The organism is Niallia sp. MER 6 (assembly GCF_023714395.1).
GTDB lineage: Bacteria > Bacillota > Bacilli > Bacillales > Cytobacillaceae > Niallia.
On the sequence record NZ_JAMAUK010000006.1, the window covers coordinates 115,343 to 225,387 of the forward strand.

Genomic DNA, 110,045 nt, shown 5'->3' on the forward strand with positions numbered 1-110,045 from the left:
CGGTGTAGCTTCATCACCTTTCGGGAAAATTCTGCTCCAGCCGATAGAAGTTCTTAGGCATTTTAAGCCCATTTCAGCAAACAATGCGATATCTTCTTTGTAATGATGATAAAAATCGATTGCTTCATGGTTAGGATAAAACTCATTTTCCTCAATCGTATCCGTGATTTTTCTGGCAACACCATGTTCACCAGCTGTCAAAACATCGACGACACTTGGACCTTTTCCGCCTGCATTCCAGCCACCTTCAAATTGGTGAGCAGCAAGTGCGCCGCCCCATAGGAAATCTTTTGGTAATTTACTCATGTTTGTATTCCTCCTCATTTAATTACTGTAAATAATGTTTGATTAAAAGTACAATTTTCCACTTTCTCGATGATAACTTCTTCGTAAGCGAATGTGTTAGTAACAATGACAGGTGTGATTGTCTTTAATCCTTTACTCTCAATATAGTCTTTATCAAATTCAATTAATAAATCACCTTTATTGAATTTTTCGCCATCTTTAACCTTGACGGTGAATGGGCTGCCATCGAGTGTAACAGTATCCAAACCAATGTGAATAAGCAATTCAACACCAGTTTCTGATCTTAGGCCTATTGCGTGTTTTGTTGGGGCAATCATCACAACAGTGCCTTCAAATGGTGCAATCACTTTATTTTCTGTTGGTTCAATGGCAATTCCTTGCCCCATGGCACCTGAACTAAATACTTCATCAGGCACTTGAGAGAGAGGAACAACCTTGCCGCTAATTGGAGAGTTAACAGTAAGCTCTGTGATCGTTGTTGCTGCAATTTCCGGAGCGCTTGATGTGTTAGTATTTTCTAGACTTGCTGTTTTGCTGCTGTCATTTGTTTCTCCATAACCAAAAATTTGCACAAGCACAACCGGAAGGATGATGGCAATTGCTGCCCCGATCAATATTCCCCAAACGGACATTGGATAGTCTTCATTGATGCCGTTTACGATTGTTAACGGACCAGGCAAGCCTGCATATGCAAAGTAGTATGGGTTAAAAAAGCTTGCTGTAATCGCCCCAATACCGCCGCCGATACATCCGAAGATGAATGGCTTTTTGAATCGTAAGTTAACCCCATAAATCGCAGGCTCGGTAATTCCGAAAATACCAGTTACGCCTGCAGACACACTGACTTTTCTTGTTTCTTGGCTTTTGGCCTTTAAGATTACCCCTAAAACTGCTCCAACCTGTGCGATAACAGCAATCGTTTGATAGGCTTGGAAGGAATCACGGCCGTATAAATCAAAGTTGGCCAATACCATCGGGGTAACTCCCCAGTGAACACCAAAGATGACGATAACTTGCCATAAAGAGCCGATGATAGCACCAGCAACAATTGGTGCATTTTCTGCCAAGAAATTATAGCCGTTAGCAATGCCGTTTGCGCCCATTGTTGTTAGCGGGCCAATAAGAGTGATGGTTAACGGTACCATAATAACTAAACTGAAAAAGGGAACAAATAATGGCTTGATTACTTCATTGATGTACTTATTTAAGAAACGTTCCAAATAAGACAAGATCCACACTAAGAAGAGCGGAGGTAATACGGATGAAGTATAAGTCGTTTCTGTTAAAGCGATTCCAATAAAGTTAATATTTGAACCTTCAGAAATTTGTGCAGCCATTTCTGCCCAAGTCGGGCTCACTAATGCAGCACAACAGGCCACTGCAATATAAGTATTTGTTTTAAAATGCTTGGACGCAGTAATTGCGATAAAAATCGGCAAAAAAGTGAATGGAGCCCAAGAAATAAAGCTCAATACTTGATAGGTGCCAGTTTCTGCGAAACTATCAAACAATAAGTTTATGATAATCAATAAACCTTGCAAAATACCAGCTGCTGCCAAGATATAAACAAATGGCGCAAACACTGCAGACATCGTGGCGATGATACGGTTGAGGATGGTTCCTTTATTTTCATTTTCCGTATGTACTGCATCTAAATTAATCAGATTAGAAAAATGCTCATAAACCTCTCCGACATGCTGACCAATTACAACTTGAAATTGTCCGCCGTTTTCTACAACCGTTACAACTCCCGGCATTGCAGAAATTTCTTCTTTCGCTTGCGGGTTAGAGCGCTTTAATACTAAACGCAATCTTGTTGCACATCTTGTTGCACTGACTATGTTGTCCTCACCACCGACAGCGCTCAAAATATCTTTAGCTAACTTCGGATAATCTCTAACATTTCCTGCCAATTTGTACCCCTCCTTCAATCCTTTATACGCTTACATTATAATTGTATCGGTATAATTTATCAAGTACCAACAAATTATTTTGTACCATCATAATGATAAATGAGATTTTTGCTGATTTATGCTATAATCCTTCTATAAATAATTAAAGAGGAATGTATATGTTAAAGTACCAGCAAATCGCAGCAGAAATTGAAAGATATATTGAGGACCATTCCCTCCAGCAAGGGGACAAACTTCCTGTCATCGAAGCATTAATGAATCAGTTTGAGGTCAGCAAAAGCACAATAACCAAGTCTCTTGATATGCTCGAGAAAAAGGGCATTATCTTTCAAGTAAGAGGCAGCGGTATTTTTGTAAGAAGACACCACCGCAAAGGCTATATAAGCTTACTTTCGAATCAAGGGTTTAAGAAGGATTTAGAGGGTTTTCAAATAACGTCACAAGTAATTGAATTCGATGTAAGAAAACCGACAGCTGAAGCTGCACAAAGCTTAAACTTAAAGGAGACGGAAGATGTTTACTATGTAAAAAGGGTAAGGTATATTAATGGGCAAACTTTATGTTTGGAAGAATCCTACTATCATAAAGGCATCATTACCTACTTGAATAAAGAAATTGTTACTGAATCGATTTTTCATTATATTACAGAGGGATTAGGACTTAAGGTTGGTTTCTCAGATATGTATCTTCAAGTTGGGAAACTGGATGAGGCGGAAGCAGGTTATCTAGGACTAGTGAGTGGAGATCCGAAGCTTTCTGCTGAGACCATTTTTCATTTAACAAACGGCCAGCCCTTTGATTTTTCAAAGGTAACGTATAATTACGAGCAATCACAGTTCTTCCTCCAAGGAAACAGTCATATACTGTGAGTTCATAAACATACATGACCATATGATAAAACCTGTATAATCTTGAACATCTCCCATATAAATGGATTAAAAGGGGGTGTTATGATGACTGTTCATGTCGTAAAGAGCGGGGAAAATCTATGGTCTATTTCTGCTCGTTATAATGTGGCGGAAAATACGATTATTACTACTAACGGTTTAACTTCCTCAAGTATTGTGCCAGGACTTGCCCTGTACATCACAGATAATGCTTTACCTGTTCGTGCCTATAAAACAATTAACGGTGATAACTTATGGGAAATCGCACAACAATTTAATACAACCATTCCTGCTATCACGGCTGCGAATGAAGGCGTTTCTTTAAATCCTTTGCAAATTGGGCAAATAATTAATATACCCTCTCCGACCAAACTGACAATAAGCACACTTGGTTTTATTGTTCCATCCAATACAATAGCAAATCTTGCCACTATAAATTCCCTTGCTGCACAGCTAACGTATATTGCTATTGTCAACTATTCCTTCACAACGGAAGGCTATTGCTTTGCACAAACAGATGATAGTGCACTTATCAATCGATGCCGGCAGCTTAACAGCATTCCCTTATTAATGATCCGCAATTTTACAAGCAGCGGTTTTAGCCCAGAACTTGCGGGTGCTGTTTTGGAGAACGCCGTATACCGGCAAAACTTAGTATCGAGCATTGTTAATCTCACAAATACTCGCGGCTTTGGAGGCGTAAGTATTGATTTTGAGTTTATTCCGCCAGCTCGTCGCAATGATTTTAATTTATTTTTACAAGCATTAAAACAACAGTTAGGAAGTTTGTTATTGAATGTGAATGTCCACGCCAAATCGGCAGATCTTCCAGCAAACCGGATTGTTGGAGCATATGATTATGAAGCTATAGCCAGGAGTGCGGATTTAATGGCATTGATGACCATTGATTACGGCTACCCTGGCGGTCCGCCTGAACCTGTTTCGCCTATTGCCTTTGTCGAACAGGTTGTTGCCTATGCTTTAACATTGGTTAGTTCCGAGAAGCTGATGATTGCAATGGCGCTATATGGATATGACAAAGTAGTCGCTACAAATGCGACACAAGGGGTATCTGTCCTTGCCGCCCAAAATACAGCAATATCCTTACTTACAGACATTCAATACGATAATGCGGCAAAATCTCCGTGGTTTGAATACTGGTCAGGAAATAATCAGCATATCGTCTGGTTTGAAGATATCAGGAGTTATCTAGAAAAATACAAAATAATCGACGTAAACAAGCTTGCTGGAACAACCTTTTGGCAAATCAGCTTGCCTGCACCGCAAAACTGGGCCTATCTACAAAGAGAAGTAACCATCATCAAAGGAGCTAACAGCCTTTAAACAATTAGAAAAACCCCGGCAAGCAAACCGAGGTTTTTTTAATTGATTTATCTTTCATAAGATGATAACGCATGGCTAACAGTATTATATGCTTCTCCAAACGCAGCAGATGAAGAAATGTCGCCTGAAATATTTAATTCATTTTTTGCATGATTTGCTTGTGCCAATGCACGAATCATATCTTGCAGCAGTGTTCCTTTATCACCGTAAAGATCTTTTGCTGTTTCTAATAGTTCAATACTTGCTGTTAAGTCATTTGCTCCAGGTTGGTCAAAGGTTCTTTCCAGATTTTCTTTTACTTGCTCAAGTATTTCCCTCATAAACGGCACACTCCTTAAAATTAATCAAAGGTATTTTGTGCGAAAAGAAAGAAGCTTATCCTATAGAAACAGAAGGAGAAAAAGCACTCCTGGTAGTCAGAAGTGCCTGGTTATTCGTCCTTATTTTGGCGCCGTTTATCCATTAATTCTGCAGCCATTTTTGCTTTTTCCCTCGATGTGTTGATATAAAGCAGGGAAATATCTGATTGGGTATGGCCTAATTGGTTCATGATTAAGGGGATATCACCGCCGGTATGCTCTGCTAAATTGGTTGCATATGTATGTCGCAATTTATGGGGTGACATCCGCTTATCAAAGGACTTCGTATATTTATATACAATGTCCTCAACTGCTCTGTTTGTTAATGGTTCGGGATTCCCTTTATACAGTTTAATGAACAAATACTCGTTTTCGCCGCTGCCTGCCTTATACTTAGTCGCTCTCACTTCCAAGTATTTAATAACATCCTGGAGAGAGGAGGGAGTAACAGACACCGTGTCCTTTTTGCCTCCTTTGCGAATGACACTGATTTCGCTTGCTGCTAAATCAACATCCTTTAAGCGAAGGGAGGTTAATTCATTTACACGAATACCGCTGCCAAGGAATAGGGACAGTATCGCAAAATTCCTCTCTTTATCCCGCTTATAATATCGCAGCTCTGCAGGTGTTAATGTTTCCTCATAATGATGCTCGATATAATGTAGGAACTCGACATCATTATCGTTAATAAAGATTTTTTCCGTTATTTTTCGCGCTCTTTCATTAAATGTTTCTGAGACTTTTTTTATCGGAATTTTTTTCATCACATTACGGTGAAAATAAGGTTCACCACCATCAACCTCTGCTTCTAATGACAGGTAGTTGAAAAGAGAGCGGAGGGCTGACTTTTGCCGATTAACAGTTTTCGGACTGATTTTTTTGGTCACATCATCTTTTTCCGTTAGTTTGTACTTTTTCCTTGCTGCATATTTGAAGTAGTTCTGCACATCAGAAAGAGGCAGAGCGCCTAATGCTTCCACTGGAATTTCCTTCATGCACTCGCAGGAAACAATACCTTCTGCAAGCAGCCAGGAGAAAAATTCTTTATAATCCCTCACATAATTAAACAGAGTAAGAGGCGAGCGAATATCCAATTTATCGTCTACATATTCAACGACATAATAAGGCATTTCCTTCAGCAATTCCTCAAGCCGTTTTTCATACATTTCATGTTGTTTTGTTATTGCCATGATCACACCTCATATCAGGAATAAGATCTATTGCCTGAATTTTTATTTCTGTACATCCACCAATTTTATAGGCATCAGCTCTTACCGAATTTATCGGTTTACTTTATTAAAACGGAATGATAAAAGACTCCTAATTTGGTATATATGTTTATTTTATCAAACAGAACATTAGTTCGTCTATCGGAAGTGTCTATAAATAATACTTTTTTTTGGAGAAGCCCGGGGAATATTTTTGAAAAGTGATTTAAGAACCATATGTATTTACTATATAATAAGTATAGCAAAGAATAATAAATATTTCTGTTTATATTACGTATAGAGGAAAGAATGGCATAATTAAACAATAGAGTAGGTGTGTTTATGCAAAAAATTATTTTTTTGGATATTGACGGAACACTTGTAGATGACAATGGCATTATACCAGATTCAGCTAAGCTTGCTGTTAGAAAGGCGAGAAGCAACGGGCATTTCGTTTTTCTTTGTACGGGACGTTCTAAATCGATATTGTTTCCGGAAGTATTAGAGATTGGCTTTGACGACATTGTTGGTGCGGCAGGCGGTTATATTGAGCTAAACGGAGAAGTGCTGTTTCATGAAGTTATAAAAAAGAATAATCTGCAATTGGTGGTGGACTATTTTAATCAGCATGAAATTGAGTTCTTCTTAGAAACAAATGAAGGCCTATTTGCGAGTAAAAGCTGTAAAGACAGCATCCGTGCACTGATTGATACTGTTTTTGAAACACAAACAGCACAAGCAGAATTACGGAAGTCGATGCAGTCATTTTATAACAGTATCAGTGAAGCCGAAGACTTAGTGAGAGATGATATTAATAAAATTGGGTTTTTAGGTTCTGCTGTTCCGATTGAGCGTATTATGGAACAATTTCCGTCTGTTTTTACTGTCATTCCTAGCACCGTGCCTTTCTTCGGAACTAACAGTGGAGAGGTGTCAATCTTTGGAATCCATAAGGCGTCGGCCATTGAAAAGGTAATCGAGCATCTCGGCCTAGAAAAAGAGCATACATACGCATATGGTGATGGTTCAAACGACATCGAGATGCTTGAATTTGTTCAATACGGTGTAGCAATGGGCAATGCTAAAGAAGAAGTGAAACGGGCAGCTAACGATATTACCGACAGACATGACGAGGATGGTATATATAACAGCTTTAAGAAATATGGGTTAATATAAGTAAAAAAGAAACCTTCACTGACTGTGAAGGTTTCTTTAAGTTAAACATCTTACTTACATTGCTTAATTCCTTGTTCAAGTATTTCCATCGCCAAAAGTGTTTGCTCATCTTTAATTTGTTTGTCTGCTCCATTGATGATAGCGTTATAAATATCATCATAGACGCGACCATAATCTCCAACTTCGGAAACAACCTTTTCTTCGTGATAAACTCCCTGTTCATCCATATATGTCAAGGTGCCGTAATGCTGAGGTAAATCGATTCCGAAATCAGCATGGTGTGGCATATAAAACAGCTTTAAATGTTCCTCTTGTCGATCCTCTGTTTGTTTGACAAAAACACCTTTTTTACCATAAAGCACAAAACTAGGACGCTGTACCAAACGAAAGAAGCTAGATTTGACGGAAACCTTCAGCTTGTCATAATAAAAATCTAAATCAAAATAATCGTTCATTCGGCCAGTACCAAGAAGCTGTCTGACATCATAATGGATATGATCAGGCTTACCAAAATAAGAAATTACCTGATCAATCGTATGGGTGCCATGGCCGTATAAATAACTATGATAGTAAGTAAACGTATGAGTAGATTCTGGAGTTTCCGGTCTAAAATAATCATAATGCATTTCTACTTCAAGCAAATCGCCTAATTTACCGCTTTCCAAAACTTTTTTTGCTGTTAAGAAGTCGGAATCATAGCGGCGGTTTTGATAACACTGGGCAATCAAACCTTTCTCCTTAGCAAGAGCAAATATTTCTTCTGCTTCTTCCTTTGTCAGCATAAACGGTTTTTCCACTAGCACATGCTTATTATGCTCGAGTGCCATTTTTGCATATTCGAAATGCGATTCTACTGCTGTATTAACGACTATCAACTGAATTTCTGCATCGTTCATGATTTCAGTAAGATTAGTAGTATAATGAATAGAAGGATGTGCTTCCCAACTATCACGGTCAGGATTCCTGCGGTAAATAGTTTTTACCTTAATGTTTTCACGCTGTAGTACAAAAGGCAGATGATAACGATTTGTACTTTTACCATTTCCAATATAACCGATTGTTAACATGATTCTCACTCCTAATTAGCTCTTGATAGCTTTAATTATATGGGTGCGAGGGGAAGAATGCTATAATCATCTTTGAAAACGCTTATTTAGGTAAAATAGTTCCGATTTTTTTGTTCATACTTTAAATATATTGGAAAAATAGTTCAGAATTAAAGGAGAATGGAGCGGCTTGTTAATAAAACAGATTGCAGCATATACAAAATTCACAACAACAGAGCAAACTATTGCAGAATATATACTCGCAAATACAAGCTCGATGGAAAATATCTCGATTCAGGAATTAGCGAAACGAACCTTCACTTCTAATGCTTCTATTATTCGTTTTGCTCAAAAAATGGGATTTAGGGGCTTCAAGGAGTTTAAGATTCAGCTGTTGAAATCAATCGAACAACTTGATGGACCGCAAAAAGACATTAATCCAAATATCCCTTTTGAGGACCATTCCCCGCTGATGAAAATAAGTGAAGATATGATGCATTTAACACAGCAAGCAATTAAAGAAACGTATCAGCTCTTAAATGAAGCACAGCTTATGGAAATGACTAAACATTTATATAATGCCAAACGTATTTTCCTGTTTGCGGCTGGTGATTCTCAAATTCGTGCCGAAAGCTTTCAAAATAAACTTTGGAAGATTAATAAATATGCTATTCTTGCTAAAGAGCGAGAAGAATGGGCATTAAACGCTGCGAATTTATTAAGAGATGACTGCGCCTTTTTCATCAGCTATGATGCAAAAGCTATGAATGACTTAGTTGCAGCAAGATTGATAAAAGAGAGAGGCATTCCTATTTTGTTGCTGACATCATATCCTGACAGTGAGCTCGGAAAACTGGCAGATGTAATTATTACCGTATCAAGATTAGAAACGAAGGAAACAGAGAAAATTTCCACCTATTCTTCTCAAGCAGCATTTGAATACATATTAAATGTGTTATTTTCCACTCTTTATCAAATGGAATACCAGGAAAATCGCCAAAGACAATTATGGAGAGCAGAAGTGTTACAGCAATTCGAAGAGAAACCTTTTTAGAGGATGTGCCAATGTTCGGCAGTAAGAGAAGGGGAAGTATGAAATGCTAATTAAAAAGATGAAATACAGCTATAATTTAACGTCACAGGAGCAGTATATCGTAAACTATATACTGGAAAATCCGACAGTTGTATTTAACGCAACAGCTAATGAACTGGCTAAATTAACTTTCTCCAGTTCCTCGACAATTGTTCGTTTATGTAAAAAACTAGGTTTAAAAGGATATCCTGACTTTCAGCTGAAATTGGCACTTGAATATAAGCAAGACGGGAAAGCAGAAAAAAAACACACTGATTTCTCTGAAACCAAAAGCAGCATATACGGGATAGATTTAGTTCCAGGGTTTTATGAACGAGCATTTACCGAAACGAGAAGAATGTTTAACCATGCCAGTTTAGAACATATAATCGAGTGGTTAAGAACCGCTGAACGGATCGATGTTTATGGTGTTGATATCAATTATTATATCGCCCAGCAAGCTTGCGCCAAATGGAATGAAGTCGGCATGATGGCAGTTGCCTATAACAGTGCCAATCAGCATTATTTAACTAATCTCAAAAATACGTCATCTACTATTTCTTTTGTCATTTCCCATACAGGAAGAAACAAAGCAATGATTGATATTGCAAAAAGGCTTCAGAACAATCATATGAAGGTAATCGGTATTACCGGGAGCCGCGATTCTGCATTAGCAAAATTATGTGACGAGGTAATCATGACATATTCTTCTGATAAGCAACTTGAGTTATCTAAAATCTACAACATGATGTCATCTGTTTATATTTTTGATGTATTGTACATGAATTCCTTATTACTTCAACAAGAAAAAGAGAGCTGAAAAAAATTTCAGCTCTCTTTTCTGTTAAATATTATCTGCCGCGAAAATAATATTAGCGTCCATGCGCGCTTCTACCACTTTTTCCATAACAGAACGACTATAATCAAGCAAGCTATAGCAGCGGTTATAATCCTTCGTTTTATAGATGTCATTAAACTTGAGCAGTTCATAGTATAAATTGTTCATAGATGTTTGCTCATTAAATTCTGTCTTAGCTTCGTCATTGTGAAGAATTACCCGTCTGCAGCCATTTGCTCCGTTTTCAACATGAATATAGCCTTTTTCTCCTTGAATCATCACAAAGTTCTCGCTGCGAGTATCCTTTGCACCGGCACACACGGCAATAAAGTCTGGATAAGTTAATAACAGGACGCCAGATGTATCGATACCATTTGAATGTTTATTGGCGGTATAGCTCAGTTTCTCTGGGGTACCAAAGAGACCCATCACAAAATGCAAGTTATAGATATTAATATCAACGAGAGAGCCGCCAGAGAACTGCGGATTAAAGACGTTTGGTGTCTCGCCAGCAAGCAATGCATTATATTTGCTGGAATATTGACTATAGTTGCATTGGACAAGCTTTATTTGCCCAATTTTATTGATATTTTCTTTTATAATTTGATAGTTTGGCAAATGGATGGTTGTAATTGCTTCAAATAACATTAAGTTATTTTGTTTTGCTAACGAGATCAATGTATCTGTTTCTTGAAGGGTAGAGGTAAACGGTTTTTCACAAATCACATGTTTCCCATGCTCCAGCGCACGATAAGCCTGGTCAAAATGGAGACTGTTTGGTGATGCAATATAAACGATTTCAACAGAGTCATCGGCAAATAAAGCATCTAAGTCGGTATAGATTTTATTTACTTCATATTTTGCTGCAAGCGGCTGTGCAGTTTCCTCTTTACGGGAGTAAATTGCCACACACTCTGCACTTGCTATTTTCTCTAAGCCTTGTAAAAAGGCCTCAACAATAAACCCTGTACCTATTGTAGCTATTTTCATTGAGAACACCCCGATTTCTTCGCTGCTTCCACACCATCATTTAATATTTTTAAAACGGCTAAAACTCCTTCATCTTTCACTGGCTTTTCTGCACCAGTTTTTATACTTGCATATAATTTTTCGTAAAGAATACCATAATCGGTTATTTCAGACTTAACCGATTCATTATGCTCTATCCCATTTTCATCAATATAGGAAAGCTCTCCCCAATTACTTGCTGGTTCCACTTCAAACGATGCTTTTGTCACACCGTCTGGATTTTTTTGCTGATGACCGCTGCTGTATTTTATAAAGCTGCCTTTGTCGCCATGGACAATAAACTTCGGATGATTAATCTTTACAGCTAAGCTGCATTTTACCGTAGTCTTTAACAGGCCGTAATGGAAGTCGATATCGACATAATCATCTGATTCTCCTGGATGATTTATACTTCTAACATCATAATGAATTGCTTCTGGCTTACCGAATAAGGAATACAACTGGTCAATCGTATGAACCGCTAATCCGTGCAATAAGCCAAAACCCTTTTGGATATGCTGCGGATTAAAGTAGTCATAATGGGACTGTATTTCAATAAGTCGACCAAGCACACCACTGTCGATTACTTTTTTCAATGTAAGAAAATCACCATCAAATCGTCTGTTTTGATTGGCCATCGCAATCAGTCCTTTAGACTTAGCCAAGTCGAAAATTTCCTCTGCCTCTTCCACAGTTGGCGCAAATGGCTTTTCCACAAGGACATGCTTATTGTGCTCTAACGCTTGCTTTGCATAGGCAACATGACTGTCAACATGAGTACAAATAACGATTAATTCTATTTCATCATCATTTAATACCTCTTCGAAGCTTGTTGTGAAGCGGATATCAGGATACCAGGCTTCTCGTTCTGTATCTCCAATACGATCTTCTTCTCTTCTAAAGATACTTTTCACGTTAATCTGATCTTTTCTTTCTAAATATGGTAAGTGATAATTTACGACGGCATTACCAAAACCTACAAACGCTATGTTTAACATATGAACTCTCCTTTGCAATTTCTTAAAATAATCATAGCATCGAAATGACTATTAAAAACCTATCGTTGTCATTATGGTGATATCTTTCTAAATGCAGTTGAGACCATACGAAACTTGAAATCTGATTTCATTTCCCAAAATATATATGAGGCAAAAAGTAAAAAGATTAAAAGCCAAAGAACCGCTAATTCATGCTATTTATGTAATGAAGATGCTTGCTGAGAATTGGGAAATAATAAACCCTTTTTTTACGCTTAGAAGAGGATAACCATTTATCAGCAGCAGAAATAACAAAAACCTCTCTAGACAAATAATTGAGCAGTATCCTATAATCCGATTAAGAAAGATAGCGCTTACAAGGTTGTTGTCGACAAATAACCAACATGCAGGTAGTGTAACTGAATAAAAGGGGAGAGGTTAAAATGATTAAACCTAAGACATCATTTTTAGAAAGAATCTCTAATATTGTTGTAAATCGATTAGCCGGACCAATGGCAAAGTTTGGCGGTATCCCCGTTGTTGCCGCTGTAAAGGATGGTTTAGTCGCAATTGTTCCTATTGTGATTATTGGAAGCTTGTTTTTATTACTAGCTATGCTCGGTTTACCAGGTACTTTCAGTGAAGGGGCCCTTATCCCAGCATTATCTAGTCTAGCTCCAAAGCTGCTAGTGTTTTTCCATATAACCATGAATTTTCTCTCGTTATATGCTGCTGTTGCGATTGGCATGAATTATGCCAAACACTTTAATATTGATTCCACTAATGCTGCCTTATTAAGTGTAGCGGCATTCTTTTTGATTAATATAAATGATTTAACAAATGGGATGGATGTGACGAATTTTGCTGCAGGAGGATTATTTGCAGCAATTATCAGCAGTTTAATCAGTATTAGAATTTACCGATTTTTTTTGGAAAAGAAAATTACCATCCGAATGCCAGATGGGGTACCGCCAAATGTGACGAATGCGTTCGTTGCGCTCATACCGTTTTTGGTCATCTTAACGGTTTTATGGATAGTCCGTTCTATACTGAACTTTGATATCACAGTGTTTCTGAACTCCGTGTTAGGGCCAGTATTCAGCGGCACAGATAGTATTTTCGTGTATGTACCAAGAGTGTTTATCGGACTTTTGCTTTGGTCTGTTGGCATGCATGGAGATAATATGATAGGACCAATTTTTGAACCATTAAAACTGCAATGGGTAGCGGAAAATGCAGAGGCTTTAGCGAATGGAGTTAACTTAAAGGATTTGCCTCATGTGTGGACGACAGTGGTCGAACGAATCACAATCTGGCCTGCTGCTGCGTGGGGAATTTTGTTCTGGATGTGGCGCTCTAAATTAAAACAAGCTAGAACGTTGGCAGGCATTGTAACACCTGCAGCTGTATTTACAATTATTGAACCAATTGTTTTCGGCTTGCCAATTGTGTTAAATCCTTTTTTCCTTATCCCTTTTATCCTATCAGGGACCATCGTAGCTATAGTAACTTACGGGGCATTTTCCCTACATCTTATAAATAGAGTCTTTGTTGAACTGCCATGGGCTACTCCGCCGTTTATATCAGGCTATGTTGCCACAGGCGGTGACTGGAAGGGAGTGCTTTTAGTTATTATCAACTTTGCTATCGGCATAATCGTATATTATCCTTTCTGGAAAGCCTATGAAAAAGCTGAGAAACAAAAGGAAAGCGTAGAAAACGAAAAAACAGCAAATAATGATTCGACTTTATCTCTTTAATTCGAACATTGGGAAGGACCTATTTCTAGGTCCTTTCTCATGTTTTTTACGATTGGATTAGGAGGTCTTACTACATAGGACCCTCTTCCTCAGGAACGGATTCCTATATATCTTTACCTAGATAATAGGTATGATAAATCTATTATACAGAAGAGTAAAAACAACTTAGTCTGGATTCATCAAGGAGGGTTAACATTTATGATTGAAATGACAGTAGACAAAAAACCAGTTTTAATAACTTTATATGATATGGATAAAAATTATCTGAAAAATAACTTACGAAAAGAAAAAGCTTTTAAAGTACCTACTGCAACTGGAATGACTATTATGGAAAGCGACTATTTATGTGATTTGATCATAGATGTTCAATCTAAGGATGAAATCAGGCAATTAGTTGATATGCTCAGAACAATCAAAAAACGAAATATGCCGGTTAGATCGTTATTTCAAACGTTAGCAATCGGATTAGTTTCTAAAGGGATTCATTAACCACCATTTATTTGTAGTTATCCCTTAATACTATTAGATAAAAATTGTATATCTATGGCATGGAATCGGCAGTATCGGTCTCATGCCTTTTCCTATTTTTTAGCCGAAAAATTGATTTTAAAAGTATGAATCAAGAAGAGGTTAATTATTCTTTATATGCATATCCTAACAAATAATGAGCAGGTGGATTATCGTTTGAGGTGTAAACATGACATTAGCCTATACAATATCCCGATATGAGGAGCTTGAGGAAAAGCTTCCTGCTATCGAGGAATATCTCCAGAAAATAGCATATGGAAACCATGTGAAGATTTTGTATGCTTTATTGGAAGCAGTCAATAATGCCTTCGAACATGGAATCCAAACAGTTAAAGACGGAAGCATTACTTTTTCCATAAAGATAAGCGACAAAAAACTTTATGTTGATGTGTTGCATAATGGAAACGGTTTTAATTATGAACAGAAGATTGGGATGATTGGCAATCCAGATGTGTTTTTTAAAGAGCATCAAACATGTATGCGCGGCCGGGGAATAGCCATCATGCAGAAGCTTGCTGATAAGCTTATTTACACAGAAGAAGGCAAAAAACTGACTCTTATCTTTAGGATAGAGTAGTTTACTAAAATTTAAAGAAAGTGTGGCAGAAATGAAAGTCATAAAAAAAGCTCATATTCACATCCTTGAAATGAACGAAGATATTACGATTAAGAACAGCGAACACTTCCGACTAATGATGGGGAAGTTTCTGCATGAATCGACTGCCTCTTTAATACTTGATTTAAATCATGTTTCCTATTTGAACAGCTCAGGACTCGGTGTAATCGCTGATGGAGCTATGAAAGCAAGAAAAAATGGAAAGGAGCTTGTTGTTTCAGGAATTACGCCACCATTGGATGAGATATTCGAAATCGTTAAATTCAACACTTTTATGGAGCTATTTCCTACATTGGAACAGGCTGAACAATATTTTGAACAAAAGAAGACGCTTTAATGCTTAGAAGGAAAGGGAAGTGTAATGAAGCAGATAAATAGATTATCGGGAAGTAAATGGACAGGTGTCCTACTGGCTGCATACGTAGTAATGGAGCTGTTTATCTTCCTTAAACTTTCTTACAAGCTGAAAACAGGCATGGATATTCATCTTTTTGAAGAATATCAAACATTAAGTTTCTTCTTGCATCTTCCATTAGGTTTATTTATCGTTTGTCTGTTTTGGAAAGAAAGGAAAGAAACAATACGAAAAAAAGAGCTTATATTCGACTTAGAAAAAGTAACACTTAGGCATTTTACCTTATTTAATAATAATCTCTATCTGGCAATTATCGTCAATAACGAAGGCACAATAACAGAAGTTAACGAACGAGTAACTGACGTGCTAGGAGATAAGTTGATTGGGTCTCATTTCAAAGATCTGCTTTTTCATAAAGAAACCTCCAAATCACTTGAAAATTTCGAGGATGTACTAGAAGGGAAAATGGTGGACAGTACAGACATCATACGAGATAAGCATGAAAACCCAGTTTATATAGAATATAAAAGCATTCCGTTAATTATGCAAGGAAGAATAGATGGTGTCTGTGTTATCGCAAAGGATATAACAGAAAAGAAAAAACTAGAAGAGGAAATGAACAAAGATCTTGAACTCGCGACCATTCTGCAGCAAAGTGTACTCTGCAAGCCGCTAATTACGGAGGAGGTTCAGATAGAAGGGCAGTATATTCCAGCACATAATATCGGAGGAGATATGTATGTCTGGTATAGGATTAATGAGCATCAATACGGAGTGTTAATTATGGATGTAATGGGACATGGTGTTTCAGCTGCCCTTGTTTCCATGAGTATACGGGCACTGTTAGAAGGATTGATTGTCAGGGTAAAAGAACCTGTTCTTGTCATAGAGACACTAAACGCTCATATGCATAAATTGTTTAATGATCATACCAGCTCCTTACAGTTTTTCACTGCACTATATGCAGTTGCAGATACGAAAGAAATGAACTTAACATATATTAATGCCGGCCATCCTCCAGGGCTATTGGTACAGTCTGATCATGCAGAGCTTCTTAAATCCAATTGTGTTCCTTTAGGAATACTTGAAGAAATCAAGCCAACCGCTGAAACAGTACCTTTAAAAGATCCTTCGCAGTTACTTCTATTTACAGATGGACTATTAGAAAATATTGACGGTACAGCGATGTACCATGCTGTTAATAAATTGAAGGAATCTGTACTCGCTAATTCACAACTAGATACAAAAGGGCTATTGGAGATATTGCTTCATGATGGGGAAATAAGTAAACAAGATGATATTTCGTTTGTTAAGATGGCAATCAGCAAGTTCCGACATATATAAAACATTATAATATAGGATGATTAAAATTGAATGTAAATACTTTAAACAATGACATAGTAACAGCACTGATAGAAACATATGAAAGCACCATTCGATTGCCAATCCACCTTGTTAACAGCAAGGGAGGGTATGTAATTCGAAATACAGACATCATGCTGCTCTTTAAAGAATATTCTACAGAGCTACTCGACGTACTAAATATAGCTTACCAAATAAAAAAACCAGTAGTAATAACACCAACAGATGAGAATATTGGATGTTATAAATACATCCTGTCACCCTTTTTCCAATATAGAGAAGACTCGTATTTAATTATTACCGGTCCTTTTGTGGAAGATGTATGCGGAAGCAATATAGTGTCTACCGCGTTAAACAAAGACATTCCTATTCTTACCGTAAAGGAGAAAGAAAGCGCCTTAGTAAAGATAAACGATCTACATTATAGCTTAATGTTTGTAAAAAGCTTACGACAAGAGATGACGTGGAAAAATCAGCTGTTGACACTTTATAAAAAGCAGCTCGCTTATATGGAGGATTTCTCTATAAGTAATATTTTAGATTACGCAGTAAAAGAGGGCTTTGTGGACTTTATCGGTATTGCCAAAAGAGAAGAAAATGCTATTTATACCATCCAACATGTAAACGGGGATGCAAAACAATTGGAGGGAAAAAGCTTCTTTATCGGAGAAGGTTTATTAGGACATGCTGCTGCTACAAAAAAGATCTTTCATTTTGAGTCTATAAAAGAATCACCAAAAGCAGGATTCTTTCATCAGTTTGACATATACCCTCAGCATATTTTTGGTTTCCCTATCCAACAGGCTAAAGAAACAGTAGGAATTATGTTTGGAGGCTCCTTGACTAATAAGCCTGTGAGCAAAGAGCTAACAGAGCATTTACAAGCACTTGCACAAGCAGCCGCTCAAACAGAATTTTTAATCCAGCAATTGAAGCTTGTTGACAAACAAAGAGATGTACATGCAGCCTTTTTGAATTTAGCTGACATACTATTGCATACAAATGATCCAATCAGTGTTTTGTACAGCGTTATGGACGTTTGTCATAAATGGAGCAAAAATTGTTTAACTATCTTTACAGCGAGAAGTGGAAAATTGTACAAAAGAGGCAAGGCTTCACAAGCTGCTGAACAAGAGCATCATAAAGTTGCTGAACAACTCTTTTCTAACGGTCACCGAGTTGAAGTAAACGCTTCTAAAAAAGGCTTAATTCATAAGGCAATCACTTTAAATGAGCAAGTTTTAGGTCTGTTTACCATTCACTTCGAGGAAGAGGGGCATTTAGGAGATAAGAGGCTAGAGGCAGAGCTTAAGTTATTAACCGAGGTTTTAGCTGTAAGCTTTGGTTCAAAAAGAATTATTGACTTAGAGGTAAAACAAGAGCCTACTGAAATACTTTTCGAAAGCTTAAAGGAACTAAAACCAGAGGAATTTCATCTTACTTGTAAAGCGACGGAACTACTGAAAGGGTTTATGAGCAAACAAAGCTGGCAGGATTCTGCTGTTGAGGAACTGTTAGAGACATGTAAGGTAATCCCATTCAGTCTAGACTTTCTTCACGATAAAATAAGTGCAGAACGGCTGAAGATACTTAGAGAATATCATCATATACTAAACGGAGAAGAGCAAAGAATCATTCTGACTGAAGAGGCGCAGCTATTAGTATTAGCTTTTTCTTATCTTAAAGGAATCACAATTCCCTTTAAAGACATAAATAGTCCATTAGCCGTTCAATTCCGTGAATATATCATCGTCCAGAAGGAAAGTAGCAGCAAGGAATTAGAAGCGGATCATGCTACAATCGGAATCACGGAAATTGAGGATTTGAAAGATGTGAAAAGCGTAATAGATAATCTTTCATTAACAAGCAGAGAAAAGGAAGTTCTTCATTTAATTCTTGAAGGTTTAAATAATCAAGAAGTTGCCGATTTACTGTTCATTAGCGCCCATACTGTCAAAAACCACCTAACAAATATCTTTCGAAAACTCGATGTGGCAGATAGAGTACAAGCAATGGCGAAAATTTATCGGATAAAGTATGAACAATAAGTGAATTTGAGGTATATAGCTACACACTGCCAGGCAATATCTCTTTAGTTGTGATGAATTATTGAACGTTTTGGCATTTGATAGAAAACTTCTAATGTACTCCTGTATAAAAGGGTAACTAAGGAGAGTAACAAAATGTCGAAAGGAATCTCATTTAATAACAAGGACGTTTTCTTTAAATTTACAAGCGAGCTATACACAGATGTAACGCTTGATTTTTTTGGTCTTCATCAGATACCGAAAATAAAGACGCTATTGCCAAATGAATTCCGATTTACTGCAGATGAAAAAAGATCAGATACTGTTTTCCAGCTGGAAGACGGCTCAATTTTAATGTAAGAATACGAGAGCAATAACAGATTCAAGGAAAATCATTTGAAGTACATGAGGTATGGACATCGTATTTTACAACGATACTTTCAAAGGAAAAATAACATAAAAAAGATTCACTTAGTAGTTGTGTACACAAGTGATGTAACAAAGGTTTTAGATAGTTTAGACGCAGGATTCTTTCGAATTTCCTCCAATCCTGTATTGTTATCAGAGTATAACGGTGATGCTATCATGGAGAATATAAAGGGAAAAATACGTGATAATGTTGAATTAAACCTTGTGGAGCTGTATAAATTAAGTTTTGTGCCATTAATGAACAGCGCAAAGGGTCGTAACGAATTAACACAAGAAACAGTAGAGCTAGCGAAATGTATAAAGGATGAACATATACAACTACAGGTAATTGCAGGAATTCTTACCTCAACAGATAAATTCATTGATAATAACTACGCCATCAAAGTAAGGGAGTGGTTAAAAATGACAAAAGTCGGACGGCTTTTTGAAGAAGGCAAGCAAGAGGCTGTTGCGGCGGCCGTTAAAGAGTCTGTTACAAAGGTAAAAAAAGACAAATTATTGAATTAGCTAAGTCTTTATTAGATGTGCTTGCACCAGAAGTAATAGCAGAGAAGACAGGATTAGATATTAAGGACGTCGAAAAATTACAACAGGAAAAGAATGTACTTAATAACTAAAGAAATAGAATGATTTAAAGCATGGGCCTGATACAGTATAGGAACCATGCTTATTTTATTGCAGATAAATAAAGGTATGAAGACTAAAAAAATGTAACTCAATGGACTTTTCTATCTTAATCAAACAAATAAGAACAATTGTTCGTATAATACAATTTTTACGAATACTAGTTTACATAATTAATTTATGGTAAATAATAAATAACCAATAGTATAAAAAATTTAATGGTGCTTATACTTATCAATAACGGAATCTGCATCCTTGCAATATATAAATCTATTAGTGTATGTCTGCTAAACGTAAAGTAAATGAAGAAAAGGGAAGGGGAGTTGTTTGCCAAGAGCTGAAATAGTACCTTGTTTATTAATAAATACAGTTTTCTTGCCATTAGATTCTATTATTATGTACCTGCAAGATCTACTGGTAGCAATTCGAACTACACTTTATCTATACAGGGTTTGATGATATCTCCAAAAATCTTAGCATTTTGCCGTTTTTACAGACTTTTAGCTTAAATTTTTCTTTTACAGTCGTTAAATTTAACTATTTAACTAAACTTATTTATATATTGTTTAACTTTGAATATTTTACAAATATCGACAAATATTAAAATGTTATCATAGTTTAAGCACTGCAATTTAACGGCTGCTATGCAGTATGTGATAGCAACGCAACCGCCAATTAAATACACTAATTAACCTTAACATCATGGTACATTTGAATTCATAAACAATTCCTAATAATACTATTCGTAAAATTAGTATTATACGAATAGTTGTATATTTCTTTTCCTGTGCCCCCTTAGCATTATAATTAATAAAAATAGTAAATTTTATTAAGGTTATTTGATGCAGTAAATTCTGCACGAACATTTAATTGCGCACAGAATTCATCTGCACACATAGTTTCAACAGATTTTTCATTCATTTAACTTTAGTTTGTATTTATTCGATGTAATTAATTAAAATTAATTCTCCGCTTATTAATTAATTGTTTGTTAACAAATTCAAATCACGTTAACTATTATGTAACTATTTAACCTGTAAATATAATTGCAATTCAAACTAAAACACAAAATTTATCCGATATATCGCATTTTCACTCATATAACATACAATAGCATACCATTCACCTATACTTGCCTTTTTGCACAGTTTCTTAAAAAATACATTTCGTAAAACAGGTCTTATACGAATAGTTCTTTTATATCTCTACATCCAAGAAAAAAGACAATCACTTTAAGTGATCGTCTGCATTACCCGCCAATTGAAGACATTTCGATTTTCTTTTTTTGTTTTATAGATAGATTACTTCGCTCTTCTGAGTAACGATCATGTCGACCGTTCCAAATTTGCGATATTTTATTGATAATAATGTCGTCATTTTGTTCACTGCGTATTAAGCTGCGTAAGTCATGGCCTGCTGATGCAAATAAACAGGTATATAATTTTCCATCTGCTGATAACCTTATTCGTGAACATGTTGCGCAAAATGTGTCTGTTACGGAAGAAATAATTCCTATTTCTTGGCTACTGTTCAAATATTGATAACGTGTTGCTACTTCACCAGTATAATTTTCTTTGATTTGTTTAACTGGCATCTGCTCATTTAGTTTGTTTAGTATCTGCTGTTTAGTAACAACCTCTTCCAATTGCCATCCATTTGAATTACCTACATCCATATATTCAATAAATCTTAGAATAAGCTTATGTTGTTTGCAAAATTTGGCCATTGGAATGATGTCTTCCTCATTTTGTCCCTTTTTAACAACCATATTGATTTTAACAATCATTCCTACGTTTAAGGCAGCATGTATGCCGTCCATTACGGTTGTTAATTTACATCTGTGCCCATTTATCATCGAAAACCGCTCTGCATCCAATGAATCTAGACTTACTGTGATTCTCCTTAATCCTGCTATATATAAATCCTTTGCAAATTTCTTTAGCAAAGAACCGTTTGTAGTTAATCCAATATCTTCTAGTCCCTCGATATTATGAAGCTCCTTAATTAAGGCTGGTAAGTCCTTTCTAAGCAATGGCTCTCCTCCGGTTAGGCGAATCTTTTTTACACCTAGCCTGACAAATAGCTTAGCTGTTCTTACAATCTCATCAAATGACAGCATCTGTTCTGACGGCATAAATGTATACCCAGACTTAAATAATTCTTCTGGCATGCAATATACACAGCGGAAATTGCAGCGGTCTGTAACCGATATACGTAAATCTCTTAATGGACGCTGTAATTTATCTAACAGGTTACTCTTCATGCTGTCATCTCTTTTCTATTATTTTTCATTAAATGTGATGTATATCACAAGTTTAAAGCGGGATACTTGTTATTCTTAATTAGAACAACAACTAATCAAAGTACTGGAGGCTATATGATGAATCAACCATTTAACAAGCATTCTATTATTAGTGAGATTGTTACCGAGTTTCCAAAGGCCAGTGATCTCTTTAAAACATACCGTATTGATTTTTGCTGTGGCGGTAATCGCCCGCTGATTGAAGCAGTTACTGAAAGAAATTTATCAATAGATGAAGTGTTAACAAACTTATCTACACTTTACGAACAAACAAATTTATTAAATGAAGCAGCGATAGACTGGAAAAAAGCTTCTTCTAGTGAATTAATAGACCATATTGTCAGTAAGCATCACCGTTTTTTACGAGAAGAATTACCACTGTTAAGTCCATATGTAACAAAAGTTAGGCGTGTTCACGGTGAAAATAATCCTCATTTAGTAAGAATACACAAGCTGTTTTTTGAACTGAAAGCAGAATTAGAGAACCATATTCACAAAGAAGAAAATGAAGACTTTAAGCTAATCTTGGAATATGAACAACAGCCAACTGACGAAAATTATCAAAAATTAACTGCTATTGTTGCAGAGCTTGAGAGCGAGCATCAAAACGCTGGAGACATTTTGAAGGAACTGCGTGACATTACAAATGACTTCACACCTCCAAGCAATGCATGCGGCACCTATCGTCTTGTTTATCATCGTCTTTGTGCCCTTGAAGCAGATATGTTTCAACATATCCATTTAGAAAATAACGTATTGTTTAAACGAGCAATTAAACTAGCTTAATTGTTAGAAAGAGCATGACAGATTTTGTTCATGTTCTTTTTTTCATGTAATAAACTTGATATAGTCCCTTTGTTCGTTAATATTAATAAAACTATCTTCGTTAAACTCCTCCACAAATTTCACATGAAGCTGTGTCAACAAGCTATTCATCGATAAATCTTGGCTTTTTAATGCAGAAAAGAGCTTTTTTTTGATTTTAAAGTTGTAAATAGAAATTAGAGGCTGAGGTTTTTCGTTTACAATTGGAACGATTGCTTCATATCCGTCTTCTAGATGAGCTAATAATACCTCCATACTCTGATGCGTAATAAACGGGCTGTCAATTGGCAAAACGAAATACCATTCAGCTTGCTCTCTTTCCATGACGCTATATATTCCAGCAAGGGGTCCATACCCTTGAAAACTGGGCGTGTCTTGAATGATGGTTACTTCCTTAGCAATAAATCTATCTGTAATGGCAGGATGTGAAACTAAATAGATTTTTGGGGTAATAGCTTGGAGTGCTTCTATAGAATATTGATAGAAAAATTTATTCTTTCTCCTCGCAAAGGCTTTGTGTTCACCAAATCTGCTAGACTGTCCGCCGGCTAATATAGTACCTATATATTGATGCATATGCCCTCTCCATTTCGTTACTTAAGAAAAAATAAGCTTACTAAAAAAAACACAATTCCATTAATGATCTCTATAATGCCAATTCTTAGCGGTTTTATTGGCCTCTTTCTTGTAGTAAAAAAATCTTTGCACACACTTGGCAAGTACGCTATCGTCATCCACGGTACGGCTATTAACAAAGGAAATAGTAGTAATAATAGGTGGAAAATATGAGACTTTCTTTTAAAAGCGGGATTTTTTCGCTCCCTGATTAATGATTTCACGTAAAAGGCACTGCTCATAAAATAGAGCGTGGTAATACATAACAGGAGGATTGCCTCTTTCGTTAAGCTTCCTTGCCCAACTATATAAGCAGCTGTTCCCCCGAGAGAAAAAATAAGAATGCCGCTTAAATTATTCCATAAGCTCCTCTCTTGCTTTTTTTTAATGAAATATCTACTAACAAAGAGCAGTGGTAATAATAAGAATATGCCCCATAAGAGAATTGGCTGCATCCATATAATTGGAACGGTAAATAGGATAGCAGCTGTACTATACTTTAGTACCCATGGAAGCATATCTTTCTTTAATTTTGGCTTACGGATGATATTCAATAGTGGTGTAGATGTCAAAAAAATAAAAAACCATCCGATTAAAAGAAAAAGATGAAGCCAATTAGGTCCAGACAATATCATTCCGAGCAGATATGGAAGAAAAAACATCATCCAAGTTCCGTGTTCTCTTGGCAAAACCATATGAAATCCTCCCATTTCACTTGCTTGATTAGTTAAGTTCAGCTGTTAATTTTTCTAAATGTATTAATAAATTACCTTCCGTAGTAGTACTGACTAACTGCTTTTTTCGTAATTGATTAAGTGTGCGGTTTATTGTTTCTCTTGATGATCCAATCATGTTAGCAAGCTCTCGATTAGTAAAGTGTGTAGTAATGAGATATAAATCTTTAGTAAAAGGTACACCATTTGACTTACATAAACGTATTAACAACATCACTATTTGATCATAGGAACTGTGCAGGATTTGTTCGACCAATCGGTCTTGCAAGTCAATGATTTTTTCAGCGAGAAACGTAAACATTTTCATACATAATTCAGGATGTTTTATTAGGATTTGTTCAAATTCAGTGATTGGTGTGACAACTACTTGAGCATTTTTAAGTACTTCTGCATGTGCTGGAAAGCTCCCTTTCCGAAATAATCCAACATGAGGAAACATTTCGCCGACTTGTGGCACTGCTACGATTTGTTCCTTTCCCGTTACATCTGTGCGATGGATTTTAAGTTTACCTGCGTATAGAAAAAATACTCTATCAAGCGGGTCACCTTGCATATAAATAAATGATTTCGTTTTATATAGCTTCATATAGGAAATGTCTGCAATAGGAAGAAGCTCGTCATCTGAAAGCTCTTTAAAAAGCGTTACACTTCTTAAATAGTTAAATATTACGTCTGACATCTATATTACTCCTCTACAGTGAATAACTTGTTAAACTAGCTTCCTCTTCGGTAATTCCTGTTCAATCCAAGCAACCAATTTGTTTATGTATGCCTTCTTATCTGCTAATTGATCACAGAATGGGATTATGGAATGAATATTTGAGAGAAACTGCAACTGATCGAGATCACGTTCTGACCGTGTGAAAACGACTTTAGGAAATTGCTCCTGTTTATATCCTTCTATTAATAAAAGATCATAATTTAAACAAGACAGCAGCATATGGATTTTTTCGATATCCCACTTTTGATTAGTTATCTCTAAATGGAGAACTCCCTCACCCTCTACTATACTTGCAACAGCACCTGCATCGCTATACTTTGTGGAATCTTTCACAATATTGTCAGGAATGCCGCCGTGTCCATGATGCTTGACTGCGATGACATTATAGCCTTTCTCTGTTAATTGCTGAATCGTCCACTCCATTGCCGTTGTTTTGCCGCTGTTTTGAAAGCCTACGTATTGAAGTATCAAAATACGTCACTTCCTTCGTGATCTTCTAATAAGAGCACTTCAACTTCCATGCCTTTTTTATAACCTCTCGTTCCTCCAGGAAGGACCATAAGGCAGTTTGCATAGGCAAGTGAAAAGATAATATTGGACTTATCCATACCAATTGGCGCTACGAATAACTGTGTTCCGCCAGTAAAAAGCTTGCTGCGCACAAAGCGTGTAAACGGATTAGCCTTAGGAAAATCAACGTCTAAAATCGCTTTTACTTTTTTCAAAAAAGGTTTATTGCTGCCCAAGCTATGCCGAATGATGGGGCGTGCAAACAGTTCAAAACCGACATAACAAGCTGAAGGATTCCCAGATAACCCATACAATAGCTTTCCATCTAAGCTTGCAATTGTTGTAACACTTCCTGGCCTCATCGCTATTTTATTGCAAAGAATGTCTGCTCCAAGCGCTTCATATACTTTTGGCATATAGTCATAGTCTCCAACTGAAACTCCACCTATTGTAATCATCATATCTACTTCAGCAATTGCCTTGTGTAAGGCGTCATATGTCGCTGTAAAGGTGTCTGGTATCTTTCCATAATGGATTGCTTTTGCACCGCTTCGTTTAATTTGTTCTACAATCATATAGCTGTTGCTGTTACGTATCTTCCCGGGAACTAATGGTTCCTCTACATTCAATAGTTCATCACCTGTAGCAAGAACCCCGATTTTCGGTTTACGCATAACGGCTAATTTCTTGTAACCAAATGTTGCTAACAAGGATTGAATTCCAGGATTTATTTTTGTTCCTTTCCTTACTAGCAGTGTTCCAGACTTAATATCTTCTCCACGAAAGGATATATTGTCTCCCTTTTTTAGCTTTCGAGTAATTTGGATAAAATTCTTTCCGTCTCTTTCTATCTCCTTCACTAGCTCCAACATGATGACCGCATCACAGCCGGATGGAATTGATGCTCCTGTCATGATTCGAACTGCTTGGAGGCCACCAATTCTTTTATGTGATACTGAGCCTGCCCCGATTTTATCAATGACCTCGAATTCTATCCTATTCTCTGATGATGCCCAAGCAGTATCCTCTGCACGCAGCGCAAACCCATCATATGGTGATTTATCGAATGCCGGTACATCCGTTTTTGCGATAATATCCTCTCCTAAAAAACGGTCTGTATTGTCTTCAATAGCAACGATTTCTGTCATGCCTGGATTATGATGCTCCCAAATTCTCTCGATCACTTCGTTTATTTGGACTGGTTTTCGAGATAAGTTCATTTAACTTCTCTCCTTAGTGTTAGTAATGTAACTACTAGGCAAACCTTATAAATCTATTAAATTCTTTTTTATTGCATATTGGACAAGCTCAGGCCTTGTCGTAAGGCCTAACTTACTCATCATATTTGCTTTATGTGCTTCCACTGTTTTCACGGAAATAAATAATTTGTCTGCAATTTCTTTATTTCCATATCCTAGTGCAACTAACGGAAGCACTTCCTGCTCACGGTTTGATAATAAATAATAGGAATCCACGATTTCAGGATCTTGCTCTGGACTCTCAATATGTTCACGAACCATTTTAGTCGAGACTTTTGAGTGAATATATCTTTCCCCTTTCATTACTGCACGAATAGCATGAAGCAGCTCATCATCTTTAGCATTTTTTAAAATATAGCCTGTTGCACCTGATTTAAAAGCGTGATATAAATATTCTTCATCATCATGCATCGTTAGTATTAAGACTTGAATAGGAGGAAAAGCCTTTTTGATTTTCTTTGTTGCCGAAAGTCCGTTTTCTCCAGGAGGCATACTTAAATCCATTAGAACAACATCTGGCTGAAGTCTTTCTACTAAATAAGTAACTTCAAAGCCATCAGCTGCAGTCCCAACTACTTTCATATCCTCTTGTGCGTCAATTAAGAAGGAAAGACCGCTTCTGACGATGGCATGATCATCAGCAATTAATACATTAATCATCTTCATGCTCCTCCTGTTCTAGTGGGATGACAGCTAAAACCTTGGTCCCGATTCCAATGGATGTTTCAATGGAAAATTTTCCTCCAAGCAGAGAGATTCTTTCCTCCATATTTCGCAGACCAAGACCTGTTCCCTTTACATGGATATTATGCAAATCGAAGCCTAAGCCTTCATCCATTACTTCAACACGCAGCTGTTTTTTGCCAGCCAGTAAGTAGACGACAACCTCATCTGTGTCAGCATATTTAGCGGCATTAATAAGCGCTTCCGTACATACCCTGTATACCATTGTTTCAATCTTGCCTGTATAACGTTCTGTTTGAATATTGCTGTAAAGCTCAACCTCCATGCCGAATGTTTCTTCAAATCGTTTACAATAGGACTTTAACGCTGCATAAAGTCCCATATCATCTAAAGCTGCCGGACGTAAATCGATGGCCATCGATTTTATCGAGTTTAGAGATTTTACGATAATTGTTTCGATACTGCTAGCTGTTTCTTTCACTTTTTCGTAATCATTTGTATATCTCATAGATTGTAATTGTATGAGGGCACTGTAGATTTCCTGTGCCAAGCCATCATGCAACTCTCGTGAAAGCCGCTTTCTTTCTTCTTCTGATGCATGGATAACATATTCTGTTAAAGATTTTTGGAATTGAAGCTTTTCTGTTTCTTGTTGGTTTGTTAAATTTCGTAAGATAAGCACATTTACGTCATCCACTTCCTCAAGAGGAAAGTAGCTGCCGCTAAACGGTGTATCATCTGCATGCTGATCGTTCTTTTTTGATAAAAATAACTGAAAAGACTCTAGATTTTTTTCTCCTTCAATAAAACAATTTGAGCAGGTTTGATAACCTGTTTCATTTGTCATGCCGTTGCAAAGATGGCATATCGATGACATATTGGCTACATTCACTTCAAATTTATTAATAAGCTCAATGGCTTTTGGATTCATAAACAGAACTTCATTTTCATGCAAAAAAAAGACTGCATCATTCATTTTATTAAACATTGCTTCAATCAATTTCTGTTTAGAAATGGCAGTTCCCATTTATTCATCCCCTTAACTCATCTAATAATGGGTTTATTTCTGTACAAATAGAAATCAATTCATTGATAAAGGTTTGATTCAATTTTTTCTTTTTTCTAAAGCCGCCTAATAAAACAGCTTGAACTTCCTGTCCGTGTAATAGAGGAATTGCTGCCATACTGACTAGCTGCTCTGTAATAGTTAATGGGAAGTCTTTCGTTTCCTGTATATCTTTTTTTGCATCTTCTATCACATAAGGGCGAGCAGTTTTCCAAACGATGCCAGCAATTCCTTTCCCTACTTGCAGGACAATTTTTTGATAGCGGTTATTGCGATTGTTTGAAACATATTTCCACTTGATCACTACATCGCCATCTTCATTCTCAGCTGCCATGGCCAAACCGACAAAATCTACTTCCAGCTGAAGTCTTATTTCAATTAATAAGTCGATTATTTTCTGTTCTACACTAAGCGTCAATTGATTTCATTCCCTTTTCTAGCATCATATTTAAATTACTTACGCACCACATTTTTTTGATAGATTATATATCGTCTTTTAATATATCCTATTGGCAAGCTAAATGCATGTACTAATCTGCTGAAAGGAAACAGAGCAAGCAGGGCAAAAGCAGAAATGATATGTAATTTAAACAGCAGCGGAACTCCGCTCATCAGGCTGCCATCCGGCTGAAGAATAAATAACTGTCTAAACCAAATCGAGATTGATTCACGATAGTTAAAATCCGGCTGACTGCTTGTGCCAAAAAATGTGCTGAAAATACCTAAAGACATAACGATGATTAAAATGATATTAATAGATATATCTGAGAAAGTACTAATGGAGCGGACACGTACATCTGATAATCTTCGCCATGTTAACAGAATGATTCCCACATATGCCATGAAGCCGAAAATGCCGCCGATCCATACGGCAATCGTATGATACAGATGGTTACTGATACCAAAAGCTTCTGTTACTTCAATCGGAACAAGCAAGCCTCCCACATGGCCAAAAAACACGAAGATAATTCCGATATGAAATAGACTGGTGCCAATCATTAATTTCTTCTTTTCTAATAATTCACTGGACTTAGCTGTCCATGAAAATTGATCATAGCGATAGCGAAAGATCATCCCTAACACAAAGATCATCAAGAATATATAGGGAATAACTGTCCAGAAGAGCTGGTTTACACCACTCATTGTATATTCGCCTCCATCTCTGACTCCATACATGCTTTTAAAGAAAGTCGAACAGCTTGAATCACATACTGATACGGATTGTCTTTTTGTTTCAATTCTTCCTGGAGAAAATACGTACCATCCTCCACTATCGCGAATATTAGCTGCCATTTCTGAAGACGATTATTGTGTATCCATTCTCCATTTGCTAAAAACTCTAGCATTAAAGGTAAGTAATCGGATAGCTCTTTTGAGTCCAATTCTAACCCGCACATGGCGTACATCAATTTTAATTGGACAAGTATTTGCCCTCTTTCTTTGGCATCTTCATATTTTACATAAGTCATGTGAAGTGGTGTTTTTTTACTGAAGTCGAATGTTTGCACATAATACTCCTGCTGCTGGAGCAGAGTTAATTCGCTTATATAGTCAAAAAAACGATTCATATTTTCCGATATTTGTTTATTGCTTTCACTATATAACTCTATTAAAGGAAAATCCTGCTGCTTTAGCCGTCTTTCTTGGGGATAAAGCAGCATCAAACTAAATTCTTGGAGTATGGGTCTGTATTTTTCAAATTCACGTTGATTAATCACGCCATATCCCTCCATAAAAATTCTTTTCATATAAGCTTTGATTTGTTGTGTCGACTGGTGGGTTGTTGTTTGCTCCCATACCGCCCCCAGACAACGAGCAGCCATTGCATGCACTAAAACCTGAGGTGCCTTGTTCTGTATAGGGATCTAAGTATGCTTCTTTATGTGAAGTTGGAATAACAAAACGATCTTCATATTTTGCTATGGCAAGTAAACGATACATTTCCTTCGTCGTTTTTTCCGTTAACCCGACACGTTCTAATCGGGAGGTATCAAATTCTTTATTAGCAGAAACAGCCCGCATATATTGACGCATCATAGCCATCTTCTGCAAAGCAAGTGTTATTACATCCGTGTCACCTGCAGTCAGCATGCTGGCAATATAACTGACAGGAATGCGCATTTCTTCAATCGCCGGGAAAATCATATCCGGATTTTGAATGGAATCCTTGCCTTCGAAATAGCTCATTATCGGGGAAAGGGGCGGCACATACCAAACCATTGGCAATGTCCGATACTCTGGATGCAATGGGAAGGCAATTTTATATTCAATCGCCATTTTATAGATTGGTGAATGTTGTGCTGCTTCAATAAAGGACTCTGCTACCCCATCTTTTCTGGCCTGACTGATTATCTCTGGATCATTTGGGTCTAAAAACAGCTCCAGCTGTGCTTTATATAAATCTGTTTCATTGCTGACAGATGCCGCTTCTTCCACACGATCTGCATCATATAAAAGAACGCCTAGATAGCGAATACGTCCTGTGCATGTTTCAGAGCATACGGTCGGAAGTCCATTTTCAATTCTTGGAAAACAAAACGTACATTTTTCTGCTTTGCTTGTTTTCCAGTTAAAATACACTTTTTTATAGGGACAGCCTGACATACAGAAGCGCCAGCTGCGGCATTCTTCTTGATTGACTAGCACAATCCCATCTTCGTCCCGTTTATACATAGCTCCGCTTGGACAGGAAGCAACGCAAGCTGGGTTTAAGCAATGCTCACATAATCTTGGCAGATACGTCATAAAAGCATGGTCAAAGTTCAATTTGATTTCTTCTTCGATTTTTTGGATGTTCGGGTCAAGCGGTGCTGTTTCAGGAGCCCCTGCTAAATCATCTTCCCAGTTCGGTCCCCACTCAATTTCCATTTCCTTGCCGCTTATTAATGATTGGGGACGTGCAACAGGCTGCTGTGCACGTTCCTTCGGCGAGAAAAGGTTATCATATGAATAAGTCCACGGTTCATAATAATCATCAAGCTTCGGCATATCTGGATTGTAAAATATTTTCCCTGTTGCTACTTTATTGATTTTCGAGCCGGACTTAAGCTGCAGCTTTCCTTTTTTATTCAACTCCCAGCCACCCTTATAATGCTCCTGGTCTTCCCAGCGCTTTGGGTAGCCTATCCCTGGTTTTGTTTCAACATTGTTGAACCACATATATTCCGCACCTGGCCGATTTGTCCATGTATTTTTACACGTAACACTGCATGTATGACAGCCGATGCATTTATCTAAATTTAATACCATTGCGATTTGTGCTTTAATCTTCAAGCCAGTCGACCTCCTTCAGCTTCCGAACAACAACATACAAGTCACGTTGATTGCCAATCGGACCATAATAGTTAAACCCGTAGCTAAGCTGTGCATATCCGCCTACCATTTGTGTTGGTTTTACATGTATTCTTGTTGGTCCATTGTGACTTCCCGGGCGATTTCCTGTAAGCTTTGAACCAGGCATATTAATGTGGCGGTCCTGAGCATGATACATAAACATAGACCCCCGCGGCATGCGGTGACTAACGACCGCTCTGGCAACTGTTACACCATTGCGATTAAATACTTCAAGCCAATCATTATCTTTAATTTCAGCGTTCTTTGCATCTATATCACTTATCCAGACAGTAGGACCACCGCGGAAGAGAGTAAGCATATGCTGATTATCCTGATACATACTGTGGATATTCCATTTACCATGTGGTGTCATGTATCGAAGAATTAAGTTATCTTCAGCTGCCGGCATATTATCCTGTTCATCAAAAATAATTTGCGGCAATGTCGGTTTATAGACTGGTAAGTTCTCGCCATATTCAAAGAACAATTCATGATCGAGATAAAAATGCTGACGTCCTGTCAATGTTCGAAAAGGCACAAGCCTTTCGATATTTGTTGTAAAAGGTGAGTATCGTTTGCCATCATTATTAGAACCGGTGAAAATTGGTGTTGGAATAACCTCTCTTGGCTGGACGGTCACACTTTCGAACGTCATTTTTTCACCTTGCCGTTTTATTGCAATATCCTTTAACGGCATGCCTGTTTTCTCTTCCATCGTTTCCCACGCTCTAACAGCTAACTCTCCGTTAGTTGCACTTGATAGTGCTAATATACTGTTGGCGACTTTTTTTTCATCGGCAATGATTGGCAAACCGTTTTTGATTGTATCATCATCATAAGTGCCTAACGATTGTTTTAATTCCTCATATTGTTCAGTTGTTTTGTAATTAACACCATGGGCCCCTGTTGGGTACGTACCAACTTTTGGTCCTAATGTGATAAACTTGTCATAAATTTGCCGATAATCACGTTCTACCAGTGTAAAGTTTGGCATGGTCTTGCCAGGGATTGCATCGATTTCGCCTTTTTTCCAATCCTTCACTAATCCATATGGCTGCGCTATTTCCGAAGGTGCATCATGGTTGAGCGGAACGGACACTACATCAATCTCAGGAGCATCAAACTGGGACTGAGCCATTTCTGTAAAAGATTTCGCAAGTCCCTTAAATATGTTCCAGTCTGATTTAGACTCCCAGACAGGATCAACTGCTTTATTAAAGGGATGAACGAATGGATGCATATCTGTACTGCTTAAGTCTTCCTTTTCATACCAGGTTGCTGCTGGCAGAATAATATCGGAGTACATCGGAGTTGCAGTCATACGGAAATCCAATGTAACTAATAAATCAACTTTGCCTGTTTGTTCCTCCTCATGCCATTTCACTTCCTCTGGTTTAAAGCTATGACTTGGAGAAGCTAACACATTTTCAGTCGTGCCAAGCAGATGCTTCATAAAATATTCCTGCCCCTTACTGGAGCTGGACATTAAATTGGAGCGCCAAACAAATAGACCACGCGGAAAGTTCACTGGATTATCAGGGTCTTCAATAGCAAAGGATGTTTCTCCTGACTTTAATTCCTTTACCAAATTAGGAATGATGTCTTCCGGATTTTTATTGTTTTTCGCAAAGTTTAATGAGTTTTTATTAAACTGCGGGTAAGAAGGCAACCAGCCTAATCTGGCAGCAAGCACATTATAATCAGCTGGATGTTTATATGTTATATCCTTCACAAGCGGAGAAGCATATAGTTTGTTGCCTAGCTCTTCTTCCTCATATCGCCACTGATCAGATGTAAAATAGAAGAAGGATGTTCCATTTTGCTGACGAGGCGGTGCCTGCCAGTCCTTAGCAAAGGCTATCGTTCCCCAGCCTTCATACGGACGGCATTTCTCCTGACCAACATAATGAGCCCAGCCACCTCCGTTAACTCCCTCAGATGCTGTTAAAATAACTAAGTTCAAAATGGCTCGGTAAATCGTATCACTGTTGTACCAATGATTGATTCCAGCCCCCATGATGATCATCGAGCGACCTTGTGTGTCAATCGAGTTTTGGGCAAATTCTTTTGCTATTTGCTCGACGATGCTTGCTTTAACTCCAGTAATCGGCTCCTGCCAGGCTGGCGTGTAAATATCATCTTCAATTAGGACCGCTGGATCTTCTGAAACACCATATTGGGCAAGCATGACATCATAAACAGTTGCAGCAAACCCGGTGGAACCATCTGCTAATAAAATCGGAATAGCGGAAATTGGCCGGTCAAAAACTTTATTTCCACTTGATTCAAATAACGGAAATTGTATCTTTACTTTTTCTGCATTCTCTTGTGAAAAAGTAGATAATAAGGGCGAAATTGCTTCTCCTCTTTCTGTTTCCAGCTTTAAATTCCATTTTTCGTTATCATTCCAACGCTGGCCAATCGTTCCATTTGGCACTACAATGCGATTGGAATCTTCATCTAAAAGAACTGGTTTCCATGCGCCATTAACCATGTTGTCATCGTTTTTCAGCTCTTCTGCTCGAAGAAATCGGCCTGCTTTAAACTTGCCGTCACTAGTTGGCTCAAGCTTTAACAAAAATGGTAAATCTGTATATTTTTTTGCATAGTTAATGAATGCCTCTTCTTTCCGGTTTATATAAAATTCCTTCAGAATTACATGTGTCATCGCTTGTGCCAAGGCTGCATCTGTTCCTGGGTGAGGTGCTAGCCAGTTGTCTGCGAATTTAACACTTTCTGCATAATCAGGCGCCACAGAAACAACTTTTGCGCCCTTATAGCGTACCTCTGCCATGAAATGCGCATCTGGTGTTCGTGTTAATGGAACATTCGAGCCCCACATCATGATATAACCGGCGTTATACCAATCACTAGATTCAGGTACATCTGTTTGTTCCCCCCATATTTGCGGAGAAGCAGGAGGTAAGTCTGCATACCAATCATAGAAGCTTAGTAGCTCTCCTCCGATCAAGCTTAAAAAACGGCTGCCTGCAGCATAGCTGATCATGGACATCGCAGGAATAGGGGAAAACCCGGCAATTCGGTCAGGTCCATATTTTTTTATCGTATAAATAAGCATAGCGGAGATCATTTGATACGCTTCTTCAAATGTAACGCGAATCATGCCGCCCTTTCCTCTAAGCTTCTTATAAGAGTCTGCTTTTTCTTTATCCTCGACTATACTTCCCCATGCTTTGACTGGGTCTTGATAATGTTGTAATGCTTCTTGCCACATTTTCCAAAGCCGTCCTCGCATATATGGAAATTTAATGCGCAGCGGGCTGTACTCATACCAAGAAAAGCTTGCTCCCCGCGGACAGCCCCTTGGTTCAAACTCCGGCATATCAGGTCCGCAGCTTGGATAATCTGTTGCTTGATTTTCCCATGTAATAATGCCGCTCTTAACGAAGACCTTCCAGCTGCATGAACCTGTGCAGTTAACACCGTGAGTTGTCCGCACTTCTTTGTCATGCGCCCATCTCCCCCGGTAAATATTTTCCCATTCGCGGTCTGTTTCTTGTAAAACAGACCAGTTACCATTAAATTTTTCTGTTTTCTTAAAAAAGTTTAATTTCTTTGTCCGTTTAGCCATTATGAGCCCTCCTGTTTAAAACCGACTCGATCTACTATTCCATTGTATCGACCTTTCTTTCGAACTAACTATTAGGGAAATTCCCTATATTGGCTTTTCAAGAGGTGAAAACAGTCAATTGTCGCAGAATGTTCAAATTTACGCTTTTTGGCAGCCGGAAATTGATTAAGGGAATCCCCTGATTTTTCCGCTCACTATGCTGATAAAATGTTGTTTTTTCACAATATCCCTGGATAGAAAACAAAAAACATCAAGCTATAAAGCTTGATGCTACAATGTTTATTCAGAAAAAAAGCCCAGTAAGTTATTTATTATTTCACAAACTTTATATGCCATTTTCGCTATTGCAGGCTCATTGGCAATCATGTACCCTATGGATTGTAGCGAGTACCAGCGCTGATTTAATACCTCCTATTAAGAATTTTTGTTCATCAATTCACACTTGCATGATTAAGAACAATTTTAGAAAGGATGTTTACAATGGGTACACTTAGAAGCGTACAATTATTTCTCCAAACATCAAGTTTAATTGCAGGATTTATGGTATGGGTTCTTATATCCTCACTCATTCCACTCATAAAAGAGGATATTCCGCTGACAGACGGCCAGACGGCATTAGTGACAGCTGTCCCTGTTATTTTAGGATCATTATTGCGGATACCAATCGGATATTTCACCAACCGGTTTGGTGCAAGGATCATTCATATCATTAGTTTTATTCTGCTGATGCTTCCTGTCTTCTTAATAAGTAAAGCGGATTCAATGGCTGATTTAATTATAGGAGGATTATTTATTGGTATAGGCGGAGCTGTATTTTCAGTTGGGGTTACCTCGATCCCTAAATACTATCCAAAAGAAAATCATGGATTTGTAAATGGTATTTACGGCTTAGGAAATGCAGGTACGGCAATCAGTACATTTGCGGCACCAGTGGTGGCAAAATCAATTGGCTGGACGCAAACGGTTCAGTTATATTTAATACTTTTGCTTGTATTTGCCGCATTAAATATCTTCTTCGGTGACCGCAAAGAACGAAAAGTAACAGTTTCATTAATAGAACAAGTGAAAGGCGTATATAAAAACTCTACGCTATGGTTTATTAGTTTATTTTATTTCATTACTTTCGGTGCTTTTGTTGCCTTTACTGTTTATTTACCAAACTTTTTGACAACCCATTTTGGATTAGACAGTGTTGACGCAGGGTTACGGACAGCAGGCTTCATTGTTTTAGCAACTTTGATGCGTCCAACTGGCGGGTGGTTAGCAGATAGATTTAATCCATACAAAATATTAATGATTGTATTTCTTGGGCTGGCATTTTCAGGCGTGCTCCTTTCATTCTCCCCGTCCATTGGTCTCTATTCTGTTGGTGTATTGACAATCGCGTTATCTGCTGGGATAGGAAATGGAACGATATTCAAGCTAGTGCCGCTTTATTTTTCGAAACAAGCTGGCATCGTAAACGGAATTGTGTCGGCAATGGGTGGTTTAGGCGGCTTCTTCCCGCCGCTTGTTCTGTCGTTTGTTCTTAATGCAACTGGTCACTATTCAATTGGATTTATGGCTATTTCAGAATTTGCCTTAGTCAGCTTTGTTATTGTAGTATGGCTATTTTATAAGGATAATCTTTTCATTGAAAAACAAATCATCAATGAAACGAAGGAAGCTATTTTAATTACTAATCCTCATGGAATTATCGAAGATATTAATCTATCATTCTCCACATTAACTGGTTACTCAAAAGACGAGGTAATCGGCAAAAATCCAAATATCCTGCAGTCAGGAAAACATGATGACGTTTTTTATCAGCATATGTGGAATATGATTAAACAAAAAGGCTACTGGGAAGGGGAAATTTGCAATAAGCGTAAAAACGGTGAACTGTACCAGCAATGGATGACGATAAGCGCCATTAAAAGCAAATCTGGCGAAGTTAAAAAATATGTTGGTATGTTAAATGATTTAGCAGTTAAAAGCTAGCAAACTAGTAAAAGGGTGTCCTGATTAGGAGGATATCCTTTTTTTTGTGTATGTCGATTAAATTATATAAATATAACGAAATCCTCTTTTTATTTAGTGTATTTAAAGGGGATATCATTCCCCTTTTTACAGTTTCATTCCCATTCTGCTTTTGTATCTTTTAATCAGAATTTGGCAATCGACACTAACTACTCCTTTTAGCGGATAAAGTTTTTCGGTCAAAAACTTTTCCATTTCTTGATTATCACCAAAGATACCATGCATATGTAATTTACTAGGTCCTGTCATATGATACAAGCTAGTAACAGAATGTTCTTCAGCAAGCTTTGCTGCTACTTCTTCTAAATGCTGGGGCTCTACCTCTACATTAAAAAACGCAGATACATGAATACCGATTTTAGTTGGATTAATCACCGTTGTAAATTTTTCGATTACGCCTTTCTCTGTTAGGTTGTTAATACGCATTTGCACAGCAACCCTTGATAAATCAACTTCTTTTGCGATATCTGTGTAAGAAATGCGGCTGTTCTCATGGAGCATAGATAAGATGGTTTTATCTATTTCATCGAGCACTAAATTTGGAACGCTATAATTGGAAGACAAATTTATCATACCTCTCTTTCCTTTTGTTTCTATTATTTTCGAAAAACGTTATAGAGTGTATTTAACCATATAGAAATTTAATAGTAAATAAAAAAGAACAGAGTTTTCATATAGTAATAAAACAAAACATATTTCATTAAATAATAAATATTTTGCAAAAGAACTATTACATTTCGTAACGATATATGATATAAATAAAAATATTAATTTGTATACAAACTATTCACTATCATATGAAAAGTCAGAATTTAATATTTGAAGATCGGCTTTTACGGAAAGGAGATGGATTTTTTTAACTTTTTATTTCTGAAAATTTTTAATTTTGTATTATTACTCACCATGACATGAACTTTAGGAGGATTTATATGACTATTAACGAACCAGTATATGCAGCCATGTTAGTGCTTGCATTAATAGCGATTGGCGAAATTGTTTCCATCTTAACACGAGCACGCGTGCCAATGCTGCTTATTGCCATAATGGGCTTTCTTATTTTAATTTGGACAGGGATATTCCCTGAAGACATCGTAGATACATCTTCTTTTAGCACAATGGGTACGTTACTGACAGGTCCTCTCGTTGTTCACTTAGGAACACTAATCCCGCTTACCTTAATGGGTAAACAGTATCGGACTGTATTGATCGCCTTAGGTGGAGCGTTAGTTGCGTTAGTATTTGTACTTCCTGTAATTACAATGCTCTTTGGTTATGAGACTGCTGTAGCTGGTACAGGACCGTTAGTAGGTGGAATTGTTGCTTTTATTGTTACCTCTGATGCAATAAATGCAGCTGGATATGAATATTTAGTCGCAATACCGGCGCTAGTACTCGCCATACATAAGTTATTTGGATTACCAGTGGCATCAATGTTTCTTCGTAAATACGCATTAATTCTGCGTGCTAAATGGGATCAAACGGATTCAAGTTCTTATATTGCTGCAGCCGCAGAGGTTCCTTTGCATCATGGTGCAGAAGCAGTCAGCAAACCTAAGGTAAGAAAGAAATATGAATTTAACACGGCCAATATTTTATTGTTTAAGTTGTTCGTAGGAGCATCGCTTGGAACAGTACTTGGAGAACTTACAGGGATAAGCGGAACAATCTGGTGTTTATTCATCGGTGTTATAGGCACGAAAGTAAACTTCTACAATGAAAACATCATGGATAAAGCAAAAGCATCTAGTATCGCTGTATTAGGTACAATATTTATTGTTATTGCTTCCATGAGTAAAGTAAGTCTTACAGAGTTCCTGCATTTTATTCCACAGGTTCTAACCATAATCATTATCGGTGAAATAGGCATTCTTGCAGGTGGGTTTATTGTATCAAAACTAGTAAAATGGCACCCTTATAAAGGGATGTCGCTTGCATTGACGGCGATGTTTGGCTTCCCTGCTGATTATATTTTATGCCAGGAAGTAAGCCGCAGTGTTGGACGAAATGAAGAAGAGGAAAAACGACTGTTAAATGAATTATCACCGCCGATGCTGATCGGAGGATTTACAACAGTAACGGTCGCATCTGTTATCATTGCTAGTATTTTAGTTAAAACATTGTAAAGAATATTAGAATAATAGAATGAAAAACACTTATCATAATCTCTTTTAGTAAAGGAGGATTTTTGATAAGTGTTTTTTTCATCGATACTGTTCTTATTTTAGTTTTTACTCCTGTAAAAATTAAGAATTGTCGTATTTCTTCTTTGCAATCCAATCTTTCGATATCAGTATTGCTGCAAAACATAAAATCAAGGTAATGAGTAAGTTTGCTGTTAATTTAGAATGGATGATTCCTGTCATAAGGATTTCAACAGCATGTGCACTGATCATTGCTGGGTTAATTAGATCTACAAAAGAATTAATGCCAACGAGAGATCTGCATAATAATAAAAGAACAATAGACAGTAATGAAATAATACCTTGATTGTTAAATAACGTGCTAAACATGGTCGTAAAGGAAATAATGAATAATACCCATACTAAATAAAACAGCAGTGCTAATAACATATCAGCAAAGCTGACATTGGTAAATAAAAGGTTCACATATGCATATGAGGCGAGGTATCCTATTGCGACACACGCTGCAACAAACCAATAATTAGAGAGGACCTTTGCGCCAATGTATTGAGACACACTGACTGGTCTTGTCAAAATAAAGGCTAACATGCCATTTGCTTTGTCAGATTGCACGGCACCCATTAAGGAAATGACGATAATTAATAGCCCTAATTGATCAAACTGTGACTCAAGTGTAGTCGCTAGCACCTCTCCCCCTTTTAGCTGTTCAAAAAAGCTAGGGTCAATCGTTATTCCTTGATCTCCTCCCATTGCTTTTAATAGAGCAGGCAAGTAGTAGCTGAGGACCGGTTGCATCATTCCTAAAAGGATAAACACAAGCGGGAACCAAACTATTTTGAAATCACGAATCATTTGAACAAATTCTTTTTTTGATAATATCGCAACATTATTCATCATTACACCACCAGCTTAAGGAATATTTCTTCTAGTGTATCGTTATCTATTTCAAATTTTAAAATATCTACATTATTTTCTAATGCACTTGCTAATAGCATATTTTTATTGACGAGAATATTATCCACTTCGATTTTCACAGTAGTACCGACTGCCTCTGCAGCTTTAACATAATCCAAACCTTTCACAATCTCCAGCCAGCTGAGACTTGCAGAAGTTATTTCCATTAAGATGCTATTGCGGCTGTGCTTATTCAATAAGGCTTCTTTTTTAGTATCTTCAATCTTTTGGCCATCCTTAATAATCACAAATCTTTCACAGATATCTTCTGCATCGTTTAAGATATGTGTCGACAAAAGAATGGTGGTGTCTTTTTTGATAGCTTGAATGATATTGATTACCTCTCTTCTGCCAATGGGATCTAATGAGGATACAGGTTCATCCATCACAATAAGAGAAGGTTTATGCAGCAAAGCTTGGGCAATTCCCAATCTTTGTTTCATGCCGCCGGAAAATGTTCTAACCCGAGCGTTGCTGTCTTCCTTTAAGCCAACTTTAGTTAAAAGGAGCGGTATCTCCTTTTTTAACGCCTCTTTTTTCATTCCTGTCAGCTCTCCCATAAACATCAGTGTTTCAAATGCTGTCATCCATGGAAAGAAATTTGGATATTGAGGCAAATAACCGATTTCCTTTTTCATATCCGTAATTTTCTTTCCATTAAGAAATACTGCTCCCGAACTTGGATGAATAATATCTGAAATGATTTTAATTAAGGTTGATTTACCAGCTCCGTTTGGCCCGATTAAACCCACACATTCCCCAGCTTGCACTTCCATAGAAAAGTTATGGACAGCTGTTTTGTTATTAAAATTCTTTGTTATATTTTTAATTTCTAATTTCATACTCTGTTAGTCTCCTTTCTACTTAATACAAAATAAAGGATTGGACCGAATAGGTTAATAAATATAATGAGTAGTGTCCAAATTAATAAATGTTGCCGGTTTTCTCGGTTACGATATAAATCGATTAAGGCAATAGCAATTAGGATAAAGTTTATAAAAACGAACGGCAATACAATAGGCAAAATCGAGAAAAAATCAAAATCCTTTATATCATTTAATCCATAATGAAGATTCAAAATCTTACTCCTCCTTATATATTTTTATTATCATTATTGATAACGATAACATAAGTTTTTAAATATTGCACTATTTTTCCATTTTTATTGTCGTTTTTATTATTATTCTTTATAATGATAACATTATCAAAATGGTGAATATATCACGTACAGATTGGAGCAGGTTATGGTAAATAAAGCGGATGCATTAATACACCCAGTAAGAATCAAAATTTCACAGGCTTTAATGAGAAGTGGTGAAAATGGATTAACACCGTTAGAGATGGTGAAAATGATTAAAGACGTGCCTCAGGCAACGCTGTACCGGCATATTCAAGTATTGCTGGATGCAGGAATTATTCGAATTGTGAAGGAAAAAAAAGTCCGATCTGTCGTAGAAAAATATTATGCATTAAACGGAGAGGAAGCAAAATTAAGTCCAAGTGAATGGAAAGAAACTTCTAAGGATGACAAGATAACTTATTTTTCTTACTATCAGCTCTTCCTCCTAAATCAATATCAGAGCTATTTAACAAAATCAGAGGAAAATGGCAATGCGGAGGATCCGACCTTTTCTTTTGTCGAAATGAAGCTTGATACACAGACCTTTCATGGATTTCAACAAGAACTCAATGAATTAATGGTTAAATACTATAACACCTCATTAAAAAACGATAATAGTGAACCTACTCGCACTGTAGCTGTTACAATCATACCAGAATCTTAATACTGGCAATCAAAAAGGATAGAGGCACTAACGCCTCTATCCAAATTAACTATCTAAATAATCACACAGCTCAATTAATGTTCCATTCGTCGAAGCTGGGTTCAGATAGATTAGCCGTCTTCCTCGTAAGTTTACTCTCCGTGTATCCTCCAGAAAACGGATGCCTTTTTGGCGTGCTTCTTGGATGGCATCATCTAGGTTATCGACACGATATGCAAGGTGATGCACCCCTTTGCCTCGCTGCTTTATAAAACGTGCCATTGGCGATTCCTTTGTTGTCGGTTCTAGTAATTCAATGACTTTGTCTGCGGTTTTGACTACTGCGACATGCACCTCCACTCCTTTGGCGTCACTTGTGTAACGGTCCTCCAGGCTTCCGTTTAATACATCCAGGTAAAAAGGCAATGCATCGTCTATGCTTCGTACAGCAATTCCGACATGATCTAAAATATAATTCAAAAGAAGTCCCCCTGTTACTTAATAGGTATGCTTTGATTCATTATACACGAATCTATTATGTTCTTTGCATCCAAGCTATTAAAAAAGACAATCGGAATTAATCGATTGTCTTTAGGAATAACGTCTCATTAATTCATCTATGTATGCATTGCCGCGGGGCGTCACTACTGCTTCCTTTAAGAATACAACGAGCACTTCGCCATGTGCGCCTCTTGCGTATTTTACGTTTGCTATAATACCTTCGTTTTCCATTCTTTCTACTTCTGCATTAAACTCTTCAGGAGAAACGATACCAACATCTTTTGGCATTGGTTCGCGCCCCTCTAATAATCCTAGAAGTACAGCAAATCTTATTGGTATAGCATTGTCTGTCATGTGTAGCACCTCCGCTTTATATTATACGCAAATACTGTGTGGATGTCTTATGATTCGATTTGGTGCTCTCTTAAATAATAAAACGGCTGCAGATAACAGCCGTTTTGTGCTTTCTTTATACTTTAAATTTACTTACCGTTTCTTGCAGCTCTTCTGCTAAACGAGATAGAGTGATGCTTGAAGCCTCAATTTCTTCCATGGAAGCTAATTGTTCCTCGGTAATGGATGAAATATTTTGTGTGCCTTCAGAAGATACTTGGGCAATTTCGGAGATTACCTCAATAGAGCCAACTACTTGTTCTGCTCCTACTAGCATTTGCTGTGCTGCTGCAGATACTTGGCCAATTTGTTCGGCTACCTCACTAACTGACCCTTTAATTTCAGCAAAAGAGTTGCCTGCAGTAGAAATAGCGGTGATTCCGTCTGTTACTTCTGCTGTTGCTGCATTCATCGTTTGGACTGCTTTTTCTGTTTCTTTCTGGATAGAAGTAATCAGCTGGCCAATTTGCTGTGCGGAAGAGGCAGACTGCTCTGCAAGCTTGCGCACTTCATCAGCTACAACAGCAAATCCTTGGCCATGCTGTCCTGCCCTCGCTGCCTCTATTGCTGCATTAAGGGCAAGCAGGTTAGTCTGGCCAGCAATATTGGTAATAACATCAACGATTTCGCCAATCTGCAAGCTTCTAGCGCCTAACTCTTTAACTACTAATGCTGCGTCATTAACAGAATGATTAATAGAATTCATTTGGTTTACAGCTACTTGTATCGCCTGTTCTCCGTCTGCTGCATTAGTCGAGGCGTTTGCTGCTGTTACTGTTACACTTTGTGCGTTTGCTGCTACTTGTTGTATTCCTGCAGATACTTCGTTCACTACTGTTGAACTGTCATTAACACTTTCTACCTGCTTTTCCGTTCCAGCAGCAACATCTTGTACAGTAAGCGTTATTTGTTCAGATGCTCTGCTTGTTTGTTCTGCACTTGCACTCAGCTCGGCACTAGAAGAAGCGAGATGCTCGGCACTGCTTTTAATATGATGAATAAGGGAGCGCAGATTTTGGATCATGTCATTAAAGGCAGTCTCAACATCCTTCATTTCATCTTTCGTCTGTAAATCGAGCTCTGTTTCTAGGTCCCCATCTGCAACATGTATAGTTACTGCTTTTAATTTTTGGACTGTGCTGCTGATAGACAGATAGAATCCTACAAAAATATAAATGGTCAAAATAAATATCAGCACAACTACTGCAATAATGGCCGCTTTAGTAAGCTTCAAGTCTTTAGCCTGCTGGGTCATTATGCTGTTCAATGCTTTTGTTTCTAGCTCATACAGTTTAAAGCTAGTGTCGATTGTTGCTGTTGCCATATTATAAAACTCATCCGTATTAACAGTAATAGAAGTATTAGTACTAAATTCTTTTTGCACAAACTCTAAGAATTTATTTGTTTCTTCTAATGTACTTTGACTTGCCTCGCCTAGACTGTTTTCTAGAGATGGCTTATTAGTAAAAATGATAGCTTTCCCGTGCTCAAGCAGTTCAAGTGAATTCTGAACAGAGGCATATAAGGAAACTAATTGAATTTTTTGGTCATCGGTGATTTTTTGTTCTGCGGCAATACTCATCCCAACAGCGCGGATTTGCCCAAGATGTTCTGTCAAATTAGGCAATGTAGTTGTTACATCGTTAATAATGTAGTAATTTTCTGGTGCTTTCGCTAAGAATAATTCTGATTGGTCCCCAACCTCGACCATAAAATCTAAAATATTGCCTAAATAATCAATATGCCTGCTTGTTGCTTCCTGTAAGTTCAGGCTCTCAACATCTGATTGAAGTGTATTCCACTGTTGTTTCATTTCTGCCCATTGATCTGACACTTGGATAGAACTGCCTGTTCCTTTTACAAATGCATCCATGTTTGCAATGTCTTCTTGAATTTCCGCTTGCTTTTCTTCTAGCTTGGGCTTGTCTGAAGAATCGCCGCTAATGACACTTACGGAAATAGCGCGGTGCTGCTGAACATCCTGCAGGAAATCCTTCAACAGAGTATTATACTCCGTACCTACTTGTCTTTTTTGAATAGTGTCGATTTCCTTATTCGTTGTGCTTAACAGCATAAAGCTCATAATTAAAATTGGTATCCCTAAAATCCCGCCGATTACAGCAAATTTTTGTATATATTTAAGTCGGTTCATCAGCGCGATGATTGGTAAAAAAATCTTCAAAAGTATCCCCCCTATAATATAGATAATCTTTAATAAGGGAGTAATTTTCTCCAGTAAGCTTATTAAAGATGAACAATGTATATATCGGTTTCACAGAAGGATACTCGATGAAAACAGCGAAAAATAAGAACAGATTCCTATATAGGAATAAAAAATAGGACTGAATTTAATCAGCCCCATCATTTTTCTTTTCAAGAAAAGACAATCTGTGAAATTTATTAATATATGTAAATAATTCTTCTCCAGTTATCTGTTGCATGCCAGCAAGTGGTATATACAGTGCCTTGTATTTTTCCGGTACCCAAATGTACGTGTGAATATAATCAGTAGTAAGAAAGCCGCATGATTGCCAAAATTTTATTCTTTTTCGATTATCTGCTGTTTCTGCTGACTCCGCCTCAATAATGAAGGTCTTAATTCCATCTGCCCCAGCCTTTTGCTTTAAATACTCAACAAATTGTCTGCCAATCCCTTGATTACGTTCTTTTTCTGATACGGCCAAATAATCAATAATCATGATCTGCTCTTGATTAAGCTTACCAACGAGCGCCATGGCAATTGCCTTCGATTCGTTATAACCGATATAAAGCTCGGCAATCCCTTTGGTGAGCATATTTTGAATGATTTTAATTGGCTTTGCTCCCTTTTCACCAAATGCCTCTGCATAAAGTGGCCCGGCATCCTCCCAAAGCTCCTGATCCCATGTGGACGTTGTTTTTATTTTCATAAAGTAATCTCCTTACTAGCCTTTTTTATTATTTTACACGAAAACAAATATAGCATCCTTGATTTACTCTTTATGATAATATATATGTAAATAAATTCCTGGAAATTAGGGCAACTTTCAGGTGAAAGGTGTTAGAAATATGTTAACTAATGAAGAGTTAAAGGCTATTAAGGCTCTCCAAGAAATTTGCGAAAGTATTGATACATGTCAGCTCAAGCTAAATTTTGATATGCTTGAGAACAGATCTGGTAACACAAAGGAAGACTATTTTCATTACGAAAAAGACAAGCTGGTCGGATTTCTTGGCAGTTATGGTTTTGGTAATAAAGTTGAAATTTGCGGCATGGTTCATCCGAGTTATCGACGGAAGGGGATATTTTCTAGACTATTAACAGAGTGTATGAAAGACTTAAAGCGCCGCAATGTTCATACCATCTTATTAAATGCTCCTTCAGAATCTCAATCAGCCAAAGATTTCTTAAGAAACCAATCCTGTTCCTTTTTTATGTCAGAATACCAAATGATGTGGCAAAATACGGAGTTATCATTAGATGCTGGAGTAGTTCTGAGGCCATCTGATTCTCCAGCAGATTTGGAAGCAGAGGTACAGCTTGATATTCTGGCATTCGGATTGGAAGAAAAAGAAGCCCGTGAATATAATAACCATTTGAAGGAAAGTAACACAGAGCAGCACTATATCATTGAAGTAAATGGAACAACAGCAGGAAAAATGAGGGTAGCGGAATCAAACGGAGAAGCTTGGATTTATGGGTTAGCGATATTTCCTGAGCTTCAAGGCAAAGGTATCGGCAGAAAGGCTTTATCAAGGATAATAAAGATGGAAAGTCAAAAAGGTTTACCCATCTTTCTCGAAGTAGAAGCGAAAAACGCCCATGCGCTTAAACTCTATCAATCATGTGGTTTTAGAAGCTACCACTCTCAGGATTATTATAAATATCAAAACTAGTTAAAAGGCTCAACGTGATAGTTGAGCCTTTTCTTAAAGGACCTCTCTTTATAAAAATTCCTTCTTATATAACCTATCTTTGCAAAAAACATAAAGCAGTTTACCACGCATTAAAACATGTCCGCTGATACGTTTACACTTGTCATCAACAAAAGTTACGTTACCAGCCGGAATAATCGTTTGATTGCTAATGTTATAGAGCATCAACGTATCACAATCAATTTCTACAAGCAAGTCTTGTTGGTCAAATAGGAATTGCTGAAATGTATCATCCCCCTCTACTACATAGCATGCCGTTTCCATAAAGTCTTTGAGCTGAACGAGCTTATATTGATCATAGTAGTAAAAGTTAACTTCTTTAGAGCTGACGATATTCATGGCATAGCAATCTGCCATTTCATATTCTTTTGCTCCCCATAATTTCTGTCCGCTTTTTGAATAGGCGGCAAGTCCGTCTGCGCCCATTGGCTCGAGATCGTCAATTGCTCCAAAGATACCTTCATCAAAATAACTTACCCAAATGGTGTCAGTTTCGTCTATCTGCACTTGACTAATACCGTCACCGAGAAGGAATGTATCCATTAATTGTCCTTCCAGATTATATATTTGGGCGTTTGGTTCCATTTTTGCTCCGTCTGTGCTGCATCTGCCTTAGACAAGTAAAAGGGAGCCGTCCGAAAAAATATCTGCATCTGTCGGAGAAATCGGTATATTTTTAATTCTATTTTTCTTACGTTTCCGTCTTTTATTAATGTTATCGTACAATCTTGATTAGAAAGGGAAAAATCTATTTCCTCCTGAGGTGTTTCTATTAGCAGCAAAGCACTATCTCTTGTTATTTGCCCATTAAACCATTTCGTGCTAATAGGGTATGTGCTACACATATCTAATCGAATTTCCTCTATTTTCATCACCTTATTTCCCTGTTTTAAAAAAGCTATTGTATCTCTGTTATTTTCCCATGAACAACAAATCTGCCTTCATTCGGGTCTGACAGATTGCTGCATGTTGATAATGTGATAATCTGGTCTTGTTCATTTAATTCTACGTTTGTTGGAAACGCAGATTTTACTGAAATAGTTTGCAGGAAATCCTTGTATTGTTCATCTGTAGAAAACTCTGTTTTTAAATAATCGAATTCGGTGGTTGTTGCATAAACAGAGAAAATTTCGACTTCGTAGTTTCCGGCCTTCGTTTTATACTGGAAGGTATGGTGCTTGGAAAAAAAGTCTTCATCTAATAATTTCTCTAACTCGCCAAACATTGACCCATTTTTCATTTCATGACCATAGATGATGGTATGAAGATTGTCTGCGCCTTGCTTGTTTCGATAATCCATAAAAATACTTCCTGCTTTTGACTCTTCTTTTTTATAATTCCGATTCAAATAGTATTCATTATCCGTGCTTTGTAAAATCGGATAATCTATTTTTGTATCATCTATCGTCAGCCACCCGATAATATCTTCATTGATTTCTGTCATGCTTTCAAGTGGATCTGCTGCCTTACTTGTCGTGCTTGTGTCTTTGTGATACACTTCTTGAATTTCTGCCATTATCTTATCATTTTTCACATAGCCGTACACAATATGACCAATCTTAAATAGGCTAAAAAGAAAGACACCGATTGAAAGAATAAGCACGATTTGCTGCAGCCAATTGGATTTTTTTTGCTCAATGATCGTCAAATTCACTCCACCTTTACTGCTTTAAATGAAAGATGCTCCCATAAAGCTAATTCTTTAGGGGAGCAGTGTTGTAATTAATTATTGGTTTGCTCGTTTCATTTTTCGCTTCCAGAATACAATGGAAGCTGCTACTGCTGATGCTAATAATGTGCCTACATATAGGAAAATATTCGTATTATCCCCTGTTTGCGGGTTTTTCACAGAATTTGTGTCTGCTGTTTTGCCCGAATTGTTCACATTTTCGTTGCTGCTGCCAGTAACAGGTGCTGCTTCTTCCTTGTCCTCCTTATTTATATTATCATTGTTATCCTCTGTATTTTCTTCGTTATTATTGTCTGAATCTACTGGTGCTGGGTTATTACTGTTATTTTCTTCGTCGTTATCAACTGTTTCATCTGGATTAGAAGGAACTTCAGGAGTGTTGTCTTCTTCTGGTTCTTCTTTTTCAGCTGAAACTTGAAGTGCATTTTCCCCATAAACGATTTGATAGTTTTCAGGAAGTCCTGTTATTTCTACAGAAGCAAATTTGCTGTCACTCGCTAAAGTGCTGTAGCTGATAATATCTGCATCTGCTGCAGGTACATAGCCATCAGTAAAGTTTAGCTTCAATGTACCGCCAAACGCTGCTTCTCCGTCAATTTTCAAAACTTCTTCCTTGCTGCCGATGTTTAATTCAAGTGTACCACCATCTGTTTGGGTAAAGCCTTCTCCGATTGTGATACTGCCAGTTATATTTTCATTCATTGTACCGCCGTTATTAACAACTTCACCAGCACCAAAAGCTGTGCTTGAGTTTGCGATAAGGGAACCTTCTTCCAATACTGTTCCACCGGTATATGTATTGTTGCCTGTTAATGTTAAGGCTCCTGTTCCATCCTTCGTTAGACTGCCTGTTCCAGAGATATCATTTTTCCAGCTGTCAGCAGCATTGAAGCCGCCAAGAGAGCTGTCCATCGTTACATTAACATCTGTTTCAAATGCATCAAATCCTCCTGCTGCTGCAAAAAGATTCAAACGGCCCCAGCCTTCACTGTCGTCTAAAACAGGGTAACCAGATGGCAAGCCTGTTGTATACAGCACCCAGCGGCGTTGCATGTCATCTAAATATGGGAAGCGAGTTTCCAGCAATACTTCAGCACCCTTTGGCACTACCATTGGTTTTGTTGTGTCGCCAATTTGTTGGAATCCGTAAGTAAGACGCTTTGTATAGTTTTGTTTATTTGTTTCGTAATCACTGTAAGCATCATATGAAGTGCCTTCTTGTGTTAGTAGCACTTCATGTGCTTGTTTGTATGCTGCGTCTTTTACACTTTTGTTCGCAGGATCATTCAGTGCTGCAGCTGCGACAGCTGTTGACATCACTCGGCCGCCGATTACATCCAATGGTGAATGCATTCCAGCTACGATTCGGCTGTTGCCAAGCTCTGATGCTCTTGTCATCATTTCTTCAAAGCGTTCTGGCACTGCATAAGCAAGTCCGTATGATGCTAAATATGCTGCATTTGTATGTCCGCTTGGAAAACCGCCATCACTAGATGGGTCGTCCTTTTTAGCGGGAACAAGTGTCGGCAGTATGCTTACATCTTCACTCCAACGGAACGGGCGTTTATAGCTATAGTAAGCTTTTGCTGAAGAGGTAGAAGCTCCTGTCCAGCGGATTGTATTAATCAGGTTTACCATACTTCCAAGACTGGAATCAGTATCTGCCCAATTGCCGTTGCTGTTTCCGCCGTCTTCATATTTCACACTTGTCGCATCTTGAGGAATTTCATCTGGAATCGTTGTTCCAGCGTTAGACCCTGCTTTAAAATTATCTGCATAAGGCCCAAGACCTGTGATTACACTATAGTTTTGATTGCGGCGATCACTTAAGTAAGCATCTTTTGCTTCCGCTTCTGTGCGGTTTTTTGTAATGGAGATAGAAGTATCGATATTATGTTTATGTACACTCTCATTTAACACTGTTCCGTTATGCCATGAATCTCCCGGCTGCCAAATGTCTAAAAACTTCGAGAGGACACCAATAGAGGAGTTTGTCTCAGGGGTCATGTTTGAACTTTCATTACTGCCATATACGTCTACATAGTATCCGTAAGCTCCCGGTTTTGGTTCAATTGCAGAATGATCAGTTGCTGCAGAAGCGGAATAGGCACCTTGTGTAGTTAATAGTGTTGTTAATAATAGAATCGGTATTTTCGACTTTTGATTTTTCTTATTATCCTTTTTTACGCCTTTATTTGACAAATTCATTCACTTCTCTCTCTGTATTTTTACTTTCAACGTTAGTTTAATGATAGATTGTAAATACAGTGTGAATTTATCGCTAATAAACGTATAGTTTTTGAAAATGTTGTATATTTTTGTATTTTTTCGGCGAAAGATGAAACCTGTCTGTATACGTTCATTTGTGAAAATAAAAATAGAAGCCTGCAGCTGCAAGCTTCTATCATTAAATCAGAATTTGAACTACTGACCCTAAAATTATGGTAGCAAGCACATACACGAATACTGCGGCAACGCTTGTCCCTCCTAGTTGGGATAATTCCTTTTTGTGTTTCTCTGTGCTTACGTTTTTTTGGGCTGCTACTGCTTTTTTTGCTTTTTCTAAGTAAAAATAGTTAACAAAAACCGTTAATCCTAACCAAATAATCATATCAACGAGTCCAATTGCCGATAGCTCGTCACCAATTATATTAACAATAAGCTCTAAAATAAAATAAGCTGCCAAATACCCGTATGAAAGCCTATACATTTTGCGATAGGACATCCAAAATGGACCAAAAAAGAAGCATGCCCAATTCCACGATAATTTGGAACGGCGGTCAGACATGCCATACCATCTTTTTTTATAACTGCTTTCATATTTCGCTCCAACGAATGATTGCAAATCTTCTTTCGTAGTTGCGTCTAATTCTGCCAGAAATGCCAAAGATTTCCCCTCTTTCCTCTCTTATGTATAATCAAAATATTTACTAGTCTTTCTACCCTATTATAATATAAATTTCCTATTGAAGCGCTTTTCAAGTATAACAAAATAAAATAAAAAAGAAGCCTGTACGGCTTCCATTATTTATACTATATCGTCAGGGCCCCATATCGCCAGTTCATCACCAGGGCATGCAACAATTTCCCAATACTCACCATCACTGTCTCCAAAAAAACCTGCTTGCCAAGACTCATACATATTATCATGACCACATATGAACAAAACCTCTCCAGTCTCAAATGTCAGCAGCAAATGAGGAATTTCATCATGTAAGGAAACATCTGCTATTTTCATCAAGCTAAGTTCACAAAGGATTTTACATGCATCTTTGGCGTTTCGTTTTGGCAAGTCATCAAGGACAGGAAGTGTGTCAGCCTTAGATTGGAGGATGGCAAACTCGCTTTCAATTGTAATATAAATCTGGCCATCACCCAATCGTTTCGAATTCGTTTCACTTTCTGTGAGAAGGAGCTTTGGACCGTAAAAGCTAATCCCTTCTACTGTTGCGCCAATACATAAATATTTCAGCAGTTTCTCAGCACTTAACTTATCTTCTTTGTTCATATGTGTACACCCTCTCTCCTTACATCATTTTATCATTAGTGTTCGATCCATTCCTCAAAGGATAAGTTTACAGGCTCATCTAACAGTTCTTCTGTAAAATCCATGTTTGTAGTAGGAGTATGTTCATCTACCTCTTCAAATCTAATTCCATCTACCCAAACACTGCCATTCCCTGAAAGTAAAACACCAAAGGCAATTACTGCACTGTTTTTTGGAATATCTAGTACGATGGAGTAGTGATTCCATTCCGTGTCGCCAGTAATCGGTCGATTGCTCATATTATCAAACTGTAAAACATCGCCAAGCCTATCATCGATTCGCATCCATAGACCACAGGATATATCAACATCCTTCGTTTTAATAAAACCAGTCAGCTTTAATCTTTTGTTAAGATATTTATCTGCTTTAAACTGCTGCATCATGGTTGCAAAATCTTGTGAGGCAGAAGGCTGAATTGCTTTCAAACAGCCTGACGCTTTGCCTTTGTGAACATTTTTCCTGTCGATCGCCATTTCATAATGAAAAGGGTTTGATCCGCTTAAATTCCAGCCTTTTAATAATTGACTATCTTTCATGGTTATTTCCTCCCTTTGTAGTGTAAGCTTGCTCATGAGTTTCCGATATTGTCCTGGCGGTATTTGATAATATTTTTTAAAGGAGCGTGTAAAGGATTCTTGTGACTCAAAGTGATAGTAAAAGGCAATATCAATTATTTTTTCATCTGTGTAAAGAAGCATATGGGCAGCGTTGGCAAGCCTCCGGTATCGAATATATTCAGAAACGGAGACGCCAATTTCCTTTTGAAAAATGCGATGAAAGTGATATTTTGAAAATCCTGCTTCTTTAGCAAGAATACTTAAAGATAGTGGTTCATGGATGTTCGTTTCAATAAACTCGACTGATTGCCGTATCATTTGACTGTACATCTCTTACCTCCCTATAGATAGAATAGCAAAATCACCAGCCGTTTTTTTGACATTTATTGCTTTTTTCTGAATAAGAAAAAGAAAACAGCTAAAATTAAGAAGACATTATGTTAAGGATTGATACTATGAAGAAAAACAGATGGATTGTTGTTTTAATGGCCGTTTTACCATGGATGTCCCTCCCGCTAATGGGAAAAAACATTTTTAAGAAATATGCATTAGCAGCGCTTACGATGAGTACATACCTTGTACTTGAAGGGAGATTTGCTGAAAAAAGAAAATGGTGGTGGTTTCCTTATAATGTAAGACCAAATGTATTAGCAGAGTTACCTTTAATATTTGGACCATTTTTCATTGGCTCCATCTGGATTTTAAAATACACATTTGGAAAGTTTAAGCTTTATTTTTTAGTGAATCTTATAATAGATTCCCTGTTTACATATATAGGGATGGATTTGTTCAAAAAAGTTGGTTATGTAAGCTTAGTCAGATTAACTAAATTTCAATTATCTGTTGTTTTCTTAATAAAAACCTTTTTGTTGTATGGATCTCAGCTACTTTACGGAAGCCTGTCTAATCATTTTAAAAAGAACTAAGGAGCAAAGCAATGCTTTGCTCCATGTTCTCTTTATAGCAATCCGTATTTCTTAAAACTGTTATAAATACCATGTTCATCATGAGTATCTGTTATATCATCGGCTGCAAGTTTCACTGGTTCTTTAGCATTACCCATTGCGATACCGTATTGAACGTATTCAAGCATTTCTAAATCATTTAGGCCATCGCCATATGCAAATGTGTTTTGTTTGTCAATCTTCAAATGATTTATGAGTATCTCAATTGCCGTAGCTTTATGAATGCCAGGAACCGATAATTCCCCGCTGTTTTCACCAAAGATTGGGACTGTACTTGAAATGACCGTAAACTTAGATTCAAATTCTCTGCTGATCTCTGATATAGGCACATCCGAACCTAAAAATGATATTTTATTTATATCATCTCTAATTGGATTTTCTCCTTCTATCAGGCAGTCATGAAATGGCTGCAATCCTTTCTCCACTTCTTCTCTTGCATGTGGATTTTCCATTAAGAAGTTATCAATAATCTTCCGTATATGAGCTTTGCAGTTTTTACTTGCAAATAAGCCGCCATTTGACTCTAAATAATAATCAATTCCATGCTCATCGAAATAGGCTACAAGATGCTCTACATCCTCTGTACTAACTCTTTCATGCAGCAATACTTCTTCGTCTATTTCAATATATCCGCCGGCTGCCCCAATAATGCCGTCGAAGCCGACTTCTAGTATTTCCGGAAACAGTTCTGCTTTAGACCGGCCCGTACAAATAAACACTAAATGGCCGTTTTCCCTTGCTTGCCTGACTGCCTGTTTTGCTGAATCTGGAATGATGCCATGATCATTAACCAATGTTCCGTCAATATCCATAAATATGATTTTTTGCATGTGTGCACCTGCCTATTATTCTATTGAAATCGCTTTTAATTTTCAAAATCATTAGCTATGAAATAATAGTAGCAAAAATGGCTAATCAGCACAATGTAATATTTATTCCAGTTTGTCCTTATAATTCTGTACAGCTTCCAAAATGGTAGCTATCACAATCTTGTGGTCTGTCAATTGCGGAAAATGACCGCTGTTTTTGGCTATTATTTGTTTGCTGGTTTTCGCTAATGTCAACAATTCCAGTTGATTTTCTTGTCTTCTTTTTAGTGCTTCCTTTGGGATAAGTCTGTTTGCCTTTCCCCCTGTTATGACATATAACGGGATTTCAGGAAATGAGGGATGCTCGTTAATCTGCTGTATTGTCTTTTTTACAAAATGAACTTCATCGAATTTTTTATGTGCTGACAAAGTATCAAACCTTGACAGCATTTTATTAACTGATTTAACAATCTTTCCATAATGTTCATCCAGCAGCATATCATTCGGATGGCTGGCCTCTAGAAAGACAACTCCGTAAACTTCATCAGGATAGAGCCGTGCATATAAATTGGCATATAAACCGCCGAGGGAATGTCCTACAAGCAAGTATGGCGGCTTTATGTTGAGGACCGCTAAAGCTTCCCTGAGTGTTTCAATTATTGTAATTCCATCTTGATTTTCTTTGGGTTTTTCACTGTCGCCCACACCTAGACGGTTATAAGCAAAGACAGCAGACATTTTAGAGATTTCCTTGATGATCTTCATCCAGCCTTCAATCGGGCCGGAGCCGCCGTTCATTAAAATAATATTCGGCTCTCCTTTTCCAGAAATAGAATATTCTATTATTCCTTTTGAAGTCGGTACCTTTTCTTTTTTTGTCTGCAAGCCAAAAACACCTCACCCTTATCGTTTTGTAAAAGGATTAGAATTGTAAGTTGTATAGTAACTATACGAAACAGAATAAACAAAGTTCCGTAAAATGAATTTTTAATAATTCCTAATTGCTTTGTTTAATAATTTATTAATATATATGAGTGCGTAAAATTATTTGCTTAATAAAACTAAGAAGCAGCGCGCTGCTTCTTAGATCTTTAATTTCATTGTTCCTATCTCTTTTAAGCCTGCACGTATTAACAAAAATACTGCGACCCATGATGCTGCCATCAGGGAGAGCTGTCCATAAGGAAACATCCAAGGAGCGTCAAAATCCCAAAAAGCATGCAATAGCACAACTAAGATAAATAATCGTAAAAACCGGAAGCGCATGAGCATGCTCAGTTTAAATGGCTCGTCTCCCTGCACCCTGCAAAAGGCAGCTCCTGCCAGTGCAGACCAAGCAACATGTCCGCCTGGAGCAAGAATCCCTCTCCATAAAATCGTATAGTACAAATGCGATCCTCCGCCGGAAAGCAAAGCTCTTAACGCATATCCTGCTGTTTCAAATGCTGCAAATCCAACACCGACAGCAGCACCAATAAGCAGTCCATTAAGAATAAACCGGTATTTTCGGTAACGGACAAATGAAATAACTGTGATCGTTTTGGCAAGTTCTTCGACAATTCCAGTTGTTATTGCATTAGACGTATTCCGCAATATATCAAAAAATAATAATGCAACAAGCATCGAAAGAATTCCGCCTAACAAAACAATGTACATAATTCTATAAAAGGCAATATTTTGGGGAGCATTCATCTCCCAAAAGAAAATCAATGTCGTGAATGGAACAGCAAAAGACCCTGTTAAAATCAATCCGGGGATAAAGTTAGCATTTTTAAAATAGCTGACACCTATGTAAAAACCTGCGAATGTAAGAAGAGCGATTATAAATACCCTTGCAAACAGCCACGGTTTAGGCCATGTATCTGTCACTTCCGTAATCTTTGGTGTTGTCAGTGCCGTTCCTACAATAAACAGCCGTTCTGCTTCCAATTCACTATGATCATGAAAAACGCGGGAAAAGATATTATGGAATTTAGGATTAACAGAGCGTTCTCTTTTCGGTACCATGTCTACATAATGGGCAAATTCGTAAAAAAAGCTATTGTCATCACCCATCGTATTGTCCTTGATGAATTTTTCACCACAGTTAATGCAGAACTTCACACCATCTGGATTCGTATACACACATTGTGGACACTTCAAATACCTTCCCCCCTCATACTTATTGGATTCACTACCAAAAAGTATTTACCAAAGCAGGCAGAATTATTTGAAAAGGAGTATTTAGTAAGATATTTAATGTTTATTTTATTTGTACATGGGTAATATAAAACTAATCATGATTTACCGAAAATATATTTCATTACCTTTTGAAGCCTTCCCATTCATTTGGGAAGGCTCTTTTTCTATTTATACGCCTTCTATATCTGTTACCTTGTACAAATATATTTTCCATACTGTATTGTTCGATGTAAATTGACCGTCAAGCTGCAGGTGATTTTCAGCAGCATTCTCAATGGGCACTGCAGAGAAAATATAGCGTCCGCCCATTTCTGCAAAATGTTCCATATTTAATTCTAAGTTCTTAATTTTTTTAGTAGATGTTTTTTCAAACATATAATGTTTGCCCAGCTCAGCTGTGAATATATAGCAGCGCCCGCCCCATTCATCAAAATAAGTCCGAATTGTTTTGTTTTTTGCCAGCTCAGGCTCCATGATTTTCCGAAAACTATGCTTATAGGCTAGCGAATAAAAATTATTATATGTATCAATAGTGTAAAATCCGTTATATTGGGAGACAGCCGGATGCAGCCCAATGCTTGCGACATGATAATCCTCTTTAGGTAAACCAATATGTGCTTCAATATCTGCGAATACATCTTCCGCATAAAACTCTTTAACAGTCGGCTTATCATGATAAATAATTTCATCATTAAAAGCAAACAACAGCAAAATCTGACCGATTAGCAGAAATTTAACTGTCCCTTTCCATTTCGGCGAGCTCTCTATTAGGATTTTCAAACCGAGAGCAAAGCTTACGTAAATGACTAAAGGCCGTAAAAAATGAAACCGGGCAAAATTAAAGGTATCTAAAAACTGAAATCTCTCTGTTAATGGCAACCAGCCTCGATAAAACCAGAAAGCATACCATGCTGAAAGAATAAAGTTGAGAGCAAACAGCCATATAAACAGCCGTTGACTGCGCCACTCTTTGTTTTTAACAATAAGGAGGAGAGAAAGAATGATGGCTGCCAAAACAAACAGCCCATGAACGGTCATGACATGGTTATGTCCGAAGACAAAGTTTTTAACGGTCAGTTTCAGCGAATGAGCAAACGTAAGTCTTGCATGGAAGTACTCGTCCCTGCTTGTCGGTTCCTGCTCGAATAAAAAGGAGTATACAAGCCGGTATTCAACGATTAAAAACACAAAGCTTATATAAGCAATCCCAAGCAGGAAGGGAATATTCAAAGTTTTTTTCCTAATGGCCTCATACAGCCAAAATAAACCGATTGCTGCTAAAAAGAAGAAAAAGCCAAGAACAATACTCGCATAAAATGGCACTAATGTTAATGTGAGATAGTTTTTCCATGACCGCTCCCCATTGCGGATATTTAACAATGCCCATAGTACGAGCGGCATTCCTAATGTACTCAGCATGCCCGACGGCCAAAACGGTGTTAACGCAAAGGCCACAGCTGCCCTAACTGTAATAAAACTAAACTCAGGATTTTTTATAATATGCTTTTTTAAAAGCAAGTACATGCCGATAAAGGCAACAACCCTTGTTATTGCTTGGCTAAGTGTATAAGCAACCATTGTTGGAAAGAATTTATAAAGCCAAACAATCAGCGTAAATTCCGAACCGAAAGCATTGCGTGGAAGCCCATTGATGATTTGCGGTGTAACAGCATCTAAAGTGCCGATGAGCTCACCGCTATTTGCGAGCACTTTATACCATGCCAGATTTGAATCGAGATTATCATGGACCCGAATATGGGCGTTTTCCCCAAGCACAATTAAGGGAGATAAATACAGAGCTAGTAAAATAAAAGCTCCTGCAACTAATTTTTGCTCATGCTTGAGATTTGAAAAGAACAAGTGTATCACCTCAAAATAATCGCTAATGTTATTTTTATCCATAAAAGGATAATTATAACCTACTTATAGATAACGACTTTGTTCTCCTGTTTGTTTCATAAAAATTTACAAAAATACAAAAAGACCTTACAAATTGTAAGGTCACAAATACTTTAAGAAACAATATTATATCTCTTCAAAAACTTCCTGCCTGCCCAAGCAAATATCCGGTCCATTGAAAAGCCCATCAATCCTAAGACCACTAGACCAACAAAAATCCAATCTGTTTGAAAATATAATCGTGCATTCCAGATCATAAAGCCTATCCCTTCATTGGCTGCAACCATTTCGGCGCCAATGATTGCCATGAAGGACGAACCCATCGCAAGCTTTGCCCCTGTAAAGATAAAGGGAATGGCTGCTGGAATGACAACATATCGCAATACTTGCAGATCACTTGCTCCCATGCTTTTAGCAGAACGTATTTTATCCTCAGAGATGGAAAGCACTCCAGTCAGTGTATTAATCGTGACAACAAAAAATGTAGCATACATAATTAAGAATATTTTGGATTGCTCGCCAATCCCAAACCAAAGCATAAATAATGTAATAAATGCAAGCGGCGGGATAAAACGGACAAAATTTATCACTGGTTCAACGAGAGCACGAACGGTTTTATTGCTGCCGATAAATAATCCCAGTGGAATCGCAACAATATTTCCGAGAAGCCAGCCTATCAGGACCCGGACTAAACTGTATGCCATATAAATGAATAAGGACCCATCACTACCAAGTTCGATAGCGCCGCGCAATGTAGCAAGCGGACTTGGTAAAAATTGCGGATCAGAGAAATATGCAGCAATTGTCCAGATGAGCAGCAGCCCTATCCAGGTGATTATCCCTGTTTTTAAAATCTTTCTCCAGTAGGCTTTTACAGGCAGTTTCTTCACTGTTGGCTTTATATTTATTTCCTGCTGAATGGTCGTTTTCATTCTTAATCCTCCCTAGTCAAAATGCGACTGAACTACTTTATAATACTCATTAAAATCAGGACTAGTTATTTCTCGTGGATATGACATGTCGATTTGATAGGATTGAATTATTTTAGAAGAAGGTCCAACTGACATTATTCCAATCCGCTGCCCTAGCATTAGAGCCTCCTGAATATCATGGGTAACAAATATCACTGTTTTATTTGTTTCTGTCCATATTCTAATAAGCTCCTTTTGCATCGTTCTTCTTGTCATTGCATCTAAGGCGCCAAATGGTTCATCCATCAAGAGTATTTGCGGATCATTTGCTAAAACACGTGCCAATTGCACACGCTGTTTCATTCCGCCGGATATTTCCTTAGGAAACTTTTGATTATGCCCTGCTAACCCAGCCAGTTTAATATAATAATTGGCAATTTCTTTTCTTTCTGCAGCAGGAACCTTCTTCATTTTCAACCCAAATTCCACATTTTCTTCTACCGTGAGCCATGGAAAAAGGGCTGAATCAGCTGATTGAAATACAAAGCCTCGATTTTCTTCCTGAGGTGCTGATTGGCTTTGAATCGTCAACTCACCGCTTGACTTCTCAATAAATCCAGCAAGAATATTTAATAAAGTTGATTTTCCGCAGCCGCTTGGACCTAGTAAAATATAAAATTCTCCGCGGTTTATCGTTAAATCAACATTTTCTAATACATAGCTTCCTTGTTCTTGAGTTTCAGAAAATGTTTTTGATAACCCCTTTAAAATAATATTAGGAGCATCTGTTTGAACCATGGTCATTTTATCTACTCCCTTCTTTCTTACAAGGATGATGGTGGATTCACAAGTTGAAACAGAATCCACCTCCCCTTTACTTGCTTTTATAGGTTACTTCTTCAGGTAATGCCTTCTGCAGCGCATCTAACGCCAGCTTATCTTCGATATTATAGTCTTTTTTTAATAGTCCCCTGTCTAGGAGCCATTGTTTCATATCACTTAAGTGCTTAATATCCTCTTCTGTAAAACCAATCGTGTAATTGATATTTTCTAGGTCGCGTAAGGTATCCTCTTTTTTCACTTTCAATTCCTTATAGGCAATTTCTGCTGTTCCATCAGGATTTTCTTTTACATAAGCAATCCCTTCTTTAATGGCTTTCAACAGATTTACGACAGCTTCTTCGTTGTTTTCAACAAATTCTTTATTGGCAACAAGATAACTGCTTGTGGAAATATTGGCTGAGCTCAAATTATCGATGGTATGTACGCCGTCAATCGCTTTTAATTTCTCTAATACTGCTCCGCTTGATAAAACAGCATCAATATCCCCTTTTTTCACGCCCACGATTGCTTCATCAGGTGTGCTGAATGGCACGTATTCAATATCCTTTTCACTTACGCCAATTGTTGCTAGATAATTAGCCCAATGATATTCCGATACTGTTCCTTTTGCGACACCGATGCGTTTTCCTTTTAAATCAGCAGGCGTATCTATTCCTTTTACAGCCACAAACTCAGATTCTTTAATAGTTGCTTCTGTGCTATGACTTAAAGAAGAAATAACAACTAAATCTCCTCTATTTAAGGAATTTAGAAGTACATAATCTGCTGCTAACCCTGTGTCAGTCTGTTCTGTCAGTAATGCATTGATAGTATCAATACCATATGCAAAGTTAGAGATTTTCGGGTCGATATCCAGGTCTGTAAAAAACCCTTCTGCATTTGCCGCCCTAATTTGCAAGGAACCGCCTGCCGCTGTATCAATTCCTATCTTTATAGCGTCCTTGCCTTCACTTCCTGAAGTGGAGCTTGAGCAGCCTGCTAAAAAAACAGATAAGATCAGGCTGAAAGCTGCTAGTTTATATTTTTGCTTCATGAAGAAATTCCCCCCTTTTAAAACTAGTTATTTTATCTCTTGTTCATCAAACCGTGCAACGCAAAGTGCTCCTTCTCCAATTGATGCTGCTCCTTTTACTTCAACCGCGGAATTAATTCCGCTTGGCGCCGCATTTGGCACTCGAAATGTTTCAATCTCCAATGGCTGTATTTCTATTTCTTCTGGTTTCTCAAGCTGTGGAACCCAGCCGTAAGGAACTCTGTATGCTCTGTATACCATATTGGAATTACGAGCATTTTTGAATGGCGAAATATATTCCCAAACAATTTCATGGTCTGCTGTTACTTCAAATATACGGCCGTTGGAGCCCTCTGTTATTAATGTGTTGCCATTTTCTAACCGCTGAGCTGAACTAATATATGGACTGTAGAACCGATAGGAATCTGTAGGAGCTTGATAGTTTGCTTCTTGACCTGTATATTGCCAAACTATTTTTAACGTGATCGGATCTATTTCCAATACGCGGGAATGATCGCGCAAAGCGTTTTTCGTACCGTCTGGAGAACCAGGATTCGGAGCGCCATATCCTCCCCAGCCGCCGTTATCAAACACAAGCAGATTTCCTTCACCAGGCAGCCCTTGCGGAATAATATGAGCATGGTGCTGTCCGATAATCCAGCCAATCTCCTTTAGCTCCTCAGTAGAATAATCTGGTCCGATTTGCCAGACAATCTTACCAGAACGTTTATCCGTTATGCCAATGATATTTGCTTCCCTTGCATCCCAAATGATATTGTCTGGGTGAAATCTTTCATCTCCATTGTCATAATGACGGTTTGGACCTACTGCAGAGATTGAATTTATATGAAGCCAGTCACCAGACTCATTTCCGAAGAATCGGCGGTTTGGCTGTTCATAGATGGTTTTCTTTGCTTCCTCATCAAATTGCAATTCATCAAAATGATCGCTGAATGACCATTCCCAAACAATATTGCCGTTCCAATCCACTTCTAGGATGACATCATCTAACAGCTCAAACTTCGAAATATTCGAGTTGACTACATTACGGTGAGCTAGAATTAACGTATTGCCTTCATCAACTTTCGGCTCCTGCCCTGGCGCGTAATATCCAACAGAACTGCCTTCACGCTGATAGTCATGATGTGCTCTAGCAATCCATCTCCCCTCATAGCCTGGATCCGTAATAAACTCATGTTTATCAAACTTCCAGACAATATTGCCGTCAAAATCTACTTGCGCCAAATCTCCTTCATCCTGAAAACCATGTTGCGGGTCTCTGTTAAAGGTGTGTCCTAATACATAGCCACCAGGGAAAATTTTATTCGGAAAGCCTCTCAAGCCTTTCCACAAGTGGACCTCTCTGCCATTCATATCAATCAATAATGCCCCAAGATCTGGTGCTTGAAAAATAGTGTAGCCGCTCCAAGCTTTAGTAGGTGAATAGATTGTTGCTCCTGTCGGATAAATTGTAGGATGTCCCATATTTACTCTCTCCTTTTCTATTTTTCAAATTGGTTTAATCGGATTAATGCACAAAAATGTCTAATCTCTCTTTTTTTCATACCCCCTACTTCCTTATCGACCGATAAACAATAATAAAAAAAGAGACTCAACAAAATGCAAATGCAGCATTTCATTGAATCTCTAGTGATCTAGTCGATTCTTTATCTATTTGTTTGTTTCTTGAGAATTATCATAACAGGACTTAAAAGGAAGTGTCAACGATTTTTTAACTATTCAGATAAAATTACTAGGTATTCAACCAGCTTTGTTACAGCTGCTGAATTATTGAAAAATCCATGCCTGTCCTAATGTAACTAACCAGCTCATTTTATCTTTGCTGAATAAACTATGTAATGAATAAGGACAAGGAGGGATTTATAATGAGTAGAAGACCGTGGTTCTTCGGAAGAAGCAATAATGGTGGGAATTCAAACCAAAGCAACAACTCTAATTCACGTTCAGGCGACAGCGACAGCCGTTCTGATGCAAATGTAGACTTTGATGTAGATAACGACTTAAGAGTAGACACAGAAGTAGATAACGATAATACTGTCAAAAACCTTGATAAAAACACGAACGTCGCTAAAGTCAACGATTCTGGTAATGCTAAAATCGACTTGAACATTGATGTTCATTCCGATTCCAAAGCTCGTGTCCAATCACGCTCCCGTGCTAATGCGGATGCTGATCAAGACCAAGATAACGAGCAGGACAATGACCAAGATCAAGACAGCTAAAAATCCGCATTACAGAACGAGAATGGCAGCATTCTCGTTCTGTAATGAAAAGATATGTTTTCATTACTGCAACTCTAGGTTTTAACCTTACTTATGGACTGTATTATACTGACAGTTTAGTTTAACAACTCCCACATGGCGAAAAAGGCAATGAAATAACATAATAGTAAAGAAGCGGCAGATAGGCTCTGCCGCTTCTTTTTAATTAGTTCGGACGAACTAAAATTTTGCATTCATTTTTATCATTAATTAGTTTTTCAAACCCGTCTTCCACAATGTTATCTAATGCTATGATACTTGTGATGACTGGCTCAACATTCAATGATCCCTTTGATAACAAATCAATCGCTTGGGCAAAGATGTTATTATAACCGAGCGAAGAATTGATTTTTTTCTCACTGACTACTTGTGTTGTAGGGTGATACTTAACAGGATTTGCAAACACACTTACAATCATAAACTCACCATTTGGTTTGATGCAATCTAGTGATTGGTTGAATGTAGCCTCTACTCCAGCAACGTCAAAGGAAACATCTACTCCCCCATTGGTATGGTTTTGAATAACTTGAACAGCATCCTCTTCCAGCGGATTTATTACTACATCCGCACCCATTTTCAATGCTAGTTTTCTGCGTTCTTCACTAACTTCTGCCACAAAAATCTTACTTGCTCCTGCTGCCCTCAAGCTCTCGGATAACAGCAGCCCGATTGGTCCTGCTCCAAAAAGTGCGACGCTATCGCCAATTTTGAACTTACTTTTTCGAATTGCCTGCAATACAACGGCAAGAGGCTCTACTAAAGCGGCAAATTCAAACTTGAGTGTATCAGGCAATAAAAATACATTTGCTTCTTTCACGACAACATATTCAGCGAAACCGCCATTTTCGTGAATGCCATATGATTTCATATTAGGGCAAATATTATAATTTCCAGTTTTACATGTTTGACACTCACCACATCCCCAAATCGGTTCAATCGCAACTCTGTCGCCAGCTTTAAATTTAGTTACATTATTGCCGACTTCCACAATTTCTCCTGTAAATTCATGGCCTAAAATCATTTTATTTTCTGTTACAAATGTTTTATGTAGATATTCGTGTAAATCTGTCCCACATATACCAGCGAATTTAACTTTAACTTTTACAGTTCCTTCTGTAACTACCGGTTCAGTGACTTCTTCAATTTTTACATCTTTTGAACCGTAATATACTAAAGACTTCATAACATTATCCCCCAATTGTCCGTAACCAGCTGCTATATTAATGACATTCATTGCTGATGGTTCATCTTATCCACTGATTACAATCTCGAATTAAAACTATTCTAACTAATTATATGTAACTTAGTTACTAAAACACAATTATCCTGCTTTTGCGTATTAAAATACTTTTCTATCGTTCTGCTTAAAACTGCACGCAGAATATCATTTGGCAAGTTATGCTGGATAAAATAGTGCATAAGCAATGCCTAGTATGCGACCAACTAGGTCACATACTAACTAGTAACTAACAAGTGAAATGTCCCTTTGTTTCTATGATTCTGTTCAAGATGTAATATTTTTGATGTATTGTCCGATATCATTGCTTTGTTCATTTAGATTTTGGATATCTTCCATAAACTCAACCATGACACGAGATTGCTCTGCTGATGCAGTGGATACTTCACCAATACTCACTGTCAAATTCTCCATGTTTGTTCGTATTTCTTGAAGAGATTTACCAATCGTACCTACTGCATCCTTTGTTCCAATGGAAAGCTTGCGTATTTCATCTGCCACAACACCGAAGCCTCTCCCAGCATCGCCAGAACGGGCTGCTTCAATGGCAGCATTCAAGCCAAGCAAGTTTGTCTGTGATGAAATATCTTCAATTAATTTAACAACCTTACTAATCTCCTGAGAGTTCTCATTTGCATGAGCTGCTTGACCATTTATATCTGTGCTGGTTGCGGAAAGTTCCTCCGCTTGAGCGGCAACTTGTTGTACTTTTCCCTGCAGACTGCTGACGATCGAGCGTAATTCATCCAAATCTTCATCTAATAGTTCTTCGTCTTTCAATGTTTTGGTAATTTGGAACACACCGACAATCTCACCGTTTTCATCACGAATAGGATTAGCGGAATAGTGCATACCAACGCCATAGCGTTCTTTAGGAATATGTATTTTTATTTTTTCTCCGTTAAGTGCTTGACGCAGGATATCGTTATCTTCCGTAAATGCAAAGTCACCGACTTTAACACTATAATCTAAATCTTTTGACTGGGAGGAAAAGATGAAATTCTCTGTGTCGGTAACGACAACAGCACAATTTTCACCAAGGTTTTTTTTGATTTCAGGTGCTAGTTTAACCAACGCTTGTAGTGTTAAATGCATATTTCCATCTCCTATTCCTGGTTAGTTACTATTTTCATTTTTTCAATTATCTGTTTGCTTTTTGCATCCAAAGCCTGAATTTCATCCATGAATTCAACCATGATAACAGATTGCTCATCTGATGAAGTGGAGACCTCATTAATGCTGAGTGTCAGATTCTCAATGCTGGCACGGATTTCCGTTAAGGATTTACCGATTGTCTTCACTGCTTCCTTCGTATTGTTAGATAGTTTTCTAATCTCATCTGCCACAACACCGAAGCCTCTGCCAGCATCGCCAGAACGAGCTGCTTCAATAGCTGCATTTAATCCAAGAAGATTTGTCTGTGTAGATATTTGTTCAATTAACTGAACTACTTCGCCAATTTGGCGAGAGTTTTGGCTTGCACTTTTTGCTTGGTCGTTAATATCGCTGCTGGTTGCGGAAAGCTCTTCTGCCTGTGCGGCAACATACTGCACCTTGCCTTGCAACGCATCAATTACTTCATTGATTCTGCTAAGCTCTTTATCTAGCTTATCTTGATGCTCCAATGTTCGCGATAAAGATAACAAGCCAACAATTTCATTTGTAACTATATCCCTAATTGGCGTAATAGAAGTCACTACAGGCACACCGAAAATGTTTGCATCTTCTGTTTTAGAAATAATTTGTTCGCCTCTAAGTGCGCGCAGATAAACTTCATGCTCATCCAGTCTTGTTTTTCCTGCTTCAACATCCAAATTCAAGAGCGTTGACGGCGAAAAGTAAACAAACTTCTCCGTATCCAGCACACCCATTGCGGCTGTTGGTCCTAGCGTATCTTTTATAATCGGGGCAATATTGACTACTGCCTGAATAGTAGAATTCATAAAACAAGCTCCTCCATATGTATTTTTCCTTTATATCGGCAATAAGTACTAAATGTGAAGCAATTCACTAAAAAAAGTCTGATTTTGTTATATTTTGTAGAAAATCAGACTTTTTTAGTGAAGGAGATAGTAAAAATGTATGATATATAACTTTTGGCTTTTGCCAATAGCATAATTAGTACTGGGTATGGTAGCTGTTAATGAGTAAACGTTTCCTATTGTTTTAATGTACATTTAAATCACAATCTATATTAATAACAACTCCCTCTTGAACGGAAAAATAAACTATTTACAAAACAAAACAATCAGTTTGCTATTAGCAACTGATTGTTTTAGAGCATTTATTTATATGATATTCCCTTATATCAATGGGTTTTGCTTAATTAATCTCCATTTCTGGCTACTTGAATTCTGTACTGGCATGAGTATAATGGAAGAATTTGATTTATTAGCGGATATGGTTATATACAAGCTAGTTCCTTTTAACCTTATCATGTATGTTTCATCAGATTGTTTAATAAACTCCCAATATTGAAGATTGTCTGTTTTTAATGCCTGCTGCGTTAAAGTAACACCTGATTCAGGCTTTGACGAAGGCTGAAATGTTTTTGATGTATATTCATTTTTCAACTGGTAGCTTTCTTGGTCAACTTGGATAAACTGCCAGGTCATTTCGCATGCTTATATAGTATTATTCTGTTTCCATTCTCAATGCCAGCTTTATATGGTCTAAGATTTTTTCCTGTTCTTACGTTTTGTATGGCGTTGTGTTATTTTTATCCTGATTTGTTTGGTTTGTTGCTATAGTGAATACAGATATTAGTAACCTTTTAGCAACTAATGGAGGGATATATTGGAAAGCAAAAAGGAATTGCCCGCATGCCCAGTAGCCACAACTGTCGGTCTAATAGGCAATAAGTGATAGTCTAAGACCAATTATTAATGTGATGGAAAAATGGGGATTGGAATATAAAACTTTGGTAAACGTAAAAACAAATGAATGACTAACCAATTAAATTATAGCCATAACAACTAGAACAAACTCCTATTAGGTATTTGATCTAGTTGTTGTATTTATATTCTTATACTTTTTAGAGATTCTGATTAAACAGTTACTTGTTGTGAATGTTTTTACTACTTAAAATATCCTGTCCTGTTTGTGGCATAAGAGAAAACGTTTCATTTAAAGACGAATAGAGCCATAATGATGTCGGCTCTCAAAAAGAAACGCAATGATACTTTCATAATAAGGTATAAATTGTTTTAGTTCGATTAGCTTTAAGATTTCCTCTTTAGAAGCCCATTTTGCTGCTTGTACTTCCTCTTTCTGTAATGTCAATTCATTCAAATCAATGTCATATTCAATTAAATAATAATCATCAAAGCCGCGTTCAAAGTTAATAGTAAATTGTGGACGAATCTTTTCAAAGTTATAATGTATCCCCAACTCCTCGAATAACTCTCTTGAAGCAGCCTGCTGACTTGTATCTCCTGCAACCGCACTGCCTCCACATGTAATATCCCAAAGATTCGACCATCCTTGCTTAAAGGGCTGACGTTGCTGAATGAGCATTTCTCCTTTTGTATTAAATATACATACGTGTACTACTAAATGAAACTCGTCTGGTGTCATTTCATCTCCACGATTTATTTGTTTCTCTACTTTACTACGTTGCATATCAAATAAATCCCACTTTTCCATTGCTAAACTCCTTATGTATATATTTATAAAAAGATTCCCAGTTTATTATAAAATTTATTAAATTTTTCACCATTTAGAATAAAGTAATTAAAAACGTTATTACTTAAGTGTCTTTTAAGTACAAGTTTTACTTGCAGTTGAAAGCCCACATAAAACTGAAAATACTCCTTATTAAACCAACTGCCATGATTGTTATATAAAAATGTACTACCTTGAGTACAGGATTTTTATGCCGATAGAGTTACTCTATGAGTTGATGATTCCATAATAAACTACATCTAAATATTGATTGTCCTTCTTAACGTGATCAATGAAAACTCCTTCTTCCCTCATCCCTAGTTTTTGCATAACTCTTCCTGAGGCTGGATTTGTTTTAAAGTAACGAGCAAATACTTTGTGTAAATGTACTTGATTAAATGCAAACCATAAAATTGCATGCGCTGCCTCTGTTGCATATCCATTTCCCCAAAATTTTTCACCAATCCAGTATGCTATTTCACCATTGTTAAACTTTTGATTACTTGATAATCCTATAGCTCCATATAACTCACCATTTTCCTTATCCGTTATTGCAAATTCATAGGACATTTCTTTATTAAAATTTCCAATATGGGTTTTAATCCAAGATTTAGCATCCTCTACTGAATATGGATAAGGTAAATAAAGTGTATTTTTATAAATATTATAGTTATTACAAAGGTTAGCGACATTTACAGCATCAGATTCTTGGAATAATCTAATTACTAACCTTTCAGTAGTAATCATCTTATTGCTTTCTTCATATTTCATAATAAGAGTCCCCCCAAGACGAAATGGTTTCTAATTCCTATAAAGAAAAAGATAATATCTTCCTTTAGATATCGCCTACAAATTTATCTTATCAAGAGGTCTTTTTTCTTTCAAATCGCATTTTCAGTTATTACAGGAATGCTGCCACTGTTTCTTCCATAAAATAGTTGACAGAAATACGGCTACTGATAATAAAAAAGGCGGACCTTTATTCATCATTAAGGTAACGCCCCTTTAATCAGCAACTTTGTAATTAAAGTAAGATATTATAATTAACAACTAATTATTCTTAGACTCTTTTAGATCTTTTTCATCTTTATTAAAGAATAGAAAAGAAATAGCAATCCCATATGCAATCCAAATACTTAGAATAACCAACAAATTATCAACTGTTTTTGTAAGAAAAATTACATTTAATATCATTATTAGGGAGACAAAAATTTTCAATAACAAAGTTATATACCTCTTTCAATTATAAATATGTAGTATATATTTCTCTTCAATAGCCTTTTATCTTCTACACATAAACTGTCATGTTTGTGTTTAATAACAAAAAAGGTTGTGCTTACAACCCCGTTCGTAAAAAAAATTAATATTGTCAATTTAATCTATTTTTATTTAGTAGAGCTTAATTATTCTTTTTATCTCTTGAATTTTTCCACGCTACCGCCCCAAATAAAGCTCCAATAATCAGGATAGTCCACTTTATTACTTTCTTCATCCTTTGCACCCCTTTAATTCCTCTACATATAATACGATTTTAATTTGATGAATGTTTCAATTTTTTGTTATTTATACTTTTATCTATCCTGACCTTTTTCTAGAATAGTGAAACCTTTATATATGTGAGATCGTAAATTGTGTAAGGGAGGTCGAGTATAAAATGAAAATAGAATTAAATTATTTTGATATGGCTGATAATAAATATTTATTTCAAGCACCAATTATCTCAGATGGATTTCAGTTTATTCCTAATGAAGGAGATACCCTTATTCTAGATAATTTTGGATACAAAGTAAGTCAAAGAGAATTCTCCTATGATAATGAAAAAACAAAAATCACCATTTTCTGTGTTCGTGAAAGAAAAAAACGAAATTAACTTTTGATCAATTTCTTATTAAGCTGACCTGCCCCGATTGTTACATAAGCAACGCTCTTTTCTTTATTACAGGAGAAAAATCCGCAAGAAAGAGCCTTGCTCCCTATTGGATTAAGGCTCCTTAAAAACTAAGATAAATTAGGATGCAATATTTTGTTTAGTATTTGAATCAATAAACTTAAAGTAAGGGAGAAGAATTCCTAATAAAGACATGGTACAAATAATAGTCCCTATTATTAAATATAATGGACGAATCCCCCAGAGTTCACCTAAATAGCTGCCTATGAAGACACCTAATGGCATAGTACCTCTAATAATAAAAAGCCGAACCGAGGATACTTTTCCCAGCAAATCATTTGGAACTAATTGCTGAAAAACCGTTATATTATGTACACTAAAAAATGCCATAGATATTCCTGCAATAACCTCAGTAAAAATAGCAAATATGATACTAGAGTTAATACCAAGTGTGATAAATGTTAGACCACCTATTACTAATGCTCCTAACATTAGAACTCTACGGCTTTTATATTTAAATTTTCCAACTAACAATGAGCCTATAACGTATCCTAAGGGGAATCCGGCCATAAAATATCCGTATTCAGAATAACTCCCTGATAATTCCTCTGTTATATAGGGAAGTGTGATAACCATTGTCACTCCTACACCAAATTGAACAAAGGCTAAAAAAATACCTAACCATACTAAAGTTGGCTGTTTGAAAAAATACGATACTCCTTCTATAAATTGTTCAAGCCAAGTTTTCCTTACATTATTTGTGCTTTTTGTCTCTTGGATAAAAAACAAAAGCGAACCACTTGTGATAAGGAGGATACTAACAAATATTAATGTGGGCTTTACACCAAAGTACTCAACGACACCTCCCCCTAAAACTGGAGCTAAAAAGGTCATTAATCTAACAGTGCCGTCAATATAAGCATTCGCTGTACTTAATTGGGCTTTTGATACGATAGTCGGTGTAATTGCTTGATTTGCAGGTGTGTATATAGGAGTTATTAACCCTACAATAATTTGAACTACATAAATATGCCACGGTTCGATATTTCCCAGTATTAAATAAACAATTGGTATAAGAAATATAAGTCCCCTAGTCCATTGAGAGAAAATCATTATCCACTTTCGACTCCATCGATCAATAAATGGGCCAATGAATAATTGTAGAATTAGAGACGGTATAAAATATAGCAGCCACATACTTCCCAATGCAATTGTAGAACCTGTAAGTTGATAAATAAGAACAGAGTTACAAAAAGCACCAAAAGCACCTCCTAATTCAGAGATAGCATTACCAATCCAAACATAAACAAATGAATGATTCTTTAAAATGTTGTTGCTCATTAATTCATTCCACGCTTCCCTCTATATCTCTATTAATTATTAATAAAAAGGTTGAATTCTTTTGATGAAAATTCAACTTTAATTCATTATAGGAAGATCCTTAATATACGAAGTAAACTTCGATATATCACGGTCCGTATACAGGTATTAGTAATATCCCTACAAAAAAACAGCAAGTGAAATTCTTTGGACTATGTGCTACCATTCCATATCCTTAAATAAGGATATATTGATTATTAAAGCAAGAGCACCTATAATAGCAAGAATTTTTTCTAATAGCTGTTTAGACAAGATATCCTCTCCTCTCTCTAAACATATTACCAAAAATTGTAATTCTGTAAAGGTTCCTGCCCAGCCTAGTTAGCGACAAACAAAAAGCTACCGTTTTGGTAGCCAGATTTCCAACTAAATATAGTTTTTAAATGGATGGCGTTCTAAAGATAAAACCAAATTTTTGAATTCACTAATTTCTTCTGTTACCCAGTGATTTCTATCTAGTACGCGTATTACTTTCCTTGAAGCGGATAGTAAAGAATCTTTGAGTTCACTATATAGAAATGTTCCTTTAAAACTATCGTCTACATCATCTTTAAATCTAAAATTCATTTCTACCTCTTCTTCACTTATTTTTTTCACAAGAACTTCTGGTGTCCCATCCATAAAATCCAGTTTATAGGTAGTGCCTATTCTAGAGATATCAACACCTCTAACAGATTTAATCCACCATGATAAGATAATAACCAAAAAATCATCCCACCCTTCATCAGGAAAGTATTGGTGATAATCAATAATAAAATATAGCGTTCCTGTAATGTTTTTACTTCGATTTATTTCTAACGAATCTATATCTACATGAAGGGAAATATGCTGTACCATTTGTTTCATCCTTTTATTTTTTGTTTCCTTTACAATTCGCTAATCTGTATTAAATTCCTTCCTTCTACAAAATGCCAGGTTTATTGAAGAAGGAAAAATACCACTTATTACAAGAATACGGACAGATATTGTAAGACTTTGTCTGAAAAGATAAGGTATCACATTTTCTATTAATTAGGTTATCACTTTAACAGCTCAAAAAAATTCCCTAAATACAAGATCTAAAATTTCCATTTCTAAATAATTTGACTGCGTAAAATTTAATTTGTTTATCTAGCTTCCAAACGGAAATATCTTCTTTCCAGCTCACTATGAGAAATTTAATACTACCCTTCAACTAGATAAAAGGACTACAGATTAACATCTAATAGTCCTTTTAATCCCTGTCAGCATATTAATTTATTCGTCTTCAAACACATCGTCAGTGGTAAGACCTTGAATAAAACTTTCAAAGTCTTTAGCCAACCAAGTGATTTTGTAATCATCTTCTTGATCGATATGTACGACACACGGTTCGCCTTCTGGGCCGCATTCTCGATAATCAAGAAAAACCATATCATGTCCAGCTGATGGACAATCACAAATAGCTATGCCGATATTAGGATATCCCCATTCCTCCATCCAAAATTCAGTGCTATAATCACCACCTAAAGAATTGCTTTTGCTGTATCCTATACCATATATCCCACTTATTGCAATGTGATTTTCAGACCAACTTGTCGGTACTGTAGTAGGGTAACAATCTTTTACTGGAATTCCGCCATTATGTTTTTTCATTAGCCAAATATAAGACGCAGGCAGTTTATATCCTAAGTCTCTTTCAAGTTTAGAAATATCCTCTTCTGTAGGTGAATCAGAAATATATTCCTCTTTAGCATACTCGCTGTCATCCCAAAAACGGTCTAAGTCTACTCCGTTAAAATAGCTCATTTCTATTCCTCCATTATTTAATCTATGTCTATTCCTTGTGTATTGTCATATAAAATTAAATTCTTTCATTGATTACCCAATAACAGTTCTAGTCATTATATTCTGGATGTCCATGACGCTCGCAACCGAATAAATAACATGCTTTTTCGACTTGCGGCGCATATTCCATTGGCTCTTTAATGCCGTTTATTGCCTGCTCGAGCATTTGTTCATATAGCTTAATGTGCATTTGGATTTCTTCCATATCTTCTTTTTTGTCTTCCTCTGTCCAGGTTTCATCGCATTCTTCTTCATAACTTTCTTGGAGCTCGATTTGCTTATCCTTTATCAAGTTATCCAATACTCTTCTTGCCTTCTCCCTCTCACCTGTTTGAATAAGACAATAGGTGTAGCGGCTGACCCAATTGGGCTCTTTCCAATAACTTGCCCATCCTTTTTCAAACCAAAAGTTTGCCTTATGATTGGCATTTATTTCTGCATATAAATCTGCCAAGTCTACTGCACCGACAAAATCTCCCTCCTTATCGGAGAAGGTATCTAGTATGCTCTCCGCCTCTTCATATCTCTCTAAATCAGCAAGGCATTTCACGTAACTATACATTGTGTATTCAGAAGGTTTTGAGGCATGAAAAAAACATTGCAACGCTTTGCTTTTTTCGTCTTTATGATAATACGCTACACCAAGATTATTGTAAGCTTCTAAAGTTGGCTCTAATTCAATCGCCTTTATTAAAATGGGAATGGCGGAATCCCAATCTGCTATTGTTATGTATATTTCACCTAATAGATTGTATGGAAAATGGGAACTTGGAGTACTAGCAATCACTTCTTTTAGAAGTGGAATTGCAGCCTGGGTATTCTCTTCTTCTCTATATAGCATCCAAGCGAAGTTATTTAAAGATTGCACGCCTCTATTATTCCTTATCTCTTGCTTAAAAATCTCCCATGCTTTATCTAATTCATTGTTTTCATAAAACTTAATCGCCTTTGTGTTTTGACTCATTAAAAAATCCTTTCTGCCGTTATGCTTGTTGTCTAGTATTATAACATTCTCTCCATTAAAAAAAAGAGTGCACTTTTCGTTAAAGTGCACTCTCTACATCTTATTTCAAGAAGTTTTCTTTAAAGAAATCTAATTGGTAATCTAAAGAAATTGGATCATTAAAGATAAACTCATATGCATTAGCTTCTAATACATGGTTGTTTTTTACTGCAGGAATATTTTTATATACATCTGTTTCCTGGTAAGAGTTATCTTGGTCATTATATTTGCTTATTACAAGATAATCACCAACATATTCTGGAAGGACTTCAGAAGACAGCGTGTAGTAGCCTTCTTTTTCCGTCATTTCTTTTACTTTTTCAGGCATTTTTAAGCCCATTGCTTGATAAAGAATTTCTGTTCCGCGGCCCCAGCTGTCACCAAGGATATACATGCTTTTATCATAGCTTTCCAATACGGTAACAGTAGCATCTTCGCCGATTTTCGCTTTAATTTCCTCGCCGGCAGCTTTTGCACGAGCTTTGAAATCATCAATCCATGCTTGTGCTTCTTTCTCTTTATTCAAGAGCTTGCCGATTTCTAAATGCTGCGTTAAGTAGTCCACTTTGTTATAAGTATATGTTACAGTCGGAGCGATTTTTCCAAGCTTATCAATGTTTTTAGTTGTGCTTGCTGCGATAATTAAGTCTGGTTGCAGCTCAGCAATTTTTTCGATATTCTCTTCGGAAACCACTTCCACATCCTTCAATTCGTCTGCATAACGTGGATTCGTCATCGACCATGAATCTACACCTACAAGATTAACGCCAAGTTTTAAAACATAACCTGCATTTGTTAAAGCAACAACTCTTTGTGGATCTGCTGGAACTTCAATTGGGCCATTTTCTGATTCATATGTGATTGTGGAATCTTCCTCTTTTTTTGTTTCTTCGCCAGATGTTCCTGTTGTCTTATTGCCGCAAGCACTAATAATTAATACAAGAAGAAGAATGAATGGTATAAGTTTTTTGCTCAATGTTTGCTACCCCTTTTAAAATAAAATAGTATGTATATATTTCTGTATTACTAGTTTACCTGTCTAATTCCCTCCTGAACGGATGATAATGAGAATGATAATCATTCTTGAATTAATCATAATCTCGTATCTAATTTCTGTCAATAGATTTTGAGCCTTCAAATTAAAAATTTTGTGACAACTAAAAAGGCCGGTCAAATTGGCCAGCCTTTAAGAGATATAATATAAAATAAAATGAACGGCTTTTATTGGCTTTGCCAATGGAGCCTGCGTCTGATTTTTTTGTAAAACCGATAAGTATGCCTGACAACATCCAGTGCTTTAAAAGGAATTTTTACTGGGTACTTATAAATAGTTTTTTTATATAGTTTATAATATGCCTTCACTAAATCTTCCCATTTTTCATCTTTGCCTTCTTTATAAAAATCCGAGACGTCGACAACATATCCTCTGCCATCCTTCATCATCACGTTTTTTCCGTGGATATCATATGGATTCAGACCACATCTTCTCGCATATTCGAGGGCTTCATTAATATCTTCGATGACAGTTTCCGGTATCCTAATTCCTTTAGCAAAGGCATTATAAAGCGTGATTCCTTTTAGTCTTTTTAAAACTAAATAGTTATCTCCTTCATACACTAGATGAGAGTAGCTCGGATGAATGCCAAGTTTTCTGTATATATCTGCTTCCTTTTTTAGATTTTCTTGTTCTACTACATTGACTTTAACGACGAGATCTGGCTCTGTATCATGCATAAAGACAGCTGCATAATTGCCTACTCCAACACACTTCCATCCAAGTGGTATGCGTTTTACCACGACTGGATTATGCACTTTTTCTCTTTTTAACACTACTTTCTTTAAAAGCTCTGTTTCTATTAAATGAATAAAATTCTTCTTCATCATTCCCCTCCGCTACTTGCTATTTTATCATCTTTTCCTTAGTGTTCCCTTAACTTGAACAGAGAAATTTTTACAAACTGAAAAATAATAATAGAGTAGCTATTTCTATCGAAAGTATTGATTAATTCAATCAAAATATTCAGCTTTCCTTACTATATCTGTCCTCATAAAATAGAGATAGTAATGGAGAGAAGGGAGAATTTATTATGACAGTTGCCGTTATATATGGGGGAAACCGCCCGAATGGAAATACAGAATTGCTGACAGACTTAGTAATTAAAGGGGTCAAGGTCGAAAAAATTTATTTAGGAGATTTCCATATTGAACCAATAATGGATATGCGACACGAAGAAATTGGCTTTCAGGATAGCAAGGACGATTACTATACAGTCATAAACCGTATCCTCCCACATGATACTATTCTATTCGCTACACCTATTTATTGGTACAGCATGACAGGAATCATGAAGAACTTTATTGATCGCTGGTCCCAAATGCTAAGAGATGCTAACTACCCTGATTTTAAAGGGAAAATGGCTTCCAAAAAAGCATACGTCATCGCTGTTGGCGGCGATTCACCTACCATTAAAGGTCTGCCGATGATTCAGCAATTTCAATATATCTTCGATTTCGTCGCTGTTAATTTTGCCGGCTATATTCTTGGTGCTGGCAACAAACCTGGCGATACTTTAACAGACAAAAACGCACTTTATGCTGGAACTGAGCTCAATAAGCAATTATTAGCGAGAGAATAACGAAAAAGTCTGCATCAGTTGCTGCAGACTTTTTTCTATTCATTTCTTTACTTCATATTGTAGTTCAACAAATTGTCCAAAGCTTCGTGTACCTTTCAGCTGAAGGTTCAGCTTATAATTACCAGCTTTAAATAACGGAATGCCGTCTCCGATAACAGTTGGGGAAATTGTCACAATCAGTTCATCAACCAAATTGTTTTCCAAAAAAGCCTGAAGCAGATTACCTCCGCCAACCATCCAAATATTTTTGCCTGCTTCTTTTTTTAATTTGTTCACAAAGAGCAAAATATCCTCTTGTATAAATTGAACATATTCTGTATTCTCTTTAGGGGTTCGAGAGAAGACATAGCAATCCTTTCCTTTATACGGAAAATCACCTTTTTCATAATCCATAATCCACTCATATGTACGATTACCGATCAGAATAGTATCAACTGTTTCATAGAACTCGGAGTAGCCGTTATCCCCTTCTCCCTCTACTTGGAATAACCAGTCTAGTGAATCATCCTTTGTCGCAATATATCCATCTAAGCTTTGAGCAATATATAATACAAGCTTTCTTTCGTTCATTGGGCATCATCCTTCACAAACAAGAATATATGTTCTTGTTTATTATATACTATAATCTTATTTTTTAGGATAGTGCTGTAACATTTTTAAAGAGGGTATTTTAACAGCTGCCAAGCCTGTTTCACCTTTTGGTATTACAAGTAGGTTAAGGAATCAAGAACTTCCTCCAAACTTAGTTCAGCACAAGCCATGGATGTGTCTGCTGCCCCATAATACAATTTAATAATGTCCTCTTCTGTCAGCACCCCGCAAGAAAACACAACTCCACCGAAAAATCCTTCTTTTTCATACTGTGCTTCCGGTTCAACTATAGGATTCTCCGATCGTGCAATAACTTTCGCTGGGTTTTGTAAATCTAATAAGACTGCCCCCATACAGTAACGGTGATCCTGTGATGCACCATGATACAATTCTAACCAGCCTTTTTTTGTTCGAAACGGCACTGCTCCTCCTCCGATTCTGCCAGAATCCCATTTGCCTGCTCTCGTGCCAATTAAATGACGGTGATTCCCCCATTGCAGCAGATTTTCAGATTCTGCAATCCAAATATCTGGAGAGCCATTACTATTTGGAACAGGGCGATGCAAAGCATAATACTTTCCATTTATTTTTTCTGGAAAGATCGCTACATCTTTATTTTCTGGAGCCAAAATCATTCCATGATTTTCGACTTGAACAAAATCTTTTGTTGAAACCATGACAACGCCTACACCTTTAGGAGATGTTGCACTATAGTAAATATAGTACGTATCTTCTATTTTAGTAATTCGAGGGTCTTCAATGCCAAAGGTCTCCAGTTCATTGGCTGGATAAATAAACGGCTGTTCATCCACTGTAAAGTGACGGCCGTCTTTACTGCGGGCGATTCGCAAATAAGAAAGAGAGGTTAAGTAAGACCACTTACTATGATTTGCTCTTCTGATCACACGAGGATCGGAAAAATCGTAATTAGGGTCGTCCTGTTGAAATTCCATAATATCGAGCTGTTTCGTGTTTGGATTAAATATAGGTGATTTCACTGTATTATCTCTATTGCTAAACGGTCTTTCTGCAATCCGAACAAGCATGATTACTTCCTTCTTATACTCCGTAATTCCCGCATTAAAAGCCCCGATAACTTCAAATCCTTCGTGAAACGGTGTTATATCTTCTGGTGTAAGCAATGGATTTTGTTCGTAGCGATAAATATTCATATGTTCAGCTCCTTCGTTTCATATGGTAGAAATGGATCTGGAATCGTTATTTTCTGTGCTTCTGCATCACTAGTTCCTGCATACAAATAGGCAGTTCCATCACTATTACGTATTATGCCGCCACTAAAAACGACATCCTTTAAATCTGGTCTTTTAGACGGTCCCTTCTGAAAGTTCCCCCGTTCAGCTATGATTTTCATTTCTGACGAAGCACCCGTTTTCGGATTAAGCATGAATACCATCGGATAATAGTGGCGGTGTCCACGTTCGTCAAATTTAGCAATATGACCTAACACACCGATCATTCCGTTGGACAGGAGTTGAGCTTCATTAACTCCTCCCCATTCTTCGTCAGTAAATTGTTCCAGTAATGGTGTATTTTCTATCTCTTGAATGGTTATATCAGCTAAGGTTAGCAGACGCTTAAAACCAATCTTTCCTCTGCCTCCTTTTTTTCCTTGTGGACGGGTAAACATCCCGATTGAACCATCACTTAATTCAACTACACGCAAATCTTTCATACCATCTGGACCAGCTACAAACTCTTTTAAAGTAGCAATCTTGTCTCCTTTCATTAGGATCGTCCGCCAGCCTAATAAATCTTTATTCTTTGGATGGGGAAAGGTTTCTACCCCTCCAAAAATTAACTCGCCACCAATTTTTGTCATAAAAGGATCTTGCAAAGCAAACACTGGTGCATCCTGCAGAAGTATCCATTTTCCATTTTCCTCTGTAAAGAAATGGACGGACGATTTTTCACTCTCCCGTAATTCAACTCTCCCTGCAATCATCATCTTTCCGCCTTCTTCAAAAGGTGCGGTTATATTGTATACATCTTTTCCTTCCAGCCCAGTTATAGTAAGTTTTTGTGGATTGGTGGGCTGAGGCTGCTGTTGAAATTCCCGTAAGATTTTCTCTAATGCTTTTACTGGTTTTTCCATAGATAAATTCCCTTCTTTTAAGTGCACTGTTTACTTTAAAGTAAATTGCATTCCTTCCTGAAATTTTTTCGTAAAGAAAAGGAAGAGAATGATAATTGGCAGTGTTAATAAAACGGAGGCTGCATACATCGGTCCTGGATAACCGCCATACGGTCCGAACATTTGCGATAAAAGCACGTTCAATGTCAGCATATTCTCACTCTTAATGACAAGCATATCCCATAGTAACTCTGACCATCTCTCCATAAACAAGAACAGAAAAACGACCGTGGTAATTGATTTTGACATCGGCAGCACAACCCTCCTCAAAATTTGCAGATGACCTGCGCCGTCCAGTTTCGCTGCTTCTATAAAAGTGTCTGGGATAGCACGAAAAAAGTTCGTATACATAAACACCGCCCATAAACTCATTGCTTTTGGAATAATCATCGCCCAGTAAGTGTCGTACAGCCCTGCATTTTGGATGATTAAAAAGGACGGAACTAACAAAATAATCGCCGGAAAAAACATTTGAAACAAGATGATATTGTGGACAGTTTCCCGGCCTTTAAAGTTCATTTTTGCTAATGCATAGGCTACAACAGCTCCGGTGACCATCATGAGGACAGTAGACCCTGCTGAAACAATAACACTATTGAAGAACGCTCTTATCCATGGTCTTGGTACAGCTACATCTCCTCCTCCGAACAGCCATTCGTAAGAGCGAAGTGTAAACTGTGTCGGCACCAAGCTCTTATCGACTTGATCCCAGACCGCAAATGAACTCATTACCATATACAGATAAGGAAAAACCATTATACATAATAGAATACTTGCGACAATATAGCGAAGCAGCAATCCTTTCCTTTTAGACCCAACCATTGCGCTTTCCCCACAGTTCTAATAGTTTTCTAATGATAAAGATGGATAAAAACGTAATCACAGAAGCGACGATTGCCACCGCAGATGCATAACCAGCCTGTAAATTCTTAAACGCTTGTGTGAAGATTTCCATTTGCCATGTGTTGGTTGCGTAATCTGGCCCGCCTCCTGTCAATTGATATACCTCTGTGAAAATTCCAAAGGTAACACCGATAGACAAAATCATGACTGTGTAAATTGCCGGATATAATAATGGCAGTGTGATCTTAAAGAACCTTTGCCAGCTAGAAGCACCATCGATTTCTGCTGCTTCATATATTTCTGCATTGATGCTTTCAAACCCAGAGGTTAATATCAATGCATAATACCCAGTAAACTTCCAAGCGATTATTACTGCGACGACACATAATGCTGCTAGAGGCGAACCAAGCCAATCGATATCAATTCCAAACTTTCCTCTTAAAACAGTGTTAAGCGGACTATTGTATGACAGCAATCCTTTGACAATAAAGGATGACACCACACCAGATGCTAAATATGGCAGGAAAAAACCAATCAGGAATATACCTTTGAATTTCGGAAGACCATGGACAATTGCTGCAACAATCATAGATGAAATAATAACTAACGGAACGAAAACAACCATAAATTTAAAGGTAACAAGGAATGCCGCTTGGACACCGGGAGACCGAAACACTTCTATGTAGTTGGCAATGCCCTTCCCATTATATTCTGGAGAAATTAAGTTCCAATCTGTTGTAGATAAATAAAACGACCATACTAATGGAATGGCAAAAAACAGGACGGCATAGAGGAGGTATGGACTGGCAAACAGCCAGCCCAACCCATTGCTTTTCCTCAACATTAAAGCCCTCCCTCTATTGCCTTTTTCATGTCATTCCAGCCGTTTTTAGGCGTTATTTTTCCTTTTACAACAGGATTCACAGCATGTTGGCCAATAAAGGTTTGCAGCTCGTTATATTTTGGATTATCGATAGATGGAATTCCATTTGGGACAGCATCTGCATACGGCTGCAGTGCCGGGTTTTCGCTGAAGAAGGCTGTGAATGCTTCATTTTCAGCTAAGTCGTCCCGGGCAGGCGGCAGATTGGTTTGTTCAAGCCACTTTAAATCATGCTCAGGATTGGAATATACCCAACTCATGAATTTCATAGCCGCTTGTTTTTGTTCCTCTGTTGCTGAAGCATAAATAACTAATCCTTTCGTATCTGCAAATGTTTTAACATTTTCTGTGCTCATTTCATCTGGAACAGGCGGAGGTGCAAGTGTAAACGTTTCTCCGTATACCATTTTCGGAAACTTTTCCTCCCAATATGTCAGTGTCCACGGACCAATGTCAGTGAAAATTCCGACTCCTGTTTCAAAGGGATCAGTAACTGTTTTTAACAAATAGGCATCTTCTTTTCGCAGATCATCCATGAAATCCAACACCTTTATTCCCGCATTATCATCTGCAACTAGCTTGTTTCCTTCAATGAAGTTATTACCTGCTGATGCGGCATTATATAGCATGAAGAAATCAAACCATCTTTTCCACGCTGTAGGGTCTGCTAAGTCCGGCTTGGCCCACACGAATTTTTCAGGATACTTTTGTTTAAGCTTCTTGGCAGCATCAAGCATTTCGCTGTATGTTTTAGGAGCCTCATTAATGCCAAGATCTTTTAGAATATCCAGCCTCCACCCAAAAAGCATTGGGTTGGAGTAGATTGGCAGTACATACTGATTTCCATCGGAAAATTTCCACGGCTCCACTGTTTCGTTCATGTTCCGATTTGTGATAATGTCTTCCCAGCCGTCTAATTCATTAAGAGGCACGAGCGCTTTACTTTCAGCAAGCTGTGCTGCAAATCCGCGGTTAATATTTTCTGACATCGTCGGAGCGCTTTTACCCGCTATTGCGGATTGAATGCTCGCTTCAGATGAAGGACTTTCTTTGATAGCGCTAACATTTATCTTAATCTTTGGATTGTCCTTTTCAAATTCCTTGGCCATTTCCTTCCAATAAGCTTGTTGAGTAATATTCGGTGCTGCCCAAAACTCTATCGTTGTCTCCCCGTTTTTATCTGCATTCTTTTTACCTTCCCCGCTGCATCCTGAAAGAATCGAAACAGCAGTGGTTGCTGCCATAAGCAGAGAAATCACTTTTTTAGATTTTTTCTTCATGTTATCACCCCGTTTAAGATTAATTACTTTACCAGTACATCAACACGTGGATTATCATTACAATTACAAAAGGGAATTACAATTCTTTTATACGAAATTATTGTAACGTTACAATTAAAATTATCACATTGTCTTTTATATTATTCAACGCGATTTTCGGACTAAACACCAAGTATGAATTGTAGTTAATTCACACTAATATTAAAGATAAAGACTTTGTTGCATGACATTATTTTGTCATGTATGTTAGTATTATGAATAATATTGTTTTCAATTAGTTGAAGGAATGATTTCATGACAAAAAAAATTACGATGCAAGATATCGCAGACCAGTTAAATATTTCGAAAAATTCTGTTTCCCAAGCGTTAACAGGCAAAGCCGGTGTAAGTGAAAAAACGAGAAGTTTAGTGGAAGCAACAGCCCGCGAGTTAGGCTATGAATATTTGCCTGCGCGTAAAAACTACCAATATAACACAGACAGCAAAAATGTTAAAATTGCGCTTATTGCATCTGATTATGCCTTTTCTCTTAAAAGCTTTTTCGGTGAAATTTACTTAAGTATTGAAAAGGAGATAGCAAGTCAAAACAACAGCTTAATGATTCAATCGATAAACCAAGCAGCCATACAATCCCTTGAATTACCTGCCTTTATTCTCAATGGTTCGGTTGACGGAGTATTAATTCTTTCCCACTTGAATACAGAGTATATTCAAAAAATTATTTCAACAGGCATCCCTGCTGTGTTAGTTGATCATCATCACCCACACATTAAAGCAGATGCAGTATTAACAAATAATCGGTTTGGAGCATTTCTGGCGGTAGAGCATCTCGTTCAATTAGGGCACAGAGAAATTGGTTTCATCGGCAATATTTCGATTTCGCCGAGCTATTATGAAAGATTGGAAGGATATCATTTGGCATTAAACCATTATGGAATAAAGCATAATGAAGCATTGCTTCTTTCCGACATAGAAGAAGATGAGGATGGTGTTAGAAAAGCGATGCACCAGCTGCCTAAACAGCCAACTGCCTGGTTTTGTGTTAATGATGGCTTAGGCTTTCTCGTCAGCTCGTATCTCGTGCATGCAGGCTACAAAATTCCTGAACAGATTTCCGTATCGAATTTTGACAATGGTCAATTATCGAAACTTGCTACACCGAAAATCACAACAATGGATATCGACCTTGAACTTTTCGGCAAAAGAGCGGTAGAACAGTTAATGTGGAGAATCAGCAATAAAGATGCAGCTAATCAAGAAATACTTTTGCCCACCACTTTGCTTGTCCGAGAGTCCACTGGACCTGCCCCCAATTAAAAAAACCAGCTTCCATTTAGAAGCTGGTTGTATCGTTATTCGTTCGTTTTCCAGTCAAACACAAAATCATCATCTGACAACGGCTCCACTTTAGTAGCCTTTACATAACCATTTCCTTTAACAGAGAAGAAGTCATGGTTTTTCGTATCTGTTTTCATCCCGTTCTCCACGATCGGGTTGATTGCCTCTGACTCAAATACTGCTTCATATCCAAGGTTCATACAAGCTTTGTTAGCATTGTAGCGAATGAATTTATTTACTTCATCTACAAGACCAATCTTTTCGTATAAGTCCTGCGTATATCCTAACTCATTTTGGTAAAGAGTTTCCATTAGATCAAGTCTTTCTTTTGCAGCTCGTTCCTGCTCTTCGATTGTAAGCTGACCGTACAGCTCTTGCGCTATTAGACCAACGTAAACTCCGTGTATACTTTCGTCACGAATTATTAAGTTTATTATTTCTCCAGAAGCTGTCAGCTTGCCTTGACCTGCCAAGAATAATGGATAAAAGAATCCAGAATAAAATAGGAATGATTCCAAGTAGACAGAAGCAACTGTCGCCATATACAAGTCATACTTGCTTACTTCTGGCTTAAAGAGCTTTTGGTAATATTCAGAGATAAGCTTGCCCTTTTTTTGCAATTGAGGATGATTGTGCACCCAGTCAAATACTTGGTCTATCTCTTCCTCTGTAGCAAGCGTTGTAAAGATGGTTGAGTAGGATTTTGCATGGATTTGCTCCATCATTCCCATAAAGGAAAGCACACCTTTACGCTGCAAGCCGCTTACGTGCATGCTGATCAACGGCATACCTTCGCCGCCCTGCTCTGTATCAAGAAGTGTCAAACCGCCAAGCACTTTCATGTATGTGTCTTGCTCTGTAGCTGACAATTCACCCCAAGTATTTTTATCAGATGAAAGACTGATTTCTTCCGGCAGCCAAAACTGTCTCGTATTTTGTGTATAAAACATCTGTGTGTAATCATCTTCATGCTGATTCCAGTTAACAGCATACTTAGTCATTTTCTTTCCCCCAGTGTTACAAAAAATAAAGGGGAGACTTAGGCTCCCCGTGTATTATCTTAAACTGCACATGCGATACATTCGTCAATCGCCAAGTTGCGTGTGCGTGTGTAGTAAAGTGATTTCAAGCCAATTTCGTTCGCATAGATATAATAGCGCGCCAATTCTTTTGTAGAAACGTCTGAGTTTACATAAAGAATGGTCGAAATACCTTGATCGACATGCTCTTGTGCTGCAGCAATCAAGTCCATAATCTTAAATTGATTCATATCGAATGCTGATTTGTAGAACCAGAAATTCGTTTCATCCATATAAGGCATTGGATAATATGTTGTAGAGTTCGCATATGTGCGGGACTCAATTTGGTTAACAACAGGCATTACAGATGCTGTAGCGTTTTGAATATAGCCAATGGATTGTGTTGGGGCAACAGCTAAACGATAAGCATTATACATACCGTGTTCTTTAACTAAAGCAGCTAGTTCTGCCCAGTCTTCACAAGTAGGAATATAGATGCCATTAAACAATTGCTTCACTTTATCTGTTTTTGGCGCATAGCTTACTTCTTTGTATTTTTCGAAGTAAGTGCCTTTCGCATACTCAGACTTATCAAAGTCCTTGAATGTTTCGTTTCGTTCTTTTGCAATCAGCATACTCTTTTCGATTGAATAGTAATTCATCATCATGAAGAATGTTGCAGTGAAGTCTTTTGCTTCATCTGATTCATAGCTGATGCGGTTCTTAGACAGGTAACCGTGCAGGTTCATGGCACCTAGCCCTATCGCATGCAGCTCTTCATTTGCTTTTTTAACAGACGGTGCGTTTTGCACATCTGAAATGTCTGAAACGGTTGTTAAAGCTTCAATTCCAACATGAACAGAATCTCTGAACACATCACCAGGCTGCATCACATTAGGAATGTTAAGGGAACCTAGATTACAGTTAATATCACGGCGGATAATATCTTCTTGGCCGTAATCGGTAATTTCAGAAGTTTCCTGAAGTTGGAAGATTTCTGTCCTCATCTTCAACAGAGCTCGTTACACTCAGTCCGTTTTCTAACTGCTATAGGTCATACCCTATAGAGGAGACTATATCATCACCCTCAGCTCGACCTGATGGGGTGCTCTGCTTTTCGATTTAAAGGATTTTACAGCTTATGCCATTCCGCATAAGCAACCTACCACTTGGCTCTACTCTACTCGCTTCTTCACTGAAGTCTTTCATTCAGCTATGCTTTCGATAGTCGTTAGGCATTTACTTATCTTATTCTTTCAGAAAGTCTCTTATAAGCAGGAAATTTGTGGATATTTTATTTTACCAATGTATTTCATACCATTAAGTTTATTAACGGTCTCATAGACAAACCCATAAGGCACTTTCTGATTCATTGCGTTTCTCCTTTTCATCTATCATGTTAAACATAAACTTTTAAAGGGAGTAAAGCATTATCATAATAAGATAAGATTTAGCACGGCAGGTTATCGCTATTGCTCTCACACAAATAGGACTTCCCCCGTTTAACAGAGTTATTCGACAGCCATTACTGACTGAAGGTGCTAGAAAGTTAACACAGATTGCTCATTTTAATCTGGCCAATGTCTTTAAGCGCATGCGCTTTGTTTGCATTGGATTTGTTCATAAAGTATGGATAGCCTGATTCCAGCTGAATTTGGGCAATCTTTGTGATCATTTCACGCGCCGTCATTGCAACACGTTTTTTCACATTTGGATTTGCCACTAACTCGTCATACATTTCATCCATGCGCATATCATCTAAATGTACACCGTATTCCTTAAACACACTGAACGGTGCGAAAACATAAAAGTCTTTGTTTTCCTTTGCTAATTGGAAGAACTTGTTTTCTACGATTAATCCGATGGAAAGTGTTTGAATACGGGACTTCTCGTCGGCATTTATTTTTTTTGTATCCAAAAATTCAACAACATCCCAATGGAAGATGTTTAAGTATGCAGCTCCTGCCCCTTTACGCTGGCCAAGCTGGTTAGCGTAGGAGAATGTATCTTCTAACAGCTTCATAACAGGAACAACACCTGATGCTGCATTATCGATGCCTTTAATTTGTTCATTGCGGGCACGCAGCTTCGAAAGGTTAAGGGCTACTCCGCCGCCTATTTTCGAAAGCTGTCCGGATGTATTGATATTATGGAAGATGGAGTTTAATGAATCGTCCATTTCCAATAAGAAGCAGGAAACCATTTCTCCGCGACGGCTTCTGCCTGCATTCAAGAATGTCGGCGTTGCCGGCTGGTAGCGCTGCTCAATCATCGCGATTGCTGTTTTCTTCGCTTTTTCAGCATCTCCTTGTCCTAAAAACAGGGCGACGATGATAATGCGGTCTTCGTATGTTTCTAAGTAGTTCTTCTTGTCATCTGTCTTCAAGGCATAATCTTTATAGAATTTTGAAATAGCCATGTAAGACTGGAATTTAAATTCATAGTTGTAAACGGCATTTGTTATGTCTTCAATGTCAGATATGCTGTATTGTTCCAGCACTTGCGGATAATAGAAATCTTTTTCCACCATATAAGTAAATTTTTGTGCCACAGATTCAAAACGAATCAATTTCGGCTCGATTTCCGATACAAGGAATTCAGCCACTGCCTCTTTGTCTTTTTCCAGACGGAAGAAACCTTTTTCGTTAAGCTGTGTCACTTCGTTGTTTAATTCTATGTGTCTCATAGCTAATATTTTGCACCCTTTCCCTAACTATCTCCACATCCTCGGGCATGCCGCTCATCTCAAACTTATGGAGAATCGGTACCCCGTACATATTTGATATCTTATTTGCACTTAAAGCAAAGTTTTGCCCCCAATTTTTATTACCACTCGATACGACTGCATAGAGATTGGTGTGATTTGCCTTAAGGAAGTCTAAAGTTGTTTGAGGAACCTGCCCCATTCCAGTTGTATAAGTTAATAGTATAAAAGGTTCATAGACTTTTAGTCCAGCCTTTAGTTCTATTAAATTGTGCTCTGGAAGCTCTAGTTTTTGCACAAAGCGGCGCACATTCCCGGTTTTACTGTCAAACACGATAAACAAAATTATTCCCTCCTTAAGAATTTTGATAGAATAGGGGCAAAAGCAATATTCTATCCTATACCCTAAAAACATACAAGGGCTACTAAATACAGATGTTTTTTATAAATATATCTCAATATGTTGTGTCTAAACACTATTCAACCCTTTTTTGGTACTAGAGTCAATAGAGTCTCTTTGAATTTTTTTGTCAACAATATCACTCAACTTTTATCGATTTTTGAGTTTATTTGAACCTAAAAAAATGCAAAAAGTCTGATGAGAGTAGTCCTCATTAGACTTTTTTTATACGAAAATATATTCTATTTATCTTACTTCCCACACAGCAACTATATAAAACCTTCCTACTTTTTTTACTTTTTAAAGATGTGCTGAAGGATTTCTCCCGTTCGCATTTTATCCATAAAAAAAATTATATTTGATTATAGCACCCTTACAAATTGTCCGAAAACAATAATTAACTTTTGGAACTGCCAAGTGTATCACTTTCCAATAAGCTTTTTTCATGATCACTTTCATTCCATTAATCTTGAATTAATTTTAGCAACTTTCAAAGGAACTAACCGCAATATATGTACAAATAAAAATTACCGGTGTATTTGCCGATACATTTTTACAATGTTAAAAAAGTTAAAAGAATTTTCCATCTTCCATTAATCTTTTTACTCACAGGTAGATTGGAAGATTAATTATCTACATTCACATCCCCCTTCATCCTTAAGCATGTACATTTAAATAACCACACCATTTCGAATGCATAATTATAATCCGTCTCTTTAATAAATTAAGTTTCCGGTAACCTTAAGATTTTAAAAGGAAACTTTAATTTCCTATATATATAGGAAAGAAAATGTTATTTTCTAAATTTAAAGAATTATATTTGACGAATTTACTTCTCTCTTATATGATAGATATATACATTTCGAATATCCCTAAAGGGGAGTAGCTTTTACAGCAAAGTCGTCATTACAGAGTGCATGCACTCTCGGCTTTGTTGGCAGCTGACAAGCTGTTAGCAAGACCTTTACATGTGAACGTGTAAAGGTCTTTTATTTTTCAAAAATCCTTTACCGTCAGCGGTAAAGGATTTTTTTGTTTAATATGTCCAAAAAATAAAATAAAAAAAGGATGAGAACAATGAAAAAACAAGTTAAAATGAATATGTTTGAACTGATTAAAAAGAATAAAGAAGAACTTCTAAAGGATAGAAGCTTAATGGAAAAGATTGAAAAGCGGGTTGATGAAAAGATTATCAAACAATAAGACCAGCAATCAGTTAAAAAAAGACAGCAAAATTCTATTATATTATTTAAGAAGAACACGTATAATTGGATAGTGAAACGCAAAGACAATCATTTTATATTTTGTTATTATATTAACATTAAAGACATAGCAAAACCGCGTCTTATGACATTACAACTGTTCATGTCATTTCAAAAAATCAAACAATATCCTATAAAATTATAGGACTGGAGGATTATAGTTTGTTTACTTTATTGACTAATTTACTAAAATCAGGTGCCCCTACTGTTGACCTTTCTCTATCACAGCAATCAGCTGCTCCAGGAGAGGTTGTCACAGGCCAATTCCATATTCAAGGGGGACGTAAAAGCTGTAAAATTAAACGATTAGAATGCACCTTAGTAAAGGAATTCGAGGATGGCAAAACCGAAACGGTTGAAGAAGTTACGACCATTTTGATGTCCCGAGTTATAGGCAGTGAAGAAAAAATCGAACTGCCATTTTCTTATCTCATTACAGACAAGCTTGAGCCAACTGCTACTTCCTTTTCTTACAGACTGCATACTAATCTTGTTTTCGCAGAAAATATGTCAAGAAAGGACCATGATGAATTAGTGATAGTCGATAATAGGAAATAAAAAGGAACCATTTAAGGATGTGCCAAATTGGCACATCCTTTTTTTACAATTTATGCTAATTTGTATTTATGATTCAATTCATACGCCAACACAGCTTGTCTCTTAAAAAATATAATATAAAGAATACAATTGAAAGGTGGGATAAATGAATGTGTAATTCCAATTCCAGATGCTGCTGTAATCACGGTTTCCATCATGGCTGCAATCACGCTTTTTATCACAATCGCTGTAATCGTTGTCAGCCTTTTATCCGAATCAATCACTGCAACCCTTGCCACTTTTGTCATCACCATCATAATTGCCACAACTACTTCCCTTTCTTCCCAAACAATATTTGCTGCCGCTGTAAAAAATAACGGATAGAAACACCAATTTTCAAATTTTTTTTGAAACCGCAGATTGCTGCGGTTTTTTTTATTTGGCTGTCAAGAGAGATAAAAGCACAAACATGTCATTCAACCATACATACAATACGACTAAAACAAATAATGAGAAGGAAGGTTATGTATGAACGCAGATAAATACCCATTAATTCCAGAAAACTCGATTTTTAAAGGTCTTGAAGGCACAGACATTTTAGTTGTGACAGATGAAGACCAATTGAACATACTTGGGCAAACATTTAGACCGATTTTCACTGGAACAGTAAGTGAAGTGACAAATGGTTATCTTACGTTAAATCCCGCTATCATCAAAATGAGTAATGCTCCGAACTATCGGTTCCCGACACCTTTAAGCATTCCGTTAGAAGCAATTGCCTGGTTTACTCCTTGGGATCCAGAACGACGTCTTCCATTAGTCTAACTTACTTTAGAAAGGTGATATTATGTCTACGAAAAATAAAAGCAAACTGTTGAAAGAATTAGGACTTAACGGTGAAGCAGATGTGAATGCTATCCGCCAAGCGGTTGTAACAAACAAGTTCAGACAAAGTATAGGGAAACGAACATTTATCCTATTAGGACCATACCCGTTTATGGTTATTGGAACAATTCTTGAAGTTGTGTCTGATTTCGTCAGAATTAAAGTAGAAGTTACGAATATTTCTGAATTAGATGGAGAAATTTTCAGCCTCCATTTAGACGAAATTGATGTTTTCTTCATTGAAGATGGTAAATACAAAATACCTAAGCTGAATGTTGGTTCGCAATAAAGGAGGGATAATTATGCTGCGAAAATTTCATATAGTAGCAATCCCCATCAGAATCGTCTTTAATAAATTCGGAGATTACGATCCTGATGGCATGATGTATGTATTAAAAGAAAATGAAGAGAAAGTGAAAGCGCAAGTTGCAGCAAACCCGTTCATGCCTGTTGACCTAGTTGAACCACTCGTTCTCCGCGCAAACCGCGGTGATGATATTGAGATTTTATTCGAAAACCAGCTTCCTTTTAGCACATCTCTTCATATTCAAAAAGCAGAATATAGTGTCTTCACTTCAGATGGCGCCTTTGTTGGGGTAAATCCCGATACTACGGTGCCTCCTTGTGGACAAATTATTTACCGCTGGCATGCAAATGAACAAGGTATATGTTTCTTCTCTGACATGGGCAACACCTTATCAAGTGAATTAGGGAGTAATGTCCACGGCCTGTACGGAGCTCTTTTAGTACAGCCAAGAGGTTCCTATTGGACAGATCCCGTTACTGGTTTGTCTATTAACAGCGGTGCTTTTGCTGATATTCACAATGCTATGCTCCCTTCTTACAGGGAATTTGCCTGGTTTTTCGCAGACGAACCGGAAGTTCGTGATTTAACAGGACAGAATCCAATCAGCCCGCACACCTTGCAGCCTGAGTCAACATTTCCGATCAATTACCGATCGGAGCCAATGCGAAACAGGTTAAGATTGATCCAAGAAGGTGTCGTAGCACCAGAGTGTGAAAGCGAGGAGGTTCATCATGATTCATGGGTATTCGGTGATCCTTCGACTCCGATTCTCCGTGCATATGTTGGAGATCCAATAAAAATTCGCCTTATCCATGGTGGTGTAAAAGAGACACACACTTTTCACTATCATGTTCATCAGTGGCTGCAGGAGCCAACCGACCAAGATTCAGAAGTTGTCGATGTACAAGCAATCTCCCCACAGAACAATTATACAGTTTCGCCATTGTACGGTGCAGGCAGCCTACAGAGAGCAAAGGGTGATGCAATTATTCACTGTCATCTCTACCCGCATTTTGGTGAAGGTATGTGGGGTATCCAACGGACTTTTGATACATTGCAAGATGGAAGCCAATGTTATCCAAATGGTGTGCCGATTGCTGCTCTTCAACCGCTTCCAACCCAGCCATTGCCACCAGAGCCTACAGCTGAAAAACCAGGATACCCGAACTTCATTCCTGGAATTGCCGGCTGTAAAGCACCAAGACCGCCGCTCGTCGGAGACAGAGAATCAACCGTTCTTGAGATGAATGCCTTTGACAGTCGTCCAGTCCCTGGAGCAGCATTTACAAATCCATGTCCCCCGGGAGCGCCGGTAAGAGAGTATGATATTTCTTTAATTCAAATGCCGATAGTATACAACAAACAAGGCTGGCACGATCCAGAGGGACGCCTTTACGTCTTGGCGAAAGATGAAGAAGATGTTCTAGCAGGCAGAAAGTCACCGGAACCGCTCGTTATCCGTGCAAATGCAGGAGAGTGTCTAAGGCTTCACTTTACAAATAAACTTCCTGAAGTATTAGGCGGTAATGCCTTCCAGCTTGTCAATCGTACGTATGAAGCTGGCATGCATGTCCACTTCGTAAAGTTTGATCCGCTTTGTTCAGATGGTGCTAACGTTGGCTGGAATTATAACTCAGGCATCTTGCCTGGAGAAACAATCACCTATCAATGGTTTGCAGATGTTGAATTAAAAGCAACCTTTTGGCATGACCACTTATTTGCCAATGAACATCAGCAGCATGGTGTATTTGCCGCAATTAATATAGAATCTAGATTCTCCCGCTTCCTTGATCCACACACTGGAGAAGAAATAGAATCAGGAACGCAAGCAATGATTGTGAACCCGCTAAGTCCTGACTTCCGAGAGTTTCATTTGTTCGTTCATGATTTTTCATTACTGTTTGATGCAAATAATCAGCCTTTAAACCCGCCTCCTTTTCCTGGTTCACCAGATGACCCTGGCGTAATGGGCATTAACTACCGAAACGAGCCGCTGCAATACCGGATAAAGGAACCTGACTGTGATCCTGCCTATACCTTCAGTTCATGGGTTCATGGTGATCCAGTCACGCCGCTTTTAGAGACGTACAACGGCGACCCAGTCCGCATCAGGCTTATTCAAGGTGCTCATGAGGAGTCACACAGCTTCAATTTACATCGCCAGCGCTGGCATCGTGAAAGAGGTGACTTGGATTCAGAGTTAGTGCAGCAGCAGCATATCGGTATATCCGAGTCCTTTACCTTTGAATTTTTCATAGATGGTGAAGGCGACTTTGATATGCTCTATCATTTCGGAACAATCGATGATGTTTGGCTAGGAAACTGGGGATTAATGCGTACATTTAAGGAGAAGGTATCGCATTTGCTGCCATTGCCTGACCAGCCTGCACCGCCGCCACGAACAGAAGCCTTGCCTGTTCCGACCGGCTGCAGACCGCCTATGGCACCGCATCCTGGAAACCCAGCACCTCCTGGCGCACCAGTTCGCAAATATGAGGTGGTTGCACTCCAGATGCCAATCGTTTACAACAGCTTTGGCGATCATGATCCGCATGGTCTTATATTCGCACTTGCTGAGGATGTTCCAAAGATAGTAAGCGGCGAAAAAAATCCTGAACCGCTCATATTACGTGGTAATGTTGGAGAATGTGTGGAGGTGACGCTCTACAATCAAATATTTGGTCCGTTTCATAATGAGGATGATCTACTGCATGGCTATCCAAGTGTGCCAGTCGAGGCTCCCTTCCCTCCGTCTCGACGCATTTCGATGCATGCACAGTTAGCTGAATATGACGTCCGATTCTCGGACGGTGCAACAGTTGGCTATAACTATGACCAAACAATTGGACCAGGTGAGTGTATTACCTATCGCTGGTATTTAGATCAGCCGTTTGGATCAGCGAATCTCTGGGATATGGCCGATATCCGCAATCACCGCCACCATGGGGCCTTCGGAATGCTGATCACAGAATTCAGAGGATCCAGTTATCTTGATCCATGTACAAGAGAAATAGTGAAAACCGGTGATCAGATTATCATCTCCAACCCTTTTGGTGAATATAGGGAATTTGCTGTAGTAATGCATGACGGTATCCGTCTTGTTGATAAAGATGGCAATCTTATTATCGATCCTGAACCATTGTTACTCGATATTGAAGACTTTGAATTAGAGGATTTTGAAGATCAAGGATCGCGGGCCTTTAATTACAGGGCGGAAAGATTTAAACACCGCTTAGCACAGAATCCGGATATATCAAAAGTGTTCAGCTCCCTTGTCCATGGAGATCCAGCAACACCGCTATTTTTAGCCTATGCAGGTGACCCGGTTGTTATAAGGTTTACCTTCCCTGCCGATAGAGCCCGGGCCCACTCCATTACCTTCCATGGCCACAAATGGCTCGATGATGATGATGATGTAAACTCACGAATCACTTCCATTGAAGGACAGATAGCTGTCGGTCATGCAGATGATTTTGCTTTAAAATACGGAGCTGGCGGCTATTTGAACTTGCCAGGAGACTATCTGTACCGATCTGGTCTTATTCGCTGGGATATCGAACTCGGTGTGTGGGGAATCATGCGTGTTTTAGATATGCCTAGTCCTTATTTGGCTCCGCTGAATCCGAATTTCTCTCCATTTAGATACGATTAAGAAAAGAGGTGTTTAAATAAAGATGTCAGAAAAATATTGTGATTGTCCTTGTCACCATAATCAGGGTATTTGCCCCGAAGGCGGCTTTTGCTGCCCTGAACGAATACCAGAAAGTGTTCCAAACAATCGCTTTGGTTCTCCAAATATTTGTCCACCAGCCATTCCGACACCGCGTTACAACTCGCCGAGCAGTTCGCTGCCGCTTCGGGAGTTAAACGCCTTACAGGCTTGTATTGAGGAAATTAATGATACCCTTCGCACCATCGGCAATCCCCGTGATCCACAAGACCCTGAACAACAGCAGCGGCAAAGACAGCTGCAGCAGCATTTCCGGGCACTTCGCTTTTCTCTTGTGAAAGTAAACGTCACTTGTGATGATGAAGAAATGGAAATACTAGGGATATTAGAGGATGCAGGTTCTAATTTCATCAAGCTTAATACACTCGGAGACAAAAAACTGATTCTATTTAACCGAATTTGCCTTTTGAAGCATGAAAATAACGATGCAGAAACGTTTGAACATCAGCAGGAGCTTCTAAACATTGATATGTGCCTGCGCCGTGAAGTCACCTTGCATTTTGGTGAAATTGTCGGGCGCAGCCCTGAGCTCATCAATATATTTTTCGGGATTCCTCTTTATTTGTTCCTGCTGCCTGTTATCGGCTGTAAGATACGTGTAAAAACAGATGGAGAGAATATCTCAGGCATTCTTTGTGAAGTCGATGAAAATCAATTCAGGATTGAATGGATAGAGGAACCAGAACAAGCTGAAGAGGAAGAGGAAGAACCAGAGCAAGAGAATCCTATTGATCCGTGTGCAGAAGAAGATGGAGTCCGTACTATTAATTTTGACGAAGTCTGTTTTATTTCCATAGATTCATAGCAAAAAAGAAGAGTCTGATGCCTACGGCATCAGACTCTTCTTTCTCCTATCTTTCTCCGTTTCGGCCAAATATTATGGCAGGTTTCCTTGACCCACTGAACAAAGGTTGGAAACATTTGAAACGGAGTACTTCTTTTCAATAAATTTATCTCTTTCATATTTATAGTAGACAGCTCTTTGCCGTGCTTTAATGTCAGCTTCCCAGCTTCAAGCTTTACTAGCTTTCCCTTTCGCTTCTCTCCACCTGTAAAAACTGTTACCTTTGTGTTCTTCCATGCCTGAAGATGCACTTCAAGGGATTCTTCGTAAAACTGGCGCTTTAATACGTCATTTTTTAGGACGGTTGAGGAAAAATCAAACAACAGCTTCCGCCTCAATGTATCATCATATATGACTTGCTGGTGGTTATTCGGCATATCAGAAATCCCATAAGGAACACTTGCCGATTCAATTGCCGCATAAGGAATCCAATAGCGCTCTGTTACAGTTGTTAATGCCACAAAGTCTCTGCCGACAACACTGACTCTGCCAAGCAGCTCTACTGCTTCTTCACTGACAATAGCATGAACCTTCGTCTGCTGATTGCGCCTTCCTTTAAGAAATCTGGACAGCATAATCGGCTTTTTATATTCGGGAAGACTTTGACCAATCTGCTTCAAATTAATTCCTTCCATGTAATCCCGCAGCAGATTCAGTTCATGTGCAGGCATAGTGCTTGGCGGAGAGGTATAGCCATCTCCCCTTTTTAACGTATAATAATCATTTTTCAGGAATTTCGTTTTATTAGTGAGTCCCTCATAATATTTCTTCTCCTCATCCGGCCCCATCTCTCTTCTCTCCACAGCGATCCCTCTCTTTAGCTTTTTTTATACAGTATGAAGGGAGACTAAAAAAAGGACGGAAACGAGTAAGGGATAATCGCACATTTTTTTAAGGACTAACTAGGAAGTGGCGCAACAAAGTATTTTATCTCATACATATAGGAACAAGGGGTGATCAGTGGTGTTATCTTTTACATGGGTTCTTTTTGTCAGCTATTTTATTACAGCTGCGGTTTCTTACTTTTATTTGCATAAGGCAAGAAACTTAATAAGCTACCATTTTGGCATGAATATTGCGATGACTTCAAGCGGAGTCATGGGAATATCATGCGGCATTATCCTTGGCAGTCAATTCCCGCTGTATTTTTCTGAAGTGACCGTGTTAACGCTGATTATCGCTGTCACTGTCGGAGCAATCTTCGGCTCCCTTGTTGACTACCAGACACTTTTGACAGGAGTTTCAAGCGGCATTATGGCAGGAGTAATGGGACCAATGCTTGGCGCAGCAGCAAACTTTACTCTCATTGTCGTTGCGACCCTGCTAGTATTCTTAAGTTTTGGACTGCTGTGCTTTTCATTAAGATCATTATAGAGGAGTTAGGAAAATGAACAAAAATAGGTTACGACTAATGACTGTTGCCTGCGTGAGCACCATCTTTTTATTTGGCTGCACAACGACAACCGAGCATGAACAAACATCAGAAAATGAAACACATGAGCATTCAAATGAAGTGAGTATTGAAATCAAGACACCGGTAAGCGACCAAGTTAACAAGGAATTAGATTTAGAAGTGGCAGTTATGGATGGGAATAACCCTCTGACCGATGCTAAAGTTGGCTTTGAAACATGGAAAGAGGGAGACACAACTCATCCGTATTTTGATGCAGAAGAAAACAAAGACGGACACTATAACGCAAAACTTCTGTTTGAAGAATCAGGTGAATATACAGTCAAAGTACATGTGGAAAAAGGCAGCATTCATGAACATAAGGAAATATATATTACAGTAGAGTAAGCTACTCCTTGCTTTCTGTTTTAAATATTCGAAACCCTTTAGTGAAGTTCTTCTCTGCTCCATTCTGGTCTACGATTTTAAGATGTGCGACCCACTTTCCGTCAAAAGGAAGATAATAACCTTCTGCCACATACAATCCGTCTGTCTCTGCAGGCACTAACGGGACTTGGATTGGAGCGATTTCTTCACTGTTTTCATATTGTAGCCACAGCTCTGCCCTTTTGATTGTATGCTCGGTAAATTCAACTTGAAAGCTATTTTTACCTGGAGCATTTGGAGTGATTGTTAAAGTCATATCTGTTTGGCTGCTTTTTTCTTCCCATTTCAAAGGCGTATTTGCCGGAACAGGGCTTAAATAACTTAATCCTCCAACAACAAGCAGGATCAATACCATAAAACCAAAGTCTACTTTTAACCATTGCCAGTTTTTAGTGAATGATTTCTTTTTTAAATAATAGCGGATAATACCTGCTGTCAAGATAACAAGGAACACTAAAAATACTTTAGTCAGCAGGAAAATCCCCCAAGGCGTTACCCATAAATAATCCAAACTAGGCAAATAGAGAACAGTCAACGCAATCCCCGACATAAAGAGGATTAACATGCTTATAAATGCTCCTTTTGAAAACAGCGGTATAAAATCCTTAATATGAAGACGGTGTTTTTTCCAAAAAATCACTATATACAATAACCCGCCAGTCCAGACTGCTGCACCAAATAAATGGAGAAAGTCGATCGGTACAGATATCCACATCGGTCCATAAGAAGCAGAATGACCGTTGAAGCCTTTCGCTGCGAGCATCAGTATTATCCAAATACAATCGAGCCATTTTGCTTTAAAAAGCAGGAAAAATCCCAGCAGTGATAACAACAAGGAAAATATCCAGGAAAGACCGAAACCGGTGTTTAAAGGAATGCCGGAGACAGTCGTATTCATAAGCCACTGAACTGCAATTAATATAATTAAACATAACAGATGATATTGCTGCAAGATAAGAGAAACAAACCGAAATTTACGTCTTTGTATATCATTGTGTTTGCTTTCTTGAAGTACTCCCCATAATATCCAGCCAGTGACACTAAGCAAGCCAAAATAATAGGCAGCTCTTGTCACAAATATAGGGATTTCGTATGGATTATCTCCGCTTATTTCTAAATTAGCCGGCAGTGCTGCATTGCCGACCAAAAATACATAGGAACCACTTATTGGATGGCCATCTGCTGAAATAACGGTATATGAGACTAAATAAGCTCCTTCAGAAAGTGCAGGAAGGCGTGTTTTAAGCTGTTTATTATCATTGCTTAAAGTCGTCTCAGCCTCTGTAATTAATTCTTTGTCTTGATTCATTACTTTAACAGCAGAAAGTCCTGCTTTAATCGCTTCATTGAAGAGAAGAACTATTTCCTCTGGACTCTCGTCAAGCCTGGAGTCTGCCGAAGGATTTGCATTTGTTAAGACAGCATGAGCTGCTGCTTGAATAGGGAAAAAAAACGGACAAATCAGGATAATGAATAGAATAACAACCTTTCTCATATGCCCCCCCTAAAAGTTTGCTTTATGAGTATCCTATTCAGCTCCCGCCTAAATGATAATCAAACCGCGATTAATATCTGCTTAAGTATGTTATATAAAAGTAGAGTCTTTTCCGCATTAACACGGAAAAGACGGTGTGCATTGCACTTAAACTTCTTCTTCTTCTTCCTCTTCTTCCTCTTCATCATGCTTTGCGCCGCAATGCGGACAAAAATGATCATCCATACACGGGAAGTAACAAACCGGACACGGATTGCAATGCTTGTCCAGCCATTCAATCTTGCAAATATGCTCAATCAGTACAGTAACAACCTTCTCGTCAAACATAAGAATATCGACAAAGTTAGTACCCACATTACAGATAACGCCTTCTACTTCATCTGACATATCAGGACATTCTAAAAATATTTTTACTTTGCAGCCTTTAAAACGGAAGAGCTGGAAAGCAAGGTTTCCATTCAACCCGTTGAAGTTCAGCCGTGGATTATTGATTCCGAAAAAGAATGGTGATACTTTTAACGGAACATCACAATCCTTGCCGACAAAATGTCCGTTATTACAGTTGTTATGAAGCGGTTTAAGCAGAAAATTCCCTTGTCCCCTTCTGTCATGATGTTTACCGCAGTTACAATTAGAGTGATGATGGTGGCTACAGTTGCAATCAGAGTAATGATGCTTATCGCAGTCACAATCTGAATGATGATTGTCACAATCACAATCTGAGTGGTGGTGGTAATTGTTTTGTGAATGGTGATGTGGATAGGAAGGATCATTAGAGTAAGTGGAATAGTTTTGATAATTGTTATTAGAAGGATAATGATGATTATGCTTGTCCTCCGAATCCCAATTATTGATTACTCCATGCAGTGATTTCAACAGATGCTTTGATATTTTACGTGCTTCTCCCCTAACAGAAAAACCCAATATACCCATTAAAATGCTCCCTTCTGACATAGTTCATACTAATATATGTCACCTTTTTCCGCTGGTTATGTACAAACGTTTACTATGTAAAAAATTGACTTATGTCCTCATTGAATAAATGTCAACAAAACTGTTTTGTGAAAATAAAAAAATGATCAGCCTGTTAAAAAGCGATCACTTTTACTTGCAATTATTCCTTTCCGTCATGGAAATAATAAATTGTTTTAAGCTCGGAGCAAGCTCTTCAGCATCTCCGCTTTCATGGTACCAGAGAAAGATTTGTTCTCTCATCAATCCATTAACTTTTTTTAAGCATAATTTATCTCCTGTACCATTTTCGCCAATAACAATCCATTCGTCTGCCATTCCAATATAACGAACTTCAGTATTTTGTCTGACAATATCATCCCATGTTTTCTTCACATTTTTGCGGTCTTTAATCGGAAATAGTATCCATTCTCCAATTTCAGGGTTATTTACTAAATGGTACAGCTGCACAAATTGTTCTGGAAACACTGCTTGAAGTTTTTCTTCTGCTGCCTTAATATCTATCTCGTCTACACCAGGCTTTCTAGTTAAAATCAACTTACGGACTGTTTCCATCTGCTTCTCTCTCCTTTATAAACGATATCGCTCTTGAATCTCAGCTGTCCCATTCCTCTGCCAACATTCCATAAACGATATGATCCACATAATGATCATACAACCACTCTGCCTGCCTGATACAGCCTTCTCTTGTGAAACGAAGACGTTCCGCAATACTTCTACTTTTCTTATTCCCTGACGCAGCCCTTATTTCTACTTTATCGAGCTGCAGCTCTAAAAAGGCATAATCAGTTAATGCGTGCACAGCATTTGTCATTATTCCATTGCCCTCATAGCCCGTCCCGAGCCAATAGCCAATATAGGCTGTTTTATTCGCCCAGTTTATACTATTAAACCCAACAACTCCAACAATTTCGCCTTTAAAAAGAATTACTGTTGTTAAACTTGTATTCTCAGAAAATCCTTTTAAGCAAAATTGGATAAATTGCTGTGTATCCTGCAGCTTTGTAGTTGTGTCTAGCCAAGGCAGCCATGTTCTTAAGTTCTCTCTCGAAAGCTCTGTTAACGCAAACACACGCTGTGCATCATGTGGCTGTATTAATTTTAGTGCTAAATCTTCATTTATTTTATGTATGAACATGAAAGCTCCCCCCATTGCCTTTTTTTGTATTTTACCATAATACTGAAAGTTAGGGAGAAGGTCATAAAAAAGAACAAGGAAGCTCTCTACCTTGTTCTATATTTTCCTATTAAATGGCTTTCGCCTTAAGAATAAATCTGTGCTGCTTAACTTCAAAGTAGCCTTTTTCCTCGATTTGTTGATGAATATGATATAATTTCATCTTCCAATTGGCCAATGTTAAAGTTTGGTAGTTGCCAAGGGATTACTTGAAGATATTGACACTCCCACAGCTAAAGCAATGGGATTCTAAAGTGCTATTGCGTTCACATTTTCTTATTTGTTGCAGCGCCAAGCTTCCATATGACCAGGAAAGCATAGCACTCGCTGTTCGTCCTGTTTCTGATAAATACGAGAAATCCCAGCCATTAAATGCGTGATTTCCTGCTTTTATTAAGTCTAAAAATAGCTGATCCTGCTCCATGTTTGCCTCCTGTAGAAGTTAGTTATCATAAAAAACTTTAAAGGCGGCACTCTAAGCCAGATTGATGGATAGAAGGGAGTGTTTTTCAAAAGGATTTCAGCCGCTTCCTTAAACTTCCACAACCTTAAAGCTATTTCCTCTTTTCTGACCGAACAGATAAGATATTTGCTTCTGCACCATATTCAAGGCGGATTGTTTTTCTTGCATCTACAGGTGTGCGCGCATTGATTGGCTTCACCTGTTTTTCGCCGTTTATCTCAAGCTCCACTAATAAGCATTTCGCTCCACATCTCAAAAGCGCTCCTCCTTATCTACTCACAAGCCTATCATACTTACATCTAGTAAGAAAATCTGCTTTCTTCCATCCTAAAAAAAGAAGATCACTAAGATCTCCCCTACTCTTTGCTTATAGCACCTAAGCCTTCTAACAAAACTTTCGCATCAGAATTCAAATAATTTCGTGCTGATTTTTTCAGCAATGTTTGTTCATTGCCTTTCACAATCATTTTTAATCCTCTCACATCAAACTTAGAGGCATAGGTGTTGATGGAATGATAAATTGCAAGCTCCTGCCTTGTTGGTTGTTCATAGCCTGATTGGATGGAATCAGTAATGAACTTGAGCAGCTCTCTTCCGTTTTTCTTCAATTTCCTTTCATTTTTCTTTAAGTATTCTATGTTCTCTTCCATCAATTTTCTTGCTGTCACTAGGTCAAGCTCTTCTACCTTCTCATTTATTGTTTGAATTAATTGCTCTATATACATGTACATTACCCCTTCCTATCTTTATATCGGATGGTATTCCATCTAAACGCACGTATAAAAGAACTATTTTTCCCTTCAAAATTTTGCAACTATACTCACAGAAGCACTCATTAGCTATAAAGAGAGATGAGACAGCACTGGATAATTCCCGTAAAATGGAAATATACAATAATTTGTAGTTGTTCTTCCTATTCTTTAATACTACAATGTAAGAAGCGGTTAGATTTAAAATTCAGCTCGCCATATTTGTACGGTATTGAAAAGAGGAGGCGCATCAAATTTGGACTTAGACAAAAAAGAAAGTGGTTATAGATGGATCGTATTCAGCGCCGTCTTGTTTGCCTATTTCTTAATCGTAAGTCAAAGAACAGCTCCAGGACTTATTACGGAGCAGTTAATGAATGATTTTCAGATTTCAGCATCAACCGTTGGAATGATCAGCAGTATACAATTTTTAGCGTATGCAGGACTGCAGATTCCTGTCGGGTTATTATCAGACCGTTTTGGTCCAAACCGGTTTCTTATTATTGGAACATTGCTTACTGGAATAGGCAGTCTTTGCTACAGCATTGCTCCTAATGAATATATTTTGATTGTATCGCGCTTTATCGTAGGAGTCGGAGATGCAGCAATTTTCGTTAATGTAGTCTTAATTATGAACGAATGGTTCAAAGGCAATGAGTTTGTTAAATTGATGGGAATGGTAGCACTAATCGGCGGAATTGGTTCCTTATCGGCGACTCTGCCTTTTTCTATGTGGATATCCCATGCGGGCTGGCGAGTTCCATTTTTAAGTGTCAGCATCATATTGATTGTAGTTTCATCTCTGCTTTATATAGTATTAATCTCAAAGTCGAGGAAATTATTTAAACCAGAGTCACAGCCAAAACCGAGTACACCTGTTAAAAGAGAGAGTGTTTGGAAAATTCTCCGCCGCGTCGTCACAACGCGTCAGGCTTGGGCAACCTTTCTTTGCCACTTCGGTGTAGTCGGGACATATGTTGGGTTTATCGGGTCATGGGCAGTTCCATACGGAATGAATGTTTTTGAGCTAACACGCTCAAGTGCAAGTCAACTCGTTATGTATGCCCTTGTTGGTACAATGATTGGCGGACCATTACTCGGGTGGATTTCCAGTAAGACTGGACAAATTAAAAAGACGTACACGATGGTTCATTTAATTGTCATTATCGGCTGGGTCGGATTATTCAGCCTAAATACAAACCCGCCATTTTTGATGGTGTTATTAATGCTATTTGTTTTAGGTTTCGGAAATGGTGCGAGTGCATTGACATTTGCCATTGTCCGCAAGTCTTTTCGTATGGAAGAAGTCGGTGTTGTAACGGGCTTTGCTAATATGGGCGGCTTTTTAAGTGCTGTATTGCTGCCGATTATTTTTGGGCATGTTTTAGATTTCTTTCCGAAAGATTCCGTCAGCCTTGGCTATCATTACGGCTTTATCGTGCCTGTTATCTTCGCATTGTTCGGTTTCGTTGGCATACTGTTAGCTAAGGAAGAGAAACAATCAGATGCGAAAAAGGTTTTACCTGCTTCTTAAACAAAAGGGGAGTCCAATTAGACTCCTCTTTTTACTGCTCTTGTTTAGGTTTATTAAAGTTGCTTTTATGGATAAAAAAGTGGCTTAATAAATAAAAAACAGTCAGAATAAAAAATGAATAGGTCAACGCCCAATTCACTTTTTTGTATAAATCAATGGCACTTAGCAGAGGCAAACCTATATAAGCACCAAAGGCACCAAACCCTATTGCCTTAATAAATGGATTTATCTTTGGCTTGTATTGCATTAATAGCATTACAACAACTGGCAAAACAGAAAGCCGAAAAGAGAAATTAATCGTTGCCACTGGAAAAACCTTAACTGGATATGTCCACAAACCAAACATAACACCAATTGTATCTAATATCTCTGATAAAACCATAATTAATAGACCGGCAGCCAATAATCTGCCTGTGCTTTTTTTATCACGAATAAATATCCAAACCGTCCAAGGAACAATAATCATACCGAAAGCAACCCACCATTGCCATGACCATAAGAAACCATGGAGGATAGCATCAACTATTAGTTTATTTGCTTCCGTAATTTGCTTATTCGCCTCATCGACGAGACTTAGTGCCTCTTGATACTCCATTCACATCACCTTCATACTAACAATTAATTATAGTTTTCAGCTTGCTTCTTGATCGGTCATTTTTAAAAAGAAATTAGTAATTCCTTTCGAAAATAGAACGATAATGACATACCCTAAAAAAATATGGAAGTAATTAGTTCCTTTCGTTAAAATAAACAAGTTTCCTGCTGCTAGTATTGGTTTGAATATAAATGTAATCAGAAAAATTAATATTAACGAATGGAGATAAAAATTCGCCTTTTTTTCAATGGTATATTGGTACATGAGTATGAATAAGACGGGAACTAATGAGGTATCCATACCGAAATGAATCGGAAACATTGGAATTGCTTTGTAGGGATAGCCAATATAATTGGCCCTTGTTGCCATACCATCCAAATAAGCACTCCATATATGTATATTGAATCCAAAAAAAAGCAATAAAAACAGTCTCTTGCGGTCAATAAATAGATAAAGAAAGATTAACGGAAGAATAACCATTACGACATTTAACCAAAATTGCCAAGTATCAAAGCCCGAATAGTCCCACCAATACTGATTCCAAAGATCAAACACTTTCTCTTGGGCAGCTTTTAATTCTTCGTATTTTTTAGCTTGCTCTGTCGGAAATACAGACATTTTCAGTTCTCCTCCTTTGCTGTTTTCATGCCACTAGGAGTGATTGTATGTTGTTATTATGCTTCAGTATAAGGCAGGCTATTCCATAGCGTAATTTCAATTTTCATAAAAAAAACTGCCAAACGGCAGTTTATATATTCAGTAAATGCATAAATAAAAATACGATTGGCGGCACGATTAATGCTGGCAGGAGATTAAGCGTTTTGCATTTTTTTATGCCAAGGATACCTAAACCTGATGCCAAAATTAAAATCCCGCCAACTATTGTGACTTCATTTAAAAGATCGGTACTTAAGGAATTTTCCATCAATAGAGCAATTAAGTAAATCGAGCCTTGCCATGCGAACAAGACTATTGCGGCAATGGCAATTCCGATGCCAAATGTCGAAGCTAACACAATGGAAGTAATTCCATCTAGCATACCGTTAGCCAGTAAGTACGTAAAGTCTCCTTTAAGAGCAGCCTCTACTGGACCTAGGATAGACAAGGATCCAATACAGAATAACAGAATTGCAGTCGATAAGCCTTCCGCTAAATTTCCTTTGGAGAATTTACTTACTAATCCATTAAATCTTGTTTCTAAATCAAGCTTTTGACCAAGCAATCCCCCCACTGCCAAACTCACGATAAAAAGGACCGGATATTTGCTTGCAGGCAAATGCTGGACAATTGCATTGATGCCCAAACCCATCGCCACTAATCCCATTGCCTGCATTAAAATCTCATGGTAATCATGCTTGATGCCCTTTTTAAAAATACTGCCAATAATGCTGCCAGCTATAATCATACCGACATTGAATAATGTTCCAAACATATCTTTACCCCTTTAATAAAATACTTTTCAGACCCTAAAATAAAATTAAACCCTCCAGTAACTAGAGGGTCAAGTATTTCTATGAAATTATTTTCTTGCAAATGGCAGCAATATTTCTGTTACATGCTTATCAAAGTCATTGGTTATTCCATAATCGATTAAAGTTATTTCAATGGAATCATCTATCAGCTGATAATCGTGCTCTATTATATAAGAAAGTAACTTATCATAGTAATACGCTGCTTCCATATGGGTACCTTGAAAGCGAACTCTTAGATACTCCCTTGCAGGTATCGCAGCATAAGCCGAATCAGTCTCATCCCCTTCTTCTAACACCATAAACACACTTGAATACGTAGTAAGTTCACCAGCTGCTAAATTATCTATCGAGATGGATAGGCCGATCTTCCCTAAAAAAACCCCTCCATTTATACCAAAGCTGTTCCTTAATTCTGTGATAGGATACTCCAGATCCTCTCCTAATACATATTGCTTTCGTAAGTATGCTAAACGCATTTCAGGAAGAGTCACTTCACAAATAACATCAAGAGGTGTGTGTACAGCATCATCTATTTGCGTTAAACGGCGGCTAATCTTTTTTTCCATCAGTTCTAATTCTTTTCGTTTCTTTCTTACTTCTTCCTGCTGCTCTTTGAGCATATCAATAAGAGTATCAATATCCCGATAGTTGAAAAATTCAATAATTCTGCTTATAGGTAAATCGAGTGCCCGCAAGTACTTAATCGAGTTCAGCCGTTCGAACTGCTGTGTGGAATAATAGCGGTAATTCGTTTTTTCGTCAATAAATGCTGGAGCTAATAAGCCAATTTCATCATAATATCGGAGTGTCGCAATCTTAACTTGAAATAGCTTTGAGACTTCTCCGATTGTGAAGTATTCTTTCATTTCATTAAACACCTCTGTTATTTTAAAAAAACTGCCTCCCTTTTCCTAATAAATCTTTTCGGTAAAGGGGGCAGTTCTTCGTTTATTCCTCAGTTGTTAAGCTGTAATTATATTGTGTACGGTCAACTGGAGTAAAGTTCTTCGGCGTGTAGAATCGCAATAGGTCTCCATTGACTACTTTATCGGAAAGTCTCAGTGTTTCTTCGACACTTGCCTGATACTCAGCAGCTTTTTCAAGCTGTTCTTCCTCTTCAATCAGTTCACCTGTTTTTGAATTATAATACTTGCCATCCTTTAATGTAAATTCCGGACTGACAAATTCTCCATTACGGAATGGTATTAATTCATCGTGTTCCTCTGACAGGATGTCTGTTCCAAAATGGATATTATCCTTCGTATCCTCACCTAATAAATGAAGCAATGTCGGAAGCAGGTCAATTTGTCCTGCATATTGATGCATTGTCCCGCCTTCCATGCCAGGAACACGTATGAACAGCGGAGTTCGCTGAAGTCCGGCACTTTCAAAGGAATTCACTTCTTTTCCGATTACTTGTTCCATTGCTTTATTATGGTTTTCTGAAATACCGTAATGGTCTCCGTACATGATAATAATTGAATTATCATATAGACCATTCTTTTTCAGGTCTGCAAAGAATTGTTCCATTGCTTCATCTGCATAACGAGCTGTCTGGAAGTAGTTATCAACAATTTTGTTGCCTGTATTATTTGGCTCTATCGTTGCTTCTTCTTGATTCATCGCGAAAGGATAATGGTTCGTCACGGTAATAAATTTCGTATAGAAAGGCTGTGACATAGAACTCAAGTATGGCAGCGACTGTTCAAAAAACGGCTTGTCCATAAGGCCATAATCAGCAAGCTGATCAGGATTCATATCATAAGCGCTTGAATCGTAAAATTGGTTGTAACCAAAGGATTTATATATTTCATCCCTGTTCCAAAAGCTTCCCGTATTCCCATGAAATACGGCAGAAGTATAGCCAAGCTGGCCTAGAATTCCAGGTGCTGCCTGATAGGTGTTTAACCCTTTAGTCGTGAAAGCAGAGCCTTGAGGAAGGCCATACAGAGAATTCTCAATCATAAACTCGGCATCAGCTGTTTTCCCTTGAGCTGTTTGGTGGAAGAAGTTATCAAAATACAATGTATTTTCGTCTTCTACCAATGAATTAAGGAATGGAGTAGCTTCTTCCCCGTTCACTTCATAGTTGATAAGGAAATTTTGAATTGATTCCATATGAACGTAAATGACATTCATCCCTTTTCCTTTACCGAAGTATTCAGGATTAGGCTCGGCATAATTGGATGCTGTATAGTTAACAACCTCAGCCATATCATCTGTATCTGCAAGCACCCGTTGCGCAGATGCTTTCGTGCTTTGCACTGCATCATAGATTGTGTAGTTATACATTCCCAAGTATTTCACAATATAATTCCTGTCAAATCCCCTTGTCAGAAGCTCTGGGCGGTCGATTTCTGCTAACGCGAGATTCGTTCCAGAAATCCCTAAAGCTAAACCGATAATACCTATCCCTTGCTTGAATCCAACTGCCTTACTGTCCATTTTCACAACTTTAAATACAAGCAGTGCAAGAAGCAGTAATGTATCTGCAAAAAACAAGAAGTCATACGGCTTTAACAATGCATAAATACTGCCGCTAACATCACCAAAGTTTTGCGTTTGCGTTAATGTCGGCAATGTAATAAAGTCATTGAAAAAACGGTAGTACAAAACATTCGCATACAATAGAAAAGATAACACAAAATCAATAATTAACAGCGCATAGTATTTTCTTTTGTTTTTGAATGTCAGGGCTAAGCCAAGAAACAGCAGCGAAGACCCTAAGGGATTAAGAAACAGCAGAAATTGCTGAAGTGAGTTTCCTACACCTAAATCAAATTGTGTCAATTGCACAATATACGTTTTAATCCATAGAAAAAATACAGCCGCAAAAAAGAATAGGATATATTGTTTATTTGTGTCTTTGTTTAAGTTTAATTTTTTTATTTCAAACACCAACCTCTATCAATCATCTCTTTATATCATTTACAAAAATTTAATAATACAAGTGTACCATTTTTTCACCACAAATTTAAATATTTTTGCGTATTGTAGAATAATGGCAATTTTAATTTGTGTTTTACAAGGAATTATTACTTGGGAAATAATTGGTAAGACACCAGGATATAGAACTGATTATACTATCTCTATTTAAATCATCTACTTATTATACGATAAAATATATAAAAAAGTTTCACTTGCGATGGAATCTTCTCCCAGCAAAAATAATGTGTTATATAATCTAACAAGTTAATTGACGGTCTTTTCTTTCTCATAGATACTCAGTACTATCAAACAAAAAAACGGTTCTCATCATAACGGAGAACAAAAATGCTGTCTAGGGTTCCGGTTTAAAAAACGTCTGGACCGAGAGACGGCGTACAGTATTTTATGAAAATACTGTATACACGGAGGGATAAAAGCCCGGGAGAATTTTAAAGTGTACCCTTTGTAAAGGACATTTAAAAAAAGCCTAGGCAGTTTTAAGAAGATGATCTCTGTATTGAACAGGGGTCATCTTTTTTAAGTTCCACTGATATCTATAGTAATTGTAATAAATCAT

110 protein-coding genes, 2 pseudogenes and 1 riboswitch (1 of these 113 cut by a window edge) are annotated in these 110,045 nt (G+C 37.6%); of the genes and pseudogenes, 32 read left to right on the top strand and 80 right to left on the bottom strand.

Annotated elements, in window-relative coordinates; genetic code table 11:
- Together bglA and M3600_RS10525 are read right to left on the bottom strand one after the other, a co-directional pair.
- A protein-coding gene (gene bglA / locus M3600_RS10520) for a 6-phospho-beta-glucosidase BglA (RefSeq protein ID WP_233315265.1) crosses the window boundary here: on the bottom strand, positions 1 to 306 show its 5' end (the start). 1,134 nt of this gene lie to the left of the window's left edge; the window shows 306 of its 1,440 coding nt (coding positions 1–306); the start codon lies at positions 304 to 306; its stop codon lies off the left edge, out of view.
- 14 nt (positions 307 to 320) lie between these two features.
- Complete coding sequence (locus M3600_RS10525; protein ID WP_251645824.1) at positions 321 to 2,219, bottom strand: beta-glucoside-specific PTS transporter subunit IIABC; 1,899 nt, start codon at positions 2,217 to 2,219, stop codon at positions 321 to 323.
- A 158-nt stretch (positions 2,220 to 2,377) separates the two neighbouring features.
- Here M3600_RS10525 and M3600_RS10530 point away from each other — a divergent pair, with 158 nt between their 5' ends.
- Positions 2,378 to 3,088: a GntR family transcriptional regulator gene (locus M3600_RS10530; protein WP_251645826.1), complete on the top strand. Its 711-nt coding sequence runs from the start codon at positions 2,378 to 2,380 to the stop codon at positions 3,086 to 3,088.
- Between the two features lie 81 nt (positions 3,089 to 3,169).
- The gene (locus tag M3600_RS10535) at positions 3,170 to 4,450 is read left to right on the top strand and encodes a glycosyl hydrolase family 18 protein (RefSeq protein WP_311315902.1); all 1,281 of its coding nucleotides are present in this window, start codon (positions 3,170 to 3,172) and stop codon (positions 4,448 to 4,450) included.
- A gap of 47 nt (positions 4,451 to 4,497) precedes the next feature.
- Here the strand turns inward: M3600_RS10535 and M3600_RS10540 are convergent, their stop codons facing one another.
- Both M3600_RS10540 and xerS read right to left on the bottom strand, forming a co-directional pair.
- Entirely contained in the window at positions 4,498 to 4,770 is a 273-nt protein-coding gene (locus tag M3600_RS10540; protein WP_251645829.1) for a hypothetical protein, read from the bottom strand.
- A 110-nt stretch (positions 4,771 to 4,880) separates the two neighbouring features.
- Positions 4,881 to 5,999, bottom strand: a complete 1,119-nt coding sequence (gene xerS, locus M3600_RS10545; protein ID WP_233315269.1) for a tyrosine recombinase XerS — start codon at positions 5,997 to 5,999, stop codon at positions 4,881 to 4,883.
- Positions 6,000 to 6,359: 360 nt separating this feature from the next.
- Between xerS and M3600_RS10550 the strand changes: the two genes are divergently transcribed.
- Complete coding sequence (locus M3600_RS10550; protein WP_251645830.1) at positions 6,360 to 7,193, top strand: Cof-type HAD-IIB family hydrolase; 834 nt, start codon at positions 6,360 to 6,362, stop codon at positions 7,191 to 7,193.
- Between the two features lie 50 nt (positions 7,194 to 7,243).
- Here M3600_RS10550 and M3600_RS10555 read toward each other — a convergent pair whose 3' ends face one another.
- The gene (locus M3600_RS10555; RefSeq protein ID WP_233315271.1) at positions 7,244 to 8,260 is read right to left on the bottom strand and encodes a Gfo/Idh/MocA family oxidoreductase; all 1,017 of its coding nucleotides are present in this window, start codon (positions 8,258 to 8,260) and stop codon (positions 7,244 to 7,246) included.
- 169 nt (positions 8,261 to 8,429) lie between these two features.
- On the opposite strand from M3600_RS10555, the gene M3600_RS10560 reads away from it, so the two are divergent.
- Both M3600_RS10560 and M3600_RS10565 read left to right on the top strand, forming a co-directional pair.
- Entirely contained in the window at positions 8,430 to 9,293 is an 864-nt protein-coding gene (locus tag M3600_RS10560; protein ID WP_233315272.1) for a MurR/RpiR family transcriptional regulator, read from the top strand.
- A 43-nt stretch (positions 9,294 to 9,336) separates the two neighbouring features.
- Positions 9,337 to 10,131 (top strand): MurR/RpiR family transcriptional regulator, encoded by a 795-nt coding sequence (locus M3600_RS10565; RefSeq protein WP_233315273.1) that lies wholly within the window; start codon positions 9,337 to 9,339, stop codon positions 10,129 to 10,131.
- Between the two features lie 24 nt (positions 10,132 to 10,155).
- On the opposite strand, the gene M3600_RS10570 is transcribed toward M3600_RS10565, so the two are convergent.
- The gene (locus tag M3600_RS10570; RefSeq protein ID WP_233315274.1) at positions 10,156 to 11,139 is read right to left on the bottom strand and encodes a Gfo/Idh/MocA family protein; all 984 of its coding nucleotides are present in this window, start codon (positions 11,137 to 11,139) and stop codon (positions 10,156 to 10,158) included.
- Complete coding sequence (locus tag M3600_RS10575; RefSeq protein WP_251645834.1) at positions 11,136 to 12,155, bottom strand: Gfo/Idh/MocA family oxidoreductase; 1,020 nt, start codon at positions 12,153 to 12,155, stop codon at positions 11,136 to 11,138. Before M3600_RS10575 ends, M3600_RS10570 begins: the two co-directional genes overlap by 4 nt.
- A 422-nt stretch (positions 12,156 to 12,577) precedes the next feature.
- Between M3600_RS10575 and M3600_RS10580 the strand changes: the two genes are divergently transcribed.
- The 8 genes from M3600_RS10580 to M3600_RS10615 all read left to right on the top strand — a co-directional run bounded on the left by M3600_RS10580 (position 12,578) and on the right by M3600_RS10615 (position 19,718).
- Positions 12,578 to 13,894: a PTS sugar transporter subunit IIC gene (locus M3600_RS10580; RefSeq protein ID WP_251645842.1), complete on the top strand. Its 1,317-nt coding sequence runs from the start codon at positions 12,578 to 12,580 to the stop codon at positions 13,892 to 13,894.
- 198 nt (positions 13,895 to 14,092) lie between these two features.
- Positions 14,093 to 14,383, top strand: coding sequence for a hypothetical protein (locus tag M3600_RS10585; protein ID WP_233315277.1), 291 nt, complete (start codon positions 14,093 to 14,095; stop codon positions 14,381 to 14,383).
- Between the two features lie 208 nt (positions 14,384 to 14,591).
- On the top strand, positions 14,592 to 14,999 hold the full coding sequence (locus M3600_RS10590; protein ID WP_233315278.1) for an ATP-binding protein: 408 nt from the start codon (positions 14,592 to 14,594) through the stop codon (positions 14,997 to 14,999).
- Positions 15,000 to 15,030: 31 nt separating this feature from the next.
- Entirely contained in the window at positions 15,031 to 15,375 is a 345-nt protein-coding gene (locus tag M3600_RS10595; protein WP_233315279.1) for an STAS domain-containing protein, read from the top strand.
- 24 nt (positions 15,376 to 15,399) lie between these two features.
- Complete coding sequence (locus M3600_RS10600) at positions 15,400 to 16,737, top strand: SpoIIE family protein phosphatase (RefSeq protein ID WP_251645850.1); 1,338 nt, start codon at positions 15,400 to 15,402, stop codon at positions 16,735 to 16,737.
- A 26-nt stretch (positions 16,738 to 16,763) separates the two neighbouring features.
- Complete coding sequence (locus M3600_RS10605; protein WP_251645852.1) at positions 16,764 to 18,803, top strand: LuxR C-terminal-related transcriptional regulator; 2,040 nt, start codon at positions 16,764 to 16,766, stop codon at positions 18,801 to 18,803.
- A gap of 135 nt (positions 18,804 to 18,938) precedes the next feature.
- Entirely contained in the window at positions 18,939 to 19,142 is a 204-nt protein-coding gene (locus M3600_RS10610) for a hypothetical protein (RefSeq protein WP_251645854.1), read from the top strand.
- 36 nt (positions 19,143 to 19,178) lie between these two features.
- A complete protein-coding gene (locus M3600_RS10615) occupies positions 19,179 to 19,718 on the top strand; it encodes a hypothetical protein (RefSeq protein WP_251645856.1) in 540 nt (179 codons plus the stop codon).
- A gap of 1,366 nt (positions 19,719 to 21,084) precedes the next feature.
- On the opposite strand, the gene moaA is transcribed toward M3600_RS10615, so the two are convergent.
- Positions 21,085 to 22,098, bottom strand: coding sequence for a GTP 3',8-cyclase MoaA (moaA, locus tag M3600_RS10620; protein ID WP_237942714.1), 1,014 nt, complete (start codon positions 22,096 to 22,098; stop codon positions 21,085 to 21,087).
- Between the two features lie 117 nt (positions 22,099 to 22,215).
- On the opposite strand from moaA, the gene ric reads away from it, so the two are divergent.
- Positions 22,216 to 22,923 (top strand): iron-sulfur cluster repair di-iron protein, encoded by a 708-nt coding sequence (gene ric, locus M3600_RS10625; RefSeq protein WP_251645963.1) that lies wholly within the window; start codon positions 22,216 to 22,218, stop codon positions 22,921 to 22,923.
- 42 nt (positions 22,924 to 22,965) lie between these two features.
- Here ric and M3600_RS10630 read toward each other — a convergent pair whose 3' ends face one another.
- Genes M3600_RS10630 through M3600_RS10685 form a run of 12 tightly spaced genes read right to left on the bottom strand, consistent with a single transcriptional unit; the run spans position 22,966 to position 35,476 of the window.
- Positions 22,966 to 23,538 carry a molybdenum cofactor guanylyltransferase gene (locus M3600_RS10630; protein ID WP_251645859.1) on the bottom strand — a complete coding sequence of 191 codons (573 nt, stop codon included), beginning with the start codon at positions 23,536 to 23,538 and terminating at the stop codon, positions 22,966 to 22,968.
- Between the two features lie 17 nt (positions 23,539 to 23,555).
- A complete protein-coding gene (locus M3600_RS10635) occupies positions 23,556 to 24,272 on the bottom strand; it encodes a YwiC-like family protein (RefSeq protein ID WP_251645860.1) in 717 nt (238 codons plus the stop codon).
- Positions 24,273 to 24,300: 28 nt separating this feature from the next.
- Positions 24,301 to 24,990 (bottom strand): Crp/Fnr family transcriptional regulator, encoded by a 690-nt coding sequence (locus M3600_RS10640; protein ID WP_233315287.1) that lies wholly within the window; start codon positions 24,988 to 24,990, stop codon positions 24,301 to 24,303.
- Between the two features lie 30 nt (positions 24,991 to 25,020).
- On the bottom strand, positions 25,021 to 25,503 hold the full coding sequence (gene mobB, locus M3600_RS10645; RefSeq protein ID WP_251645862.1) for a molybdopterin-guanine dinucleotide biosynthesis protein B: 483 nt from the start codon (positions 25,501 to 25,503) through the stop codon (positions 25,021 to 25,023).
- Positions 25,500 to 26,762, bottom strand: a complete 1,263-nt coding sequence (locus M3600_RS10650) for a molybdopterin molybdotransferase MoeA (protein WP_251645865.1) — start codon at positions 26,760 to 26,762, stop codon at positions 25,500 to 25,502. Before M3600_RS10650 ends, mobB begins: the two co-directional genes overlap by 4 nt.
- A 45-nt stretch (positions 26,763 to 26,807) precedes the next feature.
- On the bottom strand, positions 26,808 to 27,458 hold the full coding sequence (locus tag M3600_RS10655; RefSeq protein WP_233315647.1) for a response regulator: 651 nt from the start codon (positions 27,456 to 27,458) through the stop codon (positions 26,808 to 26,810).
- The gene (locus tag M3600_RS10660) at positions 27,454 to 28,512 is read right to left on the bottom strand and encodes a sensor histidine kinase (RefSeq protein ID WP_233315290.1); all 1,059 of its coding nucleotides are present in this window, start codon (positions 28,510 to 28,512) and stop codon (positions 27,454 to 27,456) included. The genes M3600_RS10655 and M3600_RS10660 overlap by 5 nt, the downstream gene beginning before the upstream one ends.
- Positions 28,513 to 28,516: 4 nt before the next feature.
- A complete protein-coding gene (locus tag M3600_RS10665) occupies positions 28,517 to 28,969 on the bottom strand; it encodes a GAF domain-containing protein (RefSeq protein ID WP_233315291.1) in 453 nt (150 codons plus the stop codon).
- A gap of 35 nt (positions 28,970 to 29,004) precedes the next feature.
- Positions 29,005 to 29,694, bottom strand: coding sequence for a respiratory nitrate reductase subunit gamma (gene narI / locus M3600_RS10670; RefSeq protein WP_251645867.1), 690 nt, complete (start codon positions 29,692 to 29,694; stop codon positions 29,005 to 29,007).
- On the bottom strand, positions 29,691 to 30,269 hold the full coding sequence (narJ, locus tag M3600_RS10675) for a nitrate reductase molybdenum cofactor assembly chaperone (protein ID WP_251645876.1): 579 nt from the start codon (positions 30,267 to 30,269) through the stop codon (positions 29,691 to 29,693). The genes narI and narJ overlap by 4 nt, the downstream gene beginning before the upstream one ends.
- On the bottom strand, positions 30,262 to 31,824 hold the full coding sequence (narH, locus tag M3600_RS10680) for a nitrate reductase subunit beta (RefSeq protein ID WP_237942699.1): 1,563 nt from the start codon (positions 31,822 to 31,824) through the stop codon (positions 30,262 to 30,264). The genes narJ and narH overlap by 8 nt, the downstream gene beginning before the upstream one ends.
- Entirely contained in the window at positions 31,814 to 35,476 is a 3,663-nt protein-coding gene (locus tag M3600_RS10685) for a nitrate reductase subunit alpha (RefSeq protein ID WP_251645878.1), read from the bottom strand. Before M3600_RS10685 ends, narH begins: the two co-directional genes overlap by 11 nt.
- Positions 35,477 to 35,956: 480 nt before the next feature.
- On the opposite strand from M3600_RS10685, the gene M3600_RS10690 reads away from it, so the two are divergent.
- The gene (locus tag M3600_RS10690) at positions 35,957 to 37,456 is read left to right on the top strand and encodes a nitrate/nitrite transporter (protein ID WP_237942695.1); all 1,500 of its coding nucleotides are present in this window, start codon (positions 35,957 to 35,959) and stop codon (positions 37,454 to 37,456) included.
- A 126-nt stretch (positions 37,457 to 37,582) separates the two neighbouring features.
- Here the strand turns inward: M3600_RS10690 and chrS are convergent, their stop codons facing one another.
- Complete coding sequence (chrS, locus tag M3600_RS10695; protein ID WP_396953803.1) at positions 37,583 to 38,068, bottom strand: chromate efflux transcriptional regulator ChrS; 486 nt, start codon at positions 38,066 to 38,068, stop codon at positions 37,583 to 37,585.
- A 356-nt stretch (positions 38,069 to 38,424) separates the two neighbouring features.
- Between chrS and M3600_RS10700 the strand changes: the two genes are divergently transcribed.
- A complete protein-coding gene (locus tag M3600_RS10700) occupies positions 38,425 to 39,618 on the top strand; it encodes a hypothetical protein (protein WP_251645880.1) in 1,194 nt (397 codons plus the stop codon).
- Between the two features lie 120 nt (positions 39,619 to 39,738).
- On the opposite strand, the gene M3600_RS10705 is transcribed toward M3600_RS10700, so the two are convergent.
- From M3600_RS10705 to M3600_RS10715, 3 genes are read right to left on the bottom strand one after another with little or no spacing between them, the layout of a single operon-like run.
- Positions 39,739 to 40,530, bottom strand: a complete 792-nt coding sequence (locus M3600_RS10705; RefSeq protein WP_251645964.1) for an ABC transporter permease — start codon at positions 40,528 to 40,530, stop codon at positions 39,739 to 39,741.
- Positions 40,531 to 40,532: 2 nt separating this feature from the next.
- The gene (locus M3600_RS10710) at positions 40,533 to 41,432 is read right to left on the bottom strand and encodes an ABC transporter ATP-binding protein (protein ID WP_251645882.1); all 900 of its coding nucleotides are present in this window, start codon (positions 41,430 to 41,432) and stop codon (positions 40,533 to 40,535) included.
- The gene (locus tag M3600_RS10715; RefSeq protein WP_251645884.1) at positions 41,429 to 41,668 is read right to left on the bottom strand and encodes a PLD nuclease N-terminal domain-containing protein; all 240 of its coding nucleotides are present in this window, start codon (positions 41,666 to 41,668) and stop codon (positions 41,429 to 41,431) included. Before M3600_RS10715 ends, M3600_RS10710 begins: the two co-directional genes overlap by 4 nt.
- Positions 41,669 to 41,834: 166 nt before the next feature.
- On the opposite strand from M3600_RS10715, the gene M3600_RS10720 reads away from it, so the two are divergent.
- Positions 41,835 to 42,374 (top strand): helix-turn-helix domain-containing protein, encoded by a 540-nt coding sequence (locus M3600_RS10720; protein WP_237942688.1) that lies wholly within the window; start codon positions 41,835 to 41,837, stop codon positions 42,372 to 42,374.
- Between the two features lie 45 nt (positions 42,375 to 42,419).
- Here the strand turns inward: M3600_RS10720 and M3600_RS10725 are convergent, their stop codons facing one another.
- The 4 genes from M3600_RS10725 to M3600_RS10740 form a co-directional block, all read right to left on the bottom strand.
- Positions 42,420 to 42,833, bottom strand: coding sequence for a VOC family protein (locus tag M3600_RS10725; protein WP_233315301.1), 414 nt, complete (start codon positions 42,831 to 42,833; stop codon positions 42,420 to 42,422).
- Between the two features lie 111 nt (positions 42,834 to 42,944).
- Positions 42,945 to 43,208, bottom strand: coding sequence for a hypothetical protein (locus M3600_RS10730; RefSeq protein ID WP_233315302.1), 264 nt, complete (start codon positions 43,206 to 43,208; stop codon positions 42,945 to 42,947).
- 115 nt (positions 43,209 to 43,323) lie between these two features.
- Positions 43,324 to 45,429, bottom strand: coding sequence for a methyl-accepting chemotaxis protein (locus M3600_RS10735; RefSeq protein ID WP_251645886.1), 2,106 nt, complete (start codon positions 45,427 to 45,429; stop codon positions 43,324 to 43,326).
- 166 nt (positions 45,430 to 45,595) lie between these two features.
- Positions 45,596 to 46,156 (bottom strand): GNAT family N-acetyltransferase, encoded by a 561-nt coding sequence (locus tag M3600_RS10740; RefSeq protein WP_251645888.1) that lies wholly within the window; start codon positions 46,154 to 46,156, stop codon positions 45,596 to 45,598.
- Positions 46,157 to 46,295: 139 nt separating this feature from the next.
- Between M3600_RS10740 and M3600_RS10745 the strand changes: the two genes are divergently transcribed.
- Positions 46,296 to 47,123: a GNAT family N-acetyltransferase gene (locus M3600_RS10745; RefSeq protein WP_251645889.1), complete on the top strand. Its 828-nt coding sequence runs from the start codon at positions 46,296 to 46,298 to the stop codon at positions 47,121 to 47,123.
- Between the two features lie 48 nt (positions 47,124 to 47,171).
- On the opposite strand, the gene M3600_RS10750 is transcribed toward M3600_RS10745, so the two are convergent.
- The 7 genes from M3600_RS10750 to M3600_RS10790 all read right to left on the bottom strand — a co-directional run bounded on the left by M3600_RS10750 (position 47,172) and on the right by M3600_RS10790 (position 53,286).
- On the bottom strand, positions 47,172 to 47,705 hold the full coding sequence (locus tag M3600_RS10750; protein WP_251645890.1) for a hypothetical protein: 534 nt from the start codon (positions 47,703 to 47,705) through the stop codon (positions 47,172 to 47,174).
- Complete coding sequence (locus tag M3600_RS10755) at positions 47,705 to 48,034, bottom strand: hypothetical protein (RefSeq protein WP_251645891.1); 330 nt, start codon at positions 48,032 to 48,034, stop codon at positions 47,705 to 47,707. Before M3600_RS10755 ends, M3600_RS10750 begins: the two co-directional genes overlap by 1 nt.
- A 26-nt stretch (positions 48,035 to 48,060) precedes the next feature.
- Positions 48,061 to 48,810, bottom strand: coding sequence for a class B sortase (gene srtB / locus M3600_RS10760; protein ID WP_251645898.1), 750 nt, complete (start codon positions 48,808 to 48,810; stop codon positions 48,061 to 48,063).
- Positions 48,811 to 48,888: 78 nt separating this feature from the next.
- Positions 48,889 to 51,060: a phosphatase PAP2 family protein gene (locus M3600_RS28920; protein WP_285854773.1), complete on the bottom strand. Its 2,172-nt coding sequence runs from the start codon at positions 51,058 to 51,060 to the stop codon at positions 48,889 to 48,891.
- A gap of 199 nt (positions 51,061 to 51,259) precedes the next feature.
- Positions 51,260 to 51,739: a DUF2628 domain-containing protein gene (locus tag M3600_RS10780; RefSeq protein ID WP_251645900.1), complete on the bottom strand. Its 480-nt coding sequence runs from the start codon at positions 51,737 to 51,739 to the stop codon at positions 51,260 to 51,262.
- 141 nt (positions 51,740 to 51,880) lie between these two features.
- Positions 51,881 to 52,360, bottom strand: coding sequence for a hypothetical protein (locus tag M3600_RS10785; RefSeq protein ID WP_251645902.1), 480 nt, complete (start codon positions 52,358 to 52,360; stop codon positions 51,881 to 51,883).
- A gap of 35 nt (positions 52,361 to 52,395) precedes the next feature.
- Entirely contained in the window at positions 52,396 to 53,286 is an 891-nt protein-coding gene (locus M3600_RS10790; protein ID WP_251645904.1) for a helix-turn-helix transcriptional regulator, read from the bottom strand.
- Positions 53,287 to 53,474: 188 nt separating this feature from the next.
- Here M3600_RS10790 and M3600_RS10795 point away from each other — a divergent pair, with 188 nt between their 5' ends.
- Positions 53,475 to 53,882, top strand: a complete 408-nt coding sequence (locus tag M3600_RS10795; protein ID WP_251645906.1) for a hypothetical protein — start codon at positions 53,475 to 53,477, stop codon at positions 53,880 to 53,882.
- Positions 53,883 to 53,914: 32 nt separating this feature from the next.
- Here M3600_RS10795 and M3600_RS10800 read toward each other — a convergent pair whose 3' ends face one another.
- The 8 genes from M3600_RS10800 to M3600_RS10835 all read right to left on the bottom strand — a co-directional run bounded on the left by M3600_RS10800 (position 53,915) and on the right by M3600_RS10835 (position 63,061).
- Positions 53,915 to 54,751, bottom strand: coding sequence for a Cof-type HAD-IIB family hydrolase (locus tag M3600_RS10800; protein ID WP_251645908.1), 837 nt, complete (start codon positions 54,749 to 54,751; stop codon positions 53,915 to 53,917).
- Positions 54,752 to 54,853: 102 nt separating this feature from the next.
- Complete coding sequence (locus tag M3600_RS10805; RefSeq protein ID WP_251645910.1) at positions 54,854 to 55,615, bottom strand: alpha/beta fold hydrolase; 762 nt, start codon at positions 55,613 to 55,615, stop codon at positions 54,854 to 54,856.
- Positions 55,616 to 55,813: 198 nt separating this feature from the next.
- Positions 55,814 to 56,872: a PrsW family glutamic-type intramembrane protease gene (locus M3600_RS10810; RefSeq protein ID WP_251645912.1), complete on the bottom strand. Its 1,059-nt coding sequence runs from the start codon at positions 56,870 to 56,872 to the stop codon at positions 55,814 to 55,816.
- A 207-nt stretch (positions 56,873 to 57,079) separates the two neighbouring features.
- On the bottom strand, positions 57,080 to 58,771 hold the full coding sequence (locus M3600_RS10815) for a DUF6044 family protein (protein WP_251645914.1): 1,692 nt from the start codon (positions 58,769 to 58,771) through the stop codon (positions 57,080 to 57,082).
- Between the two features lie 152 nt (positions 58,772 to 58,923).
- Positions 58,924 to 59,742: an ABC transporter permease gene (locus M3600_RS10820; RefSeq protein ID WP_233315316.1), complete on the bottom strand. Its 819-nt coding sequence runs from the start codon at positions 59,740 to 59,742 to the stop codon at positions 58,924 to 58,926.
- Between the two features lie 12 nt (positions 59,743 to 59,754).
- Positions 59,755 to 60,525, bottom strand: coding sequence for an ABC transporter ATP-binding protein (locus tag M3600_RS10825; RefSeq protein ID WP_396953804.1), 771 nt, complete (start codon positions 60,523 to 60,525; stop codon positions 59,755 to 59,757).
- Positions 60,526 to 60,595: 70 nt separating this feature from the next.
- Positions 60,596 to 61,597, bottom strand: coding sequence for an ABC transporter substrate-binding protein (locus tag M3600_RS10830; RefSeq protein WP_237942671.1), 1,002 nt, complete (start codon positions 61,595 to 61,597; stop codon positions 60,596 to 60,598).
- Between the two features lie 27 nt (positions 61,598 to 61,624).
- Positions 61,625 to 63,061, bottom strand: a complete 1,437-nt coding sequence (locus M3600_RS10835) for an aryl-sulfate sulfotransferase (RefSeq protein ID WP_233315318.1) — start codon at positions 63,059 to 63,061, stop codon at positions 61,625 to 61,627.
- Positions 63,062 to 63,462: 401 nt separating this feature from the next.
- Between M3600_RS10835 and M3600_RS10840 the strand changes: the two genes are divergently transcribed.
- A complete protein-coding gene (locus tag M3600_RS10840) occupies positions 63,463 to 63,819 on the top strand; it encodes a hypothetical protein (protein WP_233315319.1) in 357 nt (118 codons plus the stop codon).
- Positions 63,820 to 64,024: 205 nt separating this feature from the next.
- Here M3600_RS10840 and M3600_RS10845 read toward each other — a convergent pair whose 3' ends face one another.
- The 6 genes from M3600_RS10845 to M3600_RS10870 form a co-directional block, all read right to left on the bottom strand.
- Positions 64,025 to 65,041 (bottom strand): 2,3-butanediol dehydrogenase, encoded by a 1,017-nt coding sequence (locus M3600_RS10845; RefSeq protein ID WP_233315320.1) that lies wholly within the window; start codon positions 65,039 to 65,041, stop codon positions 64,025 to 64,027.
- Positions 65,042 to 65,362: 321 nt separating this feature from the next.
- The gene (locus tag M3600_RS28925; RefSeq protein ID WP_233315321.1) at positions 65,363 to 66,190 is read right to left on the bottom strand and encodes a methyl-accepting chemotaxis protein; all 828 of its coding nucleotides are present in this window, start codon (positions 66,188 to 66,190) and stop codon (positions 65,363 to 65,365) included.
- 11 nt (positions 66,191 to 66,201) lie between these two features.
- On the bottom strand, positions 66,202 to 67,038 hold the full coding sequence (locus M3600_RS28930) for a methyl-accepting chemotaxis protein (RefSeq protein WP_285854774.1): 837 nt from the start codon (positions 67,036 to 67,038) through the stop codon (positions 66,202 to 66,204).
- Between the two features lie 360 nt (positions 67,039 to 67,398).
- Positions 67,399 to 67,710, bottom strand: a complete 312-nt coding sequence (locus M3600_RS10860) for an RICIN domain-containing protein (protein WP_237942668.1) — start codon at positions 67,708 to 67,710, stop codon at positions 67,399 to 67,401.
- 511 nt (positions 67,711 to 68,221) lie between these two features.
- Positions 68,222 to 68,740 carry an NUDIX hydrolase gene (locus M3600_RS10865; RefSeq protein WP_237942666.1) on the bottom strand — a complete coding sequence of 173 codons (519 nt, stop codon included), beginning with the start codon at positions 68,738 to 68,740 and terminating at the stop codon, positions 68,222 to 68,224.
- Between the two features lie 246 nt (positions 68,741 to 68,986).
- Complete coding sequence (locus tag M3600_RS10870; protein ID WP_251645916.1) at positions 68,987 to 69,529, bottom strand: GNAT family N-acetyltransferase; 543 nt, start codon at positions 69,527 to 69,529, stop codon at positions 68,987 to 68,989.
- An 883-nt stretch (positions 69,530 to 70,412) separates the two neighbouring features.
- On the opposite strand from M3600_RS10870, the gene M3600_RS10875 reads away from it, so the two are divergent.
- Positions 70,413 to 70,628: a hypothetical protein gene (locus tag M3600_RS10875; RefSeq protein WP_237942662.1), complete on the top strand. Its 216-nt coding sequence runs from the start codon at positions 70,413 to 70,415 to the stop codon at positions 70,626 to 70,628.
- 138 nt (positions 70,629 to 70,766) lie between these two features.
- Here the strand turns inward: M3600_RS10875 and M3600_RS10880 are convergent, their stop codons facing one another.
- The 6 genes from M3600_RS10880 to M3600_RS10905 all read right to left on the bottom strand — a co-directional run bounded on the left by M3600_RS10880 (position 70,767) and on the right by M3600_RS10905 (position 76,719).
- Positions 70,767 to 71,987 (bottom strand): MFS transporter, encoded by a 1,221-nt coding sequence (locus M3600_RS10880; protein ID WP_251645918.1) that lies wholly within the window; start codon positions 71,985 to 71,987, stop codon positions 70,767 to 70,769.
- Between the two features lie 405 nt (positions 71,988 to 72,392).
- On the bottom strand, positions 72,393 to 72,863 hold the full coding sequence (locus tag M3600_RS10885) for a hypothetical protein (protein WP_248574493.1): 471 nt from the start codon (positions 72,861 to 72,863) through the stop codon (positions 72,393 to 72,395).
- Positions 72,864 to 73,262: 399 nt separating this feature from the next.
- Positions 73,263 to 73,793: an SMI1/KNR4 family protein gene (locus tag M3600_RS10890; RefSeq protein ID WP_237942655.1), complete on the bottom strand. Its 531-nt coding sequence runs from the start codon at positions 73,791 to 73,793 to the stop codon at positions 73,263 to 73,265.
- A gap of 88 nt (positions 73,794 to 73,881) precedes the next feature.
- Positions 73,882 to 74,796 (bottom strand): tetratricopeptide repeat protein, encoded by a 915-nt coding sequence (locus M3600_RS10895; protein WP_237942653.1) that lies wholly within the window; start codon positions 74,794 to 74,796, stop codon positions 73,882 to 73,884.
- 100 nt (positions 74,797 to 74,896) lie between these two features.
- A complete protein-coding gene (locus tag M3600_RS10900; protein WP_237942651.1) occupies positions 74,897 to 75,811 on the bottom strand; it encodes an iron-hydroxamate ABC transporter substrate-binding protein in 915 nt (304 codons plus the stop codon).
- A 245-nt stretch (positions 75,812 to 76,056) separates the two neighbouring features.
- Positions 76,057 to 76,719: a serine/threonine protein kinase gene (locus tag M3600_RS10905; RefSeq protein ID WP_233315329.1), complete on the bottom strand. Its 663-nt coding sequence runs from the start codon at positions 76,717 to 76,719 to the stop codon at positions 76,057 to 76,059.
- 203 nt (positions 76,720 to 76,922) lie between these two features.
- Between M3600_RS10905 and M3600_RS10910 the strand changes: the two genes are divergently transcribed.
- Entirely contained in the window at positions 76,923 to 77,471 is a 549-nt protein-coding gene (locus tag M3600_RS10910) for a flavodoxin family protein (RefSeq protein ID WP_251645919.1), read from the top strand.
- Between the two features lie 39 nt (positions 77,472 to 77,510).
- On the opposite strand, the gene M3600_RS10915 is transcribed toward M3600_RS10910, so the two are convergent.
- From M3600_RS10915 to M3600_RS10940, 6 genes are all read right to left on the bottom strand, one after another.
- Positions 77,511 to 78,041 carry a dihydrofolate reductase family protein gene (locus M3600_RS10915; protein ID WP_251645920.1) on the bottom strand — a complete coding sequence of 177 codons (531 nt, stop codon included), beginning with the start codon at positions 78,039 to 78,041 and terminating at the stop codon, positions 77,511 to 77,513.
- Positions 78,042 to 78,175: 134 nt separating this feature from the next.
- Positions 78,176 to 79,234, bottom strand: a complete 1,059-nt coding sequence (locus M3600_RS10920) for a BtaManbiosPhlase (protein ID WP_251645921.1) — start codon at positions 79,232 to 79,234, stop codon at positions 78,176 to 78,178.
- Positions 79,231 to 80,175 (bottom strand): DUF1861 family protein, encoded by a 945-nt coding sequence (locus M3600_RS10925; protein WP_251645922.1) that lies wholly within the window; start codon positions 80,173 to 80,175, stop codon positions 79,231 to 79,233. The genes M3600_RS10920 and M3600_RS10925 overlap by 4 nt, the downstream gene beginning before the upstream one ends.
- Before the next feature lie 30 nt (positions 80,176 to 80,205).
- Positions 80,206 to 81,036 carry a carbohydrate ABC transporter permease gene (locus tag M3600_RS10930; protein WP_233315334.1) on the bottom strand — a complete coding sequence of 277 codons (831 nt, stop codon included), beginning with the start codon at positions 81,034 to 81,036 and terminating at the stop codon, positions 80,206 to 80,208.
- Positions 81,023 to 81,901, bottom strand: a complete 879-nt coding sequence (locus tag M3600_RS10935; protein WP_233315335.1) for a carbohydrate ABC transporter permease — start codon at positions 81,899 to 81,901, stop codon at positions 81,023 to 81,025. The genes M3600_RS10930 and M3600_RS10935 overlap by 14 nt, the downstream gene beginning before the upstream one ends.
- The gene (locus M3600_RS10940) at positions 81,901 to 83,220 is read right to left on the bottom strand and encodes an ABC transporter substrate-binding protein (RefSeq protein ID WP_251645923.1); all 1,320 of its coding nucleotides are present in this window, start codon (positions 83,218 to 83,220) and stop codon (positions 81,901 to 81,903) included. Before M3600_RS10940 ends, M3600_RS10935 begins: the two co-directional genes overlap by 1 nt.
- A gap of 294 nt (positions 83,221 to 83,514) precedes the next feature.
- Here M3600_RS10940 and M3600_RS10945 point away from each other — a divergent pair, with 294 nt between their 5' ends.
- Complete coding sequence (locus M3600_RS10945; protein ID WP_251645924.1) at positions 83,515 to 84,537, top strand: LacI family DNA-binding transcriptional regulator; 1,023 nt, start codon at positions 83,515 to 83,517, stop codon at positions 84,535 to 84,537.
- Positions 84,538 to 84,572: 35 nt separating this feature from the next.
- Here the strand turns inward: M3600_RS10945 and nrdF are convergent, their stop codons facing one another.
- From nrdF to nrdI, 4 genes and pseudogenes are all read right to left on the bottom strand, one after another.
- Positions 84,573 to 85,559, bottom strand: a complete 987-nt coding sequence (gene nrdF, locus M3600_RS10950) for a class 1b ribonucleoside-diphosphate reductase subunit beta (protein ID WP_233315338.1) — start codon at positions 85,557 to 85,559, stop codon at positions 84,573 to 84,575.
- A 59-nt stretch (positions 85,560 to 85,618) separates the two neighbouring features.
- A pseudogene (locus M3600_RS10955) lies at positions 85,619 to 86,578 on the bottom strand (ribonucleotide reductase large subunit); the annotation flags it as partial.
- A gap of 551 nt (positions 86,579 to 87,129) precedes the next feature.
- Positions 87,130 to 88,263: pseudogene (locus M3600_RS10960) on the bottom strand (ribonucleotide reductase N-terminal alpha domain-containing protein); the annotation flags it as partial.
- A complete protein-coding gene (nrdI, locus tag M3600_RS10965) occupies positions 88,223 to 88,624 on the bottom strand; it encodes a class Ib ribonucleoside-diphosphate reductase assembly flavoprotein NrdI (protein WP_233315339.1) in 402 nt (133 codons plus the stop codon). The gene nrdI and the pseudogene M3600_RS10960, both read right to left, overlap by 41 nt.
- Positions 88,625 to 89,758: 1,134 nt before the next feature.
- Here nrdI and M3600_RS10970 point away from each other — a divergent pair.
- Positions 89,759 to 89,884, top strand: a complete 126-nt coding sequence (locus tag M3600_RS10970) for an FbpB family small basic protein (RefSeq protein WP_233315340.1) — start codon at positions 89,759 to 89,761, stop codon at positions 89,882 to 89,884.
- 221 nt (positions 89,885 to 90,105) lie between these two features.
- A complete protein-coding gene (locus M3600_RS10975) occupies positions 90,106 to 90,501 on the top strand; it encodes a sporulation protein (protein WP_233315341.1) in 396 nt (131 codons plus the stop codon).
- 50 nt (positions 90,502 to 90,551) lie between these two features.
- Here M3600_RS10975 and M3600_RS10980 read toward each other — a convergent pair whose 3' ends face one another.
- Positions 90,552 to 90,806 carry a hypothetical protein gene (locus M3600_RS10980; RefSeq protein WP_233315342.1) on the bottom strand — a complete coding sequence of 85 codons (255 nt, stop codon included), beginning with the start codon at positions 90,804 to 90,806 and terminating at the stop codon, positions 90,552 to 90,554.
- A 202-nt stretch (positions 90,807 to 91,008) separates the two neighbouring features.
- Between M3600_RS10980 and M3600_RS10985 the strand changes: the two genes are divergently transcribed.
- Genes M3600_RS10985 through M3600_RS11000 form a run of 4 tightly spaced genes read left to right on the top strand, consistent with a single transcriptional unit; the run spans position 91,009 to position 96,207 of the window.
- On the top strand, positions 91,009 to 91,305 hold the full coding sequence (locus M3600_RS10985) for a hypothetical protein (RefSeq protein WP_233315343.1): 297 nt from the start codon (positions 91,009 to 91,011) through the stop codon (positions 91,303 to 91,305).
- 22 nt (positions 91,306 to 91,327) lie between these two features.
- Entirely contained in the window at positions 91,328 to 91,654 is a 327-nt protein-coding gene (locus tag M3600_RS10990) for a hypothetical protein (protein ID WP_233315344.1), read from the top strand.
- 13 nt (positions 91,655 to 91,667) lie between these two features.
- Positions 91,668 to 95,324 (top strand): multicopper oxidase domain-containing protein, encoded by a 3,657-nt coding sequence (locus M3600_RS10995; RefSeq protein ID WP_251645927.1) that lies wholly within the window; start codon positions 91,668 to 91,670, stop codon positions 95,322 to 95,324.
- A gap of 22 nt (positions 95,325 to 95,346) precedes the next feature.
- The gene (locus tag M3600_RS11000; RefSeq protein WP_237942636.1) at positions 95,347 to 96,207 is read left to right on the top strand and encodes a hypothetical protein; all 861 of its coding nucleotides are present in this window, start codon (positions 95,347 to 95,349) and stop codon (positions 96,205 to 96,207) included.
- Positions 96,208 to 96,236: 29 nt separating this feature from the next.
- Here the strand turns inward: M3600_RS11000 and M3600_RS11005 are convergent, their stop codons facing one another.
- Positions 96,237 to 97,049, bottom strand: coding sequence for a hypothetical protein (locus tag M3600_RS11005; protein ID WP_233315347.1), 813 nt, complete (start codon positions 97,047 to 97,049; stop codon positions 96,237 to 96,239).
- Between the two features lie 160 nt (positions 97,050 to 97,209).
- On the opposite strand from M3600_RS11005, the gene M3600_RS11010 reads away from it, so the two are divergent.
- Together M3600_RS11010 and M3600_RS11015 are read left to right on the top strand one after the other, a co-directional pair.
- Positions 97,210 to 97,620 carry a hypothetical protein gene (locus tag M3600_RS11010; protein ID WP_233315348.1) on the top strand — a complete coding sequence of 137 codons (411 nt, stop codon included), beginning with the start codon at positions 97,210 to 97,212 and terminating at the stop codon, positions 97,618 to 97,620.
- Between the two features lie 13 nt (positions 97,621 to 97,633).
- On the top strand, positions 97,634 to 98,044 hold the full coding sequence (locus M3600_RS11015) for a FixH family protein (RefSeq protein WP_233315349.1): 411 nt from the start codon (positions 97,634 to 97,636) through the stop codon (positions 98,042 to 98,044).
- Position 98,045: 1 nt separating this feature from the next.
- Here M3600_RS11015 and M3600_RS11020 read toward each other — a convergent pair whose 3' ends face one another.
- The 7 genes from M3600_RS11020 to M3600_RS11050 form a co-directional block, all read right to left on the bottom strand.
- Positions 98,046 to 99,578 (bottom strand): copper resistance CopC/CopD family protein, encoded by a 1,533-nt coding sequence (locus tag M3600_RS11020; protein ID WP_251645929.1) that lies wholly within the window; start codon positions 99,576 to 99,578, stop codon positions 98,046 to 98,048.
- A gap of 147 nt (positions 99,579 to 99,725) precedes the next feature.
- On the bottom strand, positions 99,726 to 100,511 hold the full coding sequence (locus M3600_RS11025; RefSeq protein ID WP_251645931.1) for a hypothetical protein: 786 nt from the start codon (positions 100,509 to 100,511) through the stop codon (positions 99,726 to 99,728).
- Between the two features lie 171 nt (positions 100,512 to 100,682).
- Complete coding sequence (locus tag M3600_RS11030) at positions 100,683 to 101,105, bottom strand: SMI1/KNR4 family protein (RefSeq protein WP_251645933.1); 423 nt, start codon at positions 101,103 to 101,105, stop codon at positions 100,683 to 100,685.
- 40 nt (positions 101,106 to 101,145) lie between these two features.
- Positions 101,146 to 101,688, bottom strand: coding sequence for a GNAT family N-acetyltransferase (locus tag M3600_RS11035; protein WP_251645935.1), 543 nt, complete (start codon positions 101,686 to 101,688; stop codon positions 101,146 to 101,148).
- A 244-nt stretch (positions 101,689 to 101,932) separates the two neighbouring features.
- Positions 101,933 to 102,151, bottom strand: coding sequence for a hypothetical protein (locus M3600_RS29360; protein ID WP_396953805.1), 219 nt, complete (start codon positions 102,149 to 102,151; stop codon positions 101,933 to 101,935).
- Between the two features lie 130 nt (positions 102,152 to 102,281).
- Positions 102,282 to 102,446, bottom strand: a complete 165-nt coding sequence (locus tag M3600_RS11045) for a hypothetical protein (RefSeq protein ID WP_251645937.1) — start codon at positions 102,444 to 102,446, stop codon at positions 102,282 to 102,284.
- Between the two features lie 100 nt (positions 102,447 to 102,546).
- The gene (locus tag M3600_RS11050; protein WP_233315355.1) at positions 102,547 to 102,915 is read right to left on the bottom strand and encodes a hypothetical protein; all 369 of its coding nucleotides are present in this window, start codon (positions 102,913 to 102,915) and stop codon (positions 102,547 to 102,549) included.
- A 280-nt stretch (positions 102,916 to 103,195) separates the two neighbouring features.
- Between M3600_RS11050 and M3600_RS11055 the strand changes: the two genes are divergently transcribed.
- A complete protein-coding gene (locus tag M3600_RS11055) occupies positions 103,196 to 104,473 on the top strand; it encodes an MFS transporter (protein ID WP_251645939.1) in 1,278 nt (425 codons plus the stop codon).
- Positions 104,474 to 104,504: 31 nt separating this feature from the next.
- Here M3600_RS11055 and M3600_RS11060 read toward each other — a convergent pair whose 3' ends face one another.
- From M3600_RS11060 to M3600_RS11085, 6 genes are all read right to left on the bottom strand, one after another.
- On the bottom strand, positions 104,505 to 105,068 hold the full coding sequence (locus tag M3600_RS11060; RefSeq protein WP_251645941.1) for a CBO0543 family protein: 564 nt from the start codon (positions 105,066 to 105,068) through the stop codon (positions 104,505 to 104,507).
- Between the two features lie 36 nt (positions 105,069 to 105,104).
- Positions 105,105 to 105,686, bottom strand: coding sequence for a CBO0543 family protein (locus M3600_RS11065; protein ID WP_251645943.1), 582 nt, complete (start codon positions 105,684 to 105,686; stop codon positions 105,105 to 105,107).
- Between the two features lie 130 nt (positions 105,687 to 105,816).
- The gene (locus tag M3600_RS11070; protein WP_251645945.1) at positions 105,817 to 106,500 is read right to left on the bottom strand and encodes a DUF554 domain-containing protein; all 684 of its coding nucleotides are present in this window, start codon (positions 106,498 to 106,500) and stop codon (positions 105,817 to 105,819) included.
- Positions 106,501 to 106,587: 87 nt separating this feature from the next.
- On the bottom strand, positions 106,588 to 107,406 hold the full coding sequence (locus M3600_RS11075) for a MerR family transcriptional regulator (protein WP_251645947.1): 819 nt from the start codon (positions 107,404 to 107,406) through the stop codon (positions 106,588 to 106,590).
- 82 nt (positions 107,407 to 107,488) lie between these two features.
- Positions 107,489 to 109,429 (bottom strand): lipoteichoic acid synthase, encoded by a 1,941-nt coding sequence (gene ltaS, locus M3600_RS11080; protein WP_282581470.1) that lies wholly within the window; start codon positions 109,427 to 109,429, stop codon positions 107,489 to 107,491.
- Between the two features lie 380 nt (positions 109,430 to 109,809).
- A riboswitch (guanidine-I (ykkC/yxkD leader) is annotated at positions 109,810 to 109,915 on the top strand.
- A 40-nt stretch (positions 109,916 to 109,955) separates the two neighbouring features.
- Positions 109,956 to 110,045 (bottom strand): IS3 family transposase (locus M3600_RS11085; RefSeq protein WP_164849538.1); only part of this gene is annotated, 90 nt, incomplete at its 5' end.

What these genes read in the sequence shown, in the direction of transcription:
- M3600_RS10530 (WP_251645826.1), top strand. Translation starts at nt 2,378, where the DNA reads ATGTTAAAGTACCAGCAAATCGCAGCAGAAATTGAAAGATATATTGAG.
- M3600_RS10535 (WP_311315902.1), top strand. Translation starts at nt 3,170, where the DNA reads ATGATGACTGTTCATGTCGTAAAGAGCGGGGAAAATCTATGGTCTATT.
- M3600_RS10540 (WP_251645829.1), bottom strand. Translation starts at nt 4,770, where the DNA reads ATGAGGGAAATACTTGAGCAAGTAAAAGAAAATCTGGAAAGAACCTTT.
- xerS (WP_233315269.1), bottom strand. Translation starts at nt 5,999, where the DNA reads ATGGCAATAACAAAACAACATGAAATGTATGAAAAACGGCTTGAGGAA.
- M3600_RS10550 (WP_251645830.1), top strand. Translation starts at nt 6,360, where the DNA reads ATGCAAAAAATTATTTTTTTGGATATTGACGGAACACTTGTAGATGAC.
- M3600_RS10555 (WP_233315271.1), bottom strand. Translation starts at nt 8,260, where the DNA reads ATGTTAACAATCGGTTATATTGGAAATGGTAAAAGTACAAATCGTTAT.
- M3600_RS10565 (WP_233315273.1), top strand. Translation starts at nt 9,337, where the DNA reads ATGCTAATTAAAAAGATGAAATACAGCTATAATTTAACGTCACAGGAG.
- M3600_RS10570 (WP_233315274.1), bottom strand. Translation starts at nt 11,139, where the DNA reads ATGAAAATAGCTACAATAGGTACAGGGTTTATTGTTGAGGCCTTTTTA.
- M3600_RS10575 (WP_251645834.1), bottom strand. Translation starts at nt 12,155, where the DNA reads ATGTTAAACATAGCGTTTGTAGGTTTTGGTAATGCCGTCGTAAATTAT.
- M3600_RS10580 (WP_251645842.1), top strand. Translation starts at nt 12,578, where the DNA reads ATGATTAAACCTAAGACATCATTTTTAGAAAGAATCTCTAATATTGTT.
- M3600_RS10585 (WP_233315277.1), top strand. Translation starts at nt 14,093, where the DNA reads ATGATTGAAATGACAGTAGACAAAAAACCAGTTTTAATAACTTTATAT.
- M3600_RS10590 (WP_233315278.1), top strand. Translation starts at nt 14,592, where the DNA reads ATGACATTAGCCTATACAATATCCCGATATGAGGAGCTTGAGGAAAAG.
- M3600_RS10595 (WP_233315279.1), top strand. Translation starts at nt 15,031, where the DNA reads ATGAAAGTCATAAAAAAAGCTCATATTCACATCCTTGAAATGAACGAA.
- M3600_RS10600 (WP_251645850.1), top strand. Translation starts at nt 15,400, where the DNA reads ATGAAGCAGATAAATAGATTATCGGGAAGTAAATGGACAGGTGTCCTA.
- M3600_RS10610 (WP_251645854.1), top strand. Translation starts at nt 18,939, where the DNA reads ATGTCGAAAGGAATCTCATTTAATAACAAGGACGTTTTCTTTAAATTT.
- moaA (WP_237942714.1), bottom strand. Translation starts at nt 22,098, where the DNA reads ATGAAGAGTAACCTGTTAGATAAATTACAGCGTCCATTAAGAGATTTA.
- ric (WP_251645963.1), top strand. Translation starts at nt 22,216, where the DNA reads ATGAATCAACCATTTAACAAGCATTCTATTATTAGTGAGATTGTTACC.
- M3600_RS10630 (WP_251645859.1), bottom strand. Translation starts at nt 23,538, where the DNA reads ATGCATCAATATATAGGTACTATATTAGCCGGCGGACAGTCTAGCAGA.
- M3600_RS10635 (WP_251645860.1), bottom strand. Translation starts at nt 24,272, where the DNA reads ATGGTTTTGCCAAGAGAACACGGAACTTGGATGATGTTTTTTCTTCCA.
- M3600_RS10640 (WP_233315287.1), bottom strand. Translation starts at nt 24,990, where the DNA reads ATGTCAGACGTAATATTTAACTATTTAAGAAGTGTAACGCTTTTTAAA.
- M3600_RS10650 (WP_251645865.1), bottom strand. Translation starts at nt 26,762, where the DNA reads ATGAACTTATCTCGAAAACCAGTCCAAATAAACGAAGTGATCGAGAGA.
- M3600_RS10660 (WP_233315290.1), bottom strand. Translation starts at nt 28,512, where the DNA reads ATGGGAACTGCCATTTCTAAACAGAAATTGATTGAAGCAATGTTTAAT.
- narI (WP_251645867.1), bottom strand. Translation starts at nt 29,694, where the DNA reads ATGAGTGGTGTAAACCAGCTCTTCTGGACAGTTATTCCCTATATATTC.
- M3600_RS10685 (WP_251645878.1), bottom strand. Translation starts at nt 35,476, where the DNA reads ATGGCTAAACGGACAAAGAAATTAAACTTTTTTAAGAAAACAGAAAAA.
- M3600_RS10690 (WP_237942695.1), top strand. Translation starts at nt 35,957, where the DNA reads ATGGGTACACTTAGAAGCGTACAATTATTTCTCCAAACATCAAGTTTA.
- chrS (WP_396953803.1), bottom strand. Translation starts at nt 38,068, where the DNA reads ATGATAAATTTGTCTTCCAATTATAGCGTTCCAAATTTAGTGCTCGAT.
- M3600_RS10700 (WP_251645880.1), top strand. Translation starts at nt 38,425, where the DNA reads ATGACTATTAACGAACCAGTATATGCAGCCATGTTAGTGCTTGCATTA.
- M3600_RS10705 (WP_251645964.1), bottom strand. Translation starts at nt 40,530, where the DNA reads ATGAATAATGTTGCGATATTATCAAAAAAAGAATTTGTTCAAATGATT.
- M3600_RS10710 (WP_251645882.1), bottom strand. Translation starts at nt 41,432, where the DNA reads ATGAAATTAGAAATTAAAAATATAACAAAGAATTTTAATAACAAAACA.
- M3600_RS10720 (WP_237942688.1), top strand. Translation starts at nt 41,835, where the DNA reads ATGGTAAATAAAGCGGATGCATTAATACACCCAGTAAGAATCAAAATT.
- M3600_RS10730 (WP_233315302.1), bottom strand. Translation starts at nt 43,208, where the DNA reads ATGACAGACAATGCTATACCAATAAGATTTGCTGTACTTCTAGGATTA.
- M3600_RS10740 (WP_251645888.1), bottom strand. Translation starts at nt 46,156, where the DNA reads ATGAAAATAAAAACAACGTCCACATGGGATCAGGAGCTTTGGGAGGAT.
- M3600_RS10745 (WP_251645889.1), top strand. Translation starts at nt 46,296, where the DNA reads ATGTTAACTAATGAAGAGTTAAAGGCTATTAAGGCTCTCCAAGAAATT.
- M3600_RS10750 (WP_251645890.1), bottom strand. Translation starts at nt 47,705, where the DNA reads ATGGATACATTCCTTCTCGGTGACGGTATTAGTCAAGTGCAGATAGAC.
- M3600_RS10755 (WP_251645891.1), bottom strand. Translation starts at nt 48,034, where the DNA reads ATGAAAATAGAGGAAATTCGATTAGATATGTGTAGCACATACCCTATT.
- M3600_RS28920 (WP_285854773.1), bottom strand. Translation starts at nt 51,060, where the DNA reads ATGAATTTGTCAAATAAAGGCGTAAAAAAGGATAATAAGAAAAATCAA.
- M3600_RS10785 (WP_251645902.1), bottom strand. Translation starts at nt 52,360, where the DNA reads ATGAACAAAGAAGATAAGTTAAGTGCTGAGAAACTGCTGAAATATTTA.
- M3600_RS10790 (WP_251645904.1), bottom strand. Translation starts at nt 53,286, where the DNA reads ATGTACAGTCAAATGATACGGCAATCAGTCGAGTTTATTGAAACGAAC.
- M3600_RS10795 (WP_251645906.1), top strand. Translation starts at nt 53,475, where the DNA reads ATGGGAAAAAACATTTTTAAGAAATATGCATTAGCAGCGCTTACGATG.
- M3600_RS10800 (WP_251645908.1), bottom strand. Translation starts at nt 54,751, where the DNA reads ATGCAAAAAATCATATTTATGGATATTGACGGAACATTGGTTAATGAT.
- M3600_RS10820 (WP_233315316.1), bottom strand. Translation starts at nt 59,742, where the DNA reads ATGAAAACGACCATTCAGCAGGAAATAAATATAAAGCCAACAGTGAAG.
- M3600_RS10825 (WP_396953804.1), bottom strand. Translation starts at nt 60,525, where the DNA reads ATGACCATGGTTCAAACAGATGCTCCTAATATTATTTTAAAGGGGTTA.
- M3600_RS10830 (WP_237942671.1), bottom strand. Translation starts at nt 61,597, where the DNA reads ATGAAGCAAAAATATAAACTAGCAGCTTTCAGCCTGATCTTATCTGTT.
- M3600_RS10835 (WP_233315318.1), bottom strand. Translation starts at nt 63,061, where the DNA reads ATGGGACATCCTACAATTTATCCGACAGGAGCAACAATCTATTCACCT.
- M3600_RS10840 (WP_233315319.1), top strand. Translation starts at nt 63,463, where the DNA reads ATGAGTAGAAGACCGTGGTTCTTCGGAAGAAGCAATAATGGTGGGAAT.
- M3600_RS10845 (WP_233315320.1), bottom strand. Translation starts at nt 65,041, where the DNA reads ATGAAGTCTTTAGTATATTACGGTTCAAAAGATGTAAAAATTGAAGAA.
- M3600_RS28925 (WP_233315321.1), bottom strand. Translation starts at nt 66,190, where the DNA reads ATGCATTTAACACTACAAGCGTTGGTTAAACTAGCACCTGAAATCAAA.
- M3600_RS28930 (WP_285854774.1), bottom strand. Translation starts at nt 67,038, where the DNA reads ATGAATTCTACTATTCAGGCAGTAGTCAATATTGCCCCGATTATAAAA.
- M3600_RS10860 (WP_237942668.1), bottom strand. Translation starts at nt 67,710, where the DNA reads ATGACCTGGCAGTTTATCCAAGTTGACCAAGAAAGCTACCAGTTGAAA.
- M3600_RS10865 (WP_237942666.1), bottom strand. Translation starts at nt 68,740, where the DNA reads ATGGAAAAGTGGGATTTATTTGATATGCAACGTAGTAAAGTAGAGAAA.
- M3600_RS10870 (WP_251645916.1), bottom strand. Translation starts at nt 69,529, where the DNA reads ATGAAATATGAAGAAAGCAATAAGATGATTACTACTGAAAGGTTAGTA.
- M3600_RS10875 (WP_237942662.1), top strand. Translation starts at nt 70,413, where the DNA reads ATGAAAATAGAATTAAATTATTTTGATATGGCTGATAATAAATATTTA.
- M3600_RS10880 (WP_251645918.1), bottom strand. Translation starts at nt 71,987, where the DNA reads ATGAGCAACAACATTTTAAAGAATCATTCATTTGTTTATGTTTGGATT.
- M3600_RS10885 (WP_248574493.1), bottom strand. Translation starts at nt 72,863, where the DNA reads ATGGTACAGCATATTTCCCTTCATGTAGATATAGATTCGTTAGAAATA.
- M3600_RS10890 (WP_237942655.1), bottom strand. Translation starts at nt 73,793, where the DNA reads ATGAGCTATTTTAACGGAGTAGACTTAGACCGTTTTTGGGATGACAGC.
- M3600_RS10895 (WP_237942653.1), bottom strand. Translation starts at nt 74,796, where the DNA reads ATGAGTCAAAACACAAAGGCGATTAAGTTTTATGAAAACAATGAATTA.
- M3600_RS10905 (WP_233315329.1), bottom strand. Translation starts at nt 76,719, where the DNA reads ATGATGAAGAAGAATTTTATTCATTTAATAGAAACAGAGCTTTTAAAG.
- M3600_RS10910 (WP_251645919.1), top strand. Translation starts at nt 76,923, where the DNA reads ATGACAGTTGCCGTTATATATGGGGGAAACCGCCCGAATGGAAATACA.
- M3600_RS10915 (WP_251645920.1), bottom strand. Translation starts at nt 78,041, where the DNA reads ATGAACGAAAGAAAGCTTGTATTATATATTGCTCAAAGCTTAGATGGA.
- M3600_RS10920 (WP_251645921.1), bottom strand. Translation starts at nt 79,234, where the DNA reads ATGAATATTTATCGCTACGAACAAAATCCATTGCTTACACCAGAAGAT.
- M3600_RS10925 (WP_251645922.1), bottom strand. Translation starts at nt 80,175, where the DNA reads ATGGAAAAACCAGTAAAAGCATTAGAGAAAATCTTACGGGAATTTCAA.
- M3600_RS10930 (WP_233315334.1), bottom strand. Translation starts at nt 81,036, where the DNA reads ATGGTTGGGTCTAAAAGGAAAGGATTGCTGCTTCGCTATATTGTCGCA.
- M3600_RS10935 (WP_233315335.1), bottom strand. Translation starts at nt 81,901, where the DNA reads ATGTTGAGGAAAAGCAATGGGTTGGGCTGGCTGTTTGCCAGTCCATAC.
- M3600_RS10940 (WP_251645923.1), bottom strand. Translation starts at nt 83,220, where the DNA reads ATGAAGAAAAAATCTAAAAAAGTGATTTCTCTGCTTATGGCAGCAACC.
- M3600_RS10945 (WP_251645924.1), top strand. Translation starts at nt 83,515, where the DNA reads ATGACAAAAAAAATTACGATGCAAGATATCGCAGACCAGTTAAATATT.
- nrdF (WP_233315338.1), bottom strand. Translation starts at nt 85,559, where the DNA reads ATGACTAAGTATGCTGTTAACTGGAATCAGCATGAAGATGATTACACA.
- M3600_RS10970 (WP_233315340.1), top strand. Translation starts at nt 89,759, where the DNA reads ATGAAAAAACAAGTTAAAATGAATATGTTTGAACTGATTAAAAAGAAT.
- M3600_RS10985 (WP_233315343.1), top strand. Translation starts at nt 91,009, where the DNA reads ATGAACGCAGATAAATACCCATTAATTCCAGAAAACTCGATTTTTAAA.
- M3600_RS10990 (WP_233315344.1), top strand. Translation starts at nt 91,328, where the DNA reads ATGTCTACGAAAAATAAAAGCAAACTGTTGAAAGAATTAGGACTTAAC.
- M3600_RS10995 (WP_251645927.1), top strand. Translation starts at nt 91,668, where the DNA reads ATGCTGCGAAAATTTCATATAGTAGCAATCCCCATCAGAATCGTCTTT.
- M3600_RS11000 (WP_237942636.1), top strand. Translation starts at nt 95,347, where the DNA reads ATGTCAGAAAAATATTGTGATTGTCCTTGTCACCATAATCAGGGTATT.
- M3600_RS11015 (WP_233315349.1), top strand. Translation starts at nt 97,634, where the DNA reads ATGAACAAAAATAGGTTACGACTAATGACTGTTGCCTGCGTGAGCACC.
- M3600_RS11020 (WP_251645929.1), bottom strand. Translation starts at nt 99,578, where the DNA reads ATGAGAAAGGTTGTTATTCTATTCATTATCCTGATTTGTCCGTTTTTT.
- M3600_RS11025 (WP_251645931.1), bottom strand. Translation starts at nt 100,511, where the DNA reads ATGGGTATATTGGGTTTTTCTGTTAGGGGAGAAGCACGTAAAATATCA.
- M3600_RS11030 (WP_251645933.1), bottom strand. Translation starts at nt 101,105, where the DNA reads ATGGAAACAGTCCGTAAGTTGATTTTAACTAGAAAGCCTGGTGTAGAC.
- M3600_RS11035 (WP_251645935.1), bottom strand. Translation starts at nt 101,688, where the DNA reads ATGTTCATACATAAAATAAATGAAGATTTAGCACTAAAATTAATACAG.
- M3600_RS29360 (WP_396953805.1), bottom strand. Translation starts at nt 102,151, where the DNA reads ATGGAGCAGGATCAGCTATTTTTAGACTTAATAAAAGCAGGAAATCAC.
- M3600_RS11050 (WP_233315355.1), bottom strand. Translation starts at nt 102,915, where the DNA reads ATGTATATAGAGCAATTAATTCAAACAATAAATGAGAAGGTAGAAGAG.
- M3600_RS11060 (WP_251645941.1), bottom strand. Translation starts at nt 105,068, where the DNA reads ATGGAGTATCAAGAGGCACTAAGTCTCGTCGATGAGGCGAATAAGCAA.
- M3600_RS11065 (WP_251645943.1), bottom strand. Translation starts at nt 105,686, where the DNA reads ATGTCTGTATTTCCGACAGAGCAAGCTAAAAAATACGAAGAATTAAAA.
- M3600_RS11070 (WP_251645945.1), bottom strand. Translation starts at nt 106,500, where the DNA reads ATGTTTGGAACATTATTCAATGTCGGTATGATTATAGCTGGCAGCATT.
- M3600_RS11075 (WP_251645947.1), bottom strand. Translation starts at nt 107,406, where the DNA reads ATGAAAGAATACTTCACAATCGGAGAAGTCTCAAAGCTATTTCAAGTT.